This window comes from Hydrogenophaga sp. Root209, assembly GCF_001428625.1.
Lineage (GTDB): Bacteria > Pseudomonadota > Gammaproteobacteria > Burkholderiales > Burkholderiaceae_C > Hydrogenophaga.
Window position 1 is genome coordinate 169,271 of record NZ_LMIE01000032.1, and the last position, 112,983, is coordinate 282,253.

Annotated in this window: 105 protein-coding genes (2 of these 105 only partly in view); 45 read left to right on the forward strand and 60 right to left on the reverse strand. The window is 66.2% G+C overall.

The features are described from left to right. Positions 1-1,412: the 3' portion of a putative nucleotidyltransferase substrate binding domain-containing protein gene (locus ASE11_RS22060; protein WP_200959403.1), read on the forward strand. The gene continues 88 nt to the left of window position 1, outside the view; the window shows 1,412 of its 1,500 coding nt (coding positions 89-1,500); its start codon lies off the left edge, out of view; its stop codon occupies positions 1,410-1,412. A gap of 22 nt (positions 1,413-1,434) precedes the next feature. Here the strand turns inward: ASE11_RS22060 and ASE11_RS22065 are convergent, their stop codons facing one another. The 5 genes from ASE11_RS22065 to ppsA all read right to left on the reverse strand — a co-directional run bounded on the left by ASE11_RS22065 (position 1,435) and on the right by ppsA (position 9,535). Further along, complete coding sequence (locus ASE11_RS22065; protein WP_056276870.1) at positions 1,435-3,633, reverse strand: exonuclease domain-containing protein; 2,199 nt, start codon at positions 3,631-3,633, stop codon at positions 1,435-1,437. Then, the gene (locus ASE11_RS22070; RefSeq protein WP_056276873.1) at positions 3,630-4,004 is read right to left on the reverse strand and encodes a response regulator transcription factor; all 375 of its coding nucleotides are present in this window, start codon (positions 4,002-4,004) and stop codon (positions 3,630-3,632) included. Before ASE11_RS22070 ends, ASE11_RS22065 begins: the two co-directional genes overlap by 4 nt. Then, positions 4,001-6,751: a sensor histidine kinase gene (locus ASE11_RS22075; RefSeq protein ID WP_056276874.1), complete on the reverse strand. Its 2,751-nt coding sequence runs from the start codon at positions 6,749-6,751 to the stop codon at positions 4,001-4,003. The genes ASE11_RS22070 and ASE11_RS22075 overlap by 4 nt, the downstream gene beginning before the upstream one ends. A gap of 2 nt (positions 6,752-6,753) precedes the next feature. Continuing rightward, positions 6,754-6,966 (reverse strand): hypothetical protein, encoded by a 213-nt coding sequence (locus ASE11_RS22080; RefSeq protein WP_056276877.1) that lies wholly within the window; start codon positions 6,964-6,966, stop codon positions 6,754-6,756. A 157-nt stretch (positions 6,967-7,123) separates the two neighbouring features. After that, positions 7,124-9,535 (reverse strand): phosphoenolpyruvate synthase, encoded by a 2,412-nt coding sequence (gene ppsA, locus ASE11_RS22085; RefSeq protein WP_056276880.1) that lies wholly within the window; start codon positions 9,533-9,535, stop codon positions 7,124-7,126. A gap of 159 nt (positions 9,536-9,694) precedes the next feature. Between ppsA and ASE11_RS22090 the strand changes: the two genes are divergently transcribed. Continuing rightward, on the forward strand, positions 9,695-10,516 hold the full coding sequence (locus tag ASE11_RS22090; RefSeq protein WP_056276882.1) for a pyruvate, water dikinase regulatory protein: 822 nt from the start codon (positions 9,695-9,697) through the stop codon (positions 10,514-10,516). An 88-nt stretch (positions 10,517-10,604) separates the two neighbouring features. Here the strand turns inward: ASE11_RS22090 and ASE11_RS22095 are convergent, their stop codons facing one another. From ASE11_RS22095 to ASE11_RS22105, 3 genes are all read right to left on the reverse strand, one after another. After that, positions 10,605-10,964, reverse strand: a complete 360-nt coding sequence (locus tag ASE11_RS22095; RefSeq protein ID WP_056276884.1) for a hypothetical protein — start codon at positions 10,962-10,964, stop codon at positions 10,605-10,607. Positions 10,965-11,093: 129 nt separating this feature from the next. Continuing rightward, positions 11,094-12,947 (reverse strand): sodium:solute symporter family protein, encoded by a 1,854-nt coding sequence (locus tag ASE11_RS22100; protein WP_056276886.1) that lies wholly within the window; start codon positions 12,945-12,947, stop codon positions 11,094-11,096. Between the two features lie 16 nt (positions 12,948-12,963). Further along, a complete protein-coding gene (locus tag ASE11_RS22105; RefSeq protein WP_056276888.1) occupies positions 12,964-13,224 on the reverse strand; it encodes a DUF4212 domain-containing protein in 261 nt (86 codons plus the stop codon). Between the two features lie 331 nt (positions 13,225-13,555). Between ASE11_RS22105 and ASE11_RS22110 the strand changes: the two genes are divergently transcribed. The 8 genes from ASE11_RS22110 (at position 13,556) to ASE11_RS22140 (ending at position 25,490) form a co-directional block, all read left to right on the forward strand. Beyond that, the gene (locus ASE11_RS22110) at positions 13,556-13,864 is read left to right on the forward strand and encodes a DUF485 domain-containing protein (RefSeq protein ID WP_056276891.1); all 309 of its coding nucleotides are present in this window, start codon (positions 13,556-13,558) and stop codon (positions 13,862-13,864) included. Beyond that, positions 13,861-15,588: a cation acetate symporter gene (locus ASE11_RS22115; protein ID WP_056276894.1), complete on the forward strand. Its 1,728-nt coding sequence runs from the start codon at positions 13,861-13,863 to the stop codon at positions 15,586-15,588. Before ASE11_RS22110 ends, ASE11_RS22115 begins: the two co-directional genes overlap by 4 nt. Before the next feature lie 305 nt (positions 15,589-15,893). After that, complete coding sequence (locus ASE11_RS26795; RefSeq protein WP_235501411.1) at positions 15,894-16,100, forward strand: hypothetical protein; 207 nt, start codon at positions 15,894-15,896, stop codon at positions 16,098-16,100. After that, complete coding sequence (locus tag ASE11_RS22120) at positions 16,097-16,735, forward strand: caspase family protein (protein ID WP_235501412.1); 639 nt, start codon at positions 16,097-16,099, stop codon at positions 16,733-16,735. Before ASE11_RS26795 ends, ASE11_RS22120 begins: the two co-directional genes overlap by 4 nt. A gap of 58 nt (positions 16,736-16,793) precedes the next feature. Further along, on the forward strand, positions 16,794-17,774 hold the full coding sequence (locus tag ASE11_RS22125; RefSeq protein WP_156406454.1) for an N-acetylmuramoyl-L-alanine amidase: 981 nt from the start codon (positions 16,794-16,796) through the stop codon (positions 17,772-17,774). Positions 17,775-17,787: 13 nt separating this feature from the next. Then, positions 17,788-23,397, forward strand: a complete 5,610-nt coding sequence (locus ASE11_RS22130; RefSeq protein ID WP_056276899.1) for a CHAT domain-containing protein — start codon at positions 17,788-17,790, stop codon at positions 23,395-23,397. Next, a complete protein-coding gene (locus tag ASE11_RS22135; RefSeq protein ID WP_056276901.1) occupies positions 23,394-24,446 on the forward strand; it encodes a toll/interleukin-1 receptor domain-containing protein in 1,053 nt (350 codons plus the stop codon). The genes ASE11_RS22130 and ASE11_RS22135 overlap by 4 nt, the downstream gene beginning before the upstream one ends. A gap of 18 nt (positions 24,447-24,464) precedes the next feature. Then, positions 24,465-25,490 carry a M12 family metallopeptidase gene (locus tag ASE11_RS22140; protein ID WP_056276903.1) on the forward strand — a complete coding sequence of 342 codons (1,026 nt, stop codon included), beginning with the start codon at positions 24,465-24,467 and terminating at the stop codon, positions 25,488-25,490. Between the two features lie 14 nt (positions 25,491-25,504). On the opposite strand, the gene ahpF is transcribed toward ASE11_RS22140, so the two are convergent. After that, positions 25,505-27,097, reverse strand: coding sequence for an alkyl hydroperoxide reductase subunit F (gene ahpF / locus ASE11_RS22145; RefSeq protein ID WP_056276908.1), 1,593 nt, complete (start codon positions 27,095-27,097; stop codon positions 25,505-25,507). 193 nt (positions 27,098-27,290) lie between these two features. Then, positions 27,291-27,854: an alkyl hydroperoxide reductase subunit C gene (ahpC, locus tag ASE11_RS22150; RefSeq protein WP_056276910.1), complete on the reverse strand. Its 564-nt coding sequence runs from the start codon at positions 27,852-27,854 to the stop codon at positions 27,291-27,293. Between the two features lie 271 nt (positions 27,855-28,125). Between ahpC and ASE11_RS22155 the strand changes: the two genes are divergently transcribed. The 7 genes from ASE11_RS22155 (at position 28,126) to hemP (ending at position 34,646) form a co-directional block, all read left to right on the forward strand. Next, positions 28,126-30,426: a TonB-dependent receptor gene (locus ASE11_RS22155; RefSeq protein WP_056276912.1), complete on the forward strand. Its 2,301-nt coding sequence runs from the start codon at positions 28,126-28,128 to the stop codon at positions 30,424-30,426. Positions 30,427-30,512: 86 nt separating this feature from the next. Beyond that, positions 30,513-31,193 carry a Fe2+-dependent dioxygenase gene (locus tag ASE11_RS22160; RefSeq protein ID WP_056276915.1) on the forward strand — a complete coding sequence of 227 codons (681 nt, stop codon included), beginning with the start codon at positions 30,513-30,515 and terminating at the stop codon, positions 31,191-31,193. Beyond that, positions 31,190-32,317, forward strand: coding sequence for an alpha-hydroxy acid oxidase (locus tag ASE11_RS22165; RefSeq protein WP_056276918.1), 1,128 nt, complete (start codon positions 31,190-31,192; stop codon positions 32,315-32,317). Before ASE11_RS22160 ends, ASE11_RS22165 begins: the two co-directional genes overlap by 4 nt. A 214-nt stretch (positions 32,318-32,531) precedes the next feature. Then, a complete protein-coding gene (locus ASE11_RS22170) occupies positions 32,532-33,254 on the forward strand; it encodes an energy transducer TonB (protein ID WP_082585946.1) in 723 nt (240 codons plus the stop codon). Positions 33,255-33,280: 26 nt separating this feature from the next. Beyond that, a complete protein-coding gene (locus ASE11_RS22175; RefSeq protein WP_056276921.1) occupies positions 33,281-34,027 on the forward strand; it encodes a MotA/TolQ/ExbB proton channel family protein in 747 nt (248 codons plus the stop codon). 14 nt (positions 34,028-34,041) lie between these two features. Then, positions 34,042-34,452: an ExbD/TolR family protein gene (locus ASE11_RS22180; RefSeq protein WP_056276926.1), complete on the forward strand. Its 411-nt coding sequence runs from the start codon at positions 34,042-34,044 to the stop codon at positions 34,450-34,452. Continuing rightward, the gene (gene hemP / locus ASE11_RS22185) at positions 34,449-34,646 is read left to right on the forward strand and encodes a hemin uptake protein HemP (protein ID WP_056276929.1); all 198 of its coding nucleotides are present in this window, start codon (positions 34,449-34,451) and stop codon (positions 34,644-34,646) included. The genes ASE11_RS22180 and hemP overlap by 4 nt, the downstream gene beginning before the upstream one ends. A 117-nt stretch (positions 34,647-34,763) precedes the next feature. On the opposite strand, the gene ASE11_RS22190 is transcribed toward hemP, so the two are convergent. After that, on the reverse strand, positions 34,764-35,171 hold the full coding sequence (locus ASE11_RS22190) for a GlcG/HbpS family heme-binding protein (RefSeq protein ID WP_056276932.1): 408 nt from the start codon (positions 35,169-35,171) through the stop codon (positions 34,764-34,766). Between the two features lie 247 nt (positions 35,172-35,418). Between ASE11_RS22190 and ASE11_RS22195 the strand changes: the two genes are divergently transcribed. Then, positions 35,419-36,114: a Bax inhibitor-1 family protein gene (locus ASE11_RS22195; RefSeq protein ID WP_056276935.1), complete on the forward strand. Its 696-nt coding sequence runs from the start codon at positions 35,419-35,421 to the stop codon at positions 36,112-36,114. 126 nt (positions 36,115-36,240) lie between these two features. After that, on the forward strand, positions 36,241-36,588 hold the full coding sequence (locus ASE11_RS22200) for a hypothetical protein (protein ID WP_056276938.1): 348 nt from the start codon (positions 36,241-36,243) through the stop codon (positions 36,586-36,588). A 21-nt stretch (positions 36,589-36,609) separates the two neighbouring features. Here ASE11_RS22200 and rlmD read toward each other — a convergent pair whose 3' ends face one another. From rlmD to surE, 5 genes are all read right to left on the reverse strand, one after another. Then, on the reverse strand, positions 36,610-38,091 hold the full coding sequence (gene rlmD / locus ASE11_RS22205; protein WP_056276940.1) for a 23S rRNA (uracil(1939)-C(5))-methyltransferase RlmD: 1,482 nt from the start codon (positions 38,089-38,091) through the stop codon (positions 36,610-36,612). Between the two features lie 12 nt (positions 38,092-38,103). Beyond that, a complete protein-coding gene (locus tag ASE11_RS22210) occupies positions 38,104-38,889 on the reverse strand; it encodes a 3'-5' exonuclease (protein WP_056276943.1) in 786 nt (261 codons plus the stop codon). 12 nt (positions 38,890-38,901) lie between these two features. Further along, positions 38,902-39,777 carry a peptidoglycan DD-metalloendopeptidase family protein gene (locus tag ASE11_RS22215; RefSeq protein WP_235501413.1) on the reverse strand — a complete coding sequence of 292 codons (876 nt, stop codon included), beginning with the start codon at positions 39,775-39,777 and terminating at the stop codon, positions 38,902-38,904. 84 nt (positions 39,778-39,861) lie between these two features. After that, positions 39,862-40,641 (reverse strand): protein-L-isoaspartate(D-aspartate) O-methyltransferase, encoded by a 780-nt coding sequence (locus ASE11_RS22220; RefSeq protein ID WP_414842480.1) that lies wholly within the window; start codon positions 40,639-40,641, stop codon positions 39,862-39,864. A 44-nt stretch (positions 40,642-40,685) separates the two neighbouring features. Continuing rightward, positions 40,686-41,486, reverse strand: a complete 801-nt coding sequence (surE, locus tag ASE11_RS22225; protein ID WP_056276945.1) for a 5'/3'-nucleotidase SurE — start codon at positions 41,484-41,486, stop codon at positions 40,686-40,688. A 126-nt stretch (positions 41,487-41,612) separates the two neighbouring features. Between surE and ASE11_RS22230 the strand changes: the two genes are divergently transcribed. Next, a complete protein-coding gene (locus ASE11_RS22230; RefSeq protein WP_056276948.1) occupies positions 41,613-42,599 on the forward strand; it encodes an NADPH:quinone oxidoreductase family protein in 987 nt (328 codons plus the stop codon). Between the two features lie 16 nt (positions 42,600-42,615). Beyond that, positions 42,616-45,030 (forward strand): serine/threonine protein kinase, encoded by a 2,415-nt coding sequence (locus ASE11_RS22235; protein WP_056276951.1) that lies wholly within the window; start codon positions 42,616-42,618, stop codon positions 45,028-45,030. A 96-nt stretch (positions 45,031-45,126) separates the two neighbouring features. Here the strand turns inward: ASE11_RS22235 and ASE11_RS22240 are convergent, their stop codons facing one another. Next, complete coding sequence (locus ASE11_RS22240; protein ID WP_056276955.1) at positions 45,127-45,507, reverse strand: RNA recognition motif domain-containing protein; 381 nt, start codon at positions 45,505-45,507, stop codon at positions 45,127-45,129. Between the two features lie 255 nt (positions 45,508-45,762). Between ASE11_RS22240 and ASE11_RS22245 the strand changes: the two genes are divergently transcribed. Further along, positions 45,763-47,436, forward strand: coding sequence for an AMP-binding protein (locus ASE11_RS22245; RefSeq protein ID WP_056276958.1), 1,674 nt, complete (start codon positions 45,763-45,765; stop codon positions 47,434-47,436). Positions 47,437-47,446: 10 nt separating this feature from the next. On the opposite strand, the gene ASE11_RS22250 is transcribed toward ASE11_RS22245, so the two are convergent. The 5 genes from ASE11_RS22250 to ASE11_RS22270 are packed head-to-tail and all read right to left on the reverse strand — an operon-like array spanning position 47,447 to position 53,022. After that, on the reverse strand, positions 47,447-48,880 hold the full coding sequence (locus ASE11_RS22250) for an aldehyde dehydrogenase family protein (protein WP_056276961.1): 1,434 nt from the start codon (positions 48,878-48,880) through the stop codon (positions 47,447-47,449). A gap of 1 nt (position 48,881) precedes the next feature. After that, entirely contained in the window at positions 48,882-49,799 is a 918-nt protein-coding gene (locus tag ASE11_RS22255; protein ID WP_056276964.1) for a dihydrodipicolinate synthase family protein, read from the reverse strand. Between the two features lie 5 nt (positions 49,800-49,804). After that, positions 49,805-50,977 carry an L-rhamnonate dehydratase gene (locus ASE11_RS22260; RefSeq protein ID WP_056276967.1) on the reverse strand — a complete coding sequence of 391 codons (1,173 nt, stop codon included), beginning with the start codon at positions 50,975-50,977 and terminating at the stop codon, positions 49,805-49,807. A gap of 27 nt (positions 50,978-51,004) precedes the next feature. Next, positions 51,005-52,021, reverse strand: coding sequence for a 4-hydroxythreonine-4-phosphate dehydrogenase PdxA (locus ASE11_RS22265; protein WP_056276969.1), 1,017 nt, complete (start codon positions 52,019-52,021; stop codon positions 51,005-51,007). Between the two features lie 38 nt (positions 52,022-52,059). After that, positions 52,060-53,022, reverse strand: a complete 963-nt coding sequence (locus tag ASE11_RS22270; RefSeq protein ID WP_056276973.1) for a Bug family tripartite tricarboxylate transporter substrate binding protein — start codon at positions 53,020-53,022, stop codon at positions 52,060-52,062. A 113-nt stretch (positions 53,023-53,135) separates the two neighbouring features. On the opposite strand from ASE11_RS22270, the gene ASE11_RS22275 reads away from it, so the two are divergent. Further along, positions 53,136-54,074, forward strand: coding sequence for a LysR family transcriptional regulator (locus ASE11_RS22275; RefSeq protein WP_056276976.1), 939 nt, complete (start codon positions 53,136-53,138; stop codon positions 54,072-54,074). Here the strand turns inward: ASE11_RS22275 and ASE11_RS22280 are convergent. The 7 genes from ASE11_RS22280 to ASE11_RS22315 all read right to left on the reverse strand — a co-directional run bounded on the left by ASE11_RS22280 (position 53,989) and on the right by ASE11_RS22315 (position 59,989). Next, on the reverse strand, positions 53,989-54,471 hold the full coding sequence (locus ASE11_RS22280; RefSeq protein WP_056276979.1) for a response regulator: 483 nt from the start codon (positions 54,469-54,471) through the stop codon (positions 53,989-53,991). The genes ASE11_RS22275 and ASE11_RS22280 overlap by 86 nt on opposite strands. Next, a complete protein-coding gene (locus tag ASE11_RS22285) occupies positions 54,468-56,144 on the reverse strand; it encodes a PAS domain-containing protein (RefSeq protein ID WP_156406455.1) in 1,677 nt (558 codons plus the stop codon). Before ASE11_RS22285 ends, ASE11_RS22280 begins: the two co-directional genes overlap by 4 nt. Before the next feature lie 23 nt (positions 56,145-56,167). After that, a complete protein-coding gene (locus ASE11_RS22290) occupies positions 56,168-56,563 on the reverse strand; it encodes a response regulator (RefSeq protein ID WP_056276985.1) in 396 nt (131 codons plus the stop codon). A gap of 171 nt (positions 56,564-56,734) precedes the next feature. Beyond that, positions 56,735-57,286, reverse strand: coding sequence for a hypothetical protein (locus ASE11_RS22295; protein ID WP_056276987.1), 552 nt, complete (start codon positions 57,284-57,286; stop codon positions 56,735-56,737). A 23-nt stretch (positions 57,287-57,309) separates the two neighbouring features. Beyond that, positions 57,310-57,513 carry a YjfB family protein gene (locus ASE11_RS25595; protein WP_162258082.1) on the reverse strand — a complete coding sequence of 68 codons (204 nt, stop codon included), beginning with the start codon at positions 57,511-57,513 and terminating at the stop codon, positions 57,310-57,312. A 77-nt stretch (positions 57,514-57,590) separates the two neighbouring features. Beyond that, a complete protein-coding gene (locus tag ASE11_RS22305; RefSeq protein WP_056276992.1) occupies positions 57,591-58,721 on the reverse strand; it encodes a PAS domain-containing sensor histidine kinase in 1,131 nt (376 codons plus the stop codon). Between the two features lie 428 nt (positions 58,722-59,149). Beyond that, positions 59,150-59,989, reverse strand: a complete 840-nt coding sequence (locus ASE11_RS22315) for a DUF2231 domain-containing protein (protein ID WP_200959406.1) — start codon at positions 59,987-59,989, stop codon at positions 59,150-59,152. A gap of 97 nt (positions 59,990-60,086) precedes the next feature. On the opposite strand from ASE11_RS22315, the gene ASE11_RS22320 reads away from it, so the two are divergent. Together ASE11_RS22320 and ASE11_RS22325 are read left to right on the forward strand one after the other, a co-directional pair. Beyond that, positions 60,087-60,740 (forward strand): dienelactone hydrolase family protein, encoded by a 654-nt coding sequence (locus ASE11_RS22320; protein ID WP_082585950.1) that lies wholly within the window; start codon positions 60,087-60,089, stop codon positions 60,738-60,740. Continuing rightward, entirely contained in the window at positions 60,737-61,462 is a 726-nt protein-coding gene (locus tag ASE11_RS22325) for a phosphoribosyltransferase (protein WP_235501414.1), read from the forward strand. The genes ASE11_RS22320 and ASE11_RS22325 overlap by 4 nt, the downstream gene beginning before the upstream one ends. Before the next feature lie 107 nt (positions 61,463-61,569). Here ASE11_RS22325 and ASE11_RS22330 read toward each other — a convergent pair whose 3' ends face one another. Genes ASE11_RS22330 through ASE11_RS22340 form a run of 3 tightly spaced genes read right to left on the reverse strand, consistent with a single transcriptional unit; the run spans position 61,570 to position 64,154 of the window. Further along, a complete protein-coding gene (locus ASE11_RS22330) occupies positions 61,570-62,256 on the reverse strand; it encodes a response regulator (RefSeq protein ID WP_056276999.1) in 687 nt (228 codons plus the stop codon). Next, complete coding sequence (locus tag ASE11_RS22335; RefSeq protein ID WP_056277001.1) at positions 62,249-62,596, reverse strand: hypothetical protein; 348 nt, start codon at positions 62,594-62,596, stop codon at positions 62,249-62,251. Before ASE11_RS22335 ends, ASE11_RS22330 begins: the two co-directional genes overlap by 8 nt. Positions 62,597-62,609: 13 nt before the next feature. Beyond that, a complete protein-coding gene (locus ASE11_RS22340; protein ID WP_082585951.1) occupies positions 62,610-64,154 on the reverse strand; it encodes a PAS domain S-box protein in 1,545 nt (514 codons plus the stop codon). A gap of 262 nt (positions 64,155-64,416) precedes the next feature. Here ASE11_RS22340 and ASE11_RS22345 point away from each other — a divergent pair, with 262 nt between their 5' ends. The 4 genes from ASE11_RS22345 (at position 64,417) to ASE11_RS22360 (ending at position 67,677) form a co-directional block, all read left to right on the forward strand. After that, entirely contained in the window at positions 64,417-65,274 is an 858-nt protein-coding gene (locus ASE11_RS22345) for a Crp/Fnr family transcriptional regulator (protein WP_056277009.1), read from the forward strand. Positions 65,275-65,287: 13 nt separating this feature from the next. Beyond that, positions 65,288-66,538, forward strand: coding sequence for a class I SAM-dependent methyltransferase (locus ASE11_RS22350; RefSeq protein ID WP_056277013.1), 1,251 nt, complete (start codon positions 65,288-65,290; stop codon positions 66,536-66,538). 22 nt (positions 66,539-66,560) lie between these two features. Further along, entirely contained in the window at positions 66,561-67,214 is a 654-nt protein-coding gene (locus ASE11_RS22355; RefSeq protein ID WP_056277016.1) for a BON domain-containing protein, read from the forward strand. 94 nt (positions 67,215-67,308) lie between these two features. Then, a complete protein-coding gene (locus tag ASE11_RS22360; protein WP_056277352.1) occupies positions 67,309-67,677 on the forward strand; it encodes a VOC family protein in 369 nt (122 codons plus the stop codon). Positions 67,678-67,713: 36 nt separating this feature from the next. Here the strand turns inward: ASE11_RS22360 and ASE11_RS22365 are convergent, their stop codons facing one another. The 5 genes from ASE11_RS22365 to ASE11_RS22385 all read right to left on the reverse strand — a co-directional run bounded on the left by ASE11_RS22365 (position 67,714) and on the right by ASE11_RS22385 (position 71,148). Next, positions 67,714-68,670: an alpha/beta hydrolase gene (locus ASE11_RS22365; protein WP_056277018.1), complete on the reverse strand. Its 957-nt coding sequence runs from the start codon at positions 68,668-68,670 to the stop codon at positions 67,714-67,716. Further along, positions 68,667-69,806 carry a polymer-forming cytoskeletal protein gene (locus ASE11_RS26180; protein WP_056277021.1) on the reverse strand — a complete coding sequence of 380 codons (1,140 nt, stop codon included), beginning with the start codon at positions 69,804-69,806 and terminating at the stop codon, positions 68,667-68,669. The genes ASE11_RS22365 and ASE11_RS26180 overlap by 4 nt, the downstream gene beginning before the upstream one ends. Before the next feature lie 6 nt (positions 69,807-69,812). Next, positions 69,813-70,337 (reverse strand): flavodoxin family protein, encoded by a 525-nt coding sequence (locus tag ASE11_RS22375; RefSeq protein WP_056277024.1) that lies wholly within the window; start codon positions 70,335-70,337, stop codon positions 69,813-69,815. An 8-nt stretch (positions 70,338-70,345) separates the two neighbouring features. Further along, a complete protein-coding gene (locus ASE11_RS22380; RefSeq protein WP_056277027.1) occupies positions 70,346-70,771 on the reverse strand; it encodes a universal stress protein in 426 nt (141 codons plus the stop codon). A 128-nt stretch (positions 70,772-70,899) separates the two neighbouring features. Beyond that, positions 70,900-71,148, reverse strand: coding sequence for a lipoyl domain-containing protein (locus ASE11_RS22385; RefSeq protein ID WP_056277030.1), 249 nt, complete (start codon positions 71,146-71,148; stop codon positions 70,900-70,902). 122 nt (positions 71,149-71,270) lie between these two features. Here ASE11_RS22385 and ASE11_RS22390 point away from each other — a divergent pair, with 122 nt between their 5' ends. The 3 genes from ASE11_RS22390 (at position 71,271) to ASE11_RS22400 (ending at position 73,628) form a co-directional block, all read left to right on the forward strand. Then, a complete protein-coding gene (locus tag ASE11_RS22390) occupies positions 71,271-71,720 on the forward strand; it encodes a host attachment protein (protein WP_056277033.1) in 450 nt (149 codons plus the stop codon). A 112-nt stretch (positions 71,721-71,832) separates the two neighbouring features. After that, entirely contained in the window at positions 71,833-72,261 is a 429-nt protein-coding gene (locus ASE11_RS22395) for a c-type cytochrome (protein WP_056277038.1), read from the forward strand. After that, positions 72,258-73,628: a trypsin-like peptidase domain-containing protein gene (locus ASE11_RS22400; RefSeq protein ID WP_056277040.1), complete on the forward strand. Its 1,371-nt coding sequence runs from the start codon at positions 72,258-72,260 to the stop codon at positions 73,626-73,628. Before ASE11_RS22395 ends, ASE11_RS22400 begins: the two co-directional genes overlap by 4 nt. Positions 73,629-73,642: 14 nt before the next feature. On the opposite strand, the gene mrtJ is transcribed toward ASE11_RS22400, so the two are convergent. The 3 genes from mrtJ to ASE11_RS22415 are packed head-to-tail and all read right to left on the reverse strand — an operon-like array spanning position 73,643 to position 79,545. Continuing rightward, complete coding sequence (gene mrtJ, locus ASE11_RS22405; protein ID WP_056277042.1) at positions 73,643-74,098, reverse strand: JDVT-CTERM system glutamic-type intramembrane protease MrtJ; 456 nt, start codon at positions 74,096-74,098, stop codon at positions 73,643-73,645. Beyond that, the gene (locus ASE11_RS22410) at positions 74,098-77,202 is read right to left on the reverse strand and encodes a hypothetical protein (protein WP_056277044.1); all 3,105 of its coding nucleotides are present in this window, start codon (positions 77,200-77,202) and stop codon (positions 74,098-74,100) included. Before ASE11_RS22410 ends, mrtJ begins: the two co-directional genes overlap by 1 nt. A 60-nt stretch (positions 77,203-77,262) precedes the next feature. Next, on the reverse strand, positions 77,263-79,545 hold the full coding sequence (locus ASE11_RS22415; protein ID WP_056277049.1) for a choice-of-anchor O protein: 2,283 nt from the start codon (positions 79,543-79,545) through the stop codon (positions 77,263-77,265). 272 nt (positions 79,546-79,817) lie between these two features. Between ASE11_RS22415 and ASE11_RS22420 the strand changes: the two genes are divergently transcribed. Beyond that, entirely contained in the window at positions 79,818-80,294 is a 477-nt protein-coding gene (locus tag ASE11_RS22420) for a hypothetical protein (RefSeq protein ID WP_056277050.1), read from the forward strand. A gap of 52 nt (positions 80,295-80,346) precedes the next feature. After that, positions 80,347-81,282, forward strand: coding sequence for a hypothetical protein (locus tag ASE11_RS22425; protein WP_056277054.1), 936 nt, complete (start codon positions 80,347-80,349; stop codon positions 81,280-81,282). Here ASE11_RS22425 and ASE11_RS22430 read toward each other — a convergent pair. From ASE11_RS22430 to ASE11_RS22440, 3 genes are read right to left on the reverse strand one after another with little or no spacing between them, the layout of a single operon-like run. Then, complete coding sequence (locus ASE11_RS22430; protein WP_056277057.1) at positions 81,233-81,718, reverse strand: hypothetical protein; 486 nt, start codon at positions 81,716-81,718, stop codon at positions 81,233-81,235. The genes ASE11_RS22425 and ASE11_RS22430 overlap by 50 nt on opposite strands. Next, complete coding sequence (locus ASE11_RS22435; RefSeq protein WP_056277060.1) at positions 81,715-82,503, reverse strand: dioxygenase; 789 nt, start codon at positions 82,501-82,503, stop codon at positions 81,715-81,717. The genes ASE11_RS22430 and ASE11_RS22435 overlap by 4 nt, the downstream gene beginning before the upstream one ends. A 42-nt stretch (positions 82,504-82,545) precedes the next feature. Beyond that, the gene (locus ASE11_RS22440) at positions 82,546-83,004 is read right to left on the reverse strand and encodes a DoxX family protein (protein WP_056277064.1); all 459 of its coding nucleotides are present in this window, start codon (positions 83,002-83,004) and stop codon (positions 82,546-82,548) included. A gap of 122 nt (positions 83,005-83,126) precedes the next feature. On the opposite strand from ASE11_RS22440, the gene ASE11_RS22445 reads away from it, so the two are divergent. Further along, positions 83,127-84,041, forward strand: a complete 915-nt coding sequence (locus ASE11_RS22445) for a LysR family transcriptional regulator (protein ID WP_056277069.1) — start codon at positions 83,127-83,129, stop codon at positions 84,039-84,041. A gap of 1 nt (position 84,042) precedes the next feature. On the opposite strand, the gene ASE11_RS22450 is transcribed toward ASE11_RS22445, so the two are convergent. From ASE11_RS22450 to ASE11_RS22465, 4 genes are read right to left on the reverse strand one after another with little or no spacing between them, the layout of a single operon-like run. Next, on the reverse strand, positions 84,043-86,460 hold the full coding sequence (locus ASE11_RS22450; RefSeq protein WP_056277073.1) for a xanthine dehydrogenase family protein molybdopterin-binding subunit: 2,418 nt from the start codon (positions 86,458-86,460) through the stop codon (positions 84,043-84,045). Next, entirely contained in the window at positions 86,457-86,942 is a 486-nt protein-coding gene (locus ASE11_RS22455) for a (2Fe-2S)-binding protein (RefSeq protein ID WP_056277077.1), read from the reverse strand. Before ASE11_RS22455 ends, ASE11_RS22450 begins: the two co-directional genes overlap by 4 nt. Positions 86,943-86,957: 15 nt before the next feature. Beyond that, entirely contained in the window at positions 86,958-87,815 is an 858-nt protein-coding gene (locus ASE11_RS22460; RefSeq protein WP_056277080.1) for an FAD binding domain-containing protein, read from the reverse strand. Positions 87,816-87,825: 10 nt separating this feature from the next. Then, positions 87,826-88,467: a CoxG family protein gene (locus ASE11_RS22465; protein ID WP_056277083.1), complete on the reverse strand. Its 642-nt coding sequence runs from the start codon at positions 88,465-88,467 to the stop codon at positions 87,826-87,828. An 85-nt stretch (positions 88,468-88,552) separates the two neighbouring features. Here ASE11_RS22465 and ASE11_RS22470 point away from each other — a divergent pair, with 85 nt between their 5' ends. From ASE11_RS22470 to ASE11_RS22490, 5 genes are all read left to right on the forward strand, one after another. Further along, a complete protein-coding gene (locus ASE11_RS22470) occupies positions 88,553-89,281 on the forward strand; it encodes a TetR/AcrR family transcriptional regulator (RefSeq protein ID WP_235501415.1) in 729 nt (242 codons plus the stop codon). Between the two features lie 89 nt (positions 89,282-89,370). Next, entirely contained in the window at positions 89,371-90,441 is a 1,071-nt protein-coding gene (locus ASE11_RS22475) for a C4-dicarboxylate TRAP transporter substrate-binding protein (RefSeq protein WP_056277089.1), read from the forward strand. Positions 90,442-90,520: 79 nt separating this feature from the next. Beyond that, positions 90,521-91,078: a TRAP transporter small permease subunit gene (locus ASE11_RS22480; RefSeq protein WP_056277092.1), complete on the forward strand. Its 558-nt coding sequence runs from the start codon at positions 90,521-90,523 to the stop codon at positions 91,076-91,078. Further along, positions 91,075-92,403 (forward strand): TRAP transporter large permease, encoded by a 1,329-nt coding sequence (locus tag ASE11_RS22485; RefSeq protein ID WP_056277095.1) that lies wholly within the window; start codon positions 91,075-91,077, stop codon positions 92,401-92,403. The genes ASE11_RS22480 and ASE11_RS22485 overlap by 4 nt, the downstream gene beginning before the upstream one ends. A 95-nt stretch (positions 92,404-92,498) precedes the next feature. Beyond that, positions 92,499-93,398, forward strand: a complete 900-nt coding sequence (locus ASE11_RS22490; RefSeq protein ID WP_056277097.1) for a LysR substrate-binding domain-containing protein — start codon at positions 92,499-92,501, stop codon at positions 93,396-93,398. 59 nt (positions 93,399-93,457) lie between these two features. Here the strand turns inward: ASE11_RS22490 and ASE11_RS22495 are convergent, their stop codons facing one another. From ASE11_RS22495 to ASE11_RS22535, 9 genes are all read right to left on the reverse strand, one after another. Next, positions 93,458-94,423 (reverse strand): Bug family tripartite tricarboxylate transporter substrate binding protein, encoded by a 966-nt coding sequence (locus ASE11_RS22495; protein WP_056277099.1) that lies wholly within the window; start codon positions 94,421-94,423, stop codon positions 93,458-93,460. 128 nt (positions 94,424-94,551) lie between these two features. Further along, positions 94,552-95,358, reverse strand: coding sequence for a citryl-CoA lyase (locus tag ASE11_RS22500; RefSeq protein ID WP_056277102.1), 807 nt, complete (start codon positions 95,356-95,358; stop codon positions 94,552-94,554). A gap of 12 nt (positions 95,359-95,370) precedes the next feature. After that, the gene (locus tag ASE11_RS22505; protein WP_056277104.1) at positions 95,371-96,264 is read right to left on the reverse strand and encodes a dioxygenase; all 894 of its coding nucleotides are present in this window, start codon (positions 96,262-96,264) and stop codon (positions 95,371-95,373) included. A gap of 33 nt (positions 96,265-96,297) precedes the next feature. After that, positions 96,298-97,461 (reverse strand): CaiB/BaiF CoA transferase family protein, encoded by a 1,164-nt coding sequence (locus tag ASE11_RS22510; protein WP_056277107.1) that lies wholly within the window; start codon positions 97,459-97,461, stop codon positions 96,298-96,300. 521 nt (positions 97,462-97,982) lie between these two features. Further along, positions 97,983-98,801, reverse strand: coding sequence for a carbohydrate ABC transporter permease (locus ASE11_RS22515; protein WP_056277109.1), 819 nt, complete (start codon positions 98,799-98,801; stop codon positions 97,983-97,985). Between the two features lie 10 nt (positions 98,802-98,811). Beyond that, positions 98,812-99,687 (reverse strand): carbohydrate ABC transporter permease, encoded by an 876-nt coding sequence (locus tag ASE11_RS22520; protein WP_056277113.1) that lies wholly within the window; start codon positions 99,685-99,687, stop codon positions 98,812-98,814. A gap of 19 nt (positions 99,688-99,706) precedes the next feature. Further along, positions 99,707-100,984, reverse strand: coding sequence for an ABC transporter substrate-binding protein (locus ASE11_RS22525; protein WP_056277116.1), 1,278 nt, complete (start codon positions 100,982-100,984; stop codon positions 99,707-99,709). Between the two features lie 9 nt (positions 100,985-100,993). After that, positions 100,994-101,989 (reverse strand): ABC transporter ATP-binding protein, encoded by a 996-nt coding sequence (locus tag ASE11_RS22530; protein ID WP_056277118.1) that lies wholly within the window; start codon positions 101,987-101,989, stop codon positions 100,994-100,996. Next, positions 101,986-102,753: a DeoR/GlpR family DNA-binding transcription regulator gene (locus ASE11_RS22535; protein ID WP_056277121.1), complete on the reverse strand. Its 768-nt coding sequence runs from the start codon at positions 102,751-102,753 to the stop codon at positions 101,986-101,988. The genes ASE11_RS22530 and ASE11_RS22535 overlap by 4 nt, the downstream gene beginning before the upstream one ends. A 62-nt stretch (positions 102,754-102,815) precedes the next feature. Between ASE11_RS22535 and ASE11_RS22540 the strand changes: the two genes are divergently transcribed. The 3 genes from ASE11_RS22540 to ASE11_RS26185 all read left to right on the forward strand — a co-directional run bounded on the left by ASE11_RS22540 (position 102,816) and on the right by ASE11_RS26185 (position 106,160). Beyond that, the gene (locus ASE11_RS22540; protein ID WP_056277123.1) at positions 102,816-103,685 is read left to right on the forward strand and encodes a phosphodiesterase; all 870 of its coding nucleotides are present in this window, start codon (positions 102,816-102,818) and stop codon (positions 103,683-103,685) included. A 221-nt stretch (positions 103,686-103,906) separates the two neighbouring features. Further along, on the forward strand, positions 103,907-105,466 hold the full coding sequence (locus ASE11_RS27025; RefSeq protein WP_056277126.1) for a methyl-accepting chemotaxis protein: 1,560 nt from the start codon (positions 103,907-103,909) through the stop codon (positions 105,464-105,466). Positions 105,467-105,806: 340 nt separating this feature from the next. After that, the gene (locus tag ASE11_RS26185) at positions 105,807-106,160 is read left to right on the forward strand and encodes a phosphatase PAP2 family protein (protein ID WP_162258083.1); all 354 of its coding nucleotides are present in this window, start codon (positions 105,807-105,809) and stop codon (positions 106,158-106,160) included. Positions 106,161-106,237: 77 nt separating this feature from the next. Here ASE11_RS26185 and ASE11_RS22555 read toward each other — a convergent pair whose 3' ends face one another. The 4 genes from ASE11_RS22555 to ASE11_RS22570 all read right to left on the reverse strand — a co-directional run bounded on the left by ASE11_RS22555 (position 106,238) and on the right by ASE11_RS22570 (position 110,226). Continuing rightward, complete coding sequence (locus tag ASE11_RS22555; RefSeq protein ID WP_056277132.1) at positions 106,238-107,209, reverse strand: SdiA-regulated domain-containing protein; 972 nt, start codon at positions 107,207-107,209, stop codon at positions 106,238-106,240. Positions 107,210-107,227: 18 nt separating this feature from the next. After that, entirely contained in the window at positions 107,228-107,899 is a 672-nt protein-coding gene (locus ASE11_RS22560) for a lamin tail domain-containing protein (protein WP_156406456.1), read from the reverse strand. Positions 107,900-108,076: 177 nt separating this feature from the next. Beyond that, entirely contained in the window at positions 108,077-108,652 is a 576-nt protein-coding gene (locus ASE11_RS22565) for a PEP-CTERM sorting domain-containing protein (RefSeq protein WP_056277135.1), read from the reverse strand. Positions 108,653-108,678: 26 nt separating this feature from the next. Continuing rightward, positions 108,679-110,226 (reverse strand): alkaline phosphatase PhoX, encoded by a 1,548-nt coding sequence (locus ASE11_RS22570; protein WP_056277138.1) that lies wholly within the window; start codon positions 110,224-110,226, stop codon positions 108,679-108,681. 324 nt (positions 110,227-110,550) lie between these two features. Here ASE11_RS22570 and ASE11_RS22575 point away from each other — a divergent pair, with 324 nt between their 5' ends. Together ASE11_RS22575 and epsL are read left to right on the forward strand one after the other, a co-directional pair. After that, positions 110,551-111,933: an undecaprenyl-phosphate glucose phosphotransferase gene (locus ASE11_RS22575; protein WP_056277140.1), complete on the forward strand. Its 1,383-nt coding sequence runs from the start codon at positions 110,551-110,553 to the stop codon at positions 111,931-111,933. Then, positions 111,934-112,983, forward strand: partial view of an XrtB/PEP-CTERM-associated polysaccharide biosynthesis outer membrane protein EpsL gene (gene epsL / locus ASE11_RS22580; protein WP_056277143.1) — the 5' portion only. 192 nt of this gene lie beyond the right edge of the window; 1,050 of the gene's 1,242 nt are visible here — the first part of the coding sequence; it begins with the start codon at positions 111,934-111,936; its stop codon lies beyond the right edge, outside the window. It abuts the gene before it with no gap.

Sequence of the window (112,983 nt, forward strand, 5' to 3'; positions counted from 1 at the left end):
TGACCACCCCCGTGAGCTCGCTGATCAAGCGCGAGCCGATCACCCTGCCCCCGCAAACCAGCATTCGCGCGGCAGCGCAACTCATGAGCGAGCAGCGCGTGTCTTCCATCCTGATCGTGGAGCAGGGCCACCTGTTCGGGCTGATCACCGACCGCGACCTGCGCAACCGCGTGATTGCGGCGGGCCTTGACACGCAGCGACCGATCATGGACATCGCCACGCTGGCGCCTTTTTCAGTGGGCTTGAACGACCCCGCATTCGACGCCCTGTTGCTGATGGCGCGCCACAACATCCATCATGTGCCCGTGCTCGATGGACAGCGCATCGCCGGCATGATCACCGCGACCGACCTGACAGAGCAGCACAGCACCTCGGCCGTGTACCTGGCCGGCGACATCTACAAACAGACGTCGATCGATGGCTTGCAACGCGCCAGCACCAAGATTCGTGCACTGCAGCAGAGCCTGGCCGCTGCCGACGCCACGGCCTACAACACCGGCCACATCATCACCGCGATCACTGACGCCATCACCACCCGGCTGCTGCAATTGGGCGAAGCACAACTGGGCCCCGCGCCGGTGGACTACGTCTGGGTCGCAGCAGGCTCTCAGGCCCGAAACGAGCAGACCGCCAAGTCCGACCAGGACAACTGCATGGTGCTCGATGATGCGTTTGACGAGGCCTTGCACGGTGACTATTTCCGGGAACTCTCGCGCTTCGTCTGTGATGGATTGGACGCTTGCGGCTATGTGCACTGCCCGGGCGAGATGATGGCCATGACCGATGCCTGGCGACAACCACGCCATCGCTGGGCCGAGTACTTCCGTCGCTGGACCAATGAGCCAGAACCCAAGGCGCTCATGCTCACCTGCGTTTTCTTCGACCTGCGAGCCATTGCAGGCCAGAGCCGCCTGCTCGACGGCCTGCGCGGCGATGTGCTGCAGAGCACCCGGGGCAACACGATCTTTCTCGCCCACATGGTGGGCAACGCACTGACCCACCAGCCACCATTGGGCCTGTTCAAGAGTCTGTCCACCGCGCGCAGCGGCGAGCACAAGGGCACGATCGACCTCAAGCACACCGGTGTGGTGCCCATCGTCGATCTGGCCCGCGTGTATGCGCTGGCGGGCGGTCATGCCGAGGTGAACACGCACGACCGGCTGCTCTGCGCCGCCGACGGAGGCGACATCAGCAACCAAAGCGCACGCGACTTGCGCGACGCGCTGGAGTTCCTGGCCGCACTGCGCATCCAGCACCAGGCCCGCCAGATCGCCGCGGGCATGCCACCCGACAACTTCCTCAACCCGGAGGAGATTTCCAACTTCGAGCGCACCCAGCTCAAGGATGCGTTTGCGGTTGTCCAGACCATGCAGTCGGTGCTGGAGCAGCGCTATCACGTAGGGCGATTCTGAACATCTTGCCGCCGCGCAGGGATCAATACTTCAAGCGGGCGTAGTAAGTTCTCTGAGCGGCTTCCCTGGCTTGCCCCAGCGTGTGAATGCCCTGCTCGGCCAGCAAGGGCAGCAGCTTGAGGAATATCTCGGCCGTGACCATCGCATCACCCATCGCGGTGTGGCGACCGATCACCGGCACGTCGAAGCGCTCGGCTATGGCCTCCAACCGGTGCGAGTCCTGGTTCGGGTGAATCACTGCCGACAGCAGCAGGGTGTCGAGCACGGGCTGATCGAACACCACGCCGGTGGACTGCTCCTTCAGTTGCAAGAAGCGCATGTCGAACGCAGCGTTGTGCGCCACCAGCACGGTGTCTTGCGCGAAGGCGTGAAACGCAGGCAACACCTCGCCGATTTTCGGTTGCCCCACCACCATCGCGGGCTGAATGCCGTGGATCGGAATGGAAGCCGGAGGAATGGCGCGTTGCGGGTCCACCAGTTGCTCGAAGCACTCCTGGCGCAGCAGCTTGCCGTTGACGATGCGCGCCGCGCCGATCTGGATGATCTCGTCGCCCATGGAGGGCTCCAGTCCGGTGGTCTCGGTGTCGAACACGGTGTAGACCAGATCGACCAGGCGGCGCTCGTCGAGGGAGCGCGTCTGCTCGGTGGTCTTGAAAAGATCGAAGTCGTAGTACTCGGGCCGACTGTCGCTGTGCACATAGCTCAGGGCGTCGATCTGATCGCGCGGATCGGCCAGCGGCAGCAGGATGCGGAAGAACGCCTGGTGGCGGGCACGCTCGCGCTCGAACCAGAACGCACCGCCGTGCCGCTCGATCACGTCGCGCACGCTCAGACCGGTGGTCTCACTACCCACCGTCATGGCATCCATTTCCCAACTCATCACCGTCTCGTTGCTCATCGCCTGCCCCGACCAGACAAGGTCCAGCTGCGCCTTGCCCGCGCTGCCCGTGGCCAGGTCCAGGCGCAGCTGCACGAAACGCACGGCGAACTCTTCGGCAAGGCGACCCGAGAGATAGACCAACGCCTGCAAGAGGGAAAAGCTCTCGACCTTGAGCCACAGCACCGGGTTGACCTCCTGGGCGCTGGCCGGCAATCCCGTCACGGTCTCGATGCGGCGCAGCGCGGCCGACACCAGATCGGCTCCCAGCATGTCTTCGAGCGGCCAGCGCGTTTTCAGGTTCTGAGCGGTATCGGATTCGATCGCAACAATGCGCCGGGCCAACCCGCCGGTCTCTTCACGAACCACCCGCAGAAAGCGTTCGCGCGCGGCTGGTTCCAGATCCGGGTGGTCCAGCACGTCCAGCGCAGCCTGCATGTTGGCAAGGGCGGATCGGGTGCCCTCGGTCAAGGTGTGCAGCACCCGATCGCGGGCCGACTCGGCCTCGAAGTCGCGCGTGATGTTGTCGAGCATCAGCACGAAGCCGGTGAGTTCAGCGCGGTCGGCCGGGTCTTCAGCGGCCTGGGCCTGGGCCGAGCGAACCGGTGCCATCTGCACCCGCAGCAGTTGGCCCGCGGGCGTGGAGGTCACGAGTTGGGCCGAAGGCTGGGCCGCACCCGCCAGCATGCGCTGCTGGATGTTCTCCAGTGCGTGTGCCACCAGCTTGCGGTCGAACACGGTGTAGATCGAGCGGCCCAGGCCGATCAACTCGGCACCACCGGCCACATCGGGCGCTTGGGACAGCGCGCGGAACTGCAGGCGAGCGCGTTGGTTGTAGAGCAGGATGCGCCCATCCAGATTGCACACCACGACGCTTTGCGTGAGCTCGGCCATGAGCGCGGCCAGCCGACCCTTTTCCTGGGCGATGTCGCGGCTGGCCTCCAGCACACGCGCATCCATGTCCTGGCGCAGCCGGGTGCGCTGCACCACCAGCTGGTTGATCACCTCGGTGAGGGCGCGGTTCTCTGCACTGCCCTGCGCCGGCAGGACGCGCGCCACGTCGGTGCGCACCAGCACCATGCCCTCTTCGGCAAGCTGGGCCGCGGGTTCGATGAAGTGATCCACCAGCGCGCGCACCGCGAACGCCAGCGCACCCAGCAGGACCACGCCCATCATGGCCACCAGCGTGCCGCGCGACACCACGATCCCGGCCAGCAGGTGTCGCTCAGCCTCATCCAGCGTCGAGCCCATGATCGCCCACGTGAGGCCGAGCCACAGCAAGACGGCGCCGCCCAGGAGCGCCACACCCACCCAGTAGCGGCGACCCATGCGTCGGCGACTCATGGCGCGTGCCCCAGCAGCTCGTGCACCTTCTGCACCAGCTCCCGAGTGGAAAACGGCTTGGTCATGTAGGCGTTGGCACCCAACGCCAGGCCCTTGGCCACGTCCGTGTCGCGGCCCTTGGCGGTGAGCATCACGATAAGCATGTCGCGCAAGATCTCGTTGGCGCGCACCTCGCTGCACACATCAAACCCGGTCTTGACCGGCATCATCACGTCGAGCAGCACCAGCGCCGGGTGCTCGCGCTTGATCGCGTCAATGGCTTCCTGCCCGTCGCGCGCCAGCACCACCTCGAAGCCTTCCCGTTTCATGAGGAACTCCAGCGAGATCAGGATGTTGGGCTCGTCGTCGGCGATCAGGATCTTGTGGCTCATGAGTCGTCTCCTTGCGTTGTTGTAGGTATCCGGCGCGGCAGCGAGAACCCGAACACCGCCCCCTGCCCCGGTGTGGAATGCAGCCACATGCGCCCACCGAAATGCGCGACGATCTGTCGGCTGATCGGCAAGCCCAGGCCTGTGCCGCCCGGCCGGTAGTGCGCATCACCCGCGATCTGGCGGAACTTCTCGAACACCATGGCCTGCTGGTCGGGCGCAATGCCCGGTCCGTTGTCCTGCACTTCCACCTCGACCCCCTCCTCGCGCTCTTTCAAGCTCAGCGCCACGCAGCCGGTGTCGCGCGGTGCGTACTTGGCCGCGTTTGACAGCAGGTTGAGCACCACCTGCATCAGGCGGTCGGCGTCGGCGTGCAGAGGCTGCACCCGCGTCGGCACATCGAGCACCAGCCGCACGCCGCGCTCTCGCAGCGGCTCGGCCATGGTGCTGGCAGCCTGCTCCAGCAGGGCTTTCATGTCCACCTTGGTGTCGTGCCACTCGGCGTTGCCCGACTCGATCTTGGCCATGTCCAGCACCTGGTTGACCAGGCGACTGAGCCGCTCGGTCTCGGCCACGATGATGCCCACAAACTGCTGACGCTGCACGGTATCCATGTTGGCATCGTCGCGCATCAGTTCGGCCAACGCCCTGATCGAGGTCAAGGGGGTGCGCAGTTCGTGCGTCACCGAGGACATGAAATCGTCCTTCAACCGGTCCAGGCTCTTGAGCTGGTCGTTGGCCTGGCGCAGCTCGGCCGTGGCACGCTCCAGCGACTGCGACTTTTCCTCCAGCGCGTGCGAATACGCGCGCAGCTGCGACGCTTCATCAAGGATGCGCATCACGTCGTCCAGGTCCAGCGCCTCTTCTTCCACCACCGAGGCCACCATCACGCGGGCCGACGCGCTGCCGATGGCGCCGGCCAGTTGCGTCTCCACAAAATGCACCAGCCGAGCATCGGGCGGTATCTGCTCGATCTGCCTCACCCCGGCGCGATCGGCATAGTCGGCAAACAGGCGCTGCGCAGCCTCCACGCCCAGGAAACGCCCCACCAGCGGCAGCAAGGCAGACACTTTGGCCTTGCCCTGCCAGAACACCGGACGCGTGGCCAGGGTGCGGTGAAACACGTCGACGAACAACAGGGCCTGGCTGGTCTCGCGTGCGGTGGGTGCGCGCCAGAGCGACACACCCACATAGCCCGTCACGTTGGCCAGCAGGCTCCAGATCAGCGAGTGGGTGAGGTTGTCCAGCCCGGCCAGGCCCAAAAAGGCCTCGGGCTTGAACAGCCGCAGGCCAAAAGGCCCCTGCTCCATGAAGCCGGCGGTGAGCCAGCCCGACTTCACCAGCGACGGCAGCATCAGCGTGTAAGCCCAGAAGGCAAAGCCCAGCAGCAGACCGGCCAGCGCCCCATGCTGCGTGCCGCCTTTCCAGTACATGCCGCCCAGCAAGGCCGGCGCGAACTGCGCCACCGCCGCAAAGCTGATGAGGCCGATGCTCACCAGCGCGTAGGCATCACCAGCGAGGTGGAAGTACAGATAACCCAGCAGCAGGATGCCCAGGATGGCCAGACGGCGGATGCGCAGCAGCACCGCAGTGAGATCGCCGCTGGCGCGCGCGCCAAAGCGCCGCATGCGCAGCAACAGCGGCATCACCAGGTCGTTGCACACCATGGTGGACACCGCGATGGCCTCCACGATCACCATGCCGGTGGCCGCCGAAAGGCCACCCACAAAGGCCAACAACGCCAACGCACCCTGCCCCTGTGACAGCGGTAGCGACAGCACGAAGGTCTCCGGGTCCATGCGCCCCGAGCCGAAATGCAGCAGGCCACCGAGCGCGATCGGAAGCACGAACAGGTTGATGAGCAGCAGGTACAGGGGAAACGCCCACACCGCGCGCTTGAGGTGGTTTTCGTCCACGTTCTCCACCACCATCACCTGAAACTGGCGCGGCAGAAAAATCACCGAGAGCATGGCCAGCAAGGTGAGGCCCAGCCACTGCGCGTAGGCAAAGGGCTGGCCCTGATCGAACTGCATCAGGCTGCGCAGCTCCTCGACGGCGTGCGCCTGGTCGAACAGCGCTGCCGGGCTCGCAAAAAGACCGAAGCAGACGAACAGGCCCACGGCCATGAACGCCATCAGTTTGACCACCGACTCGAACGCAATCGCCGCCACCATGCCCTCGTGACGCTCGGTGCTGTCCAGATGACGCGCGCCAAACACGATGGTGAAGCCGGCCAGCGCAATCGCCACATACAGCGTGCTGTCGCTCCACCAGTCCGCACTCTGCACTGCCGGCATGCCCAGCGGCGAGGTGAGCACCGCATAGCCGCTGGCAATCGCCTTGAGCTGCAGCGCGATGTAGGGAACGATGCCCACCACCGTGATCAGCGTGACCAGGCCCGCCAGCAGCGGGCTCTTGCCGTAACGGCTCGCGATGAAGTCGGCGATGGAGGTGATGCGGTAGGTCTTGGCGATGCGGATCATCTTGCGCACCACCATCCAGGCCAGCAGCATGGCCAGCATGGGCCCCAGGTAGATCGGCAGGAACCACACACCGGCGTTGGCCGCGCGCCCCACGCTGCCGAAATAGGTCCAGGCGGTGCAGTACACCGCCATGGAGAGTGCATACACCCAAGGGCTGGAGATCACCGAACGGCCCTGCGCAGCCCGCAGGTCGCCCCAATAGGCCACGGCAAACAGCAGCAGCAGATAGGCAAACGAAACGCCGATGACGAGCGGGGCCGACAGCATGTTCAGTCGTGTTGCGGCACGTTGCTGTGGTGCTCCACCACCCAGGCAAGCGCTGCGATCAGCACCGCCCAGATGACGAAGAGCGCGAGCGGGAACAACGGCAGGCCCCACACGCGCGCATCGTGGTCCCACAGCGCCAGCAGCGGAAAGTTGAACAACGCCGCGGCGGCGAAGAACAGGGCCACCAAGCGCTGGGCGGCAAGGCCTTTGAACATGTTTGTCTCCTCGATCGTCCGCCGCGGCCGTTGACCGCTGGTGGGCGATTCGATTGTGCGCCATGCACTGACCTCGGACTGACCGGGATGGCCACGAAAAAAGCGGCAGGGTTGCCCACTGCCGCTTTCTCGTTCAAGCGCCCAAGCGCGGGTTCTGTTACTTCTGGCTGGACGACAAGAGTTGCCAGGTGTCCACCACCGAATCCGGATTCAGCGAGATCGAGCTGATGCCCTCGTCGCGCAGCCACTGCGCGAAGTCGGGGTGGTCGCTGGGGCCCTGGCCGCAGATGCCCACGTATTTGCCCTCGGCCCGGCAGGCGCTGATGGCCATCTGCAACAGCGCCTTGACGGCCGGATCGCGCTCGTCGAAGTCGTGCGCGAGCAGCTCCAGGCCCGAATCACGGTCCAGGCCCAGGGTGAGCTGGGTCAGGTCGTTGGAGCCGATCGAGAATCCGTCGAAGTACTGCAGGAAGTCCTTGGCCAGCACCGCATTGCTCGGGATCTCGCACATCATGATGACCTTGAGGCCATTCTCGCCGCGCTTCAAGCCCTTCTCTGCCATGAGCTCGGTCACGCGCCTGGCCTGGCCCAGCGTGCGCACGAACGGCACCATCACCTGCACGTTGTCCAGACCCATGTCTTCGCGCACACGCTTGAGCGCTTCGCACTCCATGGCAAAGGCTTCGCGGAAGTCTTCGCTGATGTAGCGCGCCGCACCGCGGAAGCCCAGCATCGGGTTCTCTTCATCGGGTTCGTAGCGCGAACCACCCACCAGCTTGCGGTACTCGTTGCTCTTGAAGTCCGACAGGCGCACGATCACCGGCTTGGGCCAGAAGGCCGCGGCGATGGTGGCCACCCCTTCGGCCACCTTGTCCACGTAGAAGGCGCGCGGCGAGGCGTGGCCGCGGGCCACCGACTCCACCGCCTTCTTCAGGTCGGCGTCGATCTGCGGATAGTCCAGGATCGCCTTGGGATGCACGCCGATGTTGTTGTTGATGATGAACTCCAGCCGCGCCAGGCCCACGCCGCCGTTGGGGATCTGGCAGAAGTCAAACGCCAGCTGCGGGTTGCCCACGTTCATCATGATCTTCACGTCCAGCGGAGGCATCTCCCCACGCTGCACTTCGGTGATCTCGGTCTCCAGCAGGCCGTCGTAGATGTTGCCGGTATCGCCCTCGGCGCAGCTCACCGTGACCAGCGTGCCTTCCTTGAGCAGCTCGGTCGCGTCGCCACAACCCACCACCGCCGGAATGCCCAGCTCGCGCGCGATGATGGCGGCATGGCAGGTGCGTCCACCACGGTTGGTCACGATGGCGCTGGCCCGCTTCATCACCGGCTCCCAGTTCGGGTCGGTCATGTCGGTCACCAGCACGTCGCCGGGCTGCACCTTGTCCATCTCGCTGATGTTGTGCACCAGGCGCACCGGGCCCGTGCCCACCTTCTGGCCAATGGCGCGGCCGCTGGCCAGCACCGCGCCCTTGCCCTTGAGCTTGTAGCGCACCTCGGTCTTGCCGGCGCCCTGGCTCTTCACCGTCTCGGGGCGGGCCTGCAGGATGTAGAGCTGGCCGTCCACGCCGTCCTTGCCCCACTCGATGTCCATCGGGCGGCCGTAGTGCTGCTCGATCACCACGGCGTAGCGTGCGAGTTGTTCCACATCGGCGTCGGTCAGGCTGTAGCGGTTGCGCAATTCCACCGGCACGTCGGTGGTCTTCACCAGCTTGCCCTTGTGTGCGCCATCACCCGACTTCTCGGCATCGGTGGTGAAACCCATCTGGATCAGCTTGCTGCCCAGGTTGCGGCGGATCAGCGCGCGCTTGCCGGCCTTGAGCATGGGCTTGTGCACATAGAACTCGTCGGGGTTCACGGCGCCCTGCACCACGGTCTCGCCCAGGCCGTAGCTGCTGGTGATGAAGACCACGTCCTCAAAGCCGCTCTCGGTATCGATGGTGAACATCACGCCGGCCGCTCCCAGGTCGGAGCGCACCATGCGCTGCACGCCGGCACTCAGGGCCACATCGGCGTGGGCAAAGCCCTTGTGCACGCGGTAGCTGATGGCGCGGTCGTTGTAGAGCGAGGCAAAGACTTCCTTCATCTTGTGCAGCACCTCTTCGATGCCGATCACGTTGAGGAAGGTCTCCTGCTGACCGGCAAAGGACGCGTCGGGCAGGTCTTCGGCGGTGGCCGAGGAGCGCACGGCAAACGAAGCCGTGTCGTTGCCGTGGGTGAGCGTGACGAAGGCTTCGCGGATGGCCTTTTCCAGATCGGCCGGAAACGGCTGGTTTTCCACCATGGCGCGGATTTCGGCACCCGCCAATGCCAGCGCACGCACGTCTTCGGTGTCCAGCGCGTCCAGGCGCGCGTTGATGCGCTCGGTCAGGCCGTCGTATTTCAGGAACTCACGAAACGCGTGTGCCGTGGTGGCGAAGCCCGTGGGCACTTTCACGCCGGTGGGCAGTTGGGAAATCATCTCGCCGAGGCTGGCGTTCTTGCCGCCGACCGACTCGACGTCGCTCATCCGCAAATGCTCGAAAGGCACGACCAGATCGGTCGCTCCAAACAGGTTGGACATGGGAAAACTCCTAAGGTTGAAAAAACCGGGGTGTCCATGCAGGGGCTGGCGACCTGTTGTTCTGTTGTGGGTCTGGCACCGGGCAGGGAGGCAAATGAGACGGCAGGGCCACCGATAATGACCCCGACACAACAACCGGTATTGTAAGGACGCGCCCCCATGCCCAACCGAACGGTCTTCTTCATCTCCGACGGCACCGGCATCACCGCCGAGACTTTCGGCAACGCCCTGCTGGCCCAGTTCGAGATCGAGGTGCGGCGCGTGCGCCTGCCGTTTCTGGACAGCGTGGACAAGGCCCACCAGGCGGTGCGCCAGATCAACCACACGGCCGTGATCGAAGGCAAGCGCCCGCTGGTCTTCACCACCGTGGTCAACATGGAGGTTCTCGCGGTCTTTCAAGGGCACTGCCACGGCATGATGCTCGACATGTTCGGCACCTTCGTGGAACCCATGGAGCACGAGTTGGGTGTCAAGTCGAACCACCGCGTCGGGCGTTTCTCGGACGCATCCAAGAGCAAGGCCTACAACGACCGCATCGAGGCGATCAACTTCTCGCTGGCGCACGACGACGGCCAGAGCCACAAGGACCTGCAGGGCTCCGACGTGATCCTGGTGGGGGTGAGCCGCAGCGGCAAGACGCCGACGTCGCTGTACCTCGCCATGCAATACGGCTTGAAGGCCTCCAACTACCCGCTGATCCCCGAGGACTTCGAGCGCCGCAAGCTGCCGCCCGCGCTGGTGGCGCATCGCAAGAAAATCTTTGGCCTGACGATTGCACCCGAGCGCCTGAGCGAGATCCGCAACGAGCGACGCCCGAACTCGCGCTACGCGAGCCTGGACAACTGCCGCATGGAGGTGAGCGAGGCCGAGGGCATGATGCGGCGCGAGGGCATCCGATGGTTGTCGACAACGACCAAGTCGATCGAAGAGATCGCCACCACCATCCTCCAGGAAATCCGCCCGGAAAGACTGGAGTACTGAGCCCCCACGCTYCGCCGCTGCGCGGGTCGCTGCCCCCCGAGGGGGYTGACTCGGCTTGGGGCGGCCCGGCGCCGAGCCGTCTCTTCGGTCAGCCCTTCTTGCGCCCCAGCCCCTGGCCGTGCGCCTGGCGGCTCAGTGCGAACGATGCCAGCAGCTTCATCCACAGCGTGACACCGGCCACGGCGATCCAGTCTTCCGAGGCGAGCGCCTGGAAGCCCAGCACGGCCACCAGCACGCCCACCAGGATCACGCCGCCCACCAGGTTGATCGCCATCTCGTAAGGCGCGTAGTGTTCGGCGTTGGGTGGGGCCACACCCTTTTTCAACGCCACTTCGGAGAAGTCGCGTTTGACGAGGATGCGCCACGCGCGGCGCAGCCAGAAGAACGCCACCGGAAACAGGGCGATGAGGAAGATCCAGTTGAAGATGAAGACGCTGGGGAGGTTCATGGGGTGGGCATCCTGACGCTGGATTGTCGTCCAGTGGCTCTCTAAAAAAACGAAACCCCGTCAGCGCACCGACGGGGTCCGGGTCACAGGCAGACCGGGCACGGGCCCGGTCGGTGTGAATTCAAGCCATCAATGGGCCGTGGCCGCGCCCGCGCCCTTGGGCACGCGCACCGATTCCACCAACGCCACGATGTGCTTGGGCACAGGTGCCGACACCTTGCTCACGGCATAGGCCACAGCGAAGTTCACGATGGCGCCCACGGTGCCGAAGGCTTCGGGCGTGATGGTGAAGAAGCCATTCACACCGCCCACCATGTCCACGAAGTCGGTGCCCTTGATGAAGAAGATGCCCTTGTGTGCAAACACATAGAAGAGCACCACGCCCAGGCCAGCCAGCATGCCGGCGATGGCGCCCTTGTCGGTCACGGTGCGGCTGAAGATGCCCATCATCAAGGCGGGGAAGATGGTGGACGCTGCAATGCCGAAGGCCAAGGCCACGGTACCGGCGGCGAAGCCCGGTGGGTTCAAGCCCAGCCAGCCCGCCACAAAGATGGCCACGCCCATGGCGATCTTGCCAGCCATGAGTTCACCCTTTTCGCTGATGTCGGGCTTGATGGCGCCCTTGATCAGGTCGTGCGAGACCGCCGACGAGATGGCCAGCAGCAGACCGGCGGCGGTGGACAGCGCAGCGGCAAGACCACCGGCGGCCACCAGTGCGATCACCCAGTTGGGCAGCAGCGCGATTTCCGGGTTGGCCAGCACGATGATGTCGGCGTTCACGGTCAGTTCGTTGCCCTTCCAGCCGGCCGCTTCGGCCTTGCCTTTGGCGACTTCGTTCTTGGTGGCGTCGTTGTAGTACTGGATGCGGCCGTCGGCGTTCTTGTCTTCCCACTTCAGCAGGCCGGTTTTTTCCCAACGCTTCATCCAGTCTGGACGCTGCTCGTACTGCAGGCTGGACTCGGTGGCGTACAGGTCGCCATTGGCCTTCACTGCGTCGGCGTTCACGCCAATGCCGCCTTCAGCGCTGTTGACCAGGCCGACAGCGGAGTTGACCGTGCCGTGCAGGTTCAGCTTGGCCATGGCGCCCACGGCGGGTGCCGTGGTGTAGAGCAACGCGATGAAGATCAGCGCCCAGCCGGCGGTGGAGCGTGCATCCGCAACCTTGGGCACGGTGAAGAAGCGAACGATCACGTGGGGCAGGCCCGCGGTACCAATCATCAGCGACACGGTGTAGAAGAACATGTTCAGCGTGGAGCCTGCGCTGGTGGTCGTGTACTGGCCAAAGCCCAGGTCGGTCACCACCTGGTCGAGCTTGGTGAGCAGCGACACGTCGGTGCCCGACATGTCGGAGCCCAGGCCCAGCTGCGGCAGGAAGTTGCCGGTCAGGTTGAGCGAGATGAAAAAGGCCGGCACCAGGTAGGCCGCGATCAGCACGATGTACTGAGCCACCTGCGTGTAGGTGATGCCCTTCATGCCGCCGAACACGGCGTACATGAAAACGATGGCCATGCCGATGTAGATGCCCTGGTCGCTGGAGACGCCCAGGAAACGCGCGAAGGTCACGCCCACGCCCGTCATCTGGCCAATGATGTAGGTCAGCGAAATGATCAGCAGGCACAGCACGGCCACGTTGCGCGCGGCCTTCGAATAGAACCTGTCACCGATGAACTCGGGCACGGTGAACTTGCCGAACTTGCGCAGGTAAGGCGCCAGCAGCATGGCCAGCAGCACGAAGCCGCCGGTCCAGCCCATCAGGAACACGGCGCCGCCGTAGCCCATGTTGGAGATGAGGCCGGCCATGGAGATGAAGGACGCGGCCGACATCCAGTCGGCGGCCGTGGCCATGCCGTTGGTGATGGGGTGCACCCCGCCGCCGGCGACATAAAACTCGGACGTGCTGCCCGCGCGTGCCCAGTAGGCGATGCCGAGGTACAGCGCGAAGCTGAGCCCGACGAACAGATAGATGGTGGTTTGAAGTGCCATGGTGTTCTCGTGTTTCTCAGTCTTCCTGCATGCCGAACTTGCGATCGATCTGGCCCATCTTGTGGGCGTAATAGAAGATCAATGCAATGAACACGTAGATGGAACCCTGCTGCGCGAACCAGAAGCCCAGCGGATAGCCGCCGAGCGAGATGTTGTTGAGCAGGGGCGCGAACAAGATGCCCGCGCCGTAGGAAACCAGGAACCACACGACCAATACCTTGGTCAGCAGGCCCAGCGTGGCAGACCAATAGGCCTTTGCGTTGCTGTCGCTATTCATGAGTCATTTCCTCTGAGGTTGCTTGCTGATGGGCGGCGTCTGCCGCCGTTGAGTGCACTCCACAAACACCGGGTTCGTGGCATCACGCAGGGCACTTTGTTAGCGTTTTCTTACAACTAAATTGCGGCGCCGCCTCGAAGGAGTCAAACCAAGGGTATGCCCCTAGCAATCAGCGTCGAAGCTGACGCGTAGCTTGCAAATTGAGAGCACGCGCACGGCGTGTGTGGGTCAGCGGACAGACGCCTTGTCAGCGTGGCGTCATGCTGGGGTCAGTGCTTGGTAAGAGTCCGGACCTACGCTGGGTCTTCACTTCAACACCCGAGGAGACCCCATGCAAGATGACATGGTCCAACGCATCCTGAGCCATCCGAAATACCAGGAACTCAAGGCCAAACGATCCAGTTTCGGCTGGTGGCTCACACTGGCGATGATGGTCGTGTACTACGGCTTCATCCTGCTGGTGGCCTTCAACAAGGAGTTCCTCTCGCAGCGAATGGGTGACGGCGTGATGACGATCGGCATACCGCTCGGCTTCGGCGTCATCGTCTTCACCATCGTCATCACGGCGATCTATGTGCGGCGCGCCAACACCGAGTTCGACGACCTCTCCAACGCAGTCGCGAAGGCGGTGACGAAATGAAGCACCTGTCTTCCAACTTGCGCCGCGTCCTCACTCTGCTGGCCCTGTTCGGCGTGTCGGCGGCCGTGTGGGCTGCTGGCGCCGATCTTGGTCAAGCAGAAAAGCAGGCCACCAACTGGACCGCCATCGGCATGTTTGGCACCTTCGTTCTGTTCACGCTGTTCATCACCAAATGGGCGGCGGCCAAAACCAAATCGGCCTCGGACTTCTACACCGCTGGCGGCGGCATCACGGGCTTTCAAAACGGTCTGGCGATCGCGGGCGACTACATGTCGGCGGCGTCCTTCCTCGGCATTTCCGCCGCTGTGATGGCCAGCGGCTTTGACGGCCTGATCTATTCCATCGGCTTTCTGGTCGGCTGGCCTGTCATCACTTTCCTCATGGCCGAGCGCTTGCGCAACCTGGGCAAGTTCACCTTTGCCGACGTGGCCGCGTTCCGCTTCCAGCAGACACCCATCCGCATCTTCGCGGCCTCGGGCACGCTGGTGGTGGTGGCCTTCTACCTGATCGCCCAGATGGTGGGTGCGGGTCAGTTGATCAAGCTGCTGTTCGGTCTGGAGTACTGGATCGCCGTGGTGATCGTGGGTGCGCTCATGATGGTCTACGTGCTGTTCGGCGGGATGACCGCCACCACCTGGGTGCAGATCATCAAGGCCTGCCTGCTGCTGGGAGGCGCCTCGTTCATGGCGCTCTCGGTGCTGTGGCACTTCGGCTTCAGCCCCGAGGCCATGTTTGCCGGCGCAGTGAAGATCAAGACCGACCTGGCCTTGAAGGACGGCAAGACCGCGGAGGTGGCGGCCTCGCTGGGGCAATCCATCATGGGACCGGGCAACTTCGTCAAAGACCCGATCTCGGCCATCAGCTTCGGCATGGCGCTGATGTTCGGCACCGCCGGCCTCCCGCACATCCTCATGCGCTTCTTCACCGTGCCCAGCGCCAAGGAAGCGCGCAAGTCGGTGATGTGGGCCACCGGATGGATCGGCTACTTCTACCTGCTGACCTTCATCATCGGCTTCGGCGCCATCACCTTCGTTCTGACCAACCCGCAGTTCCTCGACGCCAAGGGCGCGCTGCTGGGCGGCAACAACATGGCGGCGGTGCACCTGTCCAACGCGGTGGGCGGCAACGTGTTCCTGGGCTTCATCTCGGCGGTGGCCTTTGCGACCATCCTCGCGGTGGTGGCCGGCCTCACGCTCTCGGGCGCCTCGGCCGTTTCGCACGACCTCTACGCCACCGTGATCAAGAAGGGCAAGGCAGACAGCGCCTCCGAGTTGCGCGTGTCCAGGATCACCACCATCGCGCTGGGCGTGGTGGCCGTGGTGCTGGGCATTGCCTTCGAGAAACAGAACATCGCCTTCATGGTGTCGCTGGCATTTGCGATCGCAGCGTCGGCCAACTTCCCCGTGCTGTTCATGAGCGTGCTGTGGAAAGACTGCACGACCAAGGGCGCGGTGATCGGTGGTTTCCTGGGCCTCATCTCCTCCGTGGTGCTGACCATCGTCTCGCCCTCGGTGTGGGAAGTGACCCTGGGCAATCCGAAGGGATCGGCGCTGTTCCCGTACACCTCGCCCGCCCTCTTCTCCATGACCATCGGCTTCGTGGGCATCTGGCTTTTCTCCATCCTGGACACCAGCCAGCGGGCCAAGGTCGATCGGGCGGGCTTCCTCGCGCAGCAGGTTCGTTCGGAAACCGGCATCGGCGCATCGGGCGCGTCAGGTCACTGATTCCCGCTCCCATCCACAGGCTGCCTGCATCATGCTGGCAGCCTTTTTTTTCACGTTCGTTTCGGCACACCGGGTTGCACGACATTCGCTTGCATGTCTTGAAACACGGCCCGTGGCGGACGCACCAAGTAGCCCGAAAGCTCCCAACCTGGACATTCGCTTACAACTTGCGATTTGCTTCATAAAGACAAAACGCCCAGAATTTGTGACAGATTGCACAGTCCGAACAATTTGAAACAGCCACCGGGGGAGCTCAAATGGCCAGCAAGAATGCGTCTGTCCCAACAGCGAAGAAGCCCCAGGCCATGTCGCTGCACGTCGGCCTCAACGAAGTCAGCGCGGCCGACTACGAGGGCTGGACCGGACCACTGGCCGCCTGTGAATTCGATGCGCACGACATGGCGGCCATCGCGCAGGCCCAGGGCATGAAAAGCACACTGCTGATCACCAAAAAGGCCACCCGGGCCCACCTGCTGGCGGCCTTGCGCAAGGTGGTGACTTCTTCTTCATGAGTTTTTCCGGCCACGGCGGCCAGGTGCCCGACGTGAGCGGAGAGGAAGACGACAAGCAGGACGAAACCTGGTGCCTGTATGACGGCCAGCTCATCGACGACGAGCTTTACTTCGAGCTCAGCAAGTTCAAGGCGGGGGTGCGCCTCTTCGTGGTGTCGGACAGCTGCCACAGCGGCACCGTGGTGCGCGCCGGGCGGCCGCCCCCTGGCACTCCCGCGCAGCGCCCGCGCATCATGCCGCCGGCCGTGGGCATGCGCGTCTACGCGGCGCACAAGGCCTTCTACGACAAGCTGCAAACCGAGGTGGCCAAGGCCGCGGGCGGACGGGTGGGCGACCCCGACACCGCGCTGGCCAACGTGACGGTGAGCAACCGGCTCACGGCCATCGTCAAGGAGTTCAAGCCCTCGGTCATCCTCATCTCGGGCTGCCAGGACAACCAGTTTTCCATGGACGGCGACCACAACGGCGCCTTCACCGAACAACTGCTGCGCGTGTGGAACAACGGCGCGTTCACCGGCAGCTACGCCCGCTTCCACGCGCTCATCCGCGCGGGCCTGCCGCCCAGCCAGTCACCCAACCTGTTCACGCTGGGGCCGGCGGCGGCATTCCTGAGAGAGACACCGTTCAGCGGATGAGCGCACCGCGCCCGTGAACGGCGCCTTGTTCGCCTTCGGCAACCCAAGGGAGGGTTTCATGCTCGGCATTCAGAACCACCGCCTCACCGGCCCCGATGTGAGCTTCCGGCCCACACCCAACGTGGGTGGCGCGATGCGTCCGCAGTTCGTGGTGTTGCACTACACCGCCGGGCGCACGCTGGAGAGCTCGGTGGAGTCTCTGTGCACGAAGAAGGCACAGGGCAATGCCTCGGCGCACATCGTGCTGGGGCGTGACGGGCGCATCGTGCAGCTGGCTCCCTTCAACGCGGTCACCTGGCACGCCGGCGTGAGCCAGTGGAACGGCATCGATGGCCTGAACCACCACGCCATCGGTGTCGAGATGGACAACGCCGGCCTGTTGCACCGCGAGGGCGAGCGCTGCGTCTCGTGGTTCGGCAAAGCCTACCCCGACAACGAAGTGGTGGTGGCCGAACACCGGCACGGCGGTGGCGTGCGGCCGTGGCACCACTTCACCGAAGTGCAGATCGAGCGCGCGCTGCAACTGTGCGAAGTGCTGGTGGCGCATTACGGTTTGAAGGACGTGCTGGGCCACGAGGACATTGCGCGCGGACGCAAGGTGGACCCCGGCCCGGCCTTTCCGCTGGCGGCGGTGCGCAGCCGTGCGCTGGGCCGCGGTGGTGATGTGGCGGTGAGGCTGGTGGTCACGTCGGCCAGCCTGAACATCCGCGGCGGACCGAGCGCCGATTTCCCCAAGGTTGCCCCCGCGCTCAAGCGCGGGACCGAGCTGGTGCTGCTCGAACCCCAGGACCGCTGGAGCCGCGTGGCCGTGGTGGGCGCCACCGACCTCGAGGGCTGGGTGTGCAACGACTTCGTGGCGCGCCAGGCCGCCCCGCGCTCTGGGGCCGGCGTGCTGTCGCGCTCGCAGCGCGCGGTGCCGGTGGCGACCCGGGCGAGAGCCACGGCAAGCGTTCCGGCCAAAAAGCGGGCAGCGCCAGCGAAGAAGGCCAGCACCACCCTCCCGCGCCCGGCGCCGAGATCAGGCGCGCGCACCCGCTGAAGAAAGTGCCTCCATGACCACCGCGTCCGACCCCATCACCTTCATCGTTCGTGGGCAGCCGCAAACAGCCCCGGCCGCCACACGCGGCAGGGGGCCCGGTGCCCCGGCATCTTTCGGTGGGCGCGGGCAGACCACGCAGCGCGTGCAGGTGGGCGCCACCCGTGGCAGCAGCGACGTGGTGCGCCTCACTGCCCGCCCCGGGCTCGACGCGGTGGTGCTGCACATCACCAACGGCCCCTCGCTCATGCTGCACCCCGAGACCGCGCGCGACCTGATGCTCGCGCAATCCGGCCTCACGCGCAGCGGCATCGAAGCACAACCCCGCAGCCGCTCCGGCGGCAGCGCCGCGGGCACCGAGATCAACGTCCCGGCGCAACTCGGCTGGCAAGGCCTGGAGCAGGCGGGCGCCTCGCGCGGCACCTCGCGGGGGCGTCTGGGCGATGTGCTGCTCTCCGCCATCGAGGTGGTCACCGGCTTGCTGCTGGAGCCGGCTTCGCGCATCACGGCCGCCAAGATCGGGGCGCGGGTCGACAGCCAGGTCGATGCCGGCCTGTACCCGCTGTCGGCGGAGAGCCTGGCCTCCGCGCTCAAGGGCAACGGCCAGCGCATCTCCAGACTGCCCTCCCCCACGCCCGCCGATTCGCCGCTGCTGGTGCTGCTGCACGGCACCTTCTCGGAAACCCACGGCACCTTCGGCAAGCTGTGGCAACACCACCCGAACAAAGTGCGTGAACTGTTTGCGCGCTATGGCAACCGGGTCTATGGCTTCGACCATCCCACGCTGATGGCCAGCCCGATCGACAACGCGCTGCTGCTCGCCCGCTCGCTGCCCAAAGGCGCGCGCCTGCACCTGCTCACCCACTCGCGCGGCGGCCTGGTGGCCGAGGTGCTGGCCCGTGTGTGCGCGCGGCCCGAGCTCGACGAAAAATCGCTCGCGCCGTTCAAGGCGCCGGACCACCGCAACCAGTTGCAAGCCCTGCGCGACCTGGCCGCCGAGCTCAAGGGGCGCGACATCCGGGTCGAGCGCGTGGTGCGCGTGGCCTGCCCGGCGCGCGGCACGCTGCTGGCGTCCAAACGGCTCGATGCCTATGTGTCGGTGCTCAAGTGGTCGTTGGAGCTGGCGGCGATTCCGGTGGCACCCACACTGATCGACTTCATTGGCGAAGTGGCCAGCCAGCGCACCGACCCGACCCTGATGCCTGGCCTCGAATGCATGCTGCCGGAGAGCCCGCTGGTGCAGTGGCTGCACGCCAGTGAAGAGGCGGACGCCGGCCCGCTGCCCGGACAACTGCGTGTGGTGGCCGGCGACATCCAGGGCGACTCCATCACCTCATGGGTCAAGACCCTGCTGGCCGACGCGTTCTACTGGACCGACAACGACCTGGTGGTACAGACGCGATCGATGTACGGGGGCACACCGCGCGCGCCCACCGGCGGGCACGCGGCGGCCACCTTCGTGCTGGAGCGCGGTGGCAAGGTCACCCACTTCAGCTACTTCAGCGAAGCCCGCTCGGCCGAAGCCATCTGCAACGCGCTCGTGCAGGACGCCCCTGCGGGCTTCCGGCCGATCGGCCCGATGTCATGGGCCGGCAGTTCCAGCGACGGCCTGCGAGGCATGCCTCGCACGGCTGGCGCGCCGCCGGCCTCCGAGCGGCCCGCCGTGATCATGCTGCCGGGCATCCTGGGCAGCCACCTCGCGGTGGATGGCAAGCGCGTCTGGTTGAGTGCGCGCATCCTCGGCGGCCTGGGGCGTCTGGCCTACCCCGATGCGGGTGGGCGCGTGCTGCCCGACGGCGCCATCGGCAGCGTGTACGACGACCTGGCCACCTTTCTGTCAGCGACCCACGAGGTCATCGAGTTCTCGTTCGACTGGCGCCGTCCCATCGAGGAAGAAGCCGTCCGTCTGGCCGACGCGATGGACCAGGCCCTGGCCGCGCGCGCCACCAGTGGCCAGCCGGTGTGCCTGCTGACGCATTCCATGGGAGGCCTGGTCGCGCGCACCGTGCAGCTGGAGCGTCCCGACGTGTGGCAGCGATGGCTGGAGCGGGCGGGCTCGCGCTTGCTGATGCTGGGGACACCCAATGGCGGCTCGTTCGCGCCGATGCAGGTGCTCTCGGGCGACGACACCATGGGCAACGCGCTGTCGGCCTTCGGCATGCCGTTCCAGGACCACAAGGCGCGCCGCCTCATGGCGGCCATGCCTGGCCTGCTGCAGTTGCAGGCCGGTCTGCTCGACCCCGCGCTGGGCCTGGCGCAAAGCGAGCGCTGGCAGGCGCTGGCCGAGCAGGACATGAAGACGCTGGAAGAAGCCAACTTCTGGCACAGCGTGGAGAGCCAGCGCGCCATCTACCGCTGGGGCGTGCCGTCGCAAGAGGTGCTGGACCGCGCCGTGGCCTTGCGCCGCCGGCTCGACCAGCAGCGCGATGCCGCACTGCCCGGCTTTCGCGACCGGCTGCTGATGGTGGTGGGTCACGCGCGCTTCACACCCGCGAGTTTCGAGATCGATGCGCGCGAAGGCCTGGTCTACCTGGACCAGCCGGAGGGTGGGGACGGCCGCGTGACGCTGGAGAGCGCCTTGCTGCCCGGGGTACGCGCCTGGCGGGTGGATGGCACGCACGGCGACTTGCCCGACGTTTCATCGGCCTTTGCCGCATACTTGGATCTGCTGCAACACGGCGACACACAACGCCTGCCGGTGGTGGGCACCGAATCCCTCACACGCAGCGGCGGCGCTGCGTCTGCGCTCGTGCGCAGCCGCCCGTCACGCCAGCGCAGCCCTGTCGTGCAGCCGCCCACGGGACTGGGCGAGGTGCTGGCGCCGGCCACCGAGGCGCCCATCCGAACCGAAGCGCCGCGCAGCGCACTGCGCATCAGCGTGCACAACGCCAACCTCAAGTTCATCAGCACGCCCTTGCTGGTGGGCCACTACTTTGCGTCCACCCTCAGTGGCAGCGAGGCGGTGGTGGACCGTTTCATCGGCGGCGTCATGTCGGCGTCGCTGACAGCAGGTCTGTACCCGGAGGCACCGGGCACGCACCAGATCTTCGTCAACAACCGGCAAGACCCGGACAGCCCGTTGTCGTTGCCCCGCCCGCCCCACGTGGTGGTGGCAGGCCTGGGCACCGAAGGCAAGCTCAAGAGCGCCATGCTGACCCACACCGTTCGCCAGGCCACGCTGGCATGGGCCCAACGGGTGGCCGAGACGGGCGGTGCCACCCACTTCGAACTGGCCGCCACGCTGATGGGCAGCGGCGGCAGCGGCATCACCGTGAGCACCTCGTCGCAGGCGGTGGCGCAGGGTGTGCGCGAGGCCAATGAAAAGCTCAGCGCAGGTGGCTGGCCGCTGGTCAGCCACCTGCACCTGGTGGAGCTCTATCTCGACCGGGCCACCGAAGCCTGGAGCGCCTTGACGCTGCTGGCCGCCGCAGCCCCCGACCACTTCATGATCACGCCCACCATCATCTCGGGCGTGGGCGCCCTGCGCAAGACGCTGGACAACGGCTACCGCGGCACCGCGTACGACTTCATCAGCGCGGTGACCGTGACCGACGAGACGGGCGAACCCAGCATCGTCTACACGCTGGACACGCAGCGCGCGCGCGCCGAGGTGCGGGCGCAGGCCACACAGGCGCGGCTGGTGGGCGAACTGGTGCGACGCGCCTCCAACGACGCCAACCGCGACCGCAACATCGGTCGCACGCTGTTTCAGTTGCTGGTGCCGGTGGAGATGGAGTCCAGCCTGGGCGGCACGACCGAGCTGCTGCTGGAGCTTGACGACGGGACTGCCGGCATTCCGTGGGAGTTGCTGGACGCACCCGACGATGGCCGCGGTGGACCCGAGGCGCCCTGGGCCATCCGCAACAAACTGCTGCGCCGCCTGCGCACCGCTGCATTCCGCACCCAGGTGAGTGACGCACGGCTGGAGGACTCCGTCCTGGTGATCGGGGAGCCCCTGTGCGACCCGCTGCTGTACCCGCCGCTGCCGGCCGCGCGCGCCGAAGCCCTGGCGGTGGTGGAGGCGCTGAGCGGGCAGCTCGGGCTGGACGCGTCCCGGGTGCATTCGCTGATCGCGCCCGACGACGGCCTGGGGCCCGATGCAGCCGCCGTGACCACCGCGCTGTTGGCGCGGCGCTACCGCATCGTGCACATCGCCGGCCACGGTGAACCTGAACTCCTGCGCCTGGGCAAGCCCCCGCTGCTGCGCGGCGTGGTGCTCAGCGACAACACCTTTCTCGGCCCGCGCGAGGTGCAAGCCATGCGGGTCGTGCCCGAACTGGTGTTCCTCAACTGCTGCCACCTCGCCGCCGACCCCGACAAGCTCCTCAAAGGTGGCTACGACCGCGCGCAATTTGCCGCCGGCGTGGCCAAGCAACTGATCCGCATCGGTGTGCGCTGCGTGGTGGCCGCGGGCTGGGCGGTGGAAGACGACGCCGCCAACGTGTTTGCCACCGAGTTCTACCGCGCGCTGCTGTCGGGAAGACGCTTCATGGACGCGGTGCAGGCCGCCCGCGTGGCCGCTTACACCCTGAGCCCGCTGGGCAACACCTGGGCCGCCTACCAGTGTTACGGCGACCCCGACTGGGTCTGGCAGCGCAACGAAGCCGACACGCGCCGCACGCCGCCCCCGCTGTCCAAGCTTTACGCGGGCATCGCCTCACCGGTGGCACTGGCCCTGGCCCTGGAAACGCTGGCGGTGCAGAGCACCACCCAGGGGGCAGCACCCGAGTCGCAGCGCGAAAAGATCCGCTATCTCGAATCCCGTTTCGACAGCGAATGGGGCGGCATGGGCGCGGTGGCCGAAGCCTATGGGGTTGCCTGGGCCGCGGCGCGCGACATCGACCGGGCACTGCACTGGTACCGCCGCGCAGTGGCGGCCAACGACGGCAGTGCTTCGGTGAAGGCCAACGAACAGCTGGCCAACCTGGGCGCGCGCCAGGCCTGGGCGCGGCTGGAGGCCGCGCGGCGCCAGGGGTCCAGGCCCGCGGCCCTGAAGGCCTTGCTGGAGCAAGGGCGCGTGGAGATCGCGCAGGCCATCGCGATCCTGGACGCTCTGGTGGCGCTGTCGCCCACGGTCGAGCGTGAAAGTCTGCTGGGTTCGACCTGGAAACGCATGGCCCGGCTCGAAGGCATGGCGGGCACCTCCGGGGCCGCCGCAAAGGCCCGGGCGGTGGACCGCATGGCCGAGCACTACCGCCGGGCTGAGGCCCTGGCCTTGAAAAGCGGTCAGGCCGACCTGTTCTACCCCGCGCTGAATCTGGTGGCCGCCGAGCTGCTCGCGCGCGGACGCGATCATCAGTGGCCAGGCTTCGGCACGGAGCGCCTGCAGCGGGTGCGCCAGAGCCTGGAGCGCCAGCAACGCGAAGACCCCGACTTCTGGAGCGTGGTGGGGCTGCCCGAGCTCAGCGTGTACGAAGCCCTGGCCAACCATTCGCTGTTGGCGCAGTTGCCCAGCATCCTGAGCAGCCTCGACGACATGCACCAGCGCGCTGGCACCGCCTGGATGTGGGCCTCGGTGGCCGACCAGCTCGGCTTCGTGCTGGAGCACCTCGATGGCGTCACGCGCGCCGACCAGCAGGCCGCGGATGAGTTGCTCGACGTCCTGAACCGGTACGCCGCCGAATGAACCGCATCTTCATCAGCTACCGGTCGTCCGACGGCAAGAAGGACGCCGACCGGCTGTGCGCCGACCTCAGCCGCCTCTATGGCGAAGACCAGGTGTTCTTCGACAAGCAGGACCTGCGGGGCGGGCATTCGTGGCGCAGCGCCATCATGGCGGCGCTGGGCACGCAGCCGGTGGTGCTGCTGCTGGTCACACCCGATCTGCTGGGCATGGCCCACCCCGAAGGCGGCCGGCGCATCGACCGGGACGACGACCCCATCCGGGGTGAAGTGCTCACCGCGCAGTCCCACGGGGCGACCATCATCCCGCTGTTGACCGAGGGCGTCTTGATGCCGGCCACCGGCGACATCCCGGCGCCCCTGCGGTTCCTGAAAGAATCGCACGCACTCAAGCTGCGCACCGAAGACTGGGCGGGCGACCTGAACAAGATCGTGACCGACCTCGCCAGCCACGGTATCAGCCCGCTGGTGCCGCGCTCAGAGCCGGACGTGCAGGCGAAACGAGGCTGGATGCAACGCATGCAGCGCGGCTTCACGTGGATCGGCGGCATCTTCGTGGGGCTGGTGGTGATCGGGCTGCTGCTGCCCGAGGACGAAGACGCCGTGCCGGCACCGGCACCGCTCGTATCGCCAACGCCTGCACCTGTGCCCGGCCAGAACACCCGCGATGTCTCGGGCATGTGGTGGTCGATCGACGAAGACAACCGGCGCCTGCGCGTGCAGTTCACCGTGATCAATGGCGCGATCCAGTTGCAGACGGATGCCTTTCCCATCGCCTGGTACCCGCGATGGCAAGCCTACGCACAGAGCGTTCGGGACATGGGCCTGGTCTTCAGCGACGTGCGCTACGTCGGCCAGGGCGTGCTCACCAACGTGATGGGCGTGCCGCGCATCGAGATTCCTGTCCAGGCCGTCACTGGCGACGGCCGTGGACCACTGGACACCGGCAGCGTGGTGCTCACCGCCAGCGCCGACGGGCGCGAACTCACCGGCCAGCTCTGGAGCAACGGCGAGCAGGCTGACACCCCGCTGCGGCTGGTGCGAAATCCCTGAAACCCCCAAGGAGCCACCATGACCAAACTGGTCCATGTCTGTACCCAGCGCCTGCTGCCCGCCGAGCTCATGCAGTTCCAGCCCACGGTGCGCAGCCGCGGCCGCACGCGTGCCATCGTTCCGCTGGGCAAACTGTGGATGAACGGCAGCACGCTGCGGGTGCGTTTCATCGGCGGCACAGCAGCGCAGCAGGCCAAGGTGCGCGAGCAGGCGCAGTGGTGGACGGCGCACGCCAACCTGAAATTCGAGTTCAACAACGCGTTGGATGCCGAGATCCGCGTCAGCTTCGACCCGGCCAAAGGCGCGTGGTCCTATGTGGGCACCGACAACCGCAGCATCCCGCTGGACCAACCCACCATGAACCTGGGCTTCATGGACGGTGGCACCGTGGCGCACGAGTTCGGCCACGCCATCGGACTCATGCACGAACACCAGAACCCGGATGGCGGCATCGAATGGAACGAAGCCGCCGTGATCCGCGACCTCTCGGGACCGCCCAACAACTGGAGCGAAGCCACCATCCGCCACAACGTGCTGAACAAGTACCGCGCCGACCAGATCAACGGCACCACCTTCGACCCCGACTCGGTGATGCTGTACTTCTTTCCCGGCAGCTGGGTGCAGAGCGGCGTGGGAACACGGGCCAACCCCGTGCTTTCCGCGCAGGACAAGGCCTTCATCGGTGGCGCCAAGGCCTACCCCAAGTCCGCACCCACGCTGCTCGATGCCCAGGAGCTGACGATCGGCGCCAAGCGCCGCACCTCAGCCGCCATCGGCAAGACGGGCGAGGAAGACCTGTTTCAGTTCAACGTGAAGACCGGTGGCAACCACATCGTGGACACGCGGGGTCCGACCGATGTCGTGATGAAACTCTTCGGGCCCGACAGCCCCACCGCCGTGATCGCCGAGGACGACGACAGCGGTGTGGGCACCAACGCGCTGATCCGCGCCAGCCTCATCCCCGGTCGCTACTACGTGCAGGTGCGCCACTACAACAAGGCCAGTGGCATGGGCAACTACACCTTGAAGGTGCGGCGGGCCTGAGCCCGCCGCCGCACTCAAGCCGCGACCGCTTCCGCCGTTTCAGACACCACCACCGGCTGGCGAATCAGGTAGTCGAAGGCGCTGAGCGCGGCCTTGGAGCCTTCGCCCGCGGCGATCACGATCTGCTTGTACGGCACCGTCGTGCAGTCACCCGCAGCAAACACGCCAGGCACATTGGTGTGGCCCTTGGCATCAACTTCGATCTCGCCGTAGCGGCTGAGGTCCACCGTGCCCTTGAGCCACTCGGTGTTGGGCACCAGGCCGATCTGCACGAACACACCTTCGAGCTCGACATGTTTGATGTCGCCACTCACGCGGTCCTTGAACGACAGGCCATTGACCTTGCCGCCGGCACCCGTGATTTCGGTGGTCTGCGCGTTCACGTTGATGGTCACGTTGGGCAGGCTCTTGAGCTTGCTCACCAGCACCGCGTCGGCCTTGAGCGCGTCGGCGAACTCGACCAGCGTCACGTGTTTCACGATGCCCGCCAGGTCGATCGCGGCTTCCACGCCGGAGTTGCCACCACCGATCACCGCCACGCTCTTGCCCTTGAAAAGCGGACCGTCGCAGTGCGGGCAGTAAGCCACGCCCTTGTTCTTGTACTCGGCTTCGCCGGGCACGTTCACGTTGCGCCAGCGCGCACCGGTCGAGAGGATCACGCTGCGCGCCTGCAGCACCGCACCGTTGGCCATCTGCACCTGCACCATGCCCCCCGCTTGCGCGGCGGGAATGATCTTGTCGGCGCGCTGCAGGTTCATGATCTCCACGTCGTAGTGGCGCACTTGCGCTTCGAGCGCGGCGGCGAACTTGGGGCCGTCGGTCTCCAGCACGCTGATGTAGTTCTCGATCGCCATGGTGTCGTTGGTCTGACCACCAAAACGCTCGGCCGCCACGCCCACACGAATGCCCTTGCGGGCGGCATACACGGCAGCGGCCGCACCGGCCGGGCCACCACCCACGATCAACACATCGTAGGGGTCCTTGGCACTGAGTTTGGCGGCTTCGCGTTCGTCGGACTTCACGTCGAGCTTGGCCACGATCTCTTCGAGCAGCATGCGACCCGAGCCGAACAGCTCACCGTTGAGGAACACCATCGGCACGGCCAGGATCTGGCGCTCTTCAACTTCAGCCTGGTACAGGCCACCGTCGATCACCGTGGCCTTCACCGCGGGGTTGAGGATGGACATCAGCGTGAGCGCCTGCACCACGTCCGGGCAGTTGTGGCACGAGAGGCTCATGTACATCTCGAAATTGAAGTCGCCTTCCAGACCCTTGATCTGATCGATCACAGCGGCCTCGACCTTGGGGGGGTGGCCACCGGTCCACAGCAGCGCAAGCACGAGCGACGTGAACTCGTGGCCCAGCGGAATGGCGGCAAACCGCACGCCGGTGGTCTCGCCTTCACGGGCAATCACGAACGACGGTTTGCGCGCGTCGCTGCCACTCTCGTCGAAGTTCACCAGGTCCGACAGCTCGGCGATTTCCTGCAGCAACTCACGCATCTCAACCGCGCCAGCGCTGCTGTCGAGCGAAGCAATCAGGCGGATCGGACGCTGCAGCTTGCCGAGGTAAGCCTGCAACTGGGTCTTGAGGTTGGTGTCGAGCATGAAATTCTCCTGAATGGGGTTGAGGCATCAATGCCGCCGGTGGATGGGCCAAAAAGGCCCATCGGGCTGCGGTACTAAGCAGTGCGGGAGGATCGCGTGAATCCACCCAGAATGCCGCTGGTCCGGCTCCGCCGGACCGCAGGCATTGCCCCCTCGAGGGGGTGACGCGCCGCAGGCGGCGGCGCGGGGGTGCTTAGATCTTCCCGACCAGGTCCAGCGAAGGCGTGATGGTCTTGGCGCCTTCGTTCCACTTGGCAGGGCACACCTGGCCTGGGTTGTTGGCCACGAACTGGGCAGCTTTCAGCTTGCGCAGGGTTTCCTTGACGTCACGAGCGATCGCGTTGTCGTGGATTTCGGCGGTCTTGATCACGCCTTCGGGGTTGATGATGAAGGTGCCGCGCAGCGCCAGGCCTTCTTCTTCGATGTGCACGCCGAACGCGCGGGTCAGCGTGTGGGTCGGGTCACCGATCAGAGGGAATTTGGCCTTGCCCACGGCAGGCGAGGTCTCGTGCCACACCTTGTGCGCGAAATGGGTGTCGGTCGTCACGATGTAGACCTCGGCACCGGCCTTCTGGAACTCGGCGTAGTTGTCGGCAGCGTCTTCCACTTCGGTGGGGCAGTTGAAGGTGAAGGCAGCGGGCATGAAGATCAGGACCGACCACTCGCCGCGCAGGCTGGCGTCGGAGACGGGCACGAACTTGCCGTTGTGGAAGGCTTGGGCCTGGAAGGGCTGAACGGTGGTGTTGATCAGGGACATGGTGGTTTCCTTTGTCGATGGAGTTGCGGGAATGGTGAACGGGGTACTGCATGAGCAGCGCTGAGGTGAACTATAGCCCATGTCTATCAATAATCTTTATTGATAGTCTCTATCCGATCAATAGTTGGAATGTTGCAACGCAGCACCAAAATCTCACCAGCGCGTTACATTTTAATGCGAATCGTTCTCGTTCTATATACAATTCCGGCTTCCAGCCAGCCAGGACGCAGCCGCGTGCAGCCAGCCGAAAACCTTTCAGCTTGTTGACACCATGTCCCATCGGAAATCCCGCCTGCGCCCCACCCACGCCCTCTCTGCGTCATCGACGCCCTCGACCGCCTCCGCGGCCATGTTGCCGTTGGGCGCCATGCTCCTGGCCGGCTCCTTGAGCGCCATGGCGCAAACCACACCATCGAACACGCTGCCCACGGTGACCGTGCGCGAGCAGGCTGAGGCGCCGGAAGGCAAGGACGCACTGCGGGCGACGGAAACCGGTATCGGCAAGGGTCGCCAGCAATTGCGCGACATTCCGCAGTCGGTGACCGTGGTGACCGAGAAGCTCATCGACGACCGCAATCTCGACACCGTCAAGGAAGCGCTCAAGAACACGGCCGGCATCAGCTTCCTGGCGGCCGAGGGCGGCGAAGAAGACATCCGCCTGCGCGGCTTTTCGCTGCAGGCCACGGGTGACCTGTTCATCGACGGCGTGCGCGATCCGGCCTTCTACGAACGCGACACCTTCAATCTCGACCGCATGGAGGTGCTGCGCGGCTCGGCTTCCATGCTGTTCGGTCGCGGCTCCACCGGCGGCGCGGTCAACCAGGTCAGCAAGGTGCCGCGCCTGATCACAGAACACCAGGTCGACCTGACCCTGGGCAGCCATGCCTACCGCCGCGTGCAGGGCGACTTCAACATCCAGACCGGTGAGAGTTCGGCGCTGCGCCTCAACGCCATGGTGACCAAGGCCAACAACAACGGCTCGGGCGCCAGCCTCGACAAGAATGGCGTGGCCGTGGCCTACCGCTGGGGCATCGGCGAGCGCGACGAGTTCCAGGCCAGCCTCTACAACCTGGACAACAACAACGGCATCAACTACGGCATCCCGTTCATCGCGCCTTATGCCGGCGCGCCCGCCACCGAGCGCGTGCTGTTGCCGCTGGATCCCAAGAACTACTACGGTCTGGCCAGCGACTACAGCGACGGCAGCGCCACCATCGCCGGTTTCAGCCACATCCACCGCTTCGACCGTGAAAGCGAAATCAAGACCCAGATCCGGGTGGGCCAGTTCAAGCGCGACCAGCGTTCGGGTGCGATCCGCTTTGCCGCAGCAGGTTTCCAGCCCGGCGGCGTGACGCCCACCTTGGCCAATCTGAGTCCCGACACCGTGTTGCAGCGCAACCTGCACCTGAAGATCCAGGACATGGACAACGTCCACGTGCAGAGCGACTACAACGGCAAGTTCGAAGCGCTCGGATTCAAGCACGAGATCCTGGCCGGCGTGGACGCGTCGCGCGAAGAGAAGACGGTTTACGCAGCGCGCAATGCCGCGCAAGGCGGCGTGGTGCCAACCAAACCGCGCACCACCATCGGAACGCCCAGCGACGGCGCCTCCGTGGACGAAGCGTCACGCGTGCTGCGCGTCAACAACCAGTACGTATCGACTGGCTGGGGTGCCTACGTGCAGGACGTGCTGCAACTCACCCCCACATGGAAACTCGTGGGAGGTCTGCGCTACGACAACCTCAGGGGCGACTACGACACCTTCACCATCCCGAACGCCGCGCCAGGGCCGGTCACCACCAACAGCTACCGCATGAAGGTGTCCGAAGTGAGCCAGCGCGTGGGTGCGCTGTGGCAACCCAACGCGCTGCAGTCGTTCCACGCCTCGGCAGGCACCTCGTTCAACACCTCGGGCGACGCCTATTCGCTGGGCGCAAGCAACGTGGACACGCCGCCCGAGAAGAGCATCAACCTGGAGATCGGCGCCAAGCTCGATTCGGCCGACAAACGTTTCACCACGCGCCTGGCGGTGTTCCGCTCGACCAAGCTCAACGAGCGCAACACCGACCCGGATCTCCCGGTGGTCACGCTCTCGGGCAAGCGCCATGTGGCCGGCTTTGAAGCCGACATTGCCGGGCGTCTCTCGCCGATCTGGGAAGTCTATGGTTCCTACATGTGGATCCCCGTCGCCCATGTGGACAAGGCCGCGCCTTGCCCAGCGTCGGGCGCGTGCACACAGAACACCCCGGGTGAACGCGTGGGTGACCGTCCCTCCCTCACGCCCGAGCACAGCGGCACGGTCTGGAGCACCTGGCAGCTCACGCCCAGGTTCCGCTTCGGCGCCGGCCTGAACTTCCGCGGCAAGCAAAAGCCCACCCGCTCCGAGTTCCACGTGCCCAGTTACGTGACCGCCGACCTCATGGCCGAGTACCGCTTTGACTTCGAGAACCTGATCCTCAAGGCCAACCTGACCAACGTGACCAACAAGCTGTACGCCGACCAGCTTTACCCCGGACACTACATTCCGGGTGCAGGCCGCACGCTGCAAGTGACCGCCAGCCTGAAGTTCTGACACGTCCGTTCTCCAAGGCTTGTGCCGCCCCACACGTGTGGGGCGGCTTTTTGCCTTTTCTCCACGACACAAGACCACAAGATCCCATGCTGCTGACCTTGCCCGACATCCTGAGCCCCGAAGACCTGCGCCAGGCCCGCCAGGCGCTCGCGCGCGCGCCCTGGGTCGACGGGCGCGAAAGTGCCGGCAGCCAGGCCCGGGAGGCGAAGAACAACCAGCAACTGCCGCACGACTGCGAGGCGGCGCAAGCCATCCGCAACCTGGTGCTGCGCGGGTTGGACCACAACCCGCGCTTTTTCTCGGCCGCGCTGCCACTCAAGGTCTTCACGCCGCGCATCAACCGCTACGGCGGCCCTGCCAACGCCTATGGCAACCACATCGACAACGCGGTGCGCGTGCTTCCCGACGGCCAGCGCGTGCGCACCGACATCTCGTGCACCGTCTTCCTGAACGATCCCGCCGACTACGACGGCGGCGAGCTGGTCGTGGCCGACACCTACGGCGAGCACCGCATCAAGCTGCCAGCCGGACACGCCGTTATCTACCCCGGCACCAGCCTGCACCAGGTGAGGCCCGTCACGCGCGGTGAGCGACTGGCCTGCTTCTTCTGGGTCCAGAGCATGGTGCGCAGCGACGAACAGCGCCGCCTGTTGTTCGACCTCGACATGAACCTGCTCGCGCTGCGCCAGCGCCATGGCGAAACGCCAGAAACCACCGCGCTCACCGGCACGTACCACAACCTGTTGCGGCAGTGGGCAGACACATGAAGTCCGAGCCTGGATCCAACGTCCCCAACATCCTGCCCGACGGTGTGGTGAGTCTGTCCGACCACGAACACCACGCACGTATGGTGCTCGACGACGCGGTATGGGCCTACTTCAACGGGGGCGCGGCTGACGAGATCACCTTGCGCGCCAACACCCAGGCCTGGCAAACCATTGAGCTGCTGCCGCGCGTGATGCGCCCACTCGCAGGCGGCCACACCCGCATGAACCTGCTGGGCCGCGAATGGGCTCATCCCATTCTGGTCGCGCCCATGGCCTACCAGCGACTGGCCCATCCGCACGCCGAGCAGGCCACCGCGCTCGCCGCTGCCGCGCTCGGTGCTGGCCTGGTGCTCAGCACCCAGGCCAGCACCCTGCTCGAAGACGTGGCCCGCACCGTCCTGCCCGAAGCAGACCGCGGCCCGCTGTGGTTCCAGCTCTACCTGCTCCCCGACCGCGGCTTCATGCAAGCACTGGTGCAGCGCGCCGAAGCGGCCGGGTTTGAAGCCCTGGTGCTCACGGTCGACGCCCCGGTGCAGGGCGCACGCGATCGCGAGCGCCGCGCTGGCTTTCGCCGGCCTGCGGACATCACGGCGGTCAACCTCGCCGGGCGCGTGGCGCCCACACCGCTCTCCCTGCTGCCCGGACAGAGCAAACTGTTCAACGACCTTATGACCCACGCCCCCACCTGGGACGACGTGGCCTGGCTGCGCTCCATCACCCGCCTGCCTGTGCTGCTCAAGGGCGTGGTGCACCCGGACGACGCACGGCAGGCGCTGACCTGCGGCGCGGCCGGGCTGATCGTCTCCAACCACGGTGGGCGCACGCTGGACACCATGCCCGCCACCGCCACGCTGCTGCCGCGTGTGCTGCAGGCGGTGGCCGGTGATGCGCCGGTGCTGGTGGACGGCGGCATCCGGCGTGGCACCGATGTGCTCAAAGCCATGGCACTTGGCGCGTCCGCCGTGCTGGTCGGCCGCCCGGTGCTCCACGGCCTGGCCAACGCGGGCGCCACGGGCGTGGCCCATGTGCTGCGCCTGCTGCGCGACGAACTCGAAATCGCCATGGCGCTGACCGGCTGCCGCACCCTGGCCGATGCGCCAGGGGCACTGCTCACCCCCGGTTGATGAGCGTTGAGTGCTCCTTTTTTGTCAGATCATGCAAATACGAAGCATTCTCGTTTAGAATCACTCCCAGCGATGACCCACCCATCACCATCTTCGAAAGGACACCAAATGACCACCGGACTTGTCGCCTTCGGCACCAGCCTGATCTTGATGTTGTGCGCGGTGTAGTGGATCTTCCGCGCCTGATGCACTCACCTCCCACGCCGCTAAACTGATGAGCTCATCCAGCGCCACCCTGGCGCCGCCCTCCTCCCCCATGCCTGACGCCATGCCCACGCACTTGCACCGCCGTCTGGCCATCGTGCTGGCGGTGGTGGCATTCCACGTGGGCGCCCTCTGGGCACTGCAAAGCGGCCTGCTCAGGCGTGCTGTGGAACTGGTGATCCCGGTGCAGGTGATGGCCGAGTTCATTGAGCCGCCGCAGCCGCAGATCGAGCCGCCGCCGCCCGCCCCGCCTGTGGCCACGCCCACACCGCCAAAACCGAAGCCCCGGCCGGTGCCCCAGCCCCTGCCGCGGCCGGTGGCCACGCCCACTCCCGAACCATCCACGCTCGCACCGGTGGTGCCACCCAGCCCGCCCGCTCCACCCGCGCCCGCCGAGCCGGTGGTGGCCGCAGCGCCGCCATCTCCACCCGCCCCCCCGGCGCCGCCCCGCATCGAACTGCCTTCGAGCAGCGCCGACTACCTCAACAACCCCCGCCCGCCCTATCCACCGCTGTCCAAGCGCCTGGGCGAACAGGGCAAGGTCGTGGTGCGGGTCTTCATCGACGTGGACGGCACCGCCTCACGGGCCGAAGTGCGCAGCTCCAGCGGCTTCGAGCGCCTGGACCAGACCGCCCTTCAAACCGTGCTTCGCTGGCGCTACGTGCCCGGCAAACGCGCTGGCGTGCCCGAAGCCATGTGGTTCAACGTGCCGATCAATTTCGTTTTGGAATAAACCCGCCCCCAGGAGTCAGAAAAATCATGGAACCGCAACTCGCCACATCGGGCATCGCCCACGTCTGGACCCAAGGTGACTGGGTCACCCGCTCGGTGGCCATCGTGCTGCTGCTCATGTCGCTCGCCACCTGGATCATCATCCTGTGGAAGGCGTTGGATCAGCGCGCCCAGCGCGCGCAGGCCATGGGTGTCGAAGGCTTCTGGCACAGCGCCGACTTCGCCGAAGGCCTCGACAAGCTCGGCTCGCCCGAAGGCAATCCGTTTCGCGCCGTGGCACTTGAAGGCCGTGAATCCACCCGCCACATCCTGCACAAGGATGGCCACAACGGCTCGCCGCCGCAGCGCCAACTGCACGACAGCCTGGACGTGAGCGACTGGGTCGAGCGCTCGCTGCGCAAGAGCGTGGACGACTTCACCGCGCGTGCCCAGAGTGGCCTGTCGGTGCTGGCGTCGGTGGCCTCCACCGCGCCCTTCGTGGGCCTCTTCGGCACGGTCTGGGGCATCTACCACGCGTTGCTGGGCATCGGCGCCGCCGGCCAGGTCAGCATCGACCAGGTGGCCGGCCCCATCGGCGAGGCGCTGATCATGACCGCGCTGGGCCTGCTGGTGGCCATTCCCGCGGTGCTGGGCTACAACGCCCTGGTGCGTGGCAACAAGGGCATCAGTCACCAGCTCAACCGCTTCGCGCACGACCTGCACGCCTATTTCGTCACCGGCGCCCGCGTCACCGCGGGTGGTGATGGCAAGGTGCTGCCGATGAAGAAAGCCTGAAGAGGAACCACACCATGGCCATCGGAACCCAACAGGACAGCGACGACATGATGAGCGAGATCAACATGATCCCGTTCATCGATGTGATGCTGGTGCTGCTGATCATCTTCATCATCACGGTGCCGGTGATCAAGCACGCAGTCAACATCGAGTTGCCACAGGCCAGCCTGGAGAAGGTGCAGGACAAGCCGGAGAACATCCGCCTGTCGGTGGACGCCGACGGCACTTACTTCTGGAACGACCAGCGGGTGGACGACGCGGACTTTGCGAACCGCCTGCAGGCCGCCGCCGCCCAGGAGCCACAACCCGAACTGCACATCCGGGGCGACAAGGCGGTGCGCTACGAGCGCGTGGCTCTGGCCATGGCCACGGCGCAGCGCACCGGCGTGCGCAAGATCGGTTTCATCACCGAACCCGTGCCATGAACACCGAACCTCGCCCAGACCCCAGCCGGGAGCCCGCCCCGGCGGTTCGCGACACCGAACCCAGGGAAGACGCTTCGCCTTCCCTGACCAGCGACTCGCTGCTGCGCGGCCAGAAGGCCGTGACGATCAGCCACAACGGATCCGTCTACCGCCTGCAGGCCACTCGCCAGGGCAAGCTGATCTTGACCAAATAGTTATTTGAATCGTGGGGCGACCTCGGAGAATTCATCATCCCCGAGCGTCGTTTTTGACCAGCCAGGGGGCGATGTGCCCCGGTAGCCAGGTCTTTTTTCGGAGTGGAAGGTCGGGCTTCAGAGTCCGATGGCGGCGATGCCCGCGCGTGCAATCTGCGCGTCTTCGGTCGACTTCACGCCGCTCACACCCACCGCGCCCAGGCATTGGCCGTCCTTCATGATCGGCACACCGCCTTCAAGCATGCCCGAGATGAAAGGTGCGCTCAGGAACGACACGCGGCCCTGGTTGATCACGTCTTCATAGACCTTGCTCTCGCGCCGGCCCATGGCTGCCGTGTGGGCCTTGGCCGGGGCAATGTGCGACGAGATCGCGGGTGCGCCATCCAGACGCTGCAGGCCCAACAAGTGGCCGCCGTCGTCCACGATGGCGATCGTGACCGCCCAGTTGTTCTTCAGCGCTTCAGCTTCGGCAGCGGCAGCAATCAGTTTGACGTCGGCGCTTTCCAGCATGGGTTTGTTTTTCATGAACTTAAGTCCTGGTGGGATGTCTGATGAAGGTTGCAAGCAGGGATTGTGAGTTCCCGCGCGCACATGGGGAACGATACCGCGACCATTGAGGGTCATGAGGTCACAAGTGACCTTACCAAAAGACCGGTTTCCACCCCTGTGCGCACCAGGCGGATCGTCGCCCTACAATGCATTTCCACCGGTTGGGCGTCATCCCGATGTCCAGACACCGGCCTCCGTGTCAGATGATGAAGGAGTCACCACCATGACCGACCAAGTCCACACCAGCGGCCGCTTCGGCACCGCGGTATCGAGCGATGCGCTGCGCAACAAAGTCATGCGCAACACCTACTGGCTGCTGGCGTTGTCCATGCTGCCGACCGTGCTGGGCGCCTGGGTGGGCGTGCAGACCGGCATCACCGCCAGCCTGGGCGGCGGCCTGGGGCTGATCGTCTTCCTGGGTGGTGCCTTCGGCTTCATGTTCGCCATCGAAAAGACGAAGAACTCGGCAGCCGGCGTGCCGGTGCTGCTGGGCTTCACCTTCTTCATGGGTCTCATGCTCTCGCGCATGCTCGCCACGGTACTGGGTTTCAGCAACGGATCCAGCCTGATCATGACCGCGTTCGGCGGCACGGCCGGCGTGTTCTTCGTCATGGCCAACCTCTCGACCTTGATCAAGCGCGACATCTCGGGCATGGGCAAGTGGCTCTTCGTGGGCGCACTGGCCATCATGATCGGCGCGATCATCAATGTGTTCGTGGGCAGCCCGGCCGCCATGGCAGCCATCGCCACCATCGCCATCGGGGTGTTCAGCATGTACCTGCTGTACGACCTCAAGCGCATCGTGGACGGCGGCGAGACCAACTACATCACCGCCACCCTGGGCCTGTACCTGAGCCTGTTCAACATCTTCCAGAGCCTGCTGATGCTGCTGGGCATGTTCGGCGGCGAGCGCGAGTAAGCGGACCCGGCACTCAGAAAAAAGGACCTTCGGGTCCTTTTTCTTTGCCGGAGCGTGTCCGTCGCCAATCGGGTGTCAAGTTCTCGGAGCAAACGCCGAAACAACGGGGAACCGACACCGAACACCATGCGACACACAGCCCTCACCGCCTGCCTTCTTGGTACCGCCAGCCTGCTGGCGGGGTGTGACGCTCTGGGCGTCGAAAGCGCCAGCCAGGTGGCCGCGAAAAAGGAAGCCGAGGGCAAGGCCATCGGCAGCGCCTGCCGCCACGCGGTGCGCAGCATCGAGGATTGCTTTGGCGGCTACCCGCGTGCCGGCAAGGCCGCCGTGTTCGCTGGCTGGAAAGAGATGGACGAGTACATGCGCGAGAACGCCATCGTCGGCATGCCGGCCGAGCCGGCGCCAGTAGAAGATGCATCCACTGCCGGTCCGAAAGCCCCCGCCGACGGCGGCAAGCCGGCACGCACATCCTGAACCGACGACACGCCGCGCCGGCTATTCAGGCGCTGGGTCGTGGCCGGGCAAGCGCGTCGGGTCCAGCTCGAACACCGCCATGCTCTCCACATGCGCCGTGTGCGCAAACATGTTGATCACCCCCGCCGCCACGCAGCGGTAGCCCGCCTGGTGCACCAGCAGGCCCGCGTCGCGCGCCAGCGTGGCCGGGTTGCAACTCACGTAGACGATGCGCTGCGGCGGCGTCCAGCCACCACGCTGAGCCGGGTTCTGGTGCAGGTCGGCGAGCGCCTTGGCCAGCGCAAAGGCGCCCTCTCGCGGTGGGTCCACCAGCCACTTTTGCGCCGTCCCGTCGGACACCAGCAGGCCTGGCGTCATCTCGAACAGGTTGCGCGCGGCAAATGCGGTGGGCGCGAGCGCAGTACCCCGCCCCGCCTGGTTCAGCGCCAGGTTCTCGCGCGAACGTGCCACCAGCGCCTCGCTGCCCTCGATGCCCAGCACTTCACCAGCGGTGGTCGCGATCGGCAAGGTGAAATTGCCCAGGCCGCAAAACCAGTCGATCACGCGTTCGTGCCTGCGCGCATCGAGCAGGCGCAGGGCACGTGTGACCAACACCCGGTTGATGGCCGGGTTGACCTGAGTGAAGTCGGTCGGCTTGAACGGCATGGTGATGCCGAATTCGGGCAAGGCGTAGCTCAGCAAGGGGCCGTCCACATCCAGCAGCTTGACCGTCTCCGGCCCCTTGGACTGCAACCACCACTGCACACCATGCTGCTGGGCAAACGCGCGCAACCGGCTGATGTCGTCCTCGCTCAGCGGCTCCAGATGGCGCAGCACCAGGGCCGTTACTTCGTCGCCACAAGCCAGCTCGATCTGCGGACAGGTCTCGCGCGCGTCCATGCCGAAGATGAGTTCGCGCAGCGGCATGAGCATCTCGCTCACATGGGCGGGGAGCACCGGGCAGACCCTCATGTCGGCCACGTAGCGGCTTTTGCGCTCGTGAAAACCGATCAGCACCTCACCCTTCTTGTGCACGTGGCGCACCGACAGGCGCGCGCGGTAGCGGTAGCCCCAGGCCGGCCCTTCGATCGGGCGCAGCATCATTTCGGAGCGGACCTTGCCCAGATGCCAGAGGTTGTCTTCCAGCACGCGCTGCTTGATCGCCACCTGGGCGGACTCGTGCAGATGCTGCATCTTGCAGCCGCCACAGGCTCCGGCGTGCAGGCCGAAGTGCGGACATCCCGGGCGCACGCGCTGCGAAGACTCGTGGTGCACGGCCGTGACGACACCGGCCTCCCAGTTGTTCTTTTTGCGATGCACGTTGACGCTGACTTGCTCGAAGGGCAAGGCGCCTTCGATGAAGACGACCTTGCCATCGGGCCGGCGTGCGATGCCCTGGGCATCGATGTCAAGGGATTCCACCGCGAGCCAGCCGTCAGGCAATGGGCTCTCGGGTGCGTCGTGGGCCGCGGCGTTGGCGGTGGTGAGGAGGCTGTTTTCGTGGAGGGTGGCGGCTGTCGTCATCCCTCGATTGTCTCAGGCCCACGCGGCCAGATATTCATCCCAGTGCGATTCGCTGGCCGCCAAGTTCCCCAGCGTGTCCTTCACCATCGCAATCTCCTGCTCGTACTCGGCCTCGGTCAGCCCGCCGCGCATCTTTTGGAAGCGGCAGTACACGAGGTAGGTGTTCATCACGTCGGTTTCGCAGTAGCGACGGATGTCCTCGGTCTGTCCGGCGAGGAACTGCGCATACACCTGTGAGCCGTCCATGCCCAGCTTGCCGGGAAAGCCGCAGAGCTTGGCCATGGCGTCCAGCGGTGCGTTGTTCTTGGGCGAGTACATGGCCAGCAGATCCATCAGGTCCAGGTGGCGCATGTGGTAGCGGCTGATGTAGTTGTTCCACTTGAACTCGCGGTCGTCCTCGCCGAGGTCCCAGTACTTGCTCGCTTCCACCCCGTGGCGCAGACCGCGGTAGTGCAGCACCGGCAAGTCAAAGCCGCCGCCGTTCCAGCTCACGAGCTGCGGCGTGTGCTTTTCAACCGCATGAAAAAAGGTCTGCACCACCCTGCCTTCGCTCTGCCCGTCGCGGTCCACAAACGAATGGATGCGCAGGCCTTCGGCGTTGCGAAAAACGCAGCTGATGACCAGCACGCGCTGCAGATGCAGCGGCATGAAATCGCTCTGACCCTTGGCCCGGCGCTCCTCCAGCCAGCTGGCGTAGACCTGCCCGTCGGTCAGATCGGCCGGCGCGGCGCGCAGGGCGCGCAAGCCGTCGATGTCGGGGATCGACTCGATGTCGAAAACAAGAACGGGCCAGGCCATGGTGGCCCCGGTTCAACGCTTGGGCAGGTAACCGATCGGATCGACCGGCTTGCCCAGGCGGCGCACCTCGAAGTGCAGCTTCACGCGATCGGTGTCGCTGCTGCCCATCTCGGCGATCTTCTGGCCCTGGCGCACGGCTTGGTCTTCGCGCACCAACAGGGCCTGGTTGTGCGCGTAGGCCGTGAGGTAGGTGTTGTTGTGCTTGAGGATGATCAGGTTGCCGTAGCCACGCAGACCGGCACCGGCGTACACCACACGGCCATCGGCCGCGGCCACCACCGGGTCACCGATCTTGCCGGAGATGGACACGCCCTTGTTCGTCGTCTCGTCGAACGAAGACACCACCGCGCCCTGCGCAGGCCACACGAAACTGAGTTCGTCGGCGCCGGCCGAGGCGGGCGCAGGGGCCGGCGCCGGCGCCGGAATGGGAGCCGCTGCGGGTGCGGTGTCGGTGAGCGGGCGTGAGACGACGCCGGCCGGGCTCACCGGCGTGCTGGCCACGGCAGGCGCTGAATGCGGCGCTGGCGCAGGCGGCTGCACGCGCAGCACCTGGCCCACTTCAATCGCGTTGGGATTGGCCAGGCTGTTCCAGGCTTGAACATCGCGCCAGTTCTGGCCATTGTCCAAAGCGATGCGAAAGAGCGTGTCGCCCGGTTTCACGGTGTAGTAACCGGGCTTGCCGGCGTTCTCGGCGCCGGGCAGGGGAACGATGTCTGCGGGTCGGACCAAGCCGCGGTCTTCCACCGGAGCAGGACCCGACACACGCCGGGTGGAACAACCCGCAGTGACCAGCAGGGCCGCCAGAACGGTCAGAACCGCGGCGCCACGCCAGGCCGAACGACGCGATTCGAGGGGCAGGCCTGGTGCCTGGGGAAAACGCATGTACATGAAAACTCCCAACCAATGGACGGGACACGCCAGCAGGCTGCCCCGATTGAAAAAACGCTGCCGCTGCTCAGGGCAGCGGGACACTCATGCGATGCCCGATTTTAGTGGCACAAAAAACACCGCCTCCAGCTCGGTGCGAACCACGCCGGTGGCGGTTTTGTCCACCACCACCAGGTTTTGCTTGCCCGCTGCGGTCACGGCCGGTGCCACCAGCCGACCACCCACCGCCAGCTGGTCGATCCAGGCTTGGGGGATGTCGTTGCCACCAGCGGCGGCAATGATGGCGGCATAAGGAGCACCTTTGGCGTACCCCAGCATGCCGTCACCGAACAGCAGGTGCAAATTGGAGACGCGAAAGGCGCGAAGGTTCTCGCGCGCTTTCTCGTGCAGGCCGCGCAAGCGCTCGATGCTGTAGACCTCGCGCGCCACATGGCTGAGCACGGCGGCCTGGTAACCGCAGCCGGTACCGATCTCAAGTACCCGGCCGAGTTTGCCCACGTGGCTGGCGCACAGCAGCTCAATCATGCGCGCCACCACGCCGGGCTTGGAGATGGTCTGGCCCAAGCCGATCGGCAGGCTCGTGTCTTCATACGCCTGATTCACCAGCGCGGTGTCGACAAACCGGTGGCGTTCCACCGCCTGCAAGGCTGCCAGCACGCCTGCGTGGCTCACGCCCTGCGCCTGGATCTTGCGCACCATGGATGCGCGCACGGTCGATGAGTCCATGCCCACGCCGCTGGGCACCACAGGCCGCGTTGCGGCGAGGGCCTTGATGGCCGGACGTGGCACCGGTTTGGCCGCAACCAGTGCGGGCTGGGAAGCCCGTGCCACCGGCTTGCGCACGGTTGGCGGGTGCGGGACCACCGGCAGCCTGGCCGGAAAGCCTGGACGGGCCTTGCCGCCGTCTTTCAAGAAACCGCTCCACCCGTGGGTTGCACCACGCCTGGTGCCGACAGGCTGGCAGCGGCCGGTGCCCAGTAGGCCAGCCGCTCGTGGTCGGTCAGGTCCACCTTCAACGGTGTGATGGTGGCGTAACCCTGCAACGCGGCGTGGAAGTCGGTGCCATCGGCGTCGTCCTTGGCCTTGCCGGCACTGCCGATCCAGTACATGGTGTCGCCGCGCGGGTTGGTCTGCGAGATCACCTGCTCGGCCGCGTGGCGCCGGCCCAGACGCGCGACCTTGAAGCCCCGGATGTCGGCCAGTGGGCGGTTGGGGATGTTCACGTTGAGCAGCCAGGGTTCGACCGGAGCCCCGTTCTCCAGCGATGGCAGCAACTGCGACACGAGGCGCGCCGCCATCCGGCCCGCGTCCTCCAGGTGTCCCCAGCCCTTTTCGGTCTGCGAAAACGCGATGGCCGGAATACCAAAGAGGTAACCCTCCATGGCGGCGCCCACGGTACCTGAGTAAATGGTGTCGTCGCCCATGTTCGCGCCGTTGTTGATGCCCGAAACCACCAGATCGGGCCGGTAGCCCAGCAGGCCGGTGAGCGCGATGTGCACACAGTCGGCGGGCGTGCCGTTGACATAACGGAACCCGTTGTGCGCGGTGTGCACGTACAGAGGGGAATGCAGGGTCAGCGCGTTGGATTTGGCACTGTTGTTGTGCTCGGGCGCCACCACCTCCACATCGGCCAGACCCTTGAGGGCCTCATACAGCGCCACGAGACCGGGCGCCTGGTAACCATCGTCGTTGGAGATGAGAATTTTCATTGCCACGATTTTAGGTGGGTTCCCCCCGGTCACGCTTGAGACAGACAAGGGGCTTACCCGCTGCAATCGAGGTCGCCTGCCTGCCTATCATGGACCGATCATCGACCCAACCACCGAGGAGAAGGCATGCACGCCTGGCTTTGTGAAAACCCCGTGGGCGTTGACGCCCTGACCTGGAAAGAACTGCCCACGCCCGAGCCCAAGGCGGGCGAGGTGCTGATCGAAATTCAGGCCGCGAGCCTGAACTTCCCCGATCTCCTGATTGTGCAGAACAAGTACCAGATGAAGCCCGCCCTGCCCTTTGTGCCGGGCTCCGAATACGCCGGCGTGGTGCGCGCCGTGGGCGAGGGTGTGAAGCACCTTCAAGTGGGGCAGAGCGTGGCCTGCCTGAGCGGCACCGGGGGCTTCGGCACGCACACCGTAGCGCCCGCGGCGCTGTGCATGCCACTGCCTGCCGGTTTCCCGGCGGTGGACGCGGCCGCCTTCATCATGATCTACGCCACCTCGTGGCACGCCCTCATGGACCGCGCAGCGCTGAAAGCCGGCGAGACCGTGCTGGTGCTGGGCGCCGCTGGCGGCGTGGGCACGGCGGCGATCCAGATCGCCAAGGCCGCCGGCGCGCGCGTGATCGCCGCCGCCTCCAGCGACGAGAAGTGCGAGCTGTGCAAACAGCTCGGTGCCGACGCCACCATCAACTACAGCGTGCACACGCCCAAGGAAGGCCTGCGCGATGCGATCAAGCAGCTCACCGACGGCAAGGGCCCCGACGTGATCTACGACCCGGTGGGTGGTGACTTCGCCGAACCTGCTTTCCGTTCGATCGCATGGCGCGGCCGCTACCTCGTGGTGGGCTTTGCCAGCGGGCCCATTCCTGCCCTGCCCCTGAACCTCACCCTGCTCAAGGGCGCGAGCATCGTGGGCGTTTTCTGGGGCGACTTCGCGCGCCGCGAGCCCAAGGCCAACGCCGAGATGATGCAGGCCCTGGCCGTGATGTACGCAAAAGGACAGGTCAAGCCGGTGATCGACCAGACCCTGCCCATGAGCGAATTGCACAAGGCCTACGCCATCATGGGATCGCGCTCGGTCAAGGGTAAGCTCGTGATGGTCAACTGAACCTCACCGGATCCATGTGAAAGCCACGCCACCTACCAGCCCCAGCGACCGTCCTGCCCACCCGAAGTACCTGGGCCGGTACGAACTGCGCCAGGTGCTGGGCAAGGGCGTGCACGCCACGGTGTGGCTGGCCCACGATCCGCGCCTGGACCGACTGGTCGCCATCAAGGTGATGCAGGCGGTGCGGCCGGGCGCCGGTGCCTCCATGGAGCCCTGGCTGCGCGAGGCGCGCCATGTCGCCCGGCTCGCTCACCCGAACATCGCCACGCTGTTTGAAGCCGATGTGATCGACGGCCAGCCCTCGCTCGTGTTCGAGTACGTGGCGGGCCAGACGCTGGCCGGGCACCTGCATGACACCGGCGCGCTGCCTGCGGCCGACGCCGTCGCCCTGATGCTCCCGGTGCTCGATGCCCTGCAGGTGGCGCACGCCGCCGGGGTGGTGCACCGAGACCTCAAGCCATCCAACATCCTGCTCGACCGCGGCCTGCGCCCCAAGGTCACCGACTTCGGCATCGCCGCGCGCATGGGTGCGGCCGACGTGGACGCCGACACGGTTCAAGGCACGCCGGGCTACATGTCGCCCGAGGCCGCCACCGGGCAACCCGCCACCGCCACCAGTGATGTGTTCAGCGCGGCGCTGGTGCTCGCCGAAATGGTGTTCGGCAAGCCGCTGGTCGATGGCCGCGACACCTACCGCGCGATCTACCGGGTGACCCACGAAGATCTCGTGCTGCCACAGGACAGCGTGCACGAAGTGGACGACGCGCTGCGCACCCTGCTCATGCGGGGCCTGGCGCGCGACGCGCGCCAGCGCTTCGAGAGCGCTCAGGTGCTCGCCCAGGCCCTGCGCGAATGGCAGAGCCAGCAACAAGACAGCGCCAGCGCCCCGGAACCCCAGGGCAGCCACGCCACGCTGGGTTTCCTGCTGCGGCGCATGCGCCACAAAAGCGATTTCCCCGCCATGTCGGAGTCCATCGGGCGTGTGCAGAGCATGGCCTCGTCGGAAAACGAAAGCCTGAATTCGCTGACCAGCGAAATCCTCAAGGACGTGGCGCTGACCAACAAGCTGCTGCGCCTGGTCAACACGGCACAGTTCGCGCACGCTGGCGGTGGCAGCATCAACACCGTGTCGCGCGCGGTGAGCCTCATCGGCTTCGTGGGCATCCGCAACATCGCCATGAGCCTGGTGCTGCTCGAACACATGCAGAACAAGGCGCACGCCAGCCTGCTCAAGGCCGAGTTCCTGCGCGCGCTGCTGGCAGGCTCGCTGGCCAGCGATCTGTGTGCAGCGTCGCGCGAGGGCGAAGAGGTGTTCATCGGCTCGCTGTTCCAGAACCTGGGCCGCCTGCTCACCGAGTTCTACTTTCCTGAAGAGGCGCAGCAGATGCGCAAGGGCGTCGCTGCCGGCAAGACCGAAGACGTGGCGGCCCTGGGTGTGCTGGGCATCACGTGCGAAGACCTGGGCCTGGGCGTGGCCCGTGTGTGGGACCTGCCCGCCAGCATCCAGCGCCTCATGCGCAAACCCGCCGGTAACCCACCCACGCGCACGCCTGCGGGCACCGAAGAGCGCCTGCGCTGGCTGTGCCTGGCGTCCAACGAAATGGCCGACGCCTTCCTGCACAAGGAGGGCGAAGCGCTGGCACGGGAGCTCGCGCGCCTGTCCACCCGCTACGCCAGTGGCCTGGGACTGGAGAGCAAACACATCCAGACCATGGCGCTGGCCGCGCGCGAAAAACTCGCGCAGACCGCCGAGGCCATGGGTGTGCAGGTGGCCAGCGATTCTCCCGCGGCCCGGCTGCTGCGCCCCGCGCCGATCAAGGTGCTGCCCGCCGATTCCCTGCAGCCGCTCGAACTGACGGCCGGGCCCGCGCCGGCCGCAGCCGAGACCGTCCCGCCAGTGACCCCGCCGCGCGCGGTGTCGGCCGACTTGCTGGCCACCGGCATCCAGGACATCACCAACGCCATGGTCGAAGACTTCGAGCTCAACGACGTGCTGCGCATGGTGCTGGAGACGATGTACCGCGCGCTGGGATTTCGCCGCGTGCTGTTCTGCCTGCGCGACGCGGCCACGCACAGCCTCACCGGCCGATTTGGCCTGGGCGACGACGCCGCCTCGGTGGCCAGGCAGTTCCGCGTGCCGCTCAAGGACGCACAGGATCTTTTCGGCATGGTGTGCAACAAGGGCCTGGACACGCTGATCCGCGATGCCAGCGTACCCAACGTCGCGCAGAAGCTGCCCGTCTGGTACCGCAGCCAGATCAACGCGCCGGCCTTTCTGTTGCTGCCCCTGCAGCTCAAGGGCACGCCATTCGGCCTGATCTACGCCGACAAGGCCAGCGCCTCCGACATTGCGCTCGACGAGAAGGAACTCGCCCTGCTCAAGACGCTGCGCAACCAGGCGGTGATGGCGTTTCGCCAGTCACGACCCTAGCGGCGCCAACCCCCAAGCAAAAAAGGCCTCAGAACCGAAGTTCTGAAGCCTTTTGAGTTGACTCAGCGCGAGGCCGAGACAGCGTAAGCGCAGGGCTTAGTAGCCGCCGCGTCCGCCGCCGCCACCACCGTAGCCGCCACCGCCGGAGCGATCGCCGCCACCGCCGTAGCCGCCACCGCCGGAGCGATCACCACCACCACCGTAGCCGCCGGTGCGGGGAGGACGAGCCTCCATCGGACGGGCTTCGTTCACGGTGATGCTGCGGCCGCCAAGCGACTGACCGTTCATGCCGGAGATAGCGGCTTGCGCTTCGGCATCGCTGCCCATCTCGACAAAACCAAAGCCTTTGGAGCGACCGGTGTCGCGTTCCATCATGACCTTGGCGCTGGAGACAGAGCCGAATTCGCTGAAAGACTGTTGCAGGTCTTCGTCGCGGACGGTGTACGGCAGGTTGCCGACGTAAAGTTTATTGCCCATGGGGACTCCTCAAAAAACACATGAAACAAAAGCGATGGGGTCCCGAAAGCACAACAAATCCAAGAAGTACCGCCGTAGCGCGCGAAACTGACCGATCACCTAGCTTGTGCAACTGATGGACAGTCGCACGCGTCGATTATGCGCTTTATGCGGACGAATCCCCACCACGGGACAAACCCCATGCGCCGCCTACCCCAAAAAGAGCCCAATGCGCACGGGTCCAGGCCGTTTCGGGCCCTGACAAGGAGACGGCCAATGGCCAAGCTGATGCTGGAATACGCCTTTGAACACGAACGCCTGCGGCGGGACGAACCCTTCCTCACGCAGCCCGTGGGCAACGGCGAGGTGGTCAACTGGACCTGGGGTGAGACCATGGACCAGGCGCGGCGCATGGCCGCCCACCTGCGGACCCTGGGTCTGGAGCCGGGTGCGCGCGTCGCCATGCTGGCCAAGAACAGCGCCCACTTCTTCATGGCTGAATTGGCCATCTGGATGGCCGGGGGCACCACGGTGGCGATCTTTCCCACCGAGTCGTCTCACAACATCCACTACGTGCTGGAGCACTGCGAACCCCGCCTGCTGTTCGTGGGCAAGCTCGACGACTGGCCCAAGCAGGCGGGCGGCGTGCCGACTGCCCTGCCCTGTATCGCCCTGCCCCTGGCGCCCGACACCGACTTCGAGCAGTGGGACGACATCGTGGCTCGCACGCCACCGCTGGCCGGTGAGCCCATGCGCGCTGCCGACGAGCTGGCCATGCTGCTCTACACCTCGGGCTCCACCGGCCAACCCAAAGGTGTGATGCAGACCTTTGGCAGCGTGAGTGCAGCCTCGGAGTGCATCGTCGAAGAAATGCGCCACCGCTTCACGGGTGACATCGAATTGCGCGTGCTGTCCTACCTGCCTCTGGCCCACTGTTTCGAGCGGGCCTGGGTGGAGTGCCAGGCCTTCGTGCGCGGCGACATGCAGGTGTACTTCACCGACACTGCCGCCACCTTTATGAAAGACCTGCAGCGCGCCAGGCCCACGCTGTTCATCTCGGTGCCGCGCCTGTGGACGAAGTTCCAACAGGGCGTGTTGGCCAGCATGCCAGCGGCCCAGCTCGACGCCTTGCTCGACAACCCGGCCACCGCGGCGGCGGTCGGCGCGAAGGTGCTGGCCAGCTTGGGACTGGACCAAGTGAAGAATGCAGGCAGCGGCTCTGCGCCATTGCCGGCCGAGCTGCTGGTCTGGTATCGGCGACTGGGGCTGAACCTGTTCGAGGGGTACGGCATGACCGAGGATTTCGCCTACTCGCACGGCGGCGACGGCGAGGCTTCGCTGCCCGGCCATGTGGGCAAGCCCTACCCCGGCGTGCAGGCGCGCCTGGCCGACGACGGCGAGATCCTCGTCAAATCGCCCGGGTGCATGGCGGGCTACTACAAGCAGCCCGAACTCAACGCCGAGGCCTTCACCGACGACGGCTTCTTTCGCACCGGTGATCTGGGCGTGGTCAACGAGGCGGGCCTGCTGCGCATCACCGGGCGCAAGAAGGAACTCTTCAAGACCGCCAAGGGCAAGTACATCGCGCCCGTGCCGATCGAGAACCTGCTCAACGCACACCCCATGGTGGAGCTGGCCCTGGTCTCGGGTGTGGGGCAAGCAACGCCGTACGCGGCGCTGTTGCTCGACGAAGCGCTGCGACCGCGGCTGACCGATGCGGCCGTGCGCGATCAGGTGCAGGCAGCGCTGACGGAGCTGCTGAACCAGGTGAATGCGCGACTGGGCAGCCACGAACAGCTGCAGTTCCTGGCGGTGGCGCGCGAACCGTGGAGCATCGAGAACGGCTGCCTCACGCCCACCATGAAGATCAAGCGCAGCCGCATCGAGGCCAGCATGGCGCCGCACCTGCCGCAGTGGTACGAGCAGCCGCAAGCCGTCATCTGGGCGTGACGGGTTGCCCTCAGGCCAGCGTGTAGGCCGTCTTCACTGTGGTGAAGAACTCGGCTGCAAAGCGCCCCTGCTCGCGCGGCCCGTAGCTGCTGCCCTTTCTACCCCCAAAGGCCACGTGGTAGTCCACACCCGCCGTGGGCAGGTTCACCATCACCATGCCCGCCTGCGCATGGCGCTTGAAGTGCGTGGCGTGCTTGAGGCTGGTGGTGGCGATGCCGGCCGACAGCCCGAACGGCGTGTCGTTGGCCACCGCCAGGGCTTCGTCGTAGTCCTGCACGCGGATCACGCTGGCCACCGGCCCGAACACCTCTTCGCGGTTGATGCGCATGGCAGGCGTGCTGTCGGTGATGAGCGCGGGCGCCATGTAGAAGCCCTCGGTGTCGCGTTGCAACCGCTGGCCGCCACACAGCAGCGTGGCCCCCTCGTCCCGGGCGATCTGCACATAGCTCAGGTCCTGTCCCAGTTGCGCCTGGCTCACCACCGGGCCGATTTCGGTGCCGGGCTTGCGCGCGTCGTCCACCCGCAGCGCCGCCACACGCGCCTGCAGCGCGGCGATGAAGGCCGGGTAGATGCGCTCGGTGACGATGAGCCGGCTCGACGCGGTGCAACGCTGCCCGGTGGAGAAGAACGCGCTCTGCGCGCACAGCTCCACAGCTGTCTTGAGGTCCGCATCGTCCAGCACGACCTGCGGGTTCTTGCCGCCCATTTCCAGCTGAACCTTCTTGTGCTGCGCCATGCAGGCCTGGCCGATGCGCTGGCCCACGTCCTGAGAACCGGTGAAGCTGATGCCGTCCACACCGCAGTGGTTCACCAGCGCCTCGCCCACCGTGCGGCCCTGGCCCATGACGAGGTTGAACACGCCGGCTGGCAGGCCCGAGCGGCTGATGATCTCGGCCAGCGCCCAGGCGCTGCCGGGCACCAGGTCGGCCGGCTTGATGACCACGCAGTTGCCATAGGCCAGGGCGGGCGCGATCTTCCAGGCGGGAATGGCGATGGGGAAGTTCCAGGGCGTGATCAGGCCGATCACGCCGAGCGGCTCGCGCGTGACTTCCACGCCAATGCCCGGACGCACCGAAGGCAGCAACTCGCCCGCCAGTCGCAGGCATTCGCCGGCAAAGAACCTGAAGATGTGGCCGGCGCGCGTGGCCTCGCCGATGGCTTCGGGCAGGGTCTTGCCCTCTTCGCGCGCCAGCAGGTGGCCCAGCTCCTCGCGGCGCGTCAGGATCTCGCCGGCGATGCGTTCCAGCGCATCGCTGCGGGCCTGGATGCCCGAGTTGGACCAAGCGGGAAAGGCGGCGCGCGCGGCGGCCACCGCGGCGTCCACCTGGGCTGCGTCGCCCAGCGCGTACTCGCCCACCACGTCGCTCAGGTCGGAAGGGTTGATGTTGGGTGCCGAGCCGGTGTCCACGAGCCAGTCGCCCGCGATGAAGTTGCCGTGCACCATCTCAACGACCCCAGCGCAGCACGAGCGGGTCGAGGCGTTCCGCGGCGTCGAGCAAGCCGGCGCGCACCTCGGGGTGCATGGACGGGAAGGGGTGGCGCGAAGCCTCGCAGGCGATCACGCCGCCGGCCTTCATGAGTGCCTTGGCGCTGAGGATGCCGCCCTGGCGGTTCTCGCAGTTGATCAGCGGCAACCACTTCGCGTAGGCCGCCACCGCGGCCTCGCGGTCACCTGCGAGGTACGGGTCGATGATGGTGCGGATGCCGTCGGGGAAAGCACCGCCGGTCATGGCGCCGGTGGCGCCGGCGTCCAGGTCGGCCAGCAGGGTGATGGCTTCTTCACCATCCCACGGGCCTTCGATCGCGTCGCCGCCCAGGCGGATGAGTTCGCGCAGCTTGCTGGCCGCACCCGCGGTCTCGATCTTGAAATAGGCCAGGTGCTCGATCTCCTTGGCCATGCGCGCGAGAAAAGGCGCCGAGAGCACGGTGCCGCTGGCGGGCGCGTCCTGCACCATGATGGGAATGTCGATGGCATCCGACAGCCGCGCATAGAACTCGAAGATCTGAGCCTCGGGCACGCGGAAGGTGGCGCCGTGGTAGGGCGGCATCACCATCACCATGGCTGCGCCCTGCTCCTGCGCGCGGCGGCTGCGCTCGGCACAGACGGCGGTGCCGTAGTGGGTGGTGGTCACGATCACCGGCACGCGGCCGGCCACGTGCTCCAGCGCCACGCGGGTGAGGGTTTCACGCTCGACGTCCGAGAGCGAGAACTGCTCGGAGAAGTTGGCCAGGATGCACAGGCCGTTCGAACCGGCGTCGATCATGAAGTCGAGGCAGCGCTTCTGGCTGTCGAGATCGAGCGTGCCGTCTTCATGGAAGGTGGTGGGCACCACCGGGAACACGCCCTTGTAGCGTCGGTTCATCGCGCTCAACCGGTGATGTTGAACTGATCGAGGAACTCGGTCTTGAGCGTGAGGCCCAGGCCGGGCACGTCGTCGCGCAAATCCAGGAAACCGTTCTCGGCCACGGGCTCGCCGTCGAAGATGTAATAGAAGAGCTCGTTGCCGACCTCCACATCGAACATCGGGAAGTACTCGCTCATGGGCGAGGCCAGCGTGCTCATGGTCAGGTGGTAGTTGTGCATCTGGCCGGCGTGCGGGATCACCGGCACGCTGTAGGCCTCGCACAATGCGTTGATCTTGTGCGCCGCGGTGATGCCGCCCACGCGGTTGGTGTCGTACTGCACCACGCTCACCGCCTTCTTGTCGAGCAGCTGCTTGAAGCCGTAGAGGCTGAACTCGTGTTCACCGCCGGAGATCGGGATGTCTGTGAGCTGGTTGAGTTCGGCGTAGCCGTCAATGTCGTCGGCGATCACCGGTTCTTCGAGCCAGCGCGGCTCGTACTTCACCAGCTTGGGCAGGATGCGCTTGGCGTACTCCAGGTTCCAGCCCATGTAGCACTCGAGCATGAGGTCGTTCTCGTAGCCGATCACCTCGCGCACCGCCTCCACCGATTTCAGGTTCTCCACCACGCCCTGCTGGCCGTGGCCGGGGCCGTACCCAAAGCGCATCTTGAAGGCCTTGAAACCCTGGTCCTTGTAGGTCTGCGCCTCTTCCTGCATGGCCTTGAGGTCGGTGCGGTAGAGCTTGCTGTAGTAGCAGGGAATCTTCTCTTTCGTGCGCCCGCCCAGCAGCTTGAACACCGGCTTGTTGACCGACTTGCCCAGGATGTCCCAGATCGCGAGATCGATGGCCGAGATCGCCGCCATGGTCACGCCCTTGCGACCCCAGGCGTGGGTGCCGCGGTACATGCGCTGGAACAGGTATTCGTAGTCCCAGGGGTCCTGGCCCAGCACCAGCGGCGTGAGGTACTCGTCGATGATGGCCTTGGCAATCCTGGGTGCCAGCGCCACGTTGCCCAGGCCGACGATGCCGGTGTCGGTCTCGATCTCCACCACCGTCCACGAATGGAAGCGGAAGGTGCTCATGGTCTCCGAGTTCGAGTACAGCAGGTCCATGGCGTTGGAGCAGAAGTTGCCCTGGGGAGGCACGGTCTTGCCTTTCCACTCGAACACGCGGGCGCGGACGGATTTGATCTTCATGGGAATGTCAGGTTGGGATGAAAGGGTTCAGGCAAGGCGCGCGGCACCCATGCGGGCGGCGATGCGCAAAGCGTTGTAGGTGGCGTTGACATCGGCCTTGCCTTGGCCCGCGATGTCGTAGGCGGTGCCGTGCGCGGGCGTGGTGATGGGCACCGGCAGGCCACCCTGCACCGTCACGCCCTTGGAGAAGCCCATCAGCTTGATCGCGATCTGGCCCTGGTCGTGGTACATGGTCACGATGGCCTGGTACTCGCCGTCGCGTGCCTTCAAGAAGATGGTGTCGGCCGGGAACGGGCCGCCCACCGCGATGCCCTCGGCCGCGAGCTCACGCACCGCCGGCTCGATGATCTCGATCTCCTCGCGCCCGCAGGTGCCGCCGTCGCCACCGTGCGGGTTGAAGGCCGCCACCGCCACCCGGGGCTGGGCGAAACCCGCCGCCTGCAGCGAGCGGTAGATCAGGCGCGCGGCGTCCTTGATGCGGTCCTTGCTGAGAAAGCTGGCCGCGTCCTTGAGCGGGATGTGAGAGGACACGCGCGAGGTCCACAGCTCGCCCAGGGTGTTGAACTCGCAGAAGTAGCCCTGCACGCCGAGGTACTCGGCGAAGTGGTGCAGCTCGTCCTCGTGTTTCAGGCCGCCCTGCTTCATGGCGAACTTGTTGAGCGGCGCGAAGCAGATCGCATCCACCTCGTTTTGCTGCGCCGCGTCCATGCAGGCGTTGAGCACCTGCAGCACCGACGCACCGCCGGGCGCCTGGGCCAGGCCGCGCTGCACTTGTTCGGGCGCCACCGTGTCCATGGCCAGCCAGGCCGGCGTGTTCGCATCGGCGCGGCCGCGCACCTCTGAAAAGCTGCGCACCGACGTGGTGGCCACCTGCACCCCGGCCACCTCCTGGCCTGCCTCCCACAGCCAGGGGTCACCCACCAGCACCAGGTTGGCGTGCGTGCTGGCGTCGGTCTGGCCCAGCAGGCGGGCGATCAGCTCCGGGCCAATGCCGGCGGGGTCGCCCAAGGCCAGGGCAACAACGGGAAGTTCGGTCAGGTTCACAAGGTCTCCTCGGGGCTCGCGGTGTCAGCGGTTCGTGCTCATTCGAGCTTGATGTTCTTGCGGCGGATCAGGTCGCTGTAGCGCTTGTTCTCGGCGTTGTGGAAAGCCAGGAAAGCCTCGGGCGTCATGGGGGTCAGATCGGCACCGATGGCCGAGAGGCGGGCCTGCGTTTCGGGCATGGCGATCACCTTGTTGACCTCGGCATTGACGCGTGTGATGACTTCCCTCGGCGTGGAGGAAGGCATGTAGATGCCGTACCAGGCGCTCATTTCAACGCCCTTGACGCCCGCTTCGGCCATGGTGGGTACCTCGGGCAGTTGCGGGTTGCGCTTGGCCGCGGCCACCGCCAGCGGACGGATCTTGCCGTTGCGGACATGGCCAATGACAGAGGGCATGGTGTCGAAACTGACCTGCACGGCCCCACCCATCAGGTCGACCAGCGCGGGCGCGCTGCCGCGATAGGGAATGTGGGTGATGAAGAGACCCGTCACGTCCTTGAACATTTCGGCCGCGATGTGCTGCGTGCTGCCCGAGCCGCTGGTGGCGTAGTTGAGCTGTCCGGGGCGGCTCCTGGCAAGCTTCACCAGATCGTCCACGCTGGTCACGGGCAGGGCCATGTTGGCCACCAGCACATTGGGCACCGAGCCGACAAAGGCCACCGGCACCAGGTCCTTGTCGTTGTTGTAGTTGAGCTTGAGCAGATGCGGCGCGATGGCGTGCGCGGTGGACACGCCCATGATCATCGTGTGCCCATCGGTGGACCTGGCGGTCAGGTCGGCGGCCAGGGTGTTGGAGGCACCTGCGCGGTTCTCCACCACCACGTTCTGCTTGAGCAGCGGGCCCAGCCGGTCGGCGATGGCGCGGGCCATGGCGTCGGTGCCGCCGCCGGGCGACGAGCCCACCAGAATCCTCACGTTCTGGCGCGGCCAGTCCTGTGCGGTCGCGCCGCCGGTGGTGAGGGCCAGCGCCAGCGCGGCCAGTGCCCATTTGATTGTCTTCATGGTGTGTCTCCGTCGGGAAAAGTGGTGTAAGGCGAACGGATGGTAGGTGGCCGATTGATCGCCGTATATTGAAAGTTTGGAAATCATCGATAACTCAGAGTTATCATTCAAACATGGCCACCTCCCCCACCCAACAGCTACTGAACCGCATGCGCATGCGCCAGGTGGCGCTGCTGCTGGCCATCGGCAAAAGCGGCACGCTGCGCGCGGCCGCCGCAGAACTCGGCATGACCCAGCCGGCCGCCACCAAGATGCTGCGCGAACTGGAGAACGCACTCGGGCACGCGCTGTTCGAGCGCGCGGGGCGGGGCCTGAAGCTCACCGAATCGGGCCGCTGCACGCTGGGCTACTTTGAGGGGCTGCAGGGCAGCCTGGATGCGCTGACGCGCGAGCTCGACGGCATCGAGCAGGGCGGCAGCGGCAAGCTCTTCATCGGCAGCATCATGGCCGCCTCGCCGGAGCTGCTGTCGGAGTCCTTGCTGCGGCTGCGCGAGACCTATCCGCAGCTGGCCATCGAGATCATGGTGGACACCAGCGATCGCCTGACCGACGCCCTGCGCCGCGGCGACCTTGACCTGGTCATCGGACGTGTGCCCGAAGGCGCGCTGGACGACATGGAATTCAAGCCGGTGGCCGACGAGGCGCTGAGCGTGGTGGCGGGGCCCACCCACCCGCTCGCCCACAAACCGCGCGTGGCCTTTGACGAGCTGCTCGACCACCCGTGGATCCTGCAGCCGCGCGGCAGCCCCATGCGCGAAGTCCTGGAGCAGGAGTTCCGCCGCAACAAGGCCCGCCTGCCGCGCGGGCTTGTCGAAACCTCATCCATCCTCACCACCATGAACCTGCTGGTGCGCTCGGACATGATCGCGGTGATTCCGGCCGAGGTGGCGGCGCGCTACGAATCGCACGGCATGCTGGCCTGCATCCGCTACGCCGTGCGGCAGCAGTTGGGCGTGTTCGGCTGCCTCATGGCCCGGGGCCGCCCCCCCAGCCCGCCGCTGGCGCACTTGCTGTCCCTGCTGCTGCCGTCTCAGCCGGGCAGCGTCCGATGAAGCACTCGACGTCGATCAACGACGCCGCCATCTCCTTGGTCAAAGGCTTGACCAGGTAGCTGCGGATGATCCCGATGGATTGGGCCGTGGCCTTGTCCACCGACCATGCCGACGAGGTCAGCAGGTGAAGCTGCAGGGCCGTGCGCGGCTGCAAGCGATCGCTGAGCGCGCGCGCCACCTCAAAGCCGTTCATGCCGGGCATGTTGATGTCGAGCAAGATCAGGGTGGGCACGCCGATCTGGTCTCGCACCAGGAATTCGAGTGCGCGTTCACCGCTTTCAAAGATCTGGATCTCTCCATCGAACCCGGCCCTGCGCAGCGCGATCTCGTGAAAGAAGTTGTCGTTTTCGCTGTCATCGATGAGAACGACCCGCTGGATCCGGGTGGTGAAGCTCATGCGGCGGGCCCGGTTCGTTGAAGCTCGATCGCCCTGTTGGGGCCTGGAAGGATCACGGAGTAGCGGTTGGCGCCGTCGGACCTCAGCTCGATCTGCAGCTCTCCCTGGTGCAGGTCGATGATGTGGGAGGCAATGGACAGGCCCAAGCCCAGTTCGCGGACATCGGCCATGGCCCGCTTTCGGGTGCGGCGTGCCGACATCGGGCGGCGGGTGGTGGCGGCGGCAGCGACCGTTGATGTGCTGGACACAGGGCTGCGCCGCTGCACCATGATGTCCACGCGATGCGTGAACAGCTCTTCCTGCGATCGTATGAGCACCAGCGAGACGCCTGGCACCGAGCCCTGACGATCCGCCGAACTCAGCAGATTCTCAAGAATGCTGCGAATGGCCAGACTCAGGAGCGGCGCATCCGCACGGATCGTGCCCTCCACGCTCAGCTCGACCTCAACGCCCGCGGCCCCGAGCTCCGCGTCGATCTCGGTGATGGCTCCGGCATAGATGCTGTGCGCCAGGTGAGGCTGCATGCGCATGTCGCCGGTATCCACTTCGCTGTACAGGCGCAGGTCTTCCAGCACGCGCGAGAGTTTGGCACTGGCTTCCTGGGCGATGCGCACGCAGCGTGTCTCCAGCGGGTCGGCGCGCAGCGCGGCACCCTCTGCCAGCAGAAGGGTCGCGTTGGTGATCGCGTTGACCGGCTCCTTCAAGTCGTGCGAGACGCTGTAGACGTATTTGCGGTTGGCCAGGCGCTTTGCCTGCAGTTCCTGCACGGCTTCATCGAGCTGTCGCTCACTTTGCTTGCGCGCGGTGATGTCGCGTGCGCGTTCGACCACGCCATGCACCACACCACCGTCGCGCGCCGGCGTGTGGGTGAACTCCAGGTAGCGCATGCCCATGCCCGGGAAGTCCAGTTCCAGCGCGAACTGCGACTCGTGACCCGCCAGCGCCTGATCGAGGCTGGGCTTGAACAAGGCGTGGTAGCTCGTGGGATCGATCAGGTCCTGCACCTGCATGCCCATGATTTCCTGGGGCTGCAGCGTCCAGTAGCGCTGAAACGCCGGGTTGACGAACAGGTAGCGGTGTTCCAGGTCGATGAAAGCCGCCATGTCGCGGCCCTCGTTGAGCACGTCGCGAATGATCTTCTTGCCTTTCAGGATCTGCTCGACCATGTGCTCGGACTGCTCGCGCCGGCTGCGCTCGTGCTCGATGAGCTGCATGGCCAGATCGGCCAGATGCTTCAACATGTTCAGTTGCTCTTCATCGAGCTTGCGCGGCAGCGTGTCGAGCACACACACCGTGCCCAACGCCGCGCCACCCGAGGTGACGATGGGCGCGCCGGCATAGAACACCAGCTCGCCGTTGCGCACCCTGGGAAAGTTCTGAAAGCGCGCATCGCGGGAAGCGTCATTCACCACCAGCACTTCGCTCGGCTCCATGACGGCGTGGGCACAGAACGCCTCGTCGCGCGAGGTCTCCGCCAGCTCGGTGCCCAACCGCGACTTGAACCACTGGCGGTTGGAATCCACCAGCGAGATCAGCGCGATCGGTGTGCCACAGATGCCGGCCGCCAGGCTGGTGATGCTGTCAAACGCTTTTTGCGGCAGGGTGTCCAGGATCTGCAGGCGCCGCAGGGCAGCCAGACGATCGGGTTCGTTGGCTGGAATCGGGGTGGACATGTCTTGAACTTGTTGCACAGAGGTCAGCACAGGTCGATCAGCGCGGCCGCCGTCTCCTGCGTCAGGGGTTTGACAAGGTAGCTCTCGATTCGCCCGATCGAATCGCATGTGGCCCTGTCCACCGACCACGATGACGAGGTCAGCATGTGCAGGTGCAGCGGTACGTCAGGCTCCAGTTGCTCGTCCAGCGCACGGGCCAGCTCGAAGCCACCCATGCCGGCCATGTTGATGTCCATGAACATCAGGGTGGGCACACTCACGCCGTCCTGCAGCAGAAACGCGAGCGCGTCCTCACCTTTGTCGTAGATCCTGATCTCGCCACCAAAGCCGCACTTGCGCAGGGCGATGTCGTGGAAAAAGTTGTCGTTGTCGCTGTCATCGACCAGGATGACGCGTTGGGTGTGGGTGGTGTGGTGCATATGAAAGCTCCCGGAGCAAAGGCGGATGCCTGCCCTTGAGCCCAATGTAGGCAGCGGCGAACAAGCCGCAGGTGTCATAAGACACAGGGCCCACGGGATTGGTTCAACCACCGTGTCATGGGTCACAGGAACGCCCCCCGCATCGACGGCGGGCTGCGGCACCGGGCTGTTCTAGATGAAGCGCTCTATATAGATCAAAGCGCCTTCGTCGAAATGATCGAAATTTCGGTGGATCGCGTGCGCGGCGCGGATGAGCTCCGCTTCAACGAAACGCGGGCAATCGATCGCCCAGAGTTGCAACGGGATGTTCGCCGCCGCGGCCAACATGGGGCCACTCGGCGCCCAGAACAGCGTGCCGCTGTCGTGGCCCACCCGAAGGTCCTGATAGTTGTACTGGTAGCGGCGCGTGAACATGACCGCCACGAAACGCAAGGCAGCCGCCATGGCCACCGCCTGGGGCTGCCCCACCGACACGAACTGGTGCTGGATGTACTGCATGCCCAGCTCCAGCGAAGGCAGGTCTTCGATGCCGGGGATGACCGGGTACGACTCCAGCGCTTGCAGGTCGGTCTGAAGCTTGTGCCCCATGAGCTTGAGTGCGCGGCGCGCGGCCTCCACGAACAGCAGGCGCGGCACCGGCTGGCAGGCAGCGTCCAGGTCGATCTGCACCGCCGGGCCAGCGCCCTGGGGTTTCGAGTTTGCGTCGTGCGGTTCGGCGTTCATGGTGTGTACGCAGTGCTGCGACCTCAGGCCAGCAGATTGAGCTGCGTGCCCACGCTGCCGCTGGTGGCCAGCGGCAGGTTGCCGGTGAGGCTGTTCAGCAGCGAAATGGCACCTGCGCCCTGCATGTCCATCGCCTTCTTCAGCACGGCCAGTTGCACTTCCTGGGCCGCATTGGCCTGCTTGTTGGCGACATACGCGCCCACGATTTCAACGGGAGATACGTCCACGGTGGTTCCTGGTGGATGGAGATACCCCCTGTATCGGTCGCGGCGAGGAGATCTTGATATCTCCCTGAGCCACCCGCTCACCCGTTGCGGGACGTGGCGCAATGCTCCTCGAGTGCCGCGCCGGGCAACTCGACGGTGAAGGTGCTGCCCCTTCCGACGCCCGCACTCGACCCTGAAATGGTGCCGCCATGCATTTCAACAATCGAGCGCGCCAGGGCGAGCCCGATGCCCAGACCACCTTGGCGACTTTCCTTCACGTCGTCCCCCTGAGCAAACAACACAAAAAGCCGATCGATGGTCGCCGGGTCCATCCCCACTCCGTTGTCGGAAACCTCCACCCGCAACCAGTCATTGACCACGGTGGCTTTCAACCGGATGGCGCCACCGTCCGGTGAAAATTTTGCCGCGTTGGTCAGCAGGTTCTGCAGCACCTGGATGAGACGAATCTCGTCGGCGTTCAGGCAAATATGGCCCTCGGGCATGTCGACGTCGAGCACCTGGGACCGCGCGTTCATCTCTGGCCAGACCGCCTCGACGGCCTGCGTCACGATGTCATTGAAAATGATCCGCTCGGGCTTTGCGTGCATCTTGCCGCTGGTGAGCCGTCCGGCGTCCAGCAGGTCCCCCAACAACCGATTGAGATGGGTCAGTTGACGGTCCAGGACGTCGCGCGCCAGGGACAGTGACGGGTTCAACGATGGCTCCCGCTGCATGAGGGACACAGCGTTGCGCATGGGCGCCAGGGGATTGCGAAGTTCATGGCCCAGCATCGCCAGAAACTCGTTCGTGCGACGCAACGAGTCCTCCAGCTCATGCAGCCTGTGGCGTTCGCTCATGTCGCGAGTCACCTTGGCAAAGCCGGTCAGCACGCCCTCACTGGTATGGATGGGCGTGAGCACGATGTTCGCCCAGAAAGTCGAACCATTCTTGCGAATGCGCCATCCCTCCTCTTCCGTTCTTCCGTGGAGAAGAGCCCTTTGCAGTTGCCAGGCTGGAAGCCCCTCCGCACGGTCGCTCTGGCGAAAGAACATGCTGTAGTGCTTTCCGATCACCTCCGAGGCCGAGTAGCCCTTGATCAACTCGGCACCCCGGTTCCAGCTCTGGACATGGCCCTGAGGATCGAGCATGTAGATGGCGTAGTCCCGCACGGCGTCCAGCAGCCTCAGCCGCTCCGAGTCCGTCAAATCCACACGATCGAGGGTCGACATACCGTTGCACTCCGGCTTGGGGAAAGTGGCGATGACTGTACTGCAACGCTGGCCGCACAGGCCAGGCGCGGCACGCGCTGGCGATCATTGCGGGGGTAGCGTCCTGCCTCTCCAGTGGCGAACGGTGAATGGGAATGTCGGGCGGTGGTCCCTTGCCGCGAGCGCACCGTCGGGTGTTGAGCCAAGCTCGCCCCACCCCGATCCCACCGCGTGCTCACCCCAGTGCCGAAAACCGTGCTGGAGCACGCTGTGGCTCTCTCCGGGAATGCCGAGCGCCGTGGTTTCGTAAACGCCTTCGCGTTCGGGGGGGCCGTTGGCGTCAATCGTGAACCAGGGAGTGAGCTCGGTGAACATGGTGTGACCTCTGCAAAACAACGAGGACGCCAGCCTAAATCCGATCCGCGCTGGCCGACTGTTCGCTGGCCAACTCAGCGGCGATCCCGTGAAGAGGCGGCCAGCGGCGCGTGGACCGCGGGCCACGGTTCTGGCGGCGCGGGTGAATCGACGGCGGCCCCAGGGTCTTCTTCCCCTGCGACCGAGAGCAGCAGGGCGACAGACGGATCGTCGGGGTCCGGGTCCAGGGCCCTGGGTGGCACGAGAGAATGGAACGGGTGCGAACCGGGCGCATCCGGGTAGGCGCCCACATGCACCCCCACACCCAGCCGGGTCACCAGTTCGCCGCCCAGCCACACAGTCCCCAGCATGCAGGCGCCCGCGACCAGGCTCAACGCCAGGACCGGGGCGGAAGGCGGCAGCCCCGCCTCACGCAGGAACCAGCTCAGCGCGAAGAGACCCAACGCAACCGCGTTACCCCCGCCGTGAAGCGCGCCCACCCGGCGAGCGCGGGTACCGCGCGGGATGCGGCGCCAGTCCAGCCAGCCAAAGGGCGCGGCGAACAGGCCTCCGGCCAGCGCCAGCGCCAGCAGATCGTGCGCCAGCTGCATGGCGCGCGGCCCCGTGCCGACCAAGGTGCACAGATCGACCAACACCGCGGTGAACAGCAACCCGCCCGGAAACAGCACCAGCAGTTGATGCACCGGGTGGCCGAACAGATGGATGCTGCGGTTCATGGCTGGTGACGGGGCAAGGCACGTTCCCGGCAACTCGGCTCTGCCCCTCACGGTGTGCGGGAGCCGCCCTGATGAAAGGCGGCAGAAGTTGCGGCATTTCTGACGGAAACGCAGCGCGAAGCTCTGGAACATCATGGCCGTGCCGCGGCTGGCGGCCGGCAGGTCGGTGATGTTGCGGTTCTCCAAAGGGCGGTGCATTGCGCACGCTCAATGCGCCAGATCCGCCGGAGCCAACAATGGGCTGACGTTGACCTTCATTTCCGGGATATTCCGGGGTTTTCGGACGAGGCACCCCATGTCCAGCTTGCTCATGACGGAGCCCGTGCAACTCGGCTCGCTCGCGCTGCCGGGGGATCTGGTGATCCCGCCCCAGGCGCTGGGTGTGGTGATGTTCGTGCACGGCAGTGGCAGCGGGCGCCAGAGCCCGCGCAACCGCTGGATGGCCGGCGAGTTCCAGAAGCTGCACCTGGCGACCTTGCTCTTCGACCTGCTGACCGAAGAGGAAGCGCAGGATCGTGGCATGGTGTTCGACATCGATCTGCTGGCCGAACGCGTGGTCGAGTCCATCCACTGGACTGAGCACCACCCCGACCTGGCCAAACTGCGCCTGGGCCTGTTCGGCGCGAGCACCGGCGCGGCTGCCGCGCTCAAGGGTGCGTCCCTCCGGCCCGACCGTGTGGCGGCCGTGGTCTCGCGTGGTGGTCGCCCGGACCTGGCCATGGACTGCCTGGAGCAGGTGCAGGCCCCCACGCTGCTCATCGTGGGCGGGCTGGACACTGAGGTGCTGGCGCTCAACCGGCAGGCCATGCGCCAGTTGCACACCCCCAAGCGGCTTGAAGTGGTGCCTGGTGCGGGCCACCTGTTTGAAGAGCCGGGCGCACTCGGCACCGTGGCGGTGTTCGCCGCCAGCTGGTTCGAGCAATACCTGGGCAACGGAAGGGACGCATGAACGATTTTCTTTGGGGCGACACCACCCCCATGGGGATCGCACGCAACGCGGCCATGGCCGGCCATACCTTCGCGGACCGCACGCACGCGGGCCGCGCCCTGGCCGACGAACTGCTCGCGCTGGGCCTGACAGGACCGTTGGTGGTACTGGCGCTGCCGCGTGGTGGCGTGCCGGTGGCGGCCGAGATCGCGCGAGCACTGGGCGCCCCGCTGGACCTGCTGCTGGTGCGCAAGATCGGCGCACCCTTCCAGCCCGAGCTGGCGGTGGCCGCCGTGGTTGAAGGCTCACCGCCGGACGTGGTGATCAACGAAGACACCGCCAACCTGCCCGGGGTGGACGAGGCCTGGATCCAGGCTCAGTTGCCGGCAGCGCTGCGCGAGATCGAACGCCGCCGCGGCGTGTACCTGGCGGGGCGGCCGCAGCAGCCGGTGAAAGGTGCCACCGTGATCGTGGTGGACGACGGCATTGCCACCGGCACCACCTTGCGGGCGGCGTTGCGCGCGCTGCGCCGGCGCCACCCGGCCCGCCTCATCGTGGCGGTTCCGGTGGGGCCACACGCCGCCATCGCCGAGTTGGGCGACGAGGTGGATGCGGTGGTCTGCCTGCTGGAGCCCCGGCCGTTTCGCGCCATCGGGCTGCACTACCGGGACTTTCACCAGCTCGGCGACGACGAGGTGTGCGCGGCGCTGAACGCGGCCAACGCTGGCGGCCAGGCCGGTTGAAGACGCTCAGCCCGGCTGCGTCGGCTCCCTCGCAAAACTCACCAGCACCAGGCTGCTGGTGCGGCCTTTGTTGGCCACGCGGCGGGTGCGCACCCGGTCCGGTCGGCTCAACCGAGGTCCGGGGGTGCACCCAGATTGGCCTTGTCGAGCCGGTGCTCCAGGCCAAACCGGATCAGCGCAGCTGTGCTGTCAAGCTGCAGCTTTTCAAGAATGCGGGTCTTGTGCGTGCTCACCGTCTTGATGGACAGGTGCAGGGCCTCGGCAATGTCGACCATGCGCTCACCCGCCACCACGCGCTGCAGGACCTCCAGCTCGCGGTTGGACAGGCCACTGAGGTCGGAGGCCGGGCGCCGGCCGTTGAGTTGCTGCACCACCTGCTCGGCCAGCACCGAGGTGACGAACACCCCGCCCGAGGCCACCTTGCGCACCGCAGCGACCAGCTCCTCGCCGGCACTGTCCTTGGTGACATAACCGCTGGCACCGGCCTGGAAGGCGCGCAGCGCGTACTGCTCTTCGCTGTGCATGGTCAGCACCAGCACGGCCACGCCGGGAAATCCTTCCTTGATGCGGTGAATCAGGTCCAGCCCGCTCATGCCGGGCAGGGACAGATCTGCAATGACCAGATCGAACGATTCGCGCCGCAGGCATTCGAGCGCCTGGAAGCCGGTGCCTGCCTCGGTGATCGACCACTGATGGGTCTGCGGGTCCAGCAAGCGCTTGAGGCCTTCGCGCACCACAGTGTGGTCGTCTACCAGAAGCAGGCGCAGGCGCACGCCCGGGTCAGCGTCACTCATTGCGGTCGCCCCACGCGGTTGATCGCCCGCCCATCAGGCGCGCACGGTGCTCCAGGATCAGCGGCGGCTCCGAACGGACGTCCAGGCGCCACGGTGACTTCAGATCGTTGCCGCACGCGCGCAGGGTGAGAATGAACTGGCCCATCGGACGCTGCGCCTCGACGATCAGTTCCGAGGCATTGGTCTCGTGCGGCAGGAACGACAGCGACTCCTGGAAAAAGCGGCACAGCGCCAGCGACAGCACGCGCCGCAGAGGTGGCAGGTCGTGGTCCGTGCGCAGGCACAGCTTCAGATCCAGCGCGTCGCGGCTGGCAGTGGGAGAGATCGGCGCGTCACTCATGGTGTTGTTTCCTTCATTCGAGGCCGCCTCGGGTGGATTCGTCGAACATCGGCTCGTCCGCGTCCTGAAAGTCGTCGTGGCGCGCATGGGCCGCGGGAGCCTCCAGCGGCACACGCGCCTCCAGCCGGGCGCCTCCCCCAGGCGCGTTGCCCACCGACAGGTGCCCGCCCAGCATCAGCACCCGCTCCCGAATGCCCAGCAGCCCGAAGGAGCCGGGACTGCGGGACCGGGTGCCGCTGGTGAAACCCACGCCGTTGTCCTCGATCACCAACCGCAGCGCATCGCCGGAACCATTGACTTCGACCAAAACCCGCGTGGCCCGGGCGTGCCGCGTGATGTTGGTCAACGCCTCCTGCACGATGCGGTAGAGCGTGGTGGCCAGATTGGGCGAGAGGTCACGCAGTCCTTCGCCCACCCGGTAGTCGACCTCAATGCCGGTGCGGCGCTTGAATTCCTTCACCAGCCAGTCGATGGCCTCCGGCAAGCCCAGGTCGTCCAGCATCAGAGGGCGCAAGTCCATGGCAATGCGGCGGACCGACGCCACGGTGTCATCCAGCATCTCCTGCATGAGTTGCGCGCGCTCGCCTGCCTCCGGGTTCGGGTGGTCGCGCTGGCAGGCGGTCATCTCCAGCTTGAGGGCGGTGAGCCGCTGGCCCAGCTCGTCGTGCAGTTCGCGGGCGATGCGCCGGCGTTCTTCCTCGCGCGCCTCCACCATGCTGGCCGAGAGCTCGCGCAAGGTGCGGCGCGAGCGCAGCAGGTCCCTCTTCTCGCGCGAGCGCTGGGTGATGTCGTTGATGACCATCTGCACGAAACTGCGCTCGTGGTCGGGCAGCACCGCCACCACCATTTCGACCTCGCGCAGGCTGCCGTCGCCGCGCCGAATGGCGCCCATCAGAACCGACACGCCCTCCTCCTGCGCCAGGTTCTTCAGCTTGCCGCGCACCGGTTCGTGCGAGGCGGGCGAAAGCAGTTCGAAGATGGAGAGTCCGACCAGTTGTTCGGGGCTTTCGAGCCCGATCAGGTGCGCACAGGCGCGGTTGGCGAACACCACCCGATCCTTCTCGGTGATCCAGATGGCCACGGGTGCCCGTTCGAAGACGGAGCGCAGACGCAGGTTGAGCTTCTCGATGACGGAGCTCATGCGGTCGAGCTCGGTGAGGTCGCGCAGCAGAGCGGTGTAGTAGGTCCGGGTGCCCGACGGCTGGGCCACCTCGCTCTTGAAGATGGCCGCTTCGAGCGAAAACTCCTCGCCGTTGGCGCGCAACCCCAGCACCTGACCGCGCTTGCCCATCGGGCGCTCGATCTGGCCTGAATCGCCGAATTGCCGGATGTGGTTCGCATGCGCTGCGCGCAGACGCTGGGGGATGAGGCGGGAGAGCTCCATGCCCAGGGCCTCGTCTCTCGTGAGGCCGAACATGCTCAGGCCGGCAGGATTGATCATGACGATGCGCTGCTCTTGATCGACCGTGATCACCGCCTCCAGCGCCGCATGCGCCAGCCGTGCCTCCACCAAGGCCTCCATGGGCAGGAAAACACTGGGCATGGCATGTGTAGTCATGAGTCTGGTGTGCGTGGATGCCTCTGTGGAGGCATCTTAGAAAGCTTTTGGCAGATCAACCAGCCCGCCACTGGCCGATGTTGATGCATATCAACATCCCTCACCAGGGGGGTAGGAATTTTCCGAACGGTCCATGGGAATCCGGGCCATCGCTTCAAGGCTCAATCCGAGCGCAGGTCGCGACGGATTCCGATGGTGCTTCACAGACCGCCGGCGCATCCTTGAACCAGCCCAAGCTCAACAAACCATTGAGGAGTCACCCTTGAACCCACCGTTCACCCCGTCGATCTGCCTGGCTCCGGCCAGCATCTCCGATGTCGCGCCGATCGGGCGCGGCACTCTCGCCGACCTGATGCGCATGCTGGGCAACGACGCACTGGGCAACCCCGGCTCGGAGCCGACCGCAGCCCACACGGCTGTGGGACTGCGCCGGGTGTTGGCGGGCGACCACCTCATCCACATGGGCGCGCCGAGCGATGCGCTGTACTTCGTGAGCAGCGGCACCTTCAAGATCTTCCGCACCGACGAAGACGGCTACGAACAGGTGCTGGCTTTCGCCGGGCGCCGCGAAGTGCTGGCCTTCGATTCGCTGTGCATGGAGACCCACCCCACCGCCGCCAGCGCGCTGGAGGATTCCACCGTCTACGTGATCCGCAAGACCGACCTGCCCGCCCTGAGCCGCGCCGCGCCCGCCTTCGAGCGCGAGTTGCAGCGTGCTGGCAGCCGGGCGCTCACCCGCACCAACGAGCTGGTGGACGTGATGGCGGCCGTGGCGGCCGAGGTGCGGCTCGCTCGCTTCCTGTTGCAGCTCTCGCGCCAGATGGCCGCCAGCGGTCAGTCACCGCGGCGCTTTCACCTGCGCATGGGCCGCCGCGACATCGCCAGCATGCTGGGTGTGGCGCACGAGACCGTGAGCCGTTCGTTCACAGCGCTGGCCATGAACTGCCTCATTCACGTGAGTGACCGCGACGTGGAGATCCTCGACATGGACGGTCTCAAGGCCTATGCACGCAGCACCCGCCGTTCGATGGACGACCTCGGCATGGTCGCCACACGCCGCCAGACCAGCCGGCGCTCCGTCCCCCGCCAACCCGCGGGCATGCGCGCCGTGGCCGCATGACACAGGAGCCGCCATGCAGCTCACCATGCCTTCCTTCATCGAGTCGCGCATCGGGCAGCTGTCACGCCCGCTGGCGCTGCAGTGGCCGGGCGGGCAAGCGGGTGCGGCAGACGCACCGGTGCGCCTGAGGGTCAACGACACCGAGCACCTCCGTTGCCTGGCCAGCGGGAACATCGGCACCCTGGCCGATGCCTACGTGCGTGGCGACCTGGAGATCGAGGGCGACCTGCGCGAGGTGATGGAGATCGCTGCCGAACTCGTGGGCGACCCGGTGGCACAGGGCCAGGCCACGCTGGGCACGCAGCTGCTGCAGCACCTGCGCTCGCGCTGGCTGCACCGACCGCACAAGGACGCCGAGCAGGTGCGCTTTCACTACGACCTGTGCGACGACTTCTTTGCGCTCTGGCTCGACCCGCTGCGGGTGTACTCGTGCGCCTACTTCGAGCGCCCCGACATGACGCTGGCGCAAGCCCAGGAGGCCAAGCTCGAGCACATCTGCCGCAAGCTGCAACTGCAGCCAGGTCAGACGTTTCTGGACATCGGCGCGGGCTGGGGTGGTCTGCTGTTCTGGGCTGCCGAGCACCATGGCGTGCAAGCCATGGGCATCACGCTCTCGCATGACCAGCACGCCCATGTGAACCGCCTGATCGACGAAAAGGGACTGCGCGACCGGGTGACCATGCGCCTGCTCGACTACCGCGACCTGCCGCCCACCGCGCGCTTCGACCGCATTGCCTCGGTCGGCATGTTCGAGCACGTGGGCAGCGCCCGACTCGATGGGTATTTCACGCGGTTGCAGCACCTGATCAAACCCGGTGGCCTGCTGCTCAATCACGGCATCACCGCCGGCGGCACGGACAACCACCAGCTTGGCGGCGGCATGGGCGAATTCATTGACAAGTACATCTTTCCGGGCGGCGAACTGGTGCACGTATCGCGCGTGGCGCGCAGTCTGAGCGCCAGCGGCCTGGAACTGCTGGACGCCGAGAACCTGCGACCGCACTATGCGCGCACGTTGTGGGCCTGGTCAGCCGCGCTGGAGAGCCAGCTCGATCGCGCGCGCGCACTCACCAGCGAAGCCACGGTGCGCGCCTACCGGCTCTACCTCGCCGGCTGCGCGGTGGCCTTCGAGCGTGGCTGGATATCGATCCACCAACTTCTGGCGTCGCGGCCGACCGGACTGGTGCGCGACACGCCGCTGCGCGGTGCGCAGTCGGACTACCCGTTCAATCGACGGCACATGTACGCGGCCGAACCAGCATGAAGCACCCAAGGAGAGACCTTCCATGAAAACCGATGCACAACTCAAGAAAGACGTCGAAGCCGAACTCGAGTGGGAACCCGCGGTGGAAGCTGCCCACATCGGTGTGGCGGTGAAGGACGGTGTGGTCACGCTCACCGGCCACCTGGAGACTTTCGCCGAGAAATACGTGGCCGAGCGCGCCGTGCGGCGCGTCGCCGGCGTGCGGGCGATTGCCGAAGAAATCGACGTGAAGCTGGCCCGGGGCCATGTGCGCAGCGACTCCGACATCGCACAAGCCATCGAAGGTGCGTTTTCCTGGCACACGCTCATCCCGAGCGACCGCATCCAGGTCAAGGTGGAGCACGGCTGGGTCACGCTCACGGGCGAGGTGAACTGGGACTACCAGCGCCGTGTGGCCGAGCAGACAGTGCGCCCCCTCACCGGCGTGCGCGGCGTCACCAACAGCATCACGCTCAAGACCACTTCCACGCCCTCGAACATCACCGAGCGCATCGAGCAGGCGCTCAGCCGCCAGGCCGAGCGCGAGGCCAAGGCCATCGAGGTCACGGTCAACGGCACCACGGCCACGCTGCGCGGCCACGTGCATTCATGGGCCGAGCGCAACGCGGCGCAGGGCGCGGCTTTTTCGGCGCCGGGCATCACCACGGTGCTCAACGAACTGCGGGTGGGCAACTGACATGGGTCGGATCGCACCCGACCTGCCGTCCGGGCGGATCGCGCTGGCCGAGGCGCCGCGCCAGACCCGGGCCCGGTCAACTTCGGAGGAAGCCATGTTCGATCACATTGGATTCGGCGTCACCGACCTTCCGGCCAGCAAGGCCTTCTTCCTGCGCTCGCTGGCGCCCCTGGGCGTCGCGGTCGTGATGGAAGGGCCTTATGGTGTGGGCCTGGGACGCCACAACAAGCCCACGCTCTGGCTGTCACCCGGCGGCTGGCAACCTGCGCCGCTGCATCTCGCCTTCACCGCCGAAACCCGGCAGGAGGTGGACGCCTTTCACGCGGCCGCCCTGACCGCGGGCGGCCGGGACAACGGCCCGCCCGGTCTGCGCCCGCACTACCACGCCAACTACTACGGCGCCTTCGTCATCGGCCCGGACGGCCACAACATCGAGGCCGTCTGCCACAGGCCGCCGCCTTGATCCCGCGGTACCGGCAAGGCCTGGCGCCGGGCCGCCTCACACCTGCCACCCGGTGCGCGCCACCACAAACGCCGTGATCCTCTTCATCGCCCGCGCTGCTTCGGGCAGGAAGGCGGCAAGCTGGAAAGCGTGCGGCACGCCGGGCCACAGCTCCACTTCCACCTCCACCCCGACGGCGCAGGCCTTGTCGGCCACGCGCAGGGCTTCGTCGCGCAGCAGTTCGGTGCTGCCGGCCTGCATGAACAGCGGCGGGAAACCGGTGAAGTCGGCGAAGAACGGTGACACATCGGGGTGGCGGTACAGCTCGGGGCTGGGCACATAGCCTTCGCGCAGCGCCAGCAGCCGGGGCAGGCTGATCACCGCATCTAGGCGGTGGTTGTCGGTGATGCTGGGGCTGGCCAGGGTGCAGTCCACCGCGGGTGAGAGCAGCACCGCGCAGGCCGGCAGCGGCTCGCCGTTGCGCAGGCTGCGGTTGAGCGTGACCAGACTCAGCGTGCCGCCAGCCGAGTCCCCCACAAAAACAGTGTTGCCGGGCCGACACCCGTGTGCAAGCGCCCAGCGCCAGGCACGTTCGCAGTCGTCGGGCGCGGCCGGAAACGGGTGCTCGGGTGCGAGCCGGTAGTCGGGCACCAGGGCGCTGGCGCGCAACTGGCGGCACAGGCGTGCGGCAAACGCCGTCTGGGCGTGCGGGAATCGAAACGCAAACGATCCACCGTGCAGGTAGAACAGCGTGCGCCCGGCCAGGCTCTGCGGCACGCTCACCCAGTGGGCGGGCACGCCGTCGCAGTCCACCGCCTCGCGGCGCACCGAGCGGTGCAGCGGAAAGCAGCGCGCGTCCATGCGTTCGTAGCGCTCGCGCAGCGCGGCGAAGTCGGCGTCGGGGTTCAGGGTGCTGCCCGAGGCCAGGCGCAGCACAAGGTTCAGGGCGCGGCTGCGCCAGCTGCCCGGGCCTTCGATGGTCAACACCCGGGGTGAGGCATCACCGCTGCTCATGGCGCCTCCTCCGCTCGGCCAGCCAGCCGGTGGCGCCACTCCAGCACGCAGGCGCCCAGGCCAGCGGCCATGGTGAGCGTCACCAGCAGCGGTCCCAGCAAGGGCACCGCACCCGCCACCAGCAGCGCGATCACGGCCAGTGCCATCCAGCCAAACGGCACGGTCTGGCCGGTGGGCTGGCCCGCCGAAGCGCTGGACGCCAGCCAGCGCGCGGCGAACAACGCGCCGATCAACCAGCCCAACAGCAACAGCGGTGGATACAGGGCCATGACCACCAGAGCCAACGGAATGCCCAGCAGCGTGAAGAACAGCAACAAGGCCAGCACCGGCAGGGCCACCAGAAGAGCGGCGCCCACACCCAGGGCGTGCCACGGCGTGGTCTCGATCCGGTGCGCGGCCTGGCCGGCAAAGCGCGAGAAGACGAACAGGATGACGCCGGCCAGGACCAGCACGCCGAGCAGGCCCATCGACAGGGGCACCAGGAGCCACCATCCGGCCATGCCTGGCCACCCGTCGTCGTGCATGGGGTGTCGCCCGCCGCGGCCCGGGCCACGGTCAAACAACCGATCGACACGCTCGATCGGGCCGGACACCGAGGCGGCCGGGTCCTGCGTGAACGTGGCCGAAGCATGGCGCAGGCCGCCGCCAACACGGGCCTGCGGTCCGAGTTCCAGCGTCTCGACCGACGCCTCAACGCTGCCGCCCACCGGCCCGTTGAGCACCAGACGCCGGGCCCGCACGGTCAGCGAACCATCCACCCGGCCGTCCACCAGCACGTCGCCACCGGCGAGCTCGGCGCGGCCCGCCACCTGGGCACCGTTGGTGAGCTTGAGGTTGCCGGCGGCGGCCATCACGTCACCGCCGACCGAACTCTCGACCACCACGTCACCCCCGGCGGTGCGCAGATCGTCTCCCACCGGGGCTCGCACATCGACCGTGCCACCGAACAACAAGGCGTCCCCCGCCACCGGCTGGTCCACCACCACGCGCCCCCCCATCGCCGTGAAGTCGCCCTTCACCGCGGTCTCGGTCCGCACCGACGAACCCGCCACCTGCTCGTTGCGCTCGATCGGCAGCGGCTGGCAGAACGCACCAGGCAACCACAGACCCAGCAGCAGGAGCAGCGCGGTTCTCATGTCGTTTCAGGCGAGCGCCCGATCCTGCGTGGGGGGCAGCGAGACCGAGACCGAGCGCACCCGCTTGAGCTCGAGCAGGAAATGGCGGAACGCCGGGTCGCGCCTGCATTGCCCCAACGCCCGTTCCGTCATGGCCAGCCGCGCCAGCGCCCGGTGTCCGCACAGATCCTCCAGATCATCCAGTGCCTTGGCCTGGCCGGAGCCAGCGCAGGTGCAGAAGACCGCCACGTTGGCCAGCGCACCATGGTGGCGCTGCAGCCAGGTGCGCAGGGGACTGGCCACGTTCCAGCACCACACCGGCGTGCCCACGATCACGAGGTCGTAGTCGGCCGGGCGGCGGTGCATGCGCTCGATGGCCGGGCGCAGCCCCAGGACCGCCTCCGCCGCCGAGCGCAGATACCCGATCACACCCTGGCGTTTGTGGCGGTACTCGATGCGCTCGAGATCGGCGTGGCAGCGCGCCGCAATCTGCTGCGCCAAAAACTCGGTGTGACCGTTGCGGGAGTAATAGACCACGAGGATGCGTTTCACGGATCGCCTCACTTCACCAGCAGCACCGGCACAGGCGACTGGTGCACCACGTTCAGTGCCACCGAGCCCAGGAACAGGCTTCCCACCGCACCCATGCCGCGCGTGCCCATCGCGATCAGGTGTGCACCGGTCTCACGCGCCAGTTCCACAATCTCCGCGGCCACCGGCCCGCTCGTGCCATGCCGGGCGCCGAGCGTGAGGCCGTTGGCGCGCAGCAGTTGCGCCGCATCTTCCAGCACGCGCTCCTGCTGCAGGCGTCTGGCTTCGTCGACCTGCTGCAGCGCCGGGGCCGGGATGTCGCCGTAGTACACCGGGTTGCTCACGTTCACCAGCACCACCTCCAGGTCGCCGGGCTCGCGCGGCAGCCTGGCCACCGCCTCGATGGCGCGGTTGGCGTGTTCCGAACCGTCGATCGCGATCAACACCTTGTACATGTCCGACTCCTTGATGTCAGGGCTGTTCGCGGCACGGGCCCTCGTCGCTGTGCGCAGCAAAGCCCTCAGTCTGCAAGGCGCTGCGGCCAGCGCGCTTGAGCGTGCTCAATGACCGGGCAGCTTGGCCCTCACAAGGGGACGATCTGGGCCAGCACCGCGCCGCGCGCAATGCGCTCGCCCGCGGCCACCAGGATGGACTCGATCACGCCTGCGTGAGGCGCAGCAATGTCCACCGTCTGGTGCACCAGTCTGGCCTGTGCCAGCAATTCGCCCGCGTGCACCACGTCGCCCTCGCTCACCAGCCAGCGCTCAAGTCGCGCCTGATCACCGGCTTCCAGGGTCAGCCATAGATGAGGATCCAGCGTCACGTCGTGCATGTCGGCTCTCCTGTGCAGGTGCCATCTTGTCGCGCCACTGCCTGCACGTGCATTGATCGAACTCAACAGTGCGCGCACCCACCGGTACTAGATTGGGTGCCTTCGCGTTGAAAGGACTCGTCATGAAGAAACAATGGATTCTGGTCGCCAATGGGTCCCTGGCCCGTATCTTCAGCCGCACCAGCGCGAGCGATCCGATGGTGGCGCTGGAGACCATCGACTTCCCCGAAGGTCGCCTCAAAGGCAGTGAGCTCGAACGCGACCGCCAGGGCCATGAACGCAGCGACAACAGCAGCGCCGCCACGCACTTCGAACCGCACACGAGCACGCGCAAGAAGGTGCTGCACCAGTTCGCGCACGAGCTTGCCGAACGGCTGGAAGAAGGCCTCGTGGATCGTGAGTACGAGACGTTCTGGCTGACCGCCTCCAACCCGTTCCTGGGCGAACTCAAGGCCGCCCTGAGCCCGCCCGTGAGCGCGCGGCTTCAGTGGACGCACGACGCCGACTTCACCGGCCTGGATGTGGGAACCCTTGAGAGCCGCCTGCGCGAACTGCGCGTGCCTGCGCGGTGAACTCGTGGGGAACGCGCTGGCGGGCAACTTGACGGGCGCTTGAGGAAAGTCAATGCACCGCGCGCACAGCGGCGTAAGGTCGAGTTGTCTCAGCAAACCCCGGGAGCACCCCATGAAACATCCGTTCCCATCCCTCTGGCTGGCACTGGGCTTGGTCGCGCTGGCGGGCAGCGCGCTGGCGCAACCACGCAACGCGGCCACCGACCCCGGCAAGCGAGAGTTCGACGCCAACTGCGCGAGTTGCCACGGCACCAGCGGCAAGGGCAATGGTGCGCTCGTGCCGTTCCTGACCAGGAGCCCACCCGACCTCACGTTGCTGGCGAAGAACAACGGTGGCGTGCTGCCCATGAACCGGCTCTACGACGTGATTGATGGCGCGGAGGTGCCGGTGCACGGCTCGCGCGACATGCCGGTGTGGGGACGTGACTACCGCATCAAGGACGCGGAGTACTTCATGGAGGCGCCCTACAACGCCGAGGCGCATGTGCGTGCGCGCATCCTGGGCCTGCTGGAGTACATCAACCGCATCCAGACCCGGTGAGCGGTCTGCGCTGGCGGCTGCCCGCCCTGGCGTTGCTGGCCTGCGCGCTGGCCGCATCTGCCACCGAACCCGGGGGCACGGCTGCGCCGCTGCCCGGTGGCTTCGTGCCCAACCACCGCGCAATCGTCGAGCTGGCCGGGCCGGCGGTGGTCGGTGTCGAGGTGGTCGGCATGCGCACGCCCTCGGCCTCGACCTGGGCACCCGGTGACGAAACCCTGGTGCTGCCGTTCAAGGGCAAGCTGCCGTTTCACGGGCAGGGATCGGGCTTCTTCATCAGCAGCGACGGCCTGCTGCTCACCAGCGCCCACGTGATTCAAGGCGCCCGCCGCATCACGGTGCGCCTGAGCGACAGACGCCAGTTCCGTGCGGAAGTGGTGGGCAGCGACCCCACGACCGATGTGGCGGTGTTGCGCGTGAAGGCCACTGGCCTGCCGGTGGTGCGCCTGGGCCGGGCCGACCTGCTGCAGGTGGGCGATCCGGTGGTGGTGATCGGCTCTCCCTTCGGGCTGGAGCAAAGCGTCTCGCAAGGCATCGTCAGTGCCAAGGGCCGCGCGCTGCCGGGCTACGCCGCGGTGCCCCACATCCAGACCGATGCATCCGTCAACCCGGGCCACTCGGGCGGACCGCTGCTGGATGCAAGCGCCTCGGTGGTCGGCATCAACGCGCAGATCTACAGCCTGTCTGGCGGCTACGAAGGGCTGTCGTTCGCGGTGCCGATCGACGTGGCGCTGCGCGTCAAGGACCAGATCGTCGCCCACGGCCGCATGCGGCACGGCTACCTGGGCGTGAGCATCCAGAACCTGGACCTAACGCTGGCCAACGCCTTTGGCCTGGAGCGACCCCATGGCGCACTGGTGGCCGGCGTGGACGTGGGCAGCGCTGCCGAGAAAGGCGGCCTGCGCGTGGGCGATATCGTCACCGCCTTCAACGGTGCACCGCTCGGCCACGCGGGTGAACTCACCAGCCACCTGGGCGTGGCGTCTCCAGGCGAGCGGGTTCGTCTCGGGGTGTGGCGGGCGAGAAAGGCACAGGAGGTGGTCGTGCAGTTGGACCAGGCCATGGAGCTCGATGGTGCAGAGGAGGCACCCACCGCCACGGACCGGCACGAACCGCAATGGCGCCTGCGCCCTCTGACGGCGCAGGAGAGCAGCCTGATGGGTGTGGTGGGCGGATTGTGGGTGGAAGAAGTGAGCGCGCTCACCGCACAGGCCGGTCTGCTGGCGGGCGACGCGCTGCTGGCGATCAACCTCACGCCGGTGCAATCCCTGGAGGATGTGCGCCGACTGCTGCACGAGCGCCCATTGAGCGCGGCCCTGCTGATCGACCGGGACGGTCAACGCCTGTACCTTCCGCTGGAACTCGACTGAGTCTGGCGGGCGTGTCAGGCCACCCTGTGCGCCCAGGCCAGCAGGCCGAAGCCCGCGTTGTAGACGGCGTGCACCCCAACGGCGGGCCACACGCTGTGCAATTGCTCGCGCAGGTGACCCAGTACCAGTGAGGGAACCGCCACCGCCAAGGCCCACGCCGTGGGCTGCGCGACCAGATGCAAGGCAACAAAGGCCAGCGTGACCAGCGCATTGGCCCAGGTGATGGGGCCGATGCGCGCCGGCTCGCCGCGCCAGGTGGTCATGCGCAGCGCTTCGCCTTGCAGAAGACCCCGGAAGACCCACTCTTCCAGGCAGGGCTGCACCAGCACCAGCGAACACCAGGCCCAGACACCCTGGGGCACGCGCATGCCGGGCGGTGCCCAGACGAAGAGCACCAGCCAGACCGGCAGCGCCGCCAGCAGCGCCAGCAACAGGTGCGGATCGGTCCAGCCCGGGCGTTGGAGGCGCATCACATCACCCGGCACAGAAAAGGGCACCACCCGGCCACGGGTGGCACGTAGACACGGCCGTTGTGGATGGCGGTGGCGCTGGCTCCACCGATCACGCCCTTGATGGCCATGAGGGAGGGTGCTGCCGCCGTGCTCCAGTCGATCTTGACGACGCCCGCATCACCGTAGGCCACGTAGAACAGCAGGCGCGGCGTGGTCAATGTGTAGACCGAGCCGGCGCCGTTGCTCAGCAGCTGGTTGGCGGGGAAGAGCTGCGGTGTCATGTAGAGCGCACCGCCGTCGACGTCTTCATACCCCGCGAGCTTCTGCAGCTTGAAGTAGCCAGCCGCCGCAGGACGGCATTCGGCCACACCGCCCTGCTTGGCGCTGAGCTTGGTCACGTCGGTCACCGCCAGGCAGGCGTCGGGCGCCTGGCCCACCGGCACCACCGCCGGACGCTCCAGCGTGGCGGGGCGGATCAGGTCGTCCATGCGGTAGGCCACGAGGCCGAAGCTGTCGTAGCTGAAATAGGCCATGTCGCCGACCACGTGCACGTCCACGCTCTTGCCGTCGGCCGAGCCGAAGGCGTTGTCGTCATCGGCCTTGAGCGGCTCGAAGGTCTTGATCAGGTGCTTGGCCACGTCGAGGTCCTGCGCCCGGCCGGTGGCGAGGAAGTCCGTCATGTCGACCACCGAGATGCCGTAGGAGCCCGCGGCCACCACCGCATAGGTGCGCTGGGTGGCGCCGTTCTTCCACAGCTTGACGGAGGCGGCGCGACCCAGTGGCGGCTTGCCGCTGGTGCCTTCGGAGTCACCGATGTTGGCCACCACGTGGGCGCCGGTGCTCGGGTCGGCCGTGGTGTCGTACACGGTCAGTCCGTTGTCACCGTCGGCCACGATGGCGTACTTGCCCCAGAAGGTCACGCCATACGCGTGGTCCTGCCCGGTGATCTTCACGGCGCCCACGTTGCCGCTCTCGGTGTTGTGCTCGAAGATGCCACCCTTGGCGTTGAGCAGCGCGGGCGAACCCATCTGCGCCGAGCCACCCGTGACGGCCGAGACGTTCACGCGGCGCATGCCCAGGCTCTGGCTCATCACGTAGGCCTGCGTCGGGTCCGCACCGAAGGCCACCTTGAACGCGTGCGGCGTGGGCAACACGGTGTCGCCCGTGGGGTACTCGCTCTGCAGCGTGTTGGCCACCAGGTGCAGGTCGTCGATGGGGTTGAGGCCATCGGCGATGCGCCAGACGCTCATGCCGTGCGGGCCGTCGCCCAGGTAGAGGTGGTTGCCCGACACGGTCACACCCTCGGCGTGGCCGATGGCGATGGGCTGGGTGGCAGAGCCGTCCTCGGCCGCGCCCACCTCGTTGGTGCTCACCAGATTCACCGGCACGGCAAAGCGGCTGGCCACCGCCACACCGGCGCCTTTGAGGTCGATGATGTCGACGAAGCTCACACCACCGGCGCCCGAGGACTCGACCACGTCCACCTGGCCCGCGGCCCGGGTGTTGCCGGCGACCATGAACAGCGAACCGCCATGGCCGTTGATCTCACCCGTGACCAGCATCACCGGCGCGCTGTAGTTGCCGCTGACCGCGGTGAGGAACTTGGGCATGGACTCGTCGCCGACCGGCACGGGTGTCATGTCGTAGGACTTCACGAACTCGTAGTCAGGCCAGTAGACCCGTGCGTCGCTGTCGTTGTTGTAGGTCCCGTTGCGCCACTGGGCGCCCGGGGCTTCCGCGCCCTTGACCACCACCAGACCGGCGAAGTGGTCGGTGTAGTACGCGTGGAATTTTGTGCCGTCATCGGGGTCGGGCACGACACGCACGTTCATCACGCCCGCCTCCTTGAGCATGCCGGAGCCGAAGTGCGACAGGATGCCCTTCTTGTCCACATTCACAGGCGGCTCGTCAGGGCCGTGGGCGGGTGCCGCGGGCACGTAGCCGGCATAGGTGGGTGCGGCAACCGTGGTCACGTCCACCGCCACCAGGCCGCCCAGCGAGTAGGCCACGTACGCCATGGTCTTGCCGCCGGGCAGGTCCACCAGATCCAGGCTGCGGGCGTTGTAGTAGTACTTGCCGTAGCGGTCGAACTCGGCCCAGGGGTAGGCGCCCAGGCTGTTCTTGTCGCCGAGTTCGGCAGCGGCCTGCTCGTGAGTGGGCATGCCGTCGGCGTCGATGAACGCCGGGTTGGCCAGCAAGGCGGTGTTGCAGGCCGGCTTGCGGTTGGGGAAGCCGAACCAGTCCTCCTGCGCGCTGTTGGCGCAGTCGGTGTAGAGGTTGTAAGCGCCCTGGCGCGAGAGGTTGGCCGGGTCGAAGATGCCCACGCCCAGGAAGCCCAGCGCGGCGTACAGGCGTCCGCCGTGCTGCTTGAGGCTCAGCGGCCCGCCCCAGGGGTTCTCGCCGGCGTACTTCATCGTCCAGGCTTGCGCGCCGTCGATCGCGAGCACACCATCGGAACCGGCACCAAGCAGGTTGGAGAGTTTCGTTTTCTGGATACCGAAGGCCCCGTTGGCGACGAACAACTCGTCGTCGGTCGTCTCGGGCGTGCCACTTTCATCCACCAGCAAATCGGCCACCTGCCCGATCTGCGGCGTCACCGCAGCTGCCTCGGTGAAGATGGTGCCGCCGCCGTCGGAGTAGGTGTATTCGGGCGACAGGTGGTTCACGCTCATGGTGCGCACATGGCTCATGGCAGCGGGGTTGGTGATGTTCACCACACCGATGCCTTTGCTGCCCATGGAGAGCAAGGCGTAGTTCTGACCGCCATAGCCCTTGACCACGGTGATGTGCTGGATGTAGCCCGGCATGGAGATCTCGGTCACCGCGCCCTTGCTCATGCCGATGGGCGTGGCCGCGAAACGGTTGGCCATCGTGTAGAGCGTCCAGTCGGCCGTGCCGTCGTTGTAGAGCTCCACGTCCTGTGTGCCCCCTCCGACCTGCGCGGCCAGGGTGTCGATGTTGGCTTCGATGATGGTGGTGGGCGTGGCGAGCGCGCCGTCGGTGGCGTCACCACCACCGCCGCCGCCGCAGCCGGCTGTCACGAGCGCAGCGGTGCACACCGCCGTCAGGCTTGCGGTCCACAGGGGACGGCGCGCCAGTGATTGAAGAGGTCTGAAGGTCATGAAGAATTCCTTTGGAGTGGAAAAAATCGCGGGAAAAAAAGAAACCAACCTGGAAACGTCTCAGCGGCCCCGGATCGACCGGGTGCGCACGCGGCGCAAACCGAGGCCGAACAAGGCGAACAGGGCGAGCACAGGCAGCGCGGGATCGATCGGGCGCTGGCCAGTGGCGGCCGTGCAGCCACCGCCCTCGTCCACCGGTGCGGGCGTGGGCGGTGCAGGTGGATCGGCCACGATGGCCACCTCACCACTGGCGTACTCGGCCACGGTCTTGCTGCTGATGGCGTCGGCCTGGTTCCACACGCCGTAGAAGCGCGTGCCATCGGGGCGGGTGACGATCTGCGCCTCGAAGGCCGACTCGTCGTCCTGGAACAGCGAGCCCTTGGCGGTGGAATAGCGCACGGGTGTGGCAAAGCTTTGGCCCGCGTCGCTGCTCTGCGTGATGTACACGCCGAGGTCGTCGCCGCCCTCGGGATCGCTCAGGGGCACGTTCTCCTGCGTGCCCCAGGCGAGGTACACCACGTCGGTGTTCTGGCACTGGGTCTTGTCGGTGGTGAGCGGATCGGCGGGGTTGCCGCTGGGGCAGGTGCCGGGGTTGCTCTTGGGCGTGCCGAAGATGCGCGGCTCGCGCACGTTGATGTGCGTGTCGGCGATGCGTGTCACGTTGGACGGCAGGCTCCAGGCGCCCGTGTCCACGTTGAACTGGCGGATCCAGAAGTTGTAGTTGTCCATCTGCGCGTCGAGCAGCGCCAGATCGCGGGTGTAGGAATAGCCCACCCACAGGTCGCGACCGCGCAGCACGCCGCGATGAGCCAGTGCGTTCTCGGTGTTGTTGCGTTCGGTGTCGTCAGCGAGTCCGTTGTCGGCGGCGGTGGCCACCGTGCTGCGGCTGCTGATGTTGGTGGCGCGGGCGCTGGTGAGCCCCACGGCCTCAACGTAGACCGAGGTGGCGCACGCAGCATCCACCACGGGCTGCATGTTCGCGGGCTTGACCGACACGGTGGTGGCATCGGGGCCGATGGCCCGGCGCAGCACGATGTCGGACGAGCCGCCCTTGTCGGCCAGGCCCTCCTTCCAGAACACGGCGAGTTGCACGCCGCCGGCGCCCGCATCGGCCGGGCTCTGGGTCAGGAAACGCACGCGCCGCGCGTTGCGCAACGGATCGGAGATCACGCAACCCTTGGGATCGTTGGAAGCGGCATCGCCCCCGATGGGCGTGGGCTTGTTGAAGGTGAAGCTGTGGTAACGGATGAACTTGCCGCTGGACGCTCCACCCGCGGCCTTGGTTTCCTCGTAGGCCACCAGCGCCTGGTTGCCGAGCATGCCGATGTTGGCGCGCGAGGCCCCAGCGTCGCCCGATTCGATCGTGGTCGGGCTCACCTCGGTGGCGTTGCCCTCGAACACCGCGTTGGTGTCGGTGGTCACGTCGATGCCGTCGCGCAGGTGGTTGTCGGTCAGCCGCACCGGTGTGGCCAGCACGAAGTCGTTGCTGGACACTGGTGGCACAGCCGAGTTGTCGCTCAGGTCGACCGTGGCCGACGTGTACCAGATGTCCGTGCCCATGGAGACGTTGGCACCGGACGCACCGTCGCCGGGCCCATCGGCCTCGCCCAGCTTCAGCCCCACCGGGTCTTCCTGCCAGGAGAAATTGATCTGGCCTTTGCGCGTGTCGCTGTTGAAGCCGCCGTTGCTCGCGTCCTGGATGGCATCGCGCACGCCGGTGCTCAACTGCACGGCGGGCTTCCAGCTCGTGCCGTTGTTGGTGGACCAGGCCACCCACATGCACGAGAACGGGATGACGCGGCCGCCATCGCGCTCCATGTAACGCACGCCGCGCTGCACCGCAGGCTGCAAGCCAGCGGTGGCCAGATCGCCGTCGGGGCAGTGTTTGCTGACCCAGGTGATCACCATCACCGGGCCGCTGGTCTTGATGTTGGCCTTGTCGATGTCACCCGGGTAGCTGGCCGGCTCCCCCAGGGTGCCGCGCCAGTCGAACACGCCGCTGCTCATCTGCAGCGCCGAGCCTGACAGATTGACCGGGGCCGACCAGTCGGCCTGGCTGTCACACGATTTCGTGGCATCGGGCTTGCAAGTCTTCACGAACACGTCGCGCGCCAGGCGCTCGGCGTTGGCCTTGACGTCGTACACCACGCCCGCGCCGTCCGGGTTGTCGCCATAAACCACCACCAATGTGCCGTCGCCCGCGCGCTGGATCTTGGGCTTGTCACCCGAAGTGCCATCGCTGAGCGCAAATGGGGGGTTGATCGTGATTTGCGTGGCGGCAAGCACCACACCCGCGGCGATGCCTGCACCCAACACACCGATCTTCCTGCTTGTGGAAAACATGTCTGCACCCTCGTGTAAATGGCTGTAAAAGACCTGCCATTCAGTTTCAATTTGGGAGGGGCATGCCCGATTGAGCAAGCTCAAGCGGCCTGCAAGTTCCCCGGCCGAGGCAACGCGGGCACCACACCGGTTCAAGCCTGCGATGCCCTGCATTGAGTCCACTCAATGGCCAGCGCGCCGTGCATCCAGACACTGCAGTGCGAGGTTCGGGCGGCGCACGCCACCGAATCCGAACTTGCACAAACCCGACTTCAACCTTTGAGGACCTACCCATGAACAAGCCTTTGCCACTGTCTTTCGCCGCTGTCGCCCTCGCCGTTTCTCTGGCAGCACCCGCCTGGTCCGCCGGCGGTGCCGGCGCCGGGGGTGGCGCGGGTGGTGCTGGCCCGGGGGCTGGATCGGGCGCCAAGTCCGCCCAGCAGGACCGGCTCTACAACCAGACGCAGCTCAAGACCCAGGAGCAACAGCTGCTGCGCACGCGCGATCAACTCAAAACGCAGGACCGCCTGCTCAGCGCCACGCGTGATCAGATCAAGACCCAGGACCGTCTGCTCACGCAGACCCGCGACCAGCTCAAGACCCAGGACCAGACCCGCGACCGTGAACAGCTGCAGACGCAGGAACAGCTGCATCTGCAATCGCTCGACCAGTTGAAGCTGCAGGAACAGGCGCAGCTGAAAACGCGCGACCAGCTCAAGACTCAGGAAGAACTGCACCTGCGCCAGAGGGACGAGCTGAAGGCCCGTTGAGGGCTTTGCTGGCCCACGCGACAGGCGCCGGCGGTGGGCCTCACAATGGCCGATGCTCCTCATTCAACGATTGGCCCGCACCAAGGCTGCCCTGACTTCCTGCCGCTGGTCCGCAGCTCTGCTGCTGGCCAGCACCCTGGTTGCTCACCCCGCGTGGGCGCTGACCCCGTCACCCGACGCCTTGCGCACGCAGTTCAACACCTTGCGCGAGAAGGGCACGGGCCAGCTGGCCGGTCGATCCATCTACCTGCGCTCCACCGAGTCGGCCGACCGCATGCAGGGCGAGGTGCACGCCCTGATCGACGAACCTTTTGACCGGGTGCGCCAGGAGCTGACCCAGGCCGATCGCTGGTGCGACGTGCTGATCCTGCACCTCAACGTGAAGTACTGCCGCAGCATGCGCAACGCCGCCGGTGAAGAGCTGGTGTCGGGCGTGGGGCGCAAGTTCGACCAGCCCCTGTCGGAGGTGTATTGGGTGCGGTTCGGTTTCAAGGTGGCAGCCGATCGCAGCGACCACCTGCTGGTGGAACTGCGCGCGCCCAGCGGCCCGCTGGCCACGCGCGACTACCGCATCGTGGTGGAAGCCGTGCCCCACGCCGGTGGACAGTCGCTGGTGCGCATGACCTACTCGTACGGTTTCGGCACGGCCGCCCGCTGGGCCATGAAGACGTATCTCGCGACCCTGGGGCGCGGCAAGTCGGGCTTCAGCGTGGTGGGCCGATCGGACGATGGCCAGCCGATCCGCGTGGATGGTGTGCGTGGCGTGGTCGAGCGCAACACCTTGCGCTACTACCTCGCGCTGCAGTCGCACCTGCAGTCACATGACGCACCGGGCACCGCCCAGCTGCAGCAGAGCCTGGAGGGCTGGTTCAACGCCACCGAACGCTACGCCGAGCAGTTGCACGAGATCGAGCGCGCCGACTATGTGGCCATGAAGCTCAAGGAAGTGCAGCGCCAGGAGACGGTGGCGCCACCACCACCTGGCTGAAACCCAGGTGGTGCATCAGCTCGCGCAGGATGAGCAGGGTTGCAGCCGCCTCCTTGCCAGCCGGCAGGCCCCGTAGCGCAGACGGATCGCCCAGCGCGCCCGAGGCCAGGCGCTGGAACAAGCCCTCCACCACCTCGCGTGTGAGCACCGCCCCGGCCGGCCCTTCGGCCTGAGCCAGAGCGCGCACGAGCGGGTGGTCTGCCACCAGCGTGGAGCGCCCTGCCGTCCAGGCCACGGCGCGCATCAGTTCGTCTTCCACATGATCGATCGCCCGCTCCAGTTCGAGCGGCGTGGGCAGGTCACCGCGAAAGAAGCGCTGCGCCGTGCTGGCGCTGCCCACGTCGAGCGCGAGCGACCTCCCCTGGTCCTCATCCCCATCGCGCTCCAGCCAGGTGGCCGTGGCGCCCAGGCGCAGGAACACGCGCTCGCCGCTCACTGCGCCACCTCGCCAAACACGAAGGCGTCCATCGACAGCACGCCGTGCGTGATGCCGCCGTCGATCACCCGCGCCGGCACCGACTCGCCCGCGGCACCGGCGGCCACCAGCAGCGGCAGGAAGTGCTCGGTGGTGGGGTGGGCGCGCTTCGCGTGGGGAGCGATCTCCAGCGTGCGCTGCAGGCGCGCACCATCGCCCTGCTGCACGGCTTCGCGCACCCAGGCCACGAATTCGGTGGCATAGGCCTCTTCATGGCCGTGCCCGGCGCGGAACTCGTAGAGGTTGTGCGTGAGGCTGCCCGAGCCGACGATGAGCACGCCTTCATCGGCCAGCGGCGCCAGCGCCCGGCCGAGTGCCCAGGCACCCGCGGCGTCCAGCGTGGCGGGCAGCGACACCTGGAACACCGGCACATCCGCCTCGGGGTACAGATAGAGCAGCGGCACCCAGGCGCCGTGGTCCAGGCCACGGTGCTCGTCGCCGTGGGCACTCCAGCCGGCTTGCTGCAACACGTCCAGCGCGCGGCGGGCCAACTCGGGGTGACCGTTGGCCGGGTAGCCGATCTCGTACAGCGGCTGCGGAAAACCGCCGAAGTCGTGGATGGTGGCGGGCTTTTGCGAGAGGCCCACACGCGCACCCTGCGTCATCCAGTGCGGGGAGACGATCAGCACGGCCCGGGGCCGGGGCAAGGCGCGGCCCAGCGCGCTGAGTTGCGGCCCGGCCAGGCCGGGCTCCAGCGCGAAGGTGGGCGCGCCGTGGGACACGAAAACGGTGGGCAAGCGGGTCATGCGTTTCTCCTGCGGCGCCGGGCGCCGTGCGGTCAATGAATCTCAGTCGGCGCGGCGGGCCAGCGTGGCGTCCACCGAGGCGTTGCCCGCGCCGCTGATGAGCAGCGAAACGGCGGCGGCGAGCAAGGCCAGCGCGAACTCGTAGCCGTTGTTGGCCATGAAGAGGCCCTTGTCCAGGTGCACGGTGGCAATCGCCACCAGCATCGTCACGGCGAGCACGGCGGCGGCCGGGCGCACCAGCAGACCCAGCAGCAAGGCCAGGCCACCGAAGAACTCGGCGGAGCCGGCCAGCAGCGCCATGAGGTAGCCCGGGCTCAGGCCCAGCGAGTCCATGAACTGGCCCGTGCCTTCCAGGCCGTAGCCGCCAAAGGCACCAAACAGTTTCTGTGCGCCGTGCGCCACAAAGACGATGCCGATGGGGATGCGCAGGGCCAGCGGTGCCCAGCCGGCGCTGGTGCTCAGCAGGCGTTGCAAGGGAGAGGCGGTGGTGATGTTGTTCATGGTGAATTTCTGAAAAGGGGTTGAGGGGTGAATCGATGACTGGACTGTAGAAGTTCCACACAGGAAGATAAACATGCTCCAATGAGACTGACTGTTCCGATAACTGACACAAATGGACCGAGATGGACCGATTTGAAGAAATGCGGGTGTTTGCGGCGGTGGTGGACGCGGGCAGCTTCGTGGGCGCGTCCGACGCGCTGCCCATGTCCAAGGCAGCGGTGTCGCGCCACGTGGCCGAGCTCGAAGCGCGCCTGGGTGTGCGGCTGCTGCACCGGACCACGCGCAAGCTCTCGCTCACGGCCGAAGGCGAGGTGTTTCACGCGCGCTGCAAGGACGTGCTCTCCACCGTGGATGAGGCCGAGGCCGAAATCACCTCGCGCAGCGGCGAGGCCAGTGGCCTGCTGCGCATCAACGCACCGTTCACCTTCGGTCTGTTGCACCTGGCGCCGCTGTGGGTGGAGTTCATGGCGATGCACCCCAAGGTCACGCTGGACGTGACCCTGGCCGACCGCATGGTCGATCTGGTGGACGAAGGTTTTGATCTCGCGGTGCGCATCGCCCGCCTGCCCGACTCCACGCTCATCAGCCGCCAGCTCACCACCACCCGCCTGGTGCTGTGCGCCTCGCCCACCTACCTGCGCCAGCACGGCACGCCGCAGCACCCGTCGGAGCTGGCGCACCACGCCGTGGCCGCCTACAGCCTGTTTTCGATGGGGGAGAACTGGGTCTTCACCGGACCCGACGGCCCGGTGGCGGTGAAGGTGTCACCGCGCCTGCGCAGCAACAACGGCGACACCTGCCGCATGGCCGCGCTGCGCCATCTGGGCATCGTGCTGCAGCCCTCGTTTCTGGTGGGGCCCGACCTGCGGGCCGGCACCTTGGTCGAGGTGCTGCCCACATTCCATTCGCTGGAACTCGGCGTGTACGCGGTCTATCCCTCGCGCAAATTCGTCGCGCCCAAGGTGCGCCTGCTGATCGACTTTCTGGCCGAGGCCTTCAAGATGCAGGCCTGGCCGGTGACACCGCCAACCACCTGAATCAGCGCACCTTGCCCAGCGCTCGCAACACCTTCTGCGGCGTGATCGGTTGCGAGAACACATGGGCATCGAAAGGCGCGATGGCGTCGTTGATGGCATTCATCACCGCCGCCGGCGCGCCCGCCGTGCCAGCCTCGCCCGCACCCTTGGCGCCCAGCTTCGAGGTGGCGGTGGGCGTCTGGATGTGGGCCACCTCGATGTCGGGCATCTCGGCCGACATGGGCACGAGGTAGTCGGCCATGCTGGCGTTGATCATCAAACCGCTCTCGTCGTAGAGGCACTCTTCCAGCAGCGCGCCGCCGATGCCCTGCACGATGGCACCACGCATCTGTTCGTCCACCAGCATGGGGTTGAGCACGCGGCCGCAGTCCTCCACCGCCCAGTGCTTAAGCAGCTTCACGAAGCCGGTGTCGGTGTCCACCTCCACATAGGACGCCTGCACACCGTTGGTGAAGATGAACGGGAAGTCGCGCTGCGCGTAGTGCCGCGTGACCATGAGCTCGGGGGTGAACTCGGCGGGCAGTGTGTCGGAGCGGAAGTAGGCGATGCGGCCCAGCTCGGCCAGCGGCAGCAGCGCTTCGCCGGTGGCGGCGTCAACGATGCGGTCGCGGCGCACCACCAGGGTGGCGCCGTCGCGCTTGAGGATGACGGCGGCCACCTTCACGATGTTTTCGCGCAGGGCCTGGCCGGCCAGCAGCACGGCTTCGCCGCCGATGCCCGCGCCGCGCGATGCCCAGGTGCCGCCGCCATAGGGTGTGGCGTCGGTGTCGCCGGTGACCACACGCACCTTGGCGATGTCCACGCCCACCGCGTCGGCCGCGATCTGCTGGTAGATGCCTTCGGTGCCCTGGCCCTGTTCGCCCACGCCGATGAGCACGGTGATGTGGCCTTCGGGGTCCAGCCGCACGGTGGCGCCGTCCTGCGAGGCGATGCGCGCGCCGCCCACGCCGTAGAACGCGGCGCTGGGGTTGGTGAGCTCGATCACGGTGGCAAAGCCGATGCCGCGAAAAATGCCCTGCTCGCGCATCGCGGCCTGCTCGGCGCGCAGCGCGTCGTAGTTCATCAGCTCGCGCAGCTTCTTCAGGCTGGCCTGGTGCGAGAGGATTTCCAGCTTGATGCCCGAGGCCCCGGCGGTGGGGTAGGCGTCGTCGGGGATCACGTTGAGTTCGCGGATGCGCAGCGGGTCCATGCCGATCTTCTGCGCCGCCAGGTCCACCAACGCTTCGGTCACGGCGCAGGCGATGGGATGGCCCACACCGCGGTATTGGCAGGTCGGCGTCTTGTTCTGGAACACCACGTCGAGCTTCGCGCGGTAGTGCTTGTGCTTGTAGGGGCCGCCCACCAGGTTGACCACCTGGTTGCCTTCGATGGCGCTGGTGCGCGGGAACATGGAGTACGGGCCGATGCCGGTGAGGTCGTCCATGTCGAAGCCGAGGATCTCGCCGTCGCGGTTGACCGCGATGCGCGCCTTGATGTGGTGGTGGCGCGCATGGATGTCGCTGGTGAAGCTCTCCAGTCGGTCGGCCACGAACTTGACCGGGCGACCCAGCAGGATGGACATCGCCACGGTGGCGAAGTCATCCGGGTAGGCGTGCACCTTGATGCCGAAGGAACCGCCCACGTCCTTGCAGACCACGCGGATGGCGCTGGCCGGCAGGTCGAACTGCCGGCCGTAGAGGTCCTGCATCATGTGCGGCGCCTGGCACGAGTGGTGCACGGTGAGGCGCCGGTCGGCCGGGCTCCAGTGCGCGATCTGCGCGCGCGGCTCCAACGTCACGCCGGTGTGGCGGCCGAATTCGAATTCGATGTCGGCCACCACGTCGGCCTTGGCAAAGGTCTCGTCGACCTGGCCCACGTCCAGCGTGCGGGTGAAGCACAGGTTGTCGCCCAGTTCGGGGTGGATCAGCGGCGTGGCCGGGTCCAGCGCGGTGAGCATGTCGGTGGCGGCGGGCAGTTCTTCCCAGTCCACCTCGATGTAGGCCAGCGCGTCCTCGGCCTCGGCGCGCGTTTCGGCCACCACGGCCACCACCGGCTCCCCCTGCCAGCAGGCGCGATCCAGGGCCAGCGCGTACTGTGGTGCCGACTTCATGCCCGCCAGGTGACCCAGCGTGGCCACCCAGGGCTTGCAGACCTTGGCGATGTCCTGCCCGTCGGCCACCAGCAGCACGCCGGGCATGGCGCGGGCGAACTCGGCGTTGACCGACTTGATGCGCATGTGCGCCACGGGGCTGCGCCAATAGACCACATGGGCCATGCGGGGCAGCTCGATGTCGTCCAGGTACTGGCCCAGGCCCTGCGTCAGCCGCTCGATGCCACCGCGCGGCACCGAGGCACCGATGTAGCGCTGGTCGTCGTTGACCGGGGTCAGCGGCCGGCTGTGGTCCACGCCGGGTTCGAGGTTGACGGTATCGCGCTTCATGCGGTGGCCTCCTTGCGTTGTTGCAGCACGTCGCAGATCGCATCCACGATGGCCTGGTAGCCGGTGCAGCGGCAGTAGTTGCCCGAGATCCACTCACGCACCTCGGCGCGGTTGGCACCCGGCATCTGCTCCACCAGCTCCTTGGCCGCCATCAACATGCCCGAGGTGCAGAAGCCGCACTGCAGCGCGTTGCGCCGCACAAAGGCGTCCTGCAGATCGCGGATCACGCCGGACTGGCTCACGCCTTCGATGGTCTGCACGTGCCCACCGTCGGCCTGCACGGCCAGGGTGAGGCAGCCGCGCACAATCTGGCCGTTGAGCTCCACGGTGCAGGCGCCGCACACACCGTGTTCGCAGCCGAGGTGGCTGCCCTTGAGGCCGAGGTCTTCCCGCAGGAAGTCCACCAGATGGGTGCGGGGCTGCACGCTGCATTGGTGCGGCTTGCCGTTGACGGTGACTTTGATCGGGTACAGGTCTGCCATGGTGTTCCTTGGGGCTCAGGCGGCAACGGCAACAGGCAGCAGGCGGTGCAGCAGCACGCCGGCCAGATGCCGTTTGGTGTCGGGGGTGTTGGTCAGGTCGGGCAGCGGGTCGATCTCGCTGCGCAGGCTGGCCACGGCCTGGGTCACGGTGGCCAGGTCCAGCGCGCGGCCTTGCAGCAGCGCTTCGGTCTGGCGCGCGCGCAGCGGCGTGGCGTCCACACCGAGCAGCACGATGCGCAGGTCGTGCAGGGCCGCGCCTTCGCGCCGCGCGGTGGCGGCCAGGCCCACAATGGCGTAGTCGCCGTGGCGGCGCGCCAGTTCGCTGAAGCCGAACCAGTGGTCGGCACCGGCCAGCGGGATCTCGCAGGCGGCCAGCAATTCGTCGGGCTGCAGCGCGGTGCTGTAGAGACCAGTGAAGAAATCGTCGGCCGCGATGCGGCGTTCGCCTTTCGGCCCGCGCGCCACCACCGTGCCGCCCAGCGCCAGCAGGCAGGTGGGCCACTCGGCCGCCGGGTCGGCGTAGGCAATGGAGCCGCCCCAGGTGCCGCTGTTGCGGATGGCGCGGTGCGCGATGTGAGGCGCAGCCGCCTTGAGCAACGGGGCGTGGCGTGCCACCAGCGGGCTGAACTCGATGTCGGTGTGCGTGGCCAGCGCGCCGATGCGCAGCACCTGGCCCTGCACGCTGATGCCGCGCAGCGATTCGATGCCGGTGATGTCGATCACCAGCTGCGGTTCGGACAGGCGCATGTTCAGTGTGGCCATCAGCGTCTGGCCACCAGCGAGCAGGCGGGCGTCGTCGCCGTGTTCCTGCAGCAGGGCAATGACCTTGTCGATGGAGGCGGGTTTGACGTAGTCGAAGGCGGCGGCTTTCATGGGGCGGTCCTCAAGCAGTCAACAAGGAAGCGATCCACACGCCGAAGCCGGTGGACAGGGACCCGAGCACGAACCACAGCACGCGAACGCCTTCGCCGCTGGCGACCGGCTGGGGCACCTGGATGGAGCGCGGCACGAAGGTGGGCTGCGACGCAGCGGTGGCACTTTCCGCGGTTTCCGCGGGCGCTGCTTCAACAGCCTCCACCACCGGCACACCGACCATCTGTTCGTTGAACGCGGTGAAGAACTGGTCGGCCATCTGCTTGGAGGCGGCGTCGATCATGCGGCCGCCCACCTGGCCCAGCTTGCCGCCGATGGCGGCTTGCGCGGTGTAGCGCAGGCGTGTGCCACCGGCCTCGTCGGTGAGCTCCACGTTCGAGTGGCCCTTGGCCATGCCGGCCGCGCCGCCCGAACCCTGAAAGCGCAGCACGCAGCCTTCGTTGGCGCGGATGTCTTCCATGCGCACATGGCCCACGAAGCGCGCGCGTACCGGACCGATCTTCACGGCCACGCGGGCGGTGCGTTCGGTCGGGCTGGTGGCTTCCATGGCTTCGCAGCCGGGGATGCAGCGCGTCAGGATCTCCGGGTCGTTGAGCCCGGCCCAGACCTTCTCGCGGGGTGCGCCGATCAGGATGTCTCCAGTCAATTCCATGCCTTGAATCCTCGGGTTTTCACGGGTGTTTTTGTTTACCAGTCGGTTAACAATGGTACGAATCATTGACCGATCGGTAAATAGCGTGCGCATCCAGACAAACCCTGACAAGGCGAACGAAGCCAGAAATGCAGATCCGCAAGCCCCGGCACGCCGGCGCATGGGCGTGGTCGAGCGCGAGCGCCAGATCCTCGATGGCGCGATCCAGTTTTTCTCCGTGCACGGCTTCGGCGGCCAATTGCGCGACCTGGCCAAGAGCATCGGTGTCACACACGCGCTGCTCTACCACTACTTCCCCACCAAGCAGGCGCTGGTCGACCGCGTGTACGTGGAAGTGTTCGAAGGCCGCTGGCGGGACGAGTGGGATGCGCTGCTGGACGATCCCGACAAGTCGGTCGAAGACAAGTTCACGGCCTTCTATCTGGAGTACGTGACGATCACGCTGTCGCGGGAGTTCGTTCGCATCCTGGTGTTCTCGGGTCTGACCGACCACACCATCACCGACCGCTTCTTCGCCATGCTGCGGACCCGGCTGTTTCCGCGCCTGATCCGCGAAACACGCCGCTTCCGTGGCGTGACCAGCCGCGCGAAGCCCAGCGAGCGCGAGATGGAGCTGCTCACGGGCCTGCACGGCGGCTTCTTCTACATCACCATGCGCCGCTGGATTTACGCGCAGGACGTCTACAGCGAAAGCGCCCACGACGGTTACGACGAACAGCTGGTGCGCGACCGCGTGCGCGCCTACCTGCACGCCAGCCGAGATCTGTTTGCCGACACCACCGGGAGCACGCGCAAGCGCCCGTCCCAACGCTGACACACCCATTTGATGAAGCCGGTGCGGGGGCACCGGCACCCTGCCCACCCGGCTGAACCCTCAGCCATGACACCCACCGAGGAGACAACATGCAACTCAAGAAGATCGCACTCGCCAGCCTGGTCGCCATGGGCGCCACACTGGCGGTCGGTTCGGCCATGGCGCAGCAACGCGTCACGGTCAACATCGGCTCCAGCCACCCCACCACCAACATCTGGGCCTTCGCCATGAAGGAAGTGTTCCAGCCCGAAGTGGACCGCCTGCTGAAGGAAGGCGGCGCCAAATACGAGGTGCGCTGGCGCGAAAACTACGGCGGCACGCTCTACAAGTTCACCGACACCCGCGCCGCCGTGCGCGACGGCATCGTGGACGTGGGCATGGTCGGCACCGTGTGGGAAAACTCCGCCATGCCGCTGCAGAACGTGACCTACTTCACCCCGTTCGCCACCACCAACCACGAGCAACTGATCGAGATCTTCGACAAGCTCAACACCACCGTGCCTGCCCTGCGCGACAGCTGGGCCGCGCAGAACATGGTGCCGTTGTCCTCGCTGATCACCGACAGCTACGACATCTACGCCACCTTCCCGGTGAAGGACATGGCCAGCCTGAAGAACAAGCGCATCAACGCGCCCGGCACCTCGGCCAACTGGCTGCGCGAGACCGGCGCCACGCCGGTGGACGGCGCGCTGACCACCTACTACACCAACATCCAGACCGGCGTGACCGATGGCGCGCTGTCGTTTGCCAGCGGCATCGGCCCGGCCCGCGTGTATGAAGTGGCGAAGAACCTGACCCGCATCGACATCGGCGCCATGTACTTCGGCAGCGTGGCGGTGAACAAGAAGGTGTTCGATGGCCTGCCCAAGGACGTGCAGGACGCGATGCTCAAGGCCGGCAAGGCCACCTCGATCGCGCACGGCAAACACGTCACCAAGACCGCCAATGCCGCGCTGGACACCATGAAGGCCGCCGGCCTGCAGATCACCGACCTGCCCCAGGCCGAGAAGGCCAAGTGGGTCAACAGCCTGCCCAACATCGTGGCGCCCTGGCTGCAAGGCACGGGCGACGCGGGCAAGCAGGTGCTCAAGGCGTACTTCGACGAGCTGCGCGCGCGTGGCGTGAAGCCCCTGCGCGACTGGGACTTGCAAAACCGCTGACCGGCCCCGCTCCCACTTGTCCGCCCGGCGGTGCTACGCGCTGCCGGGCGATCTGTCTCCCCGCTTTCACAGGTGACCTGTGCACAACGAACCTGATTTCGCCAGCGAAACCCCAGCGGTCGCCGGCCTCGCCAACCCCCTGCAGGGCGTGGCCAACTTGCTGGCCGCCGTGGGCACGGCGTGGATTTTTCTCATGATGCTGTTGATCGTGGCCGACGTTCTGGGCCGCAACTTCTTTGATGCACCCATCACCGGCGTGGCCGAGTTCGCCGCGCGCTCGGTCGCCTCCATCGTCTTTCTGCAGCTGGCCGCGGCCGTCTGCTCCGGCCGCATGACGCGCAGCGACTTCCTGTTGCGCATCATCGGCCAACGCTCGCCAGCGGCCTTCAAGGCGCTGGAGGTGTTCAACGTCGTCGTGGGCGCGATGCTGTTCTTCGCGCTGGCCTTCATCGCATGGCCCGAGCTGGTCGAGGCCATGAAGATCAAGGAGTACTTCGGCGTGCAAGGCGTCTTCACCGTCGTCACCTGGCCGTTCCGTGCCCTCATCGTGCTGGGCTCGCTGGCCGCCGCCGTGGCCTACCTCGCCTGCATTCCTTCGCTGCTGCGCCAGCCCCCATTCAACGGAGCACAGGCATGAGCGAACTGGCCATGGGCGGGCTCCTGATCGGAGCCCTGGTGTTTCTGGTGTTGTTCGGTCTGCACATCGCGGTGGCTCTCACCGCCGTGGGCTTTGCCGGCATCTGGCTCATTCGCGAAGACGTCGACATGGCCATGCGCCTGTTGTACCTCTCGGCCTACAACGGCGTGGCCGACTACATCTTCGCCACCATCCCGCTCTTCGTGCTGATGGGGCTGCTGGTCTCGATATCGAACGTCGGCAAGGACACGTTCGATGTGGCCGAAACCCTGCTGCGGCGCCTGCGCGGCGGTCTGGGCGTGGCCACCGTGGCGGCCAACACGGTGTTCGCTGCCGTCACCGGCGTGTCGATCGCGTCGGCCGCCGTGTTCACCCGCGTGGCCGTGCCCGAGATGGTGAGCCACGGCTACCGCGCCAGCTTCGCCGCCGGCACCGTGGCCGGCAGCTCGGTGCTGGGCATGATGATCCCGCCCAGCCTGCTGCTGATCATTTACGGCGTGCTGGCCGAGCAGTCCATCGGCACCCTGTTCATCGCCGGCATCATCCCCGGCTTTGCCATGGCGGCGGCCTTCGCCGCCATGATCATGCTGATGGCCCGGTTCACGCCCGGTCTGGTGTTCGACCTCAAGCGCCAGGCCCAGCTGGCCGCCGAGCGCAGCACCGCACGCCTGCTCACCACCACCGAGATGCTGGCCAAGCTGGTGCCCATTGCCGCGCTGGTGGCGCTCGTGCTCGGCGGCCTGTACTCGGGTTTCTTCACGCCCACCGAAGCCGGCGGCGTGGGTGCTTTCGGCGCCTTCGTCATCGCCATCCTGCGGCGCAAGCTGGGCGGTGGCAACCTGTGGCGCGTGCTCACCGAAACCGGCGCGGTGTCGGTGGGCATCCTGATCCTGCTGGTGGCTGCCGGTTTCTACAGCCGCATGCTGTCGGTGGCCGGTGTGCCCATGGCCATCAGCGACCTGGTGCAGGACGCGGGCCTGGGCCCTTACGGTTTCCTGTTCCTGTACGTCGTGATCCTGCTGCTGCTCGGCATGATCCTGGACTCCAGTTCCATCCTGCTGATCATGACGCCGGTGGCGGTGCCGATCGCGGCCGGTCTGGACTTCAACCTCATCCACTTCGGCATCATCACCGTCATCGCGGTGGAGATCGGCTTGCTCACACCGCCCTTCGGCATCTCGGTGTTCACCGTCAAGTCCACGCTGAACGACCCGAAGGTGTCGGTGGAGAGCATCTTCGCCGGCACCATGCCCTACGTGGGCGTGATGCTGATCGTGCTGCTGCTGATCGCCATCTTCCCGGTCATGGCGCTGGCCTTGATCTGAGCCACCCGCCCACCACCGCCGAACCGGCCTGACGACCAAGGCGATCCATCGGGGTTGCTACGATCGACGCCATGAATCGTTGAAAAGGACGCGGCATGGAGCTCAGGCACCTCAGGTATTTTTTGGCGCTGGCCTCGTCGTTGAGCTTCACGCGGGCGGCCGAACGCGTGCACGTCACCCAGTCCACGCTCTCGCACCAGATCCGCCAGCTCGAAGACGAGCTGGGCATCCCGCTCTTTGACCGCGTGGGCAAACGCGTGGCGCTCACCGAAGCGGGCGAGACCTTTCTGGCCTACGCCACCCGCGCGATCCAGGAGGTGGACCAGGGCGTGGGCGCGCTCAAGGAGGTGGGCGATGAGCTCCAGGGCCGCGTGCGGGTGGGTGCCACCCACTCCTTCAACCTGGGGTTCATTCCCGAATGCGTGGCGATCTTCATGAAGCGCCACCCCACGGTACACATGTCGGTGCAGGAGCTCAGCGCCGACAACATCGTGAGCCAGGTGCGCTCGGGCGACCTGGACCTCGGCATCTCCTACCGCCCCGCGGCCTTGAGCGGGCTGGTGTTCGAACCGCTGTACAACGAAGAGATGGTGCTGGTGGTCGGCACCGGACACCCGCTCGCGCGGCGCCGGCGCGTTCGCATGGTGGAGCTGCACCGCCAGCCCATGGTCTTGCTGCCCAGGGAATTCGCCACGCGCACGCTGCTCGATGAGTGTTTTGTGGCCAGCGGGGCCGAACCCCGGGTGGTGGCCGAGATGAACACGGTCAACCCCATGTTGTCGCTGGTCGAGCGCATCGAGATCGCCACCATCGTCTCGGGCGGCGTGGTGCCGCCGGGCCGCGCGCTCAAGGCGATTCCGATCGAGAGCCCCACGCCGATCCGCACGCCCGGCATCCTGCGCCGCAAGGCGGACCACCCCTCGCCCGAGGTGCGTTCGTTTTCGGCGATCGTTCGAAAGCTCGGCTTCAACAGCAGCCTGCCCAAGGGCGGCTGACACCCGTCGGGCCAAAAAAAAACCGCCCCCGAAGGAGCGGCTTTGCCGAGCGGGGCCGCTCAGTCCAGGGTGATGTTCTTGGCCTTGACGATGCGACCAAAGATCTCGGCATCGCGGCGCACCATCGACGCCATCTCGGCGCGCGACACGCCCAGGGGTTCGACGTTCAGGGCGCGGATGCGCTTCTGCATCTCGGGGTCGTTGGCGGCCTCCACCATCACGCTGTTGAAGCGGGTCAACACGGCGGCCGGCGTGGCCGACGCGGCCCAGATGCCGTGCCACGAGCTCACGCTCAGGCCGGGCACCACTTCAGACAAGGTGGGCACGTCGGGAATCGACGGGTGGCGCGTGGTGTCCGAGTAGGCCAGGGCCTTGGCACGACCGCTGGCGATCAGGGGCGATGCGGTGGCGATGGGTTCCATGAGCGTGTCCACCTGGCCTCCGAGCAAATCGGCCACGGGGCTGGCGCGGTAAGGCACGTGCAGCATGTCGATCTTGGCTTCTTCCTTGAGCCACTCCACGATCAGGTGCGACGGGCTGCCCGCACCATACGAGGCGTGCGAATACACACCGGGCTTGACCTTGGCCGCAGCGACCAGGTCGCGGATCGTCTTTGACGGGAAGTTCGGGTTGGTGATGAGCACCAGGCCCTGGCGCATGGTGGTGGCCACCGGCACCAGATCCTTCTCCGGATCAAATGGGAGCTTGGAGTAGATGAACGGGTTGATGGTGAACGCCGTCGAGAGGTTGTAGAGGAAGGTGTAGCCGTCGGCCGGGGCCTTGGCCACGATGTCGGTGGACAGGTTGCCCGCTGCGCCCGGCTTGTTGTCAACAAGGACCGGCACGCCGAGTTTCTTGGACGCGTAGTCGCCGTACATCCGGGCAAAGATGTCGGGCGGTGTGCCGGCGGCAAAGCCGACCACGATGCGGATGGGTTTGGTGGGCCAGTCGGTGTTCTGGGCACCGGCCAGGCTGCATGCCAGACCCAGCACAAGGCCGCCGAGCAATTTGATCTTCGAGCGCATGGAAGTTGTCTCCTGTTTTGGGCTGAGCCCGTCTATGGTTGAAAGAAAGCAAGCGGGAACCGGACACGGGCGGGCGATCCTCCTTCAGGACGCCACACCGGAAAGCACCTTGGGCCGTGGCGCGCGTTTCATGCGTGTGCCCCGAAGCCGTCGGGCAACACACCGTCGTACTGCAGCTCACGCGTGGCCTGGTACGACAGCGCAAAACCGCTGGGCTGCTCGGCCTCTTCGGCCAGGTGGGCAATGAGGCCGGCGGTGCGCGCCAGGATGGGCACACCGCGCAGCGACACCACCGGAAAACCCACACCCATGAGCACCGCGGGAATCGCAGCCGACACGTTCATGCGCAGGTCGCGGCCGACGATGCCGGGGATCACACGCTCCAGCGCCTGGGCGATGTGCACGTAGCGCAAGTCGGCGCCGGCCTGGGTGGCCACTTCGATGAGGCGGTCCACGCGCGGGTCGCGCGCCTTGTGCAGCGGATGTCCGTAGCCCGGAATGGCGCGGCGGGCAGTCTTGAGTTCGATGATGGCCTCGGTCGCCGCGTCGTCCAGGGACACGCCGGCGTCCATGCGCGCGGCCACACTGGCAAACAGGCGCCCCGCCGTCTCGGAGGCGCCCAGGATCACCGATCCGCAGCCCAGGATGCCGGCGGCCACCGCGCCTTGCAACGCATCGGGGGCGGCCGCAAAGGTCATGCGGCTGGCCTGCACGCTGGGCACAAAGCCGTGCTCGGCGATCGCCACCAGGGTCGCGTTCAGCACGGCGCTGCAGGCGGCGTCGGGCTTGCGACCGGTGAGCAGCAGGAAGAAGTAGTCCGCAAAGGACAGGTGGCCGATCAGGTCCTGGCACAAGTCCTGGCCGCGCACGACGATGGTGTTTTCGTCGGAGGTGCAGATGGCCGTGCGGGGAACGGTTTCTTTGCCGATTTTCATGGGGTGTCCTCTTCAGGCGGCCTGGGGTTCGAGGTGGAAGTCGTAGTGGGCAGACCAGTAGGTGCTGTCCATCACACGACCATCGGGGGCCTGGCCGGCGGGGTGCGATTCGTACTCCACGATCAGGCTGGGGCGAACGCCGAACACCGCATCGGAATCGAGGTACGGGCTGTTGGCCACGAACAGGTGGGTGGTCACCGGCACGTGCCCGGTGGCGGACACCACCATGTGGATGTGACCGGGGCGGTTGGGGTGGCGCCCCATGCCGTCGAGCATGCGACCCACCGGGCCGTCGACCGGCACCGGGTAGTAAGAGGGCCGGATGGACCAGAACCAGTAGCGGCCCTCGTCGTCGGTTCGGATGCGCGCACGCGCGGCCATGCCGGCACCAGCGATCTGCATGTCGTAGTTGCCTTCGCCGTCACCCGACCAGATGTCGAGCAAGGCGCCCTTGAGCGGCTGGCCGGCGGTGTCGAAGATGCGTCCGCTGTAGAAGGTGGGCTCGCCCACCACACCCTCGGCAATGTTGGCGCCCAGCGGCTGCTCGGGCGCGCCCTCCCAGTAGTAGGGGCCCTGCACGGTGGCGTGGGTGGCCTCGGTGGCGCTCAGGCGGGCGCGGTCCTTGGCCATGGCACGCGCCTGGTCCAGCATCACCACCATCATCGACGCGCCCAGTGTGTCGGACAGCAGGATGAACTCCTGGCGTTTGTCGTCACACGCCTGCCCCACCGCCGTGAGGAACTGGATGCCGTTCATCCACTCGTCGGGCTTCAGGTCCACATCGCGGATGAATGCGTGCAGGTGCTTGATCAGCGAGCCCATCACCTGCGCGAAGCGCGGATCGGTGGCACCGCTCAGGCGCTCCAGCACGGCCTGGGTCAGTTCGTTTTCGTTCGATGGATTCATGTTGTCTCTCTTGGCGTTGTTGTGTCTGTGATCTCAGGCCACGCTCGGGCTGGGCGTGCGCAGGCGTTGGCGTATGGGTTCGACGATGGCGTCGTTGTCGGCGCCCAGCGTGGGAGGCGCCGTGACCTCGAGCGCACGCTCGCCGTCAAAGCTCACCGGCGAGCGGATGGTGTGCCATTCCCCGCCCTCGGGGTGGGGCGCGCTCACCTTCAGCTGCAGGTGCTTCGCCTGCGGATCCTGCATGGCTTCCTGGGTGTCGTACATCGGGGCGTGCGGCACGTCTTCAGCCTCCAGGCGCTGGCACCAGGTGGCGCGGTCGTGCTGGCGAAACAGGCCGCCCAGCAGCACGATCAGTTCGTCCTGGTGGGCGATGCGCGCGTCGCGCGTGGCAAAGCGCGCGTCGTCGAACAGCGTGGGGCGCTCGATGGCGTTGGCCAGGCCCTGCCAGAACTTCTCGGGCGATGACATGTGCAGGGCGATCCACAAACCGTCGGCGCACTCCAGCACGTAAGACTGCGAAACGCTCGGGCGGCTGAACGGACCCATGATCTCGTTCTCGGAAAAGAAGTGGGTGAAGGCATCGAGGTTGAAGTGGCACATGGCCTCCAGCATCGACACCTCGACCTTGCGGCCCACACCGGTGCGACTGCGCTCCACCAGCGCGCCCAGGATGCCGTAGGCGGCGTAGATGCCGGTCATGGCGTCGGCCACCGCCGGGCCCACCACGCGTGGGTTGCCGGGGTTGACCAGCAGCTTGAGGAAACCGCTGGCGGCCTGCGCCACCGAGTCGTAGGCGGGGCGGCCCGCGGCGGGCCCGGTCTGGCCGAAGCCGCTGATGGCGCAGTAGATGAGACGGGGATTGAGTTCGCGCAGGCGCGCGTCGCCCGCACCGAGGCGGTCCGCCGCACCCGGGCGGAAGTTCTGGATGTACACATCCACGTCCTTCACCAGCTCGTCGAACACGGCCGCGTCCTGCGGCAGTTTCGGGTTGAGCGTGATGCTGCGCTTGTTGCGGTTGTAGGTCTGGAAATGCGGGCTGTAGAGCCCGCCCTTGAACGAGCGGAACGGGTCACCCGTGCCCGGCTGCTCCAGCTTGATCACCTCGGCGCCGAGGTCAGCCAGGAACATGCCCGCAGCCGGTCCGGTGATGAACGTGCCTTGCTCCAGCACCCGGATGCCGCTGAGGACTTTGTGCATGCGCTTGTCTCCTGTTTGATCTGTGGCCTGTGTGGCCTGGGGGCGACTGTAGGGGCGAAGGTCCACACTTGAAAGTGATTGTTTTTCATGAACTCGATCGATGCCATCGATCCATGAAGGCCGGACCTTCGCGACCCCACCCGGGCGCGATACGGCCTACAGCAGCGCGCGCACCACCGCCAACACACCCTGCTCGAACCCGCGCGGTTCGCCATCGGTCACCAGCAGGATCACGCGCCGCCAGCCGGGGTGTTGCTGCGCATCGACCCGGCCGCAGGCTATGTGGTGCTCGCCGCGCGTGACGCCTCGGAAGCCCTGGAACGCTTCTGCGCGGCTTTGCCTGCGGCGATGTGGACTACGTGGTCAAGTCGCTGCGCATTCCCGCGGCACCAGCGGTATGCCGATCCGATTCCGCAGCAGTAATCGTTGGCGTTGGCGTTGGCGTTGGCGACTTGAATTGACTGATACACGTCAATCTTGCTGCGATAAGCCAGCAAGTCCTTGTGGGTTCATTTGAACGGTCAGCGGATGCCCGCACGCAGAAAACTCTGGACGAAGTGCCGTTGAAACAGCAGAAAGGCCACCAGCAGGGGCGCGCTGGAGATCAGCGTTGCGGCGTTGATGATGGCCCAGTCGATGCCTTGGTCCGTGCCGGCAAACACCGACAGCCCGACCGTCAAGGGACGTGTCTCCACCGAGTTGGACATCACCAGGGGCCAGAGAAAGTTGTTCCAGTGGTAGCTCACGGAGACCAGGGCATAGGCCAGATAGACCGGTGTGGCGAGCGGGATGTACACGCGCCACAGCACGCCCATGGCGCCACAGCCCTCGACGCGCGCGGCCTCTTCCAGTTCCTTGGGAACGGTCTTGAACGTCTGGCGCAGCAGAAAAATGCCGAAGGCCGACGCCATGTAGGGCAAGGCCATGGCGCTCAGCGTGTCCGTGAGGCCAAGCTGGTGCAAGGTGCGGTAGTTCTCCACCAGCACCACGTCGGGCATCACCATGAGCTGCACCAGCACCAGACCAAAGGCGATGTCGCGGCCCGGAAACGAGAAGCGCGCAAACGCATAAGCGGCCAGGGTGCACAAGACCATCTGCCCGACGAGGATGCCGCTCACCAGCGCAAAGGTGTTGAGGAAATAGCGCGGGAAAGGCGCGGCCGCCCAGGCCGCACGGAAGTTGTCCAGCGTGAGCGGTGCCAGCAGGTCAAAACGGGCCGAAAACTCGGTGGCGTGGAACGCCGACCAGACCGCATAGAGCAAGGGCAGCAGCCACAGCATGGCCAGCGTCCAGGCGCCGGCGGTATTCAGCCATGTGTCGGTGCGACTCGGGTTCAACATGTGGCGCGCGTCATTGGTAGTGCGTTCGGCGCTCAAGCAGGCCGAACTGCAGCAACGCCAGCAGGGCCAGCACGGCCAGCAGCACCGCGGTGAGCGCGGCGGCGTAGCCGGCGTCCCAAAACTTGAAGCCGGTCTCGTAGATGTGGAACAGCAGCAGCGAGCTGGCGTTGTCGGGTCCGCCGCGCGTCATCACGACGATGTGGTCGATCAGGCGGAAGGCGTTGATCACCGCATTGACCAGCACGAACAGCGTGGTGGGCATGAGCAGCGGAAATGTGACGCGCCAGAAGAACTGCCAGCGGCCACATCCCTCCAGCGCAGCGGCCTCGCGCAGCTCGGGCGACTGCTGCTGCAGCGCGGCGAGGTAGAAGATCATGAAGAAACCGGCCTCCTTCCACACCGCCACCACCATCACCGCGCCCAGCACCGTCTCGCGCGAGCCCAGCCAGTTGTGGGCTGCGCCGCCGACCAGGCTGCGGATCTGGTCGAGCAGGCCGTAGTCGGGCGTGTAGAAAAACAGCCAGATGTTGGCCACCGCGATCATGGGCAGCACGGTGGGCGTGAAATAGGCCAGCCGCAGCAGGGCACGGCCGGCCAGCTTGCGGTCCACCCACAGCGCCATGACGATCGACAGCGCAATCGCCGGCACGATGGTGCCCAGCGCGTACCAGGCGTTGTTGAACAGCGAGGTCCAGAACACCGGGTCGTCGGCCAGCGCGCGGTAGTTGTCGATGCCGATCCAGCGCGCGGGGCGGTTGGGCCGGGCGGTGCTGAACAGACTGTGCCACAGCGTGGCCACCGCCGGGTAGTGCGTGAACGCGAGCAGCAGCAGCGCTGCTGGCAGCAGCAAGAGCCAGCCCACAACGGCGCTGCGACGATCAAGCATCACAACACCCGGCCGTGCTTCAGCGGTACGGCCGCAGAATGCGGTCGGCTTCTCGCTGGGCGTCTTGCAGGGCCTGCTGCGCTGGCTTGGCGCCGGTGAGCGCAGCCTGCAGGCCGTCGTTGAGCGCCTTGGTCACGCGCTGGTTTTCGTGGGTCGAGAGTTCGGCCACGGCGTGCTTGAGTTGATCGCGCGCCACGATGGGTGCGGGGAAGTCGGTCAGGTACTTCTTCATCTCAGGGGTGTCCCAGGCTGCGGGGCTCACGGCCACATAGCCGGTGGCAATGGCCCATTCCGCCGCGCGCTTCGGCGAGGTCATCCACTGGATGAATTTCATCGACGCCTCGCGCTCGGCCGCGCTGGACTTCTTGAAGACGTAGAAGTTGCCACCACCCGTGGGCGTGCCGCGTTGTTTGCCGGCCGGCAGCATGGCCACGCCAAAGTCGAACTTGGCGTTGCTGCGGATGTTGGTCAGGTTGCCGGTGGTGGTCCAGATCATGGCCGCCTTGCGCTCGAAGAAGTCCTTGGGCGTTGTGCCCCACTCCACCACGCCGGGAGGGTGAACCTTGTGCTTCTGCGACAGGTCCATCCAGAATTGCAGAGCCTGCACGACCTCGGGCTTGTCGTAGTAGGTCTGGGTGCCGGCGGGGTTCATGAGCTGCGCGCCGTTCTGGGTGGTGAAACCCTGGAACAGCCAGTAGGGAAAGCCCGAGGAAGGCACCTGCACGCCCCAGGTGCTGACATTGCCGGCGGCGTCCCGTTTGGTGAGCTTCTGGCCGAAGTCCACCAGCTCGCTCCAGTTCTGCGGTGGCTTGTTCGGGTCCAGGCCGGCTTCCTTGAACAGGTCCTTGTTCCAGTACATCACCACGGTGGAGCGCTGGAACGGAATGCCCCAGGTCTTGCCGCCGGTCTGGCTGTTCTGCATGAAGCCGGGGTAGAAGCTGTTCATCCAGGTCTTGTCGGCTTCGGTCTTGGCCATCTCGTCGAAGGGCACCAGCACATCTTCATCGATCAGGGTGTACATGTCGGTGGAGAGCATCACCGCGATGTGGGGCGCGTCGCCGCCCTTGGCTGCGGTCAACACCTTGGTGATGGTGTCCTGGTAGCTGCCCGAATACACCGGCTTGATCTTGATGCCGGGGTGTTCCTTCTCGAAGTCGGCGGCCATGCCGTCGATGATCCTGGTGACCGGCCCGCCCACGGCGACCGGGTAGTAGAAGCTCAGTTCCTGCGCAAAGGCAGGCAGGCTCAGGGTCGCGCTCAGGGCAGCGCCGGCAAGGCTCAGGGTCCAGGGTTTCATGGTTTCTCCTCAGGGTTGGGTAAGTCGCAGACCGCTGTCGCGGTCAAAGGGGTGCAAGGCAGCGTCGGGCCAGCCCAGGCCGACCGTGTCGCCTTTGCGGGGCAGTTGGTGGCCGTCGGCGCGCAGCACCAGGCGCACCGAACCCGCCTCACAAATCAAGAGACTCTCGGCGCCCAGGTACTCCACGGCCACCACGCGGGCGGGCATGCCCTCAAGGGCGGACAGCAGACGCATCTGCTCGGGGCGCACGCCCCACAAGGCATCGCCCTTCGGCGAAGGAAACAGGTTCATCGCAGGGGCGCCGATGAAGCCGGCCACGAAGGTGCTGGCTGGGCGCTCATACAAGTCTTGCGGCGTGCCCTGTTGCTCAATGCGTCCCGCGCGCATCAGCACCACGCGGTCGGCCATGGTCATGGCCTCGGTCTGGTCGTGGGTGACGTAGATCATCGTGATGCCCAGGCGCTGCTGCAGTTCGCGGATCTCACTGCGCATTTGCTGGCGCAGCTGCGCATCCAGGTTGGACAGAGGCTCGTCCATCAGGCACACCGGCGCCTGGGCCACGATGGCCCGGCCCAGCGCCACCCGCTGGCGCTGGCCGCCCGAGAGCTGCGAGGGTTTGCGGTCGAGCAAGGCCTGCAAGCCCAGAAGCTCCGCCGTGTGCGCCAGTCGCCGCGCGCGCTCGGCCTTGTCGACGCGGCGCACCGTGAGGCCGAAGACGATGTTCTCGGCCACAGTGAGGTGGGGAAACAGCGCGTAGTTCTGGAACACCATGGCAATGCCTCGCTCGGCGGCTGGCGCGTGCGTGACGTCGACGCCTCCGATGACGATGCGACCGGCATCGGGCTGCTCCAGCGCCGCGATCAGGCGCAGCGTGGTGCTCTTGCCGCAGCCCGAGGGCCCGAGCAAGGCAACGAACTCGCCCGCCTCGGCCACGAGATTCACATCCTGCACCGCGGCGTGGTCGCCGAAGCGCTTGGCGATGCCGTGCAGTTCGACGCGGCTCATGCGACGTGCACCTGCGGCCGAGTCTGCTTCAGGAGCGCGCGGAACGCCGCGACGGGTCGCTCGTCGATGAAGAGGTGGTCCATGTCCGCCAGGCGTCCGCCTCTGGCCATGGCCGCGCGTCCGAACTTGCTCGCATCGGCCACCAGCAACGACTGTCGGCAGTTCAGCCGCATGGCTTCGCGGGCGGCCACTTCGGCCGGGTCGAAGTCCAGCAGCATGCCATCGGCATCGATGCCACCCACGCCGAACACCGCGAAGTCGGTCTTGAATCCGTTGAAACAACGCACGGCCGCCTCACCCACCACGTCCAGATCGGCCGGACGCAGAAAACCGCCGGCCACCGCGATCTCCAGCTCGTCGCCGCCGGCCAGCGCAAACACCACGCGCAGGCTGTTCGTCACCACGCGCAGGCGTTTGTGGGAGCGCAATGCCAGCGCAACCTGGTGCGGCGTGGTGCCCAGGCCGATCGACACCGAAGCGCCATTTGGAATGAATGCCGCCACCGCAGCCGCGATGCGCCGCTTGCCTTCGAGCTGCTGGTCCTGGCGCGCCTCATAGGGCAGATTGACGCCCTTGACCGGCAGCGTGACACCTCCGTGCACGCGGCGCAGGAGTCCGAGTTCGCTGAGGTGGTTCACACCGCGACGGATGGTCTGCGGCGTGACATCGAACTGGCGCGCCAGCTCGTTGATGTCCACCAGACCCCGACCTTTCACCAGGTCCAGGATCTGCTGGGCACGGGAGCCCTGCTTCAGTTCCAGCATGTTCGAATGAATGCGTCTGGCAAGTTCATACGAACAGCGTAGAAGCCGAATGTGACCTGTTGATGTCACTCAGGTCATTGCATTTCGGGTTCCAATGCGGGGCCCTTCAGGAGAACACCACCGTGCTTGTGCAACTGACAGACCCTCACATCGTCGCGCCCGGGCGCCTGCTCATGGACCGCATCGACACCCCCGCTCTGCTGGCCAGCGCCGTGGCGAGTGTGCGAGCCCTTCAACCGCCCGCCACTGCCGTGGTGCTCACCGGCGACCTGGTCGACCGGGGCAACGCCGACGAGTACGCGCACCTTCAGCGACTGCTGGAGCCGCTGACCTGCCCTGTCTGGCTGATGCCTGGCAATCACGACTCGGTCGCAGCGATGCGCCTGGCATTTCCGGACCACACGGAGCTGAGGCCCGTGAACGATGAGGCGCTCTCGCCCTACGTGCTGTGGGTGCGCGAGGTGGCCGGCATGCGCCTCATCGCGCTGGACACGGTGGTCGCAGGAGCGGCCCACGGCTCGTTGTGCGAACACCGCCTCGCCTGGCTGGACCGTACGTTGGGCGTGGAGCCGCAACAGCCCACGATCGTGGCCATGCACCACCCACCGTTTGCCACCGGCATCGGGCACATGGATGGCATCGGCCTGCGCGAAGGCTTCGATGCCTTGGCCGACGTGCTGCGCCGACACCCTCAGGTCGAGCGCGTGATTTGCGGACACCTGCACCGCCCCATCGTTCGGCGCTTTGGTGGAACGATTGCCATGACGGTGCCGTCCACGGCGCACCAGATCGTGCTCGATCTGCGCACAGATGGACCACCCGCCTACCGACGCGAGCCCCCCGGTTATGCGCTGCACGCAATCGTGGGAGGAACGGTGGTTACACATGGGGCCAACGTGGGTGAGTATGGGCCTGCAGAGCTATACGCTTGATCGCGGGCCGCGAAATCTGCTGGTCACCGTCTCCGGCAACGAGCGCGTGGGAGTGTCATAAAAACTTCATGAAGGCTATCAATTTCATAGCTTCAAGCCCATGACAACCGGGGAATTCAGGCACTTTAACCAGATCATAAAAACTCAAGATGGTGTGGATTGAGTCGATATCCAAACCAAGCCATCAACTGTTGAACCTCAAACCTCACTGACTCTTCACCATGAACTGGATCTCACACATCTCCACGCGAGCCAAGCTCATCCTGTTGGTCGGCGCATGCGCGCTGGGCATCGCCGTCGTTGCCATCACCGCGCTGCGCGGCCTCCAGCAGGCCGTCGGTGCAGGTGAACAGCTCGCACAACAGGAGGTCTCAACCGTGCAGGTGTTGGGTGATCTGCGCGCGAACGTGGGGAATATGCGCCGCCTTGAAAAGGACATGTTCCTCAACCTCGCAGATGAGGAAGCACTGAACCACGATCACAGACTGTGGCGCGAACAAGTTGCCCTGGGAGCTCAGCGAGTTGAAGACCTTCGCCCCCTGCTGAGTTCCGAAGAGCGGCCGCTGACCGATGATTTGATCGCCGCGTTGGCGGGCTATTCGAAAGTTGTTGAATCCATCCATGTGGGTATCACCCGAGGTGAGGTGAATGACCCTTGGCGAGCCAACCAGGCACTTGAACCTGCCTTGGTACAGGTGCGCTCCATCGATGAGGCGCTGGGCACCATCAGCAACAAGGTGTCAGCGCGCGTGGCAGTGACGACAACCCAGTTGTCGACGATTCAGAAAAGCGCGATTCAACTCACGCTTCTTGCGTCGGTCGCATCACTCTCCGTGATGCTGGTGCTGGGGTACGCCATCGGTCATCGCATCATCCTGCCGCTAGGCGCGGCTGCCGCAGCCATTGAACGAGTGGCTGAGGGTGATCTCGGCACGCGGGTGAGCTCTGGAGGATCGGATGAGATGGGTCGCGTCCTCGGCGGCATTCAGCGCATGCAGGACAACCTCGGAATGCTCGTGACGGAAATTCGTGATGGCGTGCAGAGCATCAACGCGGCGTCGTTGGAAATTGCAACGGGCAACCAAGACCTGAGTGCTCGCACAGTGCAGTCGGCAACCAGCCTGCAGCAAACCTCCGCCAGCATGGAGAAGCTCACCAGCACGGTGCGCCAGAGCGCCGATGCCGCACGACAGGCCAATGAACTGGCGTCCAGCGCGGCGGCGATCGCCGCGCGCGGTGGCCGGGTGGTGGGACAAGTGGTTGCCACCATGGACGAAATCAATCACAGCAGCAAGAAGATCAGCGACATCATCGGCGTTATCGATGGAATCGCCTTTCAGACCAACATCCTTGCCTTGAACGCGGCGGTGGAAGCGGCGCGTGCTGGCGAGCAGGGTCGCGGCTTCGCCGTCGTGGCTGGAGAAGTGCGCAACCTCGCGCAACGCAGCGCGCAGGCGGCCAAGGAGATCAAGGGGCTGATCGGGGCGAGCGTGGACAAAGTGGAGGCAGGCAGCAAGTTGGTTGCAGACGCTGGGCTGACGATGAGCGAGATCGTCGGTTCGGTGCAGCGTGTCTCGGACATGATTGGCGAGATCACCGCTGCGGCATCAGAGCAAAGCGATGGCATCGGGCATGTCAACACAGCGGTCAGCCAGTTGGACAAGATCACGCACCAGAACGCGGCATTGGTTCAAGAAAGCGCCGCCGCTGCGCAAAGCATGCAGGATCAAGCCACTCGGCTCTCGGCAACCATGGGCCGTTTTTCAACCGTTGCAAGTTGACCTGCATCCGTTCGAATGCTGTGAGGGAGACCCGGGGATGAGTGGGATTCTTCTGCACGGCCTTCAAGCCACGCGCGACCCATAAATGCGAAGGCGTCTCGCCTGATTCACGTCTTGGTCACAGGGCACCGGCACGCTCTGCTGCATGCAGAACCTGACACCCTACACACTCCCCACACCGGCTGTGGCCCTGCTGAACCTGGATATCAGGTGCTTTCGGTGGATAGGGGCCGGCCGGCCGGATCGACCAAAACGGCTGCACCTTGCGATCCAGTTTGCGCGCTGGAGTTGGGTGCCCTTGCTGGCCGTGATCAGCGGAACCCTCGCCTTCAGAGACCACATGCTCCCACCCGTGCTGACCGCCCTGTTGAGTGCTGGCGTGCTGCAACTGCTGGTCAAACGTGCTTCAAAACGGTGGTGCGCGAAGCGCCCTTTTGCCGTCGGTCTGTGCGACAACCACCTGGGCCATTCGGACCGGGGCGGCATGCCCAGCACTCATGCAGCCGTCATGGGCTGTGTGGCGGGAGCCCTGATGCCGTGGGTGGGCGTCGGCTCCGAGTTGGTGTTGATACCTGTGATCGCGGTGCTCACGGGCTGGGCCCGCGTTCATGCCGGTGCTCATTTTCCTTCGGACGTGGTCGCCGGCCTGTTGATGGGCATGGCATTTGGCTGGGGAACGAGCCACTGGTTGTGATCGTTCGGCGGGGCCGGCGGGAAACGCAATCCGCCTCCCACCGGTCAATCGAACAACCGCTCACCGGCGCGGAACTGTCACTTCTTGCTGCGTCGGCGCTGCGTCGCGGCACCCATCAGGAGCAGGCCTGCCAGCAGCATGGCGTACGTTTCGGGCTCCGGCACGGGTGCTGTCAGCACAAACAGGCGCGAGTTGGCTGTGCCGGAGTCCTCGGCCACCAGGTACAGGTTGCCCAGATCGTCGACCGTCACACCTTCGATGGCCTGGCTGGTGATGCCCGCCAAGTTCAGGCTGCTCAGCACCTGCCCGCTTCGTGTCACTTCCAGCAGCCTGCGCGAATCCAGGCTGAGGATCAGCAGGTTGTCGGCGCCGTCGGTGCCCGCCAGTGCCGAAACAGGTGAGAGTGTCTGCACATCGGACAGGCTGGTCACGCCCAGCAGCGCCGGATCAAACAAGGCACCCATGGTGGACGCACCGGTGGTGAAGTCCAGTGTGCCGCCCAACACGGCCTGAGGCAAGGCCTGCTTCACAGACACAAAGCTGCCGTCGCGGGCATCGTACGAAAGGCCTTCAAGACCGTTGTTGCCCACACTGCCGCTGCCGATCGAGGACGAAGGCGCGGTGGCCAGATTGGCGCTGCCGCCTGCCACGTAGGTGAATCTGAAAGCATCCTGCAGGCGCTCTTCGGCCACCACCAGAACGCCGTTGCCCAGGTAGGTCAGGCCTTCGGAGTCGCGGTTGGTGCTGGTGGTGGGCCAGCCGAGGTTGGTGCCGCCACTGAACGACATGCTGCTCAGCGTCTGGCCAGTGAGAGAAATCTCGACCACGCCTGTGCCTTCATCGCCCACGAAAAACAGCGTACCGTTCGTACCGCGATCGCGGGCGAACGTGATGGCAGAGGCTTCCAGGCCCGACACGCCGTTACCCGGGTTGGCGTCCAGCGTGTAGTTGCCTGTGACCTGGTAGGCCGACAGATTGATGCTGGTGGCCGCAAATGCATTGAAGCCGAGCGCGCAGGACGCGGCCAGCAAGGTTGAAATCAGTTTCATGGCAGCTCCCGGTGACGCTCAAGCCTGGCGGCGGCGGATGGCTGCACCCATCAGGCCCAGGCCAGCGAGCAACATGGCGTAGGTTTCGGGTTCGGGGACCAGGGAGGGCGAGCCGATCTCGAGGCCTGAAGCGATCACAAACGCGCCATTGGTGCCCGCTGTGCTGAGCGTGCTCAAGGTCACGTTGTTCAAGCCGGCCGAGTTGTCGAACGTCTGATAGGGCGACGAGGCGTCGGATGCACCGAAGTCAACACGGGCTTGAAGTGCGCCCGCTGCGTTGAAGATGTTCACCGCGTCGCCACCAGTGCCAAAACCAATGCCGGAACCGCTGTAGGTGCCGACCACCACGCCTGCAAAGGATGGGGAACCGAACCAGTTGCTCAGGAAGCTGCCGGCGGTCGCTGCGCTGCCTTCGATGAAGACCACCGACTGGCCTGCACCGATGCTGGACACACCGGTCAGCGCCAGCGCAGAGCCAAATGCATTCGAGTTGTCGTCCACTTTCCAGCCGGTGATGTCGACAGCGGAAGTGCCAAAGTTGGTCAGCTCGAACCAGTCGGCTGACACCACGGAGTTGCCGCTGCTCCAGGGCGCGACTTCGGTGATGCGGACCTGCGCCGTGGCGGCTGTGGCCGTGAGGACAAGCGCAGACAACAGGGCGGACAGGGAGAGTGAGGAACGCAGCGACATGGTGACCCTTGAAAAGGTGGTGGAATGAAATGGCGACGCCGCCGTGCACGGCCTGCCAAGACTAAGCAGGAAGTGCAACGGCGGTTTGAAGGAGTTCCCTCGGTGGAATGGTCCGAATGGACCATTCCCGAGGAAGGCCGACGGCCAACGCGCGCGCAAGGCGCCCGGGCGCTGAACTCAGCCCTGGCGGCGACGGCGCGTGATCCAGCCCACCATGCCCAGACCGCTGAGCAGCATGGCCAGGGTCTCCGGCTCCGGCACGGCCGACGTCACGGTGATGTTCAGGCTGTCGCCCACATTCAGGCCCGCAATGGTCCAGTTCACACCACCATTGCCGAGCGGGTCACCGATTTCAATGTCATAGAACTCCGCCGGCGAAAACGTGACGATGGCATCTGCGCCGTTGAACACAATGTTGCTGCTGCCACCGAAGTTGCGCGTCACGGTGCCCAGGTTGCCGAAGCTGCCCGAACTCAGGCCGAACGTGTAGCGGTCGATGCCCCCGCCCGTGTAGTTGCGCAGCACAGCGTTGAAGGACAGGCCGCCCAGCACATCGGCCGCGTCAATCGTGTAGCCCAGCGTGGCCGATGTGAGCGACGAGAAGTCGATGTCGAAGGCGATCAGACCATCGGTGCTGAAGTCTGCAACGTCGGCTGAGGTGCTGCCAACAACACCGGTGAAGGTGGCGGCTTGAGCAGGAGCAAGGCCGGCCAGCGAGGCCGCCGCAACCAGGGCGAGAAGGTGTTTGTTCATGGTGGTCGGTTTTCTGTTGAGATGGTTCAAAGGGTGCCCTTGCTCCACGGGCCGGTGATGGCCAGCGTGACGCCGGTGTAGATGTTCACGAACAGCACACGGCCATCGGGGCTGAACACGCTGCCGGCCCATTCGGTGTTGAGCTGGTTGCCGCTGTTGGCACCCGTCTTGCCCACCGCGTCGAGCTGGGCGCGCGTGAAGTTGTAGTTGTTCTTGGCGAAGATGTAGCTGCGGCCGTTGGGCGCCAGCACCTTGAGGTGTTGCGACGCAATGGGGGCGCTGGTGGGGCTTCCGTCGCCACCGTCTTCGTTGAACAGCAAGCCGCCGCGTGGGCTGATGCAGATGTTGTCGGGCGAGTTGCCCACCACACGATCGCGGCTCACGAAGATGGCCTTGAGCACCATGGTGGCCAGGTCCAGCGACCAGATCACGCCGGCGCGCGCCGGTGTCGTGGCGGTGGCAGAGCCGGTGGCCTTGTCGGTGAAGAACACCACGCCGTTGGCAACCCAGCAGCCTTCGTTGGCACCGAAGATGGCGCCACCGTTGGCATAGGCGCCGCGAAACGGGCCGCTGCCGGTGACGGTGCTGACGGTGGTGGTGATGGACGCGCGGTCCGCATCTGGATCGGCCACTTCAACCCACTCGCACTGGAATTCCTGGCACAGCGTGGGGAAGCGCAGATCGGCGCCAGGCTGACCGGTCACGGCCAGACCTTGCATGCGACCTCCTTCGTGCAGCGAGCCCAGGCCACCGTTGATGTTGTTGGGCAGGAAACGGTACAAGGTGTTCGCGTTGCCCGCGTCTTCGGTGAGATACCAGTATCCGGTGTCGAGGTCGAGGGCACTGGCCTCGTGCGCCATGCGGCCCATGTCGATGATGGGGTTCACGTTGGCCGCGCTCTGGCTGGTGTCGGCCGGGATCTCGAAGATGTAGCCGTGCTTCTTGCCGGTGGTGCTGATGCTGTTGCTGCCGATTTCCTCGTTGCTGAGCCAGCTGCCCCAGCTCGACGAACCGCCCGCGCAGGGGCGGTAGATGCCACCGAAAGATGCGTAGCTCTCCACCCAGTTGCCATCGCGGAACACCAGGTTGGTGTTGCCACCGATCTGGTAGCTGCCGCCCGTGAGGCCGGTGTCGTACTTGGCCACGTTGGCGCGGCCGTTGCCGATCACGTTGTTCACGTTGGTGGACAACGACTGCTCGTGGTTGCGCACGAGGATGATCTCATTGCTGCGGCCCACACGTCGAGACACCACCACACCCATGCCGTCGTGCGCACCTGGCGTTGGCAAGCCATCGCTCATGATGTCGCCGCGCCAGCCGTAGCTCTTGTAGGTGAAGCCAGCCGGCAGCTCGATCAGAGGCAGGCCGGTGGTCAGGTCTTTCACCGGCGCCGTGGGGCCGTAAGGGCTGGCCATCAGTGAGGAAGCATCGGCCGGCGCGCAGTTGGCGCCGTAGCCCTGGTCGATGGTGTTGGCCATCGCCGTAACAGGGCCGGTGAACGCTGCCGTGATGGCCGCAGCGCCTCCGCCGATCAGCAGATTGCGGCGGGAAAGTTCGGGAATTTGGTCGGACATGGGGCTGACTCTTTCGGTGGTTGAAGACAGCCACAAGCTTGCTGTGGTGTGTTGAAACCGCAGTGACATGCCCGCTGACGTTTGGACCTGCTCTTTGACAGCGCTTCACACTGCATGAGCCGATCGGCTCATGCCGGAGCGCCCATCACCCAGCCAGCATTCACGCGACCGAATTCAAGGTGTCACATACGGCCTTCAAACTGCCTGCTCTGATCCGGCCGTCGTCGACGACAGACACCTGCATTCCCGCCCGTTGCGAACGTCCGCTGTACCGAGGGAGCACCCTTGAACCACACAACTTCCTCAGCTCCCCCCTCCGGCACCATGGCACGCAGCGCACAGGGCGCGTCCAGCCGGGGCAGCCTGTTGCACGCGCTCGAGACATCACTGAGCCCCCTGGTGGGCGTGAGCTGCCTTTGGGCGTTGGCCATGGGCATGGACGGGGGCATCCACACGGAGTACTTCCTGCTCGGGCTGGCGGTGTTCGCTCTCACCTATCCCGGACCATCACGCCTCACCCTGTCGGCACAGGCCACGTTCGTCGACCTGCTGCTCAGCTGGGGCACGACGATGGGCCTGCTGTTTGCAGCCGGCTGGGTGACCGGCTACGTGCGCATCTTCCCGCTGGACGTGATCCTCACCTGGTTGGCCGTCACGCCCGTGGTCGACTTCGCGGCCTGGATGCTGCTGCGCTGGAAGGCACCGACGCTGGTGCGCCTGCAGGGTCCTTCGGAGCGTGCACTCGTGGTCGGGATGAACCACCAGGGTCTGGCACTCGCCAGCAACCTCGCGGCCACCCGATTCAACAACATCGAGGTGGTCGGCTTCGTGGACGACCGCAGTCGCGAGCGGTTGGGGGCAGGCGATCGGTTCACCCTGCTGGGCCGCTTCGATCACCTGGTCGAAGTGATCAACAGCCAACGCATCAACCTGATCTACATCTCGTTGCCCATGGCCTCGCAGCCACGCATCCTGAAGATTCTTGATGACCTCAAGGACACCACGGTGTCGATCTACTTCGTGCCCGACATGTTCGTCACGGACCTCATTCAGAGCAAGCCCACCGTGCTGTGTGGCGTACCCGTCATCTCGGTCTGCGACACACCCTTTCACGGAATCAATGGCGCGCTCAAACGAGGCAGCGATGTGGTGCTCTCCTCGTTCATCCTGCTGGCACTGGCGCCGGTGCTGCTGGCGATCGCAGCCGCGGTCAAGCTCGGCTCGCCCGGGCCCGTGATCTTCAAGCAGCGCCGCTACGGCCAGGACGGTGAAGAGATCGTTGTCTACAAGTTCCGCTCAATGACCGTGGCCGAAGACGGCCCCGAAGTCCGCCAGGCGCAACGCGACGACAAGCGCATCACCGCCCTGGGCGCCGTCCTGCGCAAGACCTCGCTCGACGAACTGCCCCAGTTCATCAACGTGCTGCAGGGGCGCATGAGCATCGTGGGGCCGCGCCCGCACGCCGTGGCGCACAACGAGCTCTACCGCAAGCTCATCAAGGGTTACATGGTGCGTCACAAGGTCAGGCCGGGCATCACCGGCTGGGCCCAGGTCAACGGATTTCGGGGCGAGACCGACACCCTGGAAAAGATGGAGGGACGCATCGAGCGCGACCTCGACTACCTGCGCAACTGGTCGCTCAAGCTCGACGTGTTGATCATCCTCAAGACCATCCGCCTGGTGTTCCGTGACCAGCAGGCTTACTGAATGAAACACCTCCCGCGTCGCCTTCGGCCGCTCGGTGTCTTCTGGACCGTCTGGGTACCCGCGCTGCTGGCCTGCGGCGTCCCTGGCACCGCCACCGCCCAGGAAGCCGACGGCATGACCCTTCGGGCGGGCTATTCGCTGCAGCGCGACGACAACCTCTTTCGCCTGCCCGACGGGGTGGATCCGCAGACCGTGCTGGGACGCCCCAGCGCGGCCGAAAGCGTCGGCATCGGCACGCTGGGCATGAGCTATGCGCACAACTACAGCCTTCAGCGACTGGAACTGGATGTCAGCCTGATGGACTACCGTTACCGCACCTACAGCCGCCTGGATCTGCTCGCCACCAACTACGACGTCACCTGGCGCTGGGCACTCACGCCGCGCTTTCGCGGGACCCTGAGCGCCGAACGCGATGAAAGCGTCAACAGCTTTGATGACACCAGCGTCCTCACGCGCGGCAACCAACGCGTTCGCCGCCACGAGGGCTTCGATGCGCTCTACGAGCTGGACGGCGTCTGGCGACTGGTGGCAGGCATTCAGAGCACACGCAACCAGAACGAGCAACCCCTGGTCGGGGAAGACAGCTATGTGTCCAGATCGGCCAACGTGGGGCTGCGATTTGACGCGCGCTCTGGCAGCTCGGTCACCGCGAGGCTGCGAAACGGCAGCGGCAACACCACCACTGGCGCGATGCTTCCCGCCTCGCTGAGAGACCCGGATTTCAACCAACGCGAGCAGGTGCTCGACATCCGGTGGCTGCTCAGCGAGAAGGCCACCGCCGACCTCAGCCTGGTGCGGATCGACCGCACGCACGCACGCCTGGCCACCCGCGACTACAGCGGCACCAACTCGGCGCTGTCGCTGCGCTGGGCCGCCACCGCCAAGACCCAATGGACGCTGCAGTGGGCCTCTGATCTGTCGAGCTACCAGACCACCAACGCCAGCCACGCACGCACCGACCGCATCACCGCTTCCCATGTCTGGCAGATCGCGGCACGAACCAGCCTGCAAGCCAGTGTGAGCGAGTCGCGCCGCCGGTTCCTGGGCCCA

Bases quoted from the DNA above. Each gene is read 5' to 3' on its own strand.
- ASE11_RS22065 (WP_056276870.1), bottom strand. From the start codon at position 3,633: ATGAGTCGCCGACGCATGGGTCGCCGCTACTGGGTGGGTGTGGCGCTC.
- ASE11_RS22070 (WP_056276873.1), bottom strand. From the start codon at position 4,004: ATGAGCCACAAGATCCTGATCGCCGACGACGAGCCCAACATCCTGATC.
- ASE11_RS22075 (WP_056276874.1), bottom strand. From the start codon at position 6,751: ATGCTGTCGGCCCCGCTCGTCATCGGCGTTTCGTTTGCCTATCTGCTG.
- ASE11_RS22080 (WP_056276877.1), bottom strand. From the start codon at position 6,966: ATGTTCAAAGGCCTTGCCGCCCAGCGCTTGGTGGCCCTGTTCTTCGCC.
- ppsA (WP_056276880.1), bottom strand. From the start codon at position 9,535: ATGTCCAACCTGTTTGGAGCGACCGATCTGGTCGTGCCTTTCGAGCAT.
- ASE11_RS22090 (WP_056276882.1), top strand. From the start codon at position 9,695: ATGCCCAACCGAACGGTCTTCTTCATCTCCGACGGCACCGGCATCACC.
- ASE11_RS22095 (WP_056276884.1), bottom strand. From the start codon at position 10,964: ATGAACCTCCCCAGCGTCTTCATCTTCAACTGGATCTTCCTCATCGCC.
- ASE11_RS22100 (WP_056276886.1), bottom strand. From the start codon at position 12,947: ATGGCACTTCAAACCACCATCTATCTGTTCGTCGGGCTCAGCTTCGCG.
- ASE11_RS22105 (WP_056276888.1), bottom strand. From the start codon at position 13,224: ATGAATAGCGACAGCAACGCAAAGGCCTATTGGTCTGCCACGCTGGGC.
- ASE11_RS22110 (WP_056276891.1), top strand. From the start codon at position 13,556: ATGCAAGATGACATGGTCCAACGCATCCTGAGCCATCCGAAATACCAG.
- ASE11_RS22115 (WP_056276894.1), top strand. From the start codon at position 13,861: ATGAAGCACCTGTCTTCCAACTTGCGCCGCGTCCTCACTCTGCTGGCC.
- ASE11_RS26795 (WP_235501411.1), top strand. From the start codon at position 15,894: ATGTCGCTGCACGTCGGCCTCAACGAAGTCAGCGCGGCCGACTACGAG.
- ASE11_RS22120 (WP_235501412.1), top strand. From the start codon at position 16,097: ATGAGTTTTTCCGGCCACGGCGGCCAGGTGCCCGACGTGAGCGGAGAG.
- ASE11_RS22125 (WP_156406454.1), top strand. From the start codon at position 16,794: ATGCTCGGCATTCAGAACCACCGCCTCACCGGCCCCGATGTGAGCTTC.
- ASE11_RS22130 (WP_056276899.1), top strand. From the start codon at position 17,788: ATGACCACCGCGTCCGACCCCATCACCTTCATCGTTCGTGGGCAGCCG.
- ASE11_RS22135 (WP_056276901.1), top strand. From the start codon at position 23,394: ATGAACCGCATCTTCATCAGCTACCGGTCGTCCGACGGCAAGAAGGAC.
- ASE11_RS22140 (WP_056276903.1), top strand. From the start codon at position 24,465: ATGACCAAACTGGTCCATGTCTGTACCCAGCGCCTGCTGCCCGCCGAG.
- ahpF (WP_056276908.1), bottom strand. From the start codon at position 27,097: ATGCTCGACACCAACCTCAAGACCCAGTTGCAGGCTTACCTCGGCAAG.
- ahpC (WP_056276910.1), bottom strand. From the start codon at position 27,854: ATGTCCCTGATCAACACCACCGTTCAGCCCTTCCAGGCCCAAGCCTTC.
- ASE11_RS22155 (WP_056276912.1), top strand. From the start codon at position 28,126: ATGTCCCATCGGAAATCCCGCCTGCGCCCCACCCACGCCCTCTCTGCG.
- ASE11_RS22160 (WP_056276915.1), top strand. From the start codon at position 30,513: ATGCTGCTGACCTTGCCCGACATCCTGAGCCCCGAAGACCTGCGCCAG.
- ASE11_RS22165 (WP_056276918.1), top strand. From the start codon at position 31,190: ATGAAGTCCGAGCCTGGATCCAACGTCCCCAACATCCTGCCCGACGGT.
- ASE11_RS22170 (WP_082585946.1), top strand. From the start codon at position 32,532: ATGAGCTCATCCAGCGCCACCCTGGCGCCGCCCTCCTCCCCCATGCCT.
- ASE11_RS22175 (WP_056276921.1), top strand. From the start codon at position 33,281: ATGGAACCGCAACTCGCCACATCGGGCATCGCCCACGTCTGGACCCAA.
- ASE11_RS22180 (WP_056276926.1), top strand. From the start codon at position 34,042: ATGGCCATCGGAACCCAACAGGACAGCGACGACATGATGAGCGAGATC.
- hemP (WP_056276929.1), top strand. From the start codon at position 34,449: ATGAACACCGAACCTCGCCCAGACCCCAGCCGGGAGCCCGCCCCGGCG.
- ASE11_RS22190 (WP_056276932.1), bottom strand. From the start codon at position 35,171: ATGAAAAACAAACCCATGCTGGAAAGCGCCGACGTCAAACTGATTGCT.
- ASE11_RS22195 (WP_056276935.1), top strand. From the start codon at position 35,419: ATGACCGACCAAGTCCACACCAGCGGCCGCTTCGGCACCGCGGTATCG.
- ASE11_RS22200 (WP_056276938.1), top strand. From the start codon at position 36,241: ATGCGACACACAGCCCTCACCGCCTGCCTTCTTGGTACCGCCAGCCTG.
- rlmD (WP_056276940.1), bottom strand. From the start codon at position 38,091: ATGACGACAGCCGCCACCCTCCACGAAAACAGCCTCCTCACCACCGCC.
- ASE11_RS22210 (WP_056276943.1), bottom strand. From the start codon at position 38,889: ATGGCCTGGCCCGTTCTTGTTTTCGACATCGAGTCGATCCCCGACATC.
- ASE11_RS22215 (WP_235501413.1), bottom strand. From the start codon at position 39,777: ATGTACATGCGTTTTCCCCAGGCACCAGGCCTGCCCCTCGAATCGCGT.
- surE (WP_056276945.1), bottom strand. From the start codon at position 41,486: ATGAAAATTCTCATCTCCAACGACGATGGTTACCAGGCGCCCGGTCTC.
- ASE11_RS22230 (WP_056276948.1), top strand. From the start codon at position 41,613: ATGCACGCCTGGCTTTGTGAAAACCCCGTGGGCGTTGACGCCCTGACC.
- ASE11_RS22240 (WP_056276955.1), bottom strand. From the start codon at position 45,507: ATGGGCAATAAACTTTACGTCGGCAACCTGCCGTACACCGTCCGCGAC.
- ASE11_RS22245 (WP_056276958.1), top strand. From the start codon at position 45,763: ATGGCCAAGCTGATGCTGGAATACGCCTTTGAACACGAACGCCTGCGG.
- ASE11_RS22250 (WP_056276961.1), bottom strand. From the start codon at position 48,880: ATGGTGCACGGCAACTTCATCGCGGGCGACTGGCTCGTGGACACCGGC.
- ASE11_RS22255 (WP_056276964.1), bottom strand. From the start codon at position 49,799: ATGAACCGACGCTACAAGGGCGTGTTCCCGGTGGTGCCCACCACCTTC.
- ASE11_RS22260 (WP_056276967.1), bottom strand. From the start codon at position 50,977: ATGAAGATCAAATCCGTCCGCGCCCGCGTGTTCGAGTGGAAAGGCAAG.
- ASE11_RS22270 (WP_056276973.1), bottom strand. From the start codon at position 53,022: ATGAAGACAATCAAATGGGCACTGGCCGCGCTGGCGCTGGCCCTCACC.
- ASE11_RS22275 (WP_056276976.1), top strand. From the start codon at position 53,136: ATGGCCACCTCCCCCACCCAACAGCTACTGAACCGCATGCGCATGCGC.
- ASE11_RS22280 (WP_056276979.1), bottom strand. From the start codon at position 54,471: ATGAGCTTCACCACCCGGATCCAGCGGGTCGTTCTCATCGATGACAGC.
- ASE11_RS22285 (WP_156406455.1), bottom strand. From the start codon at position 56,144: ATGTCCACCCCGATTCCAGCCAACGAACCCGATCGTCTGGCTGCCCTG.
- ASE11_RS22290 (WP_056276985.1), bottom strand. From the start codon at position 56,563: ATGCACCACACCACCCACACCCAACGCGTCATCCTGGTCGATGACAGC.
- ASE11_RS22295 (WP_056276987.1), bottom strand. From the start codon at position 57,286: ATGAACGCCGAACCGCACGACGCAAACTCGAAACCCCAGGGCGCTGGC.
- ASE11_RS22305 (WP_056276992.1), bottom strand. From the start codon at position 58,721: ATGTCGACCCTCGATCGTGTGGATTTGACGGACTCGGAGCGGCTGAGG.
- ASE11_RS22315 (WP_200959406.1), bottom strand. From the start codon at position 59,989: ATGCACCGCCCTTTGGAGAACCGCAACATCACCGACCTGCCGGCCGCC.
- ASE11_RS22320 (WP_082585950.1), top strand. From the start codon at position 60,087: ATGTCCAGCTTGCTCATGACGGAGCCCGTGCAACTCGGCTCGCTCGCG.
- ASE11_RS22325 (WP_235501414.1), top strand. From the start codon at position 60,737: ATGAACGATTTTCTTTGGGGCGACACCACCCCCATGGGGATCGCACGC.
- ASE11_RS22330 (WP_056276999.1), bottom strand. From the start codon at position 62,256: ATGAGTGACGCTGACCCGGGCGTGCGCCTGCGCCTGCTTCTGGTAGAC.
- ASE11_RS22335 (WP_056277001.1), bottom strand. From the start codon at position 62,596: ATGAGTGACGCGCCGATCTCTCCCACTGCCAGCCGCGACGCGCTGGAT.
- ASE11_RS22340 (WP_082585951.1), bottom strand. From the start codon at position 64,154: ATGACTACACATGCCATGCCCAGTGTTTTCCTGCCCATGGAGGCCTTG.
- ASE11_RS22350 (WP_056277013.1), top strand. From the start codon at position 65,288: ATGCAGCTCACCATGCCTTCCTTCATCGAGTCGCGCATCGGGCAGCTG.
- ASE11_RS22355 (WP_056277016.1), top strand. From the start codon at position 66,561: ATGAAAACCGATGCACAACTCAAGAAAGACGTCGAAGCCGAACTCGAG.
- ASE11_RS22360 (WP_056277352.1), top strand. From the start codon at position 67,309: ATGTTCGATCACATTGGATTCGGCGTCACCGACCTTCCGGCCAGCAAG.
- ASE11_RS22365 (WP_056277018.1), bottom strand. From the start codon at position 68,670: ATGAGCAGCGGTGATGCCTCACCCCGGGTGTTGACCATCGAAGGCCCG.
- ASE11_RS26180 (WP_056277021.1), bottom strand. From the start codon at position 69,806: ATGAGAACCGCGCTGCTCCTGCTGCTGGGTCTGTGGTTGCCTGGTGCG.
- ASE11_RS22380 (WP_056277027.1), bottom strand. From the start codon at position 70,771: ATGTACAAGGTGTTGATCGCGATCGACGGTTCGGAACACGCCAACCGC.
- ASE11_RS22385 (WP_056277030.1), bottom strand. From the start codon at position 71,148: ATGCACGACGTGACGCTGGATCCTCATCTATGGCTGACCCTGGAAGCC.
- ASE11_RS22390 (WP_056277033.1), top strand. From the start codon at position 71,271: ATGAAGAAACAATGGATTCTGGTCGCCAATGGGTCCCTGGCCCGTATC.
- ASE11_RS22395 (WP_056277038.1), top strand. From the start codon at position 71,833: ATGAAACATCCGTTCCCATCCCTCTGGCTGGCACTGGGCTTGGTCGCG.
- mrtJ (WP_056277042.1), bottom strand. From the start codon at position 74,098: ATGCGCCTCCAACGCCCGGGCTGGACCGATCCGCACCTGTTGCTGGCG.
- ASE11_RS22410 (WP_056277044.1), bottom strand. From the start codon at position 77,202: ATGACCTTCAGACCTCTTCAATCACTGGCGCGCCGTCCCCTGTGGACC.
- ASE11_RS22415 (WP_056277049.1), bottom strand. From the start codon at position 79,545: ATGTTTTCCACAAGCAGGAAGATCGGTGTGTTGGGTGCAGGCATCGCC.
- ASE11_RS22420 (WP_056277050.1), top strand. From the start codon at position 79,818: ATGAACAAGCCTTTGCCACTGTCTTTCGCCGCTGTCGCCCTCGCCGTT.
- ASE11_RS22425 (WP_056277054.1), top strand. From the start codon at position 80,347: ATGCTCCTCATTCAACGATTGGCCCGCACCAAGGCTGCCCTGACTTCC.
- ASE11_RS22435 (WP_056277060.1), bottom strand. From the start codon at position 82,503: ATGACCCGCTTGCCCACCGTTTTCGTGTCCCACGGCGCGCCCACCTTC.
- ASE11_RS22440 (WP_056277064.1), bottom strand. From the start codon at position 83,004: ATGAACAACATCACCACCGCCTCTCCCTTGCAACGCCTGCTGAGCACC.
- ASE11_RS22445 (WP_056277069.1), top strand. From the start codon at position 83,127: ATGGACCGATTTGAAGAAATGCGGGTGTTTGCGGCGGTGGTGGACGCG.
- ASE11_RS22450 (WP_056277073.1), bottom strand. From the start codon at position 86,460: ATGAAGCGCGATACCGTCAACCTCGAACCCGGCGTGGACCACAGCCGG.
- ASE11_RS22455 (WP_056277077.1), bottom strand. From the start codon at position 86,942: ATGGCAGACCTGTACCCGATCAAAGTCACCGTCAACGGCAAGCCGCAC.
- ASE11_RS22460 (WP_056277080.1), bottom strand. From the start codon at position 87,815: ATGAAAGCCGCCGCCTTCGACTACGTCAAACCCGCCTCCATCGACAAG.
- ASE11_RS22465 (WP_056277083.1), bottom strand. From the start codon at position 88,467: ATGGAATTGACTGGAGACATCCTGATCGGCGCACCCCGCGAGAAGGTC.
- ASE11_RS22475 (WP_056277089.1), top strand. From the start codon at position 89,371: ATGCAACTCAAGAAGATCGCACTCGCCAGCCTGGTCGCCATGGGCGCC.
- ASE11_RS22485 (WP_056277095.1), top strand. From the start codon at position 91,075: ATGAGCGAACTGGCCATGGGCGGGCTCCTGATCGGAGCCCTGGTGTTT.
- ASE11_RS22490 (WP_056277097.1), top strand. From the start codon at position 92,499: ATGGAGCTCAGGCACCTCAGGTATTTTTTGGCGCTGGCCTCGTCGTTG.
- ASE11_RS22495 (WP_056277099.1), bottom strand. From the start codon at position 94,423: ATGCGCTCGAAGATCAAATTGCTCGGCGGCCTTGTGCTGGGTCTGGCA.
- ASE11_RS22500 (WP_056277102.1), bottom strand. From the start codon at position 95,358: ATGAAAATCGGCAAAGAAACCGTTCCCCGCACGGCCATCTGCACCTCC.
- ASE11_RS22505 (WP_056277104.1), bottom strand. From the start codon at position 96,264: ATGAATCCATCGAACGAAAACGAACTGACCCAGGCCGTGCTGGAGCGC.
- ASE11_RS22510 (WP_056277107.1), bottom strand. From the start codon at position 97,461: ATGCACAAAGTCCTCAGCGGCATCCGGGTGCTGGAGCAAGGCACGTTC.
- ASE11_RS22515 (WP_056277109.1), bottom strand. From the start codon at position 98,801: ATGTTGAACCCGAGTCGCACCGACACATGGCTGAATACCGCCGGCGCC.
- ASE11_RS22520 (WP_056277113.1), bottom strand. From the start codon at position 99,687: ATGCTTGATCGTCGCAGCGCCGTTGTGGGCTGGCTCTTGCTGCTGCCA.
- ASE11_RS22525 (WP_056277116.1), bottom strand. From the start codon at position 100,984: ATGAAACCCTGGACCCTGAGCCTTGCCGGCGCTGCCCTGAGCGCGACC.
- ASE11_RS22530 (WP_056277118.1), bottom strand. From the start codon at position 101,989: ATGAGCCGCGTCGAACTGCACGGCATCGCCAAGCGCTTCGGCGACCAC.
- ASE11_RS22535 (WP_056277121.1), bottom strand. From the start codon at position 102,753: ATGCTGGAACTGAAGCAGGGCTCCCGTGCCCAGCAGATCCTGGACCTG.
- ASE11_RS22540 (WP_056277123.1), top strand. From the start codon at position 102,816: ATGTCACTCAGGTCATTGCATTTCGGGTTCCAATGCGGGGCCCTTCAG.
- ASE11_RS27025 (WP_056277126.1), top strand. From the start codon at position 103,907: ATGAACTGGATCTCACACATCTCCACGCGAGCCAAGCTCATCCTGTTG.
- ASE11_RS26185 (WP_162258083.1), top strand. From the start codon at position 105,807: ATGCTCCCACCCGTGCTGACCGCCCTGTTGAGTGCTGGCGTGCTGCAA.
- ASE11_RS22555 (WP_056277132.1), bottom strand. From the start codon at position 107,209: ATGAAACTGATTTCAACCTTGCTGGCCGCGTCCTGCGCGCTCGGCTTC.
- ASE11_RS22560 (WP_156406456.1), bottom strand. From the start codon at position 107,899: ATGTCGCTGCGTTCCTCACTCTCCCTGTCCGCCCTGTTGTCTGCGCTT.
- ASE11_RS22565 (WP_056277135.1), bottom strand. From the start codon at position 108,652: ATGAACAAACACCTTCTCGCCCTGGTTGCGGCGGCCTCGCTGGCCGGC.
- ASE11_RS22570 (WP_056277138.1), bottom strand. From the start codon at position 110,226: ATGTCCGACCAAATTCCCGAACTTTCCCGCCGCAATCTGCTGATCGGC.
- ASE11_RS22575 (WP_056277140.1), top strand. From the start codon at position 110,551: ATGGCACGCAGCGCACAGGGCGCGTCCAGCCGGGGCAGCCTGTTGCAC.